The 115,343-nt window shown below is 67.3% G+C and carries 92 protein-coding genes, 3 tRNA genes and 1 pseudogene (2 of these 96 cut by a window edge); 53 read left to right on the forward strand and 43 right to left on the reverse strand.

The window, feature by feature from the left end; translation table 11 throughout:
- Both ACX9MO_RS15720 and ACX9MO_RS15725 read right to left on the reverse strand, forming a co-directional pair.
- Nucleotides 1-2,369, reverse strand: partial view of an AAA family ATPase gene (locus ACX9MO_RS15720; RefSeq protein WP_462212523.1) — the 5' portion only. It extends 223 nt beyond the left edge of the window; 2,369 of the gene's 2,592 nt are visible here — the first part of the coding sequence; it begins with the start codon at nucleotides 2,367-2,369; the stop codon falls past the left edge of the window.
- Nucleotides 2,366-3,499: a metallophosphoesterase family protein gene (locus tag ACX9MO_RS15725; protein WP_222489563.1), complete on the reverse strand. Its 1,134-nt coding sequence runs from the start codon at nucleotides 3,497-3,499 to the stop codon at nucleotides 2,366-2,368. The genes ACX9MO_RS15720 and ACX9MO_RS15725 overlap by 4 nt, the downstream gene beginning before the upstream one ends.
- A 237-nt stretch (nucleotides 3,500-3,736) precedes the next feature.
- Between ACX9MO_RS15725 and ACX9MO_RS15730 the strand changes: the two genes are divergently transcribed.
- From ACX9MO_RS15730 to ACX9MO_RS15750, 5 genes are all read left to right on the forward strand, one after another.
- Nucleotides 3,737-5,281 (forward strand): phospholipase D family protein, encoded by a 1,545-nt coding sequence (locus ACX9MO_RS15730; RefSeq protein WP_462212524.1) that lies wholly within the window; start codon nucleotides 3,737-3,739, stop codon nucleotides 5,279-5,281.
- Nucleotides 5,278-6,357 (forward strand): alpha/beta hydrolase, encoded by a 1,080-nt coding sequence (locus tag ACX9MO_RS15735; RefSeq protein ID WP_462212525.1) that lies wholly within the window; start codon nucleotides 5,278-5,280, stop codon nucleotides 6,355-6,357. Before ACX9MO_RS15730 ends, ACX9MO_RS15735 begins: the two co-directional genes overlap by 4 nt.
- A 253-nt stretch (nucleotides 6,358-6,610) precedes the next feature.
- Nucleotides 6,611-7,366, forward strand: a complete 756-nt coding sequence (locus tag ACX9MO_RS15740) for a YbaY family lipoprotein (protein ID WP_222489565.1) — start codon at nucleotides 6,611-6,613, stop codon at nucleotides 7,364-7,366.
- Between the two features lie 456 nt (nucleotides 7,367-7,822).
- On the forward strand, nucleotides 7,823-8,227 hold the full coding sequence (locus ACX9MO_RS15745; RefSeq protein WP_462212526.1) for a hypothetical protein: 405 nt from the start codon (nucleotides 7,823-7,825) through the stop codon (nucleotides 8,225-8,227).
- A gap of 714 nt (nucleotides 8,228-8,941) precedes the next feature.
- The gene (locus tag ACX9MO_RS15750; RefSeq protein ID WP_462212527.1) at nucleotides 8,942-12,196 is read left to right on the forward strand and encodes a calcium-binding protein; all 3,255 of its coding nucleotides are present in this window, start codon (nucleotides 8,942-8,944) and stop codon (nucleotides 12,194-12,196) included.
- On the opposite strand, the gene ACX9MO_RS15755 is transcribed toward ACX9MO_RS15750, so the two are convergent.
- Together ACX9MO_RS15755 and ACX9MO_RS15760 are read right to left on the reverse strand one after the other, a co-directional pair.
- Complete coding sequence (locus ACX9MO_RS15755) at nucleotides 12,189-12,737, reverse strand: BRO-N domain-containing protein (protein WP_462214463.1); 549 nt, start codon at nucleotides 12,735-12,737, stop codon at nucleotides 12,189-12,191. The genes ACX9MO_RS15750 and ACX9MO_RS15755 overlap by 8 nt on opposite strands.
- Nucleotides 12,738-12,953: 216 nt before the next feature.
- Nucleotides 12,954-13,238, reverse strand: a complete 285-nt coding sequence (locus ACX9MO_RS15760; protein ID WP_462212528.1) for a hypothetical protein — start codon at nucleotides 13,236-13,238, stop codon at nucleotides 12,954-12,956.
- Between the two features lie 922 nt (nucleotides 13,239-14,160).
- Here ACX9MO_RS15760 and ACX9MO_RS15765 point away from each other — a divergent pair.
- Both ACX9MO_RS15765 and ACX9MO_RS15770 read left to right on the forward strand, forming a co-directional pair.
- Nucleotides 14,161-17,682, forward strand: coding sequence for a calcium-binding protein (locus ACX9MO_RS15765; RefSeq protein WP_462212529.1), 3,522 nt, complete (start codon nucleotides 14,161-14,163; stop codon nucleotides 17,680-17,682).
- A 177-nt stretch (nucleotides 17,683-17,859) separates the two neighbouring features.
- Nucleotides 17,860-19,719 carry a calcium-binding protein gene (locus tag ACX9MO_RS15770; protein ID WP_462212530.1) on the forward strand — a complete coding sequence of 620 codons (1,860 nt, stop codon included), beginning with the start codon at nucleotides 17,860-17,862 and terminating at the stop codon, nucleotides 19,717-19,719.
- 470 nt (nucleotides 19,720-20,189) lie between these two features.
- Here ACX9MO_RS15770 and istB read toward each other — a convergent pair whose 3' ends face one another.
- Both istB and istA read right to left on the reverse strand, forming a co-directional pair.
- The gene (gene istB / locus ACX9MO_RS15775) at nucleotides 20,190-20,918 is read right to left on the reverse strand and encodes an IS21-like element helper ATPase IstB (RefSeq protein WP_462212531.1); all 729 of its coding nucleotides are present in this window, start codon (nucleotides 20,916-20,918) and stop codon (nucleotides 20,190-20,192) included.
- A pseudogene (istA, locus tag ACX9MO_RS15780) lies at nucleotides 20,851-22,415 on the reverse strand (IS21 family transposase). The gene istB and the pseudogene istA overlap by 68 nt, the downstream one beginning before the upstream one ends.
- Before the next feature lie 299 nt (nucleotides 22,416-22,714).
- On the opposite strand from istA, the gene ACX9MO_RS15785 reads away from it, so the two are divergent.
- On the forward strand, nucleotides 22,715-23,419 hold the full coding sequence (locus ACX9MO_RS15785; RefSeq protein ID WP_462212532.1) for a hypothetical protein: 705 nt from the start codon (nucleotides 22,715-22,717) through the stop codon (nucleotides 23,417-23,419).
- 99 nt (nucleotides 23,420-23,518) lie between these two features.
- Here the strand turns inward: ACX9MO_RS15785 and ACX9MO_RS15790 are convergent.
- Nucleotides 23,519-23,593, reverse strand: a tRNA-Asn gene (locus tag ACX9MO_RS15790).
- 101 nt (nucleotides 23,594-23,694) lie between these two features.
- Nucleotides 23,695-24,609 (reverse strand): MBL fold metallo-hydrolase, encoded by a 915-nt coding sequence (locus ACX9MO_RS15795; RefSeq protein ID WP_462214464.1) that lies wholly within the window; start codon nucleotides 24,607-24,609, stop codon nucleotides 23,695-23,697.
- Nucleotides 24,610-24,671: 62 nt separating this feature from the next.
- Between ACX9MO_RS15795 and ACX9MO_RS15800 the strand changes: the two genes are divergently transcribed.
- Complete coding sequence (locus tag ACX9MO_RS15800) at nucleotides 24,672-25,988, forward strand: ATP-binding protein (RefSeq protein ID WP_222489568.1); 1,317 nt, start codon at nucleotides 24,672-24,674, stop codon at nucleotides 25,986-25,988.
- A 232-nt stretch (nucleotides 25,989-26,220) separates the two neighbouring features.
- Here ACX9MO_RS15800 and ACX9MO_RS15805 read toward each other — a convergent pair whose 3' ends face one another.
- Nucleotides 26,221-27,759: an arylsulfatase gene (locus ACX9MO_RS15805; protein ID WP_462212533.1), complete on the reverse strand. Its 1,539-nt coding sequence runs from the start codon at nucleotides 27,757-27,759 to the stop codon at nucleotides 26,221-26,223.
- A 145-nt stretch (nucleotides 27,760-27,904) separates the two neighbouring features.
- Between ACX9MO_RS15805 and ACX9MO_RS15810 the strand changes: the two genes are divergently transcribed.
- On the forward strand, nucleotides 27,905-28,558 hold the full coding sequence (locus ACX9MO_RS15810; RefSeq protein ID WP_462212534.1) for a Crp/Fnr family transcriptional regulator: 654 nt from the start codon (nucleotides 27,905-27,907) through the stop codon (nucleotides 28,556-28,558).
- 63 nt (nucleotides 28,559-28,621) lie between these two features.
- Here ACX9MO_RS15810 and ACX9MO_RS15815 read toward each other — a convergent pair whose 3' ends face one another.
- The 4 genes from ACX9MO_RS15815 to ACX9MO_RS15830 all read right to left on the reverse strand — a co-directional run bounded on the left by ACX9MO_RS15815 (nucleotide 28,622) and on the right by ACX9MO_RS15830 (nucleotide 34,046).
- Nucleotides 28,622-30,343 (reverse strand): BspA family leucine-rich repeat surface protein, encoded by a 1,722-nt coding sequence (locus ACX9MO_RS15815; RefSeq protein WP_462212535.1) that lies wholly within the window; start codon nucleotides 30,341-30,343, stop codon nucleotides 28,622-28,624.
- A 536-nt stretch (nucleotides 30,344-30,879) separates the two neighbouring features.
- Nucleotides 30,880-31,608, reverse strand: a complete 729-nt coding sequence (locus ACX9MO_RS15820; protein ID WP_462212536.1) for a hydratase — start codon at nucleotides 31,606-31,608, stop codon at nucleotides 30,880-30,882.
- A gap of 230 nt (nucleotides 31,609-31,838) precedes the next feature.
- Complete coding sequence (locus ACX9MO_RS15825; RefSeq protein ID WP_462212537.1) at nucleotides 31,839-33,707, reverse strand: calcium-binding protein; 1,869 nt, start codon at nucleotides 33,705-33,707, stop codon at nucleotides 31,839-31,841.
- Between the two features lie 263 nt (nucleotides 33,708-33,970).
- A tRNA-Ile gene (locus ACX9MO_RS15830) sits at nucleotides 33,971-34,046 on the reverse strand.
- Nucleotides 34,047-34,166: 120 nt separating this feature from the next.
- On the opposite strand from ACX9MO_RS15830, the gene ACX9MO_RS15835 reads away from it, so the two are divergent.
- From ACX9MO_RS15835 to purN, 3 genes are all read left to right on the forward strand, one after another.
- Nucleotides 34,167-35,012, forward strand: coding sequence for an MBL fold metallo-hydrolase (locus ACX9MO_RS15835; RefSeq protein ID WP_462212538.1), 846 nt, complete (start codon nucleotides 34,167-34,169; stop codon nucleotides 35,010-35,012).
- A gap of 301 nt (nucleotides 35,013-35,313) precedes the next feature.
- A complete protein-coding gene (purM, locus tag ACX9MO_RS15840; protein WP_462212539.1) occupies nucleotides 35,314-36,357 on the forward strand; it encodes a phosphoribosylformylglycinamidine cyclo-ligase in 1,044 nt (347 codons plus the stop codon).
- 53 nt (nucleotides 36,358-36,410) lie between these two features.
- A complete protein-coding gene (gene purN / locus ACX9MO_RS15845) occupies nucleotides 36,411-36,959 on the forward strand; it encodes a phosphoribosylglycinamide formyltransferase (protein WP_462214465.1) in 549 nt (182 codons plus the stop codon).
- An 82-nt stretch (nucleotides 36,960-37,041) separates the two neighbouring features.
- Here the strand turns inward: purN and ACX9MO_RS15850 are convergent, their stop codons facing one another.
- Entirely contained in the window at nucleotides 37,042-37,236 is a 195-nt protein-coding gene (locus ACX9MO_RS15850; RefSeq protein ID WP_462212540.1) for a hypothetical protein, read from the reverse strand.
- 70 nt (nucleotides 37,237-37,306) lie between these two features.
- Here ACX9MO_RS15850 and ACX9MO_RS15855 point away from each other — a divergent pair, with 70 nt between their 5' ends.
- Both ACX9MO_RS15855 and rnd read left to right on the forward strand, forming a co-directional pair.
- Nucleotides 37,307-37,456 (forward strand): hypothetical protein, encoded by a 150-nt coding sequence (locus tag ACX9MO_RS15855; protein ID WP_462212541.1) that lies wholly within the window; start codon nucleotides 37,307-37,309, stop codon nucleotides 37,454-37,456.
- Nucleotides 37,453-38,622 carry a ribonuclease D gene (gene rnd / locus ACX9MO_RS15860; RefSeq protein ID WP_222489577.1) on the forward strand — a complete coding sequence of 390 codons (1,170 nt, stop codon included), beginning with the start codon at nucleotides 37,453-37,455 and terminating at the stop codon, nucleotides 38,620-38,622. Before ACX9MO_RS15855 ends, rnd begins: the two co-directional genes overlap by 4 nt.
- 110 nt (nucleotides 38,623-38,732) lie before the next feature.
- Here the strand turns inward: rnd and ACX9MO_RS15865 are convergent, their stop codons facing one another.
- Complete coding sequence (locus ACX9MO_RS15865; RefSeq protein ID WP_462212542.1) at nucleotides 38,733-39,209, reverse strand: hypothetical protein; 477 nt, start codon at nucleotides 39,207-39,209, stop codon at nucleotides 38,733-38,735.
- 148 nt (nucleotides 39,210-39,357) lie between these two features.
- Here ACX9MO_RS15865 and ACX9MO_RS15870 point away from each other — a divergent pair, with 148 nt between their 5' ends.
- Nucleotides 39,358-39,768, forward strand: a complete 411-nt coding sequence (locus ACX9MO_RS15870; protein WP_462212543.1) for a SufE family protein — start codon at nucleotides 39,358-39,360, stop codon at nucleotides 39,766-39,768.
- 458 nt (nucleotides 39,769-40,226) lie between these two features.
- Here the strand turns inward: ACX9MO_RS15870 and ACX9MO_RS15875 are convergent, their stop codons facing one another.
- From ACX9MO_RS15875 to ACX9MO_RS15885, 3 genes are all read right to left on the reverse strand, one after another.
- On the reverse strand, nucleotides 40,227-40,751 hold the full coding sequence (locus ACX9MO_RS15875) for a hypothetical protein (RefSeq protein WP_462212544.1): 525 nt from the start codon (nucleotides 40,749-40,751) through the stop codon (nucleotides 40,227-40,229).
- Nucleotides 40,748-41,392, reverse strand: a complete 645-nt coding sequence (locus tag ACX9MO_RS15880) for a DUF1638 domain-containing protein (protein ID WP_462212545.1) — start codon at nucleotides 41,390-41,392, stop codon at nucleotides 40,748-40,750. Before ACX9MO_RS15880 ends, ACX9MO_RS15875 begins: the two co-directional genes overlap by 4 nt.
- Nucleotides 41,393-41,513: 121 nt before the next feature.
- Nucleotides 41,514-42,218 (reverse strand): corrinoid protein, encoded by a 705-nt coding sequence (locus tag ACX9MO_RS15885; protein WP_462212546.1) that lies wholly within the window; start codon nucleotides 42,216-42,218, stop codon nucleotides 41,514-41,516.
- A 209-nt stretch (nucleotides 42,219-42,427) separates the two neighbouring features.
- Here ACX9MO_RS15885 and ACX9MO_RS15890 point away from each other — a divergent pair, with 209 nt between their 5' ends.
- Entirely contained in the window at nucleotides 42,428-43,540 is a 1,113-nt protein-coding gene (locus ACX9MO_RS15890) for a PA0069 family radical SAM protein (protein WP_462212547.1), read from the forward strand.
- Between the two features lie 530 nt (nucleotides 43,541-44,070).
- Here the strand turns inward: ACX9MO_RS15890 and bmt are convergent.
- The 3 genes from bmt to ACX9MO_RS15905 form a co-directional block, all read right to left on the reverse strand.
- A complete protein-coding gene (gene bmt / locus ACX9MO_RS15895; RefSeq protein ID WP_462212548.1) occupies nucleotides 44,071-45,081 on the reverse strand; it encodes a betaine--homocysteine S-methyltransferase in 1,011 nt (336 codons plus the stop codon).
- A gap of 37 nt (nucleotides 45,082-45,118) precedes the next feature.
- Nucleotides 45,119-47,020 carry a DUF2156 domain-containing protein gene (locus ACX9MO_RS15900; RefSeq protein ID WP_462212549.1) on the reverse strand — a complete coding sequence of 634 codons (1,902 nt, stop codon included), beginning with the start codon at nucleotides 47,018-47,020 and terminating at the stop codon, nucleotides 45,119-45,121.
- 381 nt (nucleotides 47,021-47,401) lie between these two features.
- Entirely contained in the window at nucleotides 47,402-47,716 is a 315-nt protein-coding gene (locus ACX9MO_RS15905) for a DUF1476 domain-containing protein (protein WP_222489586.1), read from the reverse strand.
- Nucleotides 47,717-47,866: 150 nt separating this feature from the next.
- Between ACX9MO_RS15905 and purC the strand changes: the two genes are divergently transcribed.
- From purC to ACX9MO_RS15950, 9 genes are all read left to right on the forward strand, one after another.
- Nucleotides 47,867-48,628 carry a phosphoribosylaminoimidazolesuccinocarboxamide synthase gene (gene purC / locus ACX9MO_RS15910; protein WP_222489587.1) on the forward strand — a complete coding sequence of 254 codons (762 nt, stop codon included), beginning with the start codon at nucleotides 47,867-47,869 and terminating at the stop codon, nucleotides 48,626-48,628.
- Between the two features lie 17 nt (nucleotides 48,629-48,645).
- Nucleotides 48,646-48,876 carry a phosphoribosylformylglycinamidine synthase subunit PurS gene (purS, locus tag ACX9MO_RS15915; protein ID WP_222489588.1) on the forward strand — a complete coding sequence of 77 codons (231 nt, stop codon included), beginning with the start codon at nucleotides 48,646-48,648 and terminating at the stop codon, nucleotides 48,874-48,876.
- 559 nt (nucleotides 48,877-49,435) lie between these two features.
- On the forward strand, nucleotides 49,436-50,104 hold the full coding sequence (purQ, locus tag ACX9MO_RS15920) for a phosphoribosylformylglycinamidine synthase subunit PurQ (protein WP_462212550.1): 669 nt from the start codon (nucleotides 49,436-49,438) through the stop codon (nucleotides 50,102-50,104).
- 168 nt (nucleotides 50,105-50,272) lie between these two features.
- Entirely contained in the window at nucleotides 50,273-52,030 is a 1,758-nt protein-coding gene (locus ACX9MO_RS15925) for an ATP-binding protein (protein ID WP_222489590.1), read from the forward strand.
- Between the two features lie 9 nt (nucleotides 52,031-52,039).
- A complete protein-coding gene (locus ACX9MO_RS15930; RefSeq protein WP_222489591.1) occupies nucleotides 52,040-53,374 on the forward strand; it encodes a sigma-54-dependent transcriptional regulator in 1,335 nt (444 codons plus the stop codon).
- 952 nt (nucleotides 53,375-54,326) lie between these two features.
- Nucleotides 54,327-57,215: an Rne/Rng family ribonuclease gene (locus tag ACX9MO_RS15935; protein WP_462212551.1), complete on the forward strand. Its 2,889-nt coding sequence runs from the start codon at nucleotides 54,327-54,329 to the stop codon at nucleotides 57,213-57,215.
- A gap of 356 nt (nucleotides 57,216-57,571) precedes the next feature.
- On the forward strand, nucleotides 57,572-58,321 hold the full coding sequence (locus tag ACX9MO_RS15940) for a cytochrome c biogenesis CcdA family protein (protein ID WP_222489593.1): 750 nt from the start codon (nucleotides 57,572-57,574) through the stop codon (nucleotides 58,319-58,321).
- A 68-nt stretch (nucleotides 58,322-58,389) separates the two neighbouring features.
- Entirely contained in the window at nucleotides 58,390-59,646 is a 1,257-nt protein-coding gene (locus ACX9MO_RS15945; protein WP_462212552.1) for a hypothetical protein, read from the forward strand.
- Nucleotides 59,647-59,777: 131 nt separating this feature from the next.
- Nucleotides 59,778-61,097, forward strand: a complete 1,320-nt coding sequence (locus tag ACX9MO_RS15950; protein ID WP_462212553.1) for a cytochrome P450 — start codon at nucleotides 59,778-59,780, stop codon at nucleotides 61,095-61,097.
- 71 nt (nucleotides 61,098-61,168) lie between these two features.
- Here the strand turns inward: ACX9MO_RS15950 and ACX9MO_RS15955 are convergent, their stop codons facing one another.
- From ACX9MO_RS15955 to chrA, 7 genes are all read right to left on the reverse strand, one after another.
- Complete coding sequence (locus ACX9MO_RS15955) at nucleotides 61,169-61,399, reverse strand: N-(5'-phosphoribosyl)anthranilate isomerase (RefSeq protein WP_222489596.1); 231 nt, start codon at nucleotides 61,397-61,399, stop codon at nucleotides 61,169-61,171.
- A 34-nt stretch (nucleotides 61,400-61,433) separates the two neighbouring features.
- On the reverse strand, nucleotides 61,434-61,658 hold the full coding sequence (locus tag ACX9MO_RS15960; protein ID WP_222489597.1) for a ribbon-helix-helix domain-containing protein: 225 nt from the start codon (nucleotides 61,656-61,658) through the stop codon (nucleotides 61,434-61,436).
- A complete protein-coding gene (locus tag ACX9MO_RS15965; RefSeq protein WP_222489598.1) occupies nucleotides 61,655-61,891 on the reverse strand; it encodes a DUF4169 family protein in 237 nt (78 codons plus the stop codon). Before ACX9MO_RS15965 ends, ACX9MO_RS15960 begins: the two co-directional genes overlap by 4 nt.
- Before the next feature lie 2 nt (nucleotides 61,892-61,893).
- Complete coding sequence (gene fumC / locus ACX9MO_RS15970) at nucleotides 61,894-63,288, reverse strand: class II fumarate hydratase (RefSeq protein WP_222489599.1); 1,395 nt, start codon at nucleotides 63,286-63,288, stop codon at nucleotides 61,894-61,896.
- 421 nt (nucleotides 63,289-63,709) lie between these two features.
- Nucleotides 63,710-64,267: a class I SAM-dependent methyltransferase gene (locus tag ACX9MO_RS15975; protein ID WP_462212554.1), complete on the reverse strand. Its 558-nt coding sequence runs from the start codon at nucleotides 64,265-64,267 to the stop codon at nucleotides 63,710-63,712.
- A 414-nt stretch (nucleotides 64,268-64,681) separates the two neighbouring features.
- The gene (locus tag ACX9MO_RS15980) at nucleotides 64,682-65,176 is read right to left on the reverse strand and encodes an SspB family protein (RefSeq protein ID WP_222489601.1); all 495 of its coding nucleotides are present in this window, start codon (nucleotides 65,174-65,176) and stop codon (nucleotides 64,682-64,684) included.
- A gap of 113 nt (nucleotides 65,177-65,289) precedes the next feature.
- Nucleotides 65,290-66,549 (reverse strand): chromate efflux transporter, encoded by a 1,260-nt coding sequence (gene chrA, locus ACX9MO_RS15985; protein WP_462212555.1) that lies wholly within the window; start codon nucleotides 66,547-66,549, stop codon nucleotides 65,290-65,292.
- 206 nt (nucleotides 66,550-66,755) lie between these two features.
- Here chrA and ACX9MO_RS15990 point away from each other — a divergent pair, with 206 nt between their 5' ends.
- The 3 genes from ACX9MO_RS15990 (at nucleotide 66,756) to ACX9MO_RS16000 (ending at nucleotide 70,396) form a co-directional block, all read left to right on the forward strand.
- Entirely contained in the window at nucleotides 66,756-67,487 is a 732-nt protein-coding gene (locus ACX9MO_RS15990) for an RNA methyltransferase (RefSeq protein WP_222489603.1), read from the forward strand.
- A 289-nt stretch (nucleotides 67,488-67,776) separates the two neighbouring features.
- Nucleotides 67,777-68,916 (forward strand): heme A synthase, encoded by a 1,140-nt coding sequence (ctaA, locus tag ACX9MO_RS15995; RefSeq protein WP_222489604.1) that lies wholly within the window; start codon nucleotides 67,777-67,779, stop codon nucleotides 68,914-68,916.
- A 4-nt stretch (nucleotides 68,917-68,920) separates the two neighbouring features.
- On the forward strand, nucleotides 68,921-70,396 hold the full coding sequence (locus ACX9MO_RS16000) for a carboxypeptidase M32 (RefSeq protein WP_462212556.1): 1,476 nt from the start codon (nucleotides 68,921-68,923) through the stop codon (nucleotides 70,394-70,396).
- A 548-nt stretch (nucleotides 70,397-70,944) separates the two neighbouring features.
- On the opposite strand, the gene ACX9MO_RS16005 is transcribed toward ACX9MO_RS16000, so the two are convergent.
- Nucleotides 70,945-71,784 (reverse strand): LysR family transcriptional regulator, encoded by an 840-nt coding sequence (locus ACX9MO_RS16005; protein WP_462212557.1) that lies wholly within the window; start codon nucleotides 71,782-71,784, stop codon nucleotides 70,945-70,947.
- Nucleotides 71,785-71,823: 39 nt separating this feature from the next.
- On the reverse strand, nucleotides 71,824-74,568 hold the full coding sequence (gyrA, locus tag ACX9MO_RS16010) for a DNA gyrase subunit A (protein WP_222489607.1): 2,745 nt from the start codon (nucleotides 74,566-74,568) through the stop codon (nucleotides 71,824-71,826).
- Nucleotides 74,569-74,760: 192 nt separating this feature from the next.
- On the opposite strand from gyrA, the gene ACX9MO_RS16015 reads away from it, so the two are divergent.
- Nucleotides 74,761-75,030 (forward strand): usg protein, encoded by a 270-nt coding sequence (locus ACX9MO_RS16015; RefSeq protein WP_462212558.1) that lies wholly within the window; start codon nucleotides 74,761-74,763, stop codon nucleotides 75,028-75,030.
- Nucleotides 75,031-75,083: 53 nt separating this feature from the next.
- On the opposite strand, the gene ACX9MO_RS16020 is transcribed toward ACX9MO_RS16015, so the two are convergent.
- Nucleotides 75,084-75,644, reverse strand: coding sequence for a lipid-binding SYLF domain-containing protein (locus tag ACX9MO_RS16020; protein WP_222489609.1), 561 nt, complete (start codon nucleotides 75,642-75,644; stop codon nucleotides 75,084-75,086).
- A 238-nt stretch (nucleotides 75,645-75,882) separates the two neighbouring features.
- Nucleotides 75,883-76,896: a porphobilinogen synthase gene (hemB, locus tag ACX9MO_RS16025; RefSeq protein WP_462212559.1), complete on the reverse strand. Its 1,014-nt coding sequence runs from the start codon at nucleotides 76,894-76,896 to the stop codon at nucleotides 75,883-75,885.
- Between the two features lie 124 nt (nucleotides 76,897-77,020).
- On the opposite strand from hemB, the gene ACX9MO_RS16030 reads away from it, so the two are divergent.
- Together ACX9MO_RS16030 and mfd are read left to right on the forward strand one after the other, a co-directional pair.
- A complete protein-coding gene (locus ACX9MO_RS16030; protein ID WP_222489611.1) occupies nucleotides 77,021-77,548 on the forward strand; it encodes a component of SufBCD complex in 528 nt (175 codons plus the stop codon).
- A gap of 4 nt (nucleotides 77,549-77,552) precedes the next feature.
- The gene (gene mfd, locus ACX9MO_RS16035; protein WP_462212560.1) at nucleotides 77,553-81,029 is read left to right on the forward strand and encodes a transcription-repair coupling factor; all 3,477 of its coding nucleotides are present in this window, start codon (nucleotides 77,553-77,555) and stop codon (nucleotides 81,027-81,029) included.
- 18 nt (nucleotides 81,030-81,047) lie between these two features.
- Here the strand turns inward: mfd and ACX9MO_RS16040 are convergent, their stop codons facing one another.
- The 5 genes from ACX9MO_RS16040 to ACX9MO_RS16060 all read right to left on the reverse strand — a co-directional run bounded on the left by ACX9MO_RS16040 (nucleotide 81,048) and on the right by ACX9MO_RS16060 (nucleotide 86,087).
- On the reverse strand, nucleotides 81,048-81,926 hold the full coding sequence (locus ACX9MO_RS16040) for a GNAT family N-acetyltransferase (protein ID WP_462212561.1): 879 nt from the start codon (nucleotides 81,924-81,926) through the stop codon (nucleotides 81,048-81,050).
- Nucleotides 81,927-82,064: 138 nt separating this feature from the next.
- Nucleotides 82,065-83,768, reverse strand: coding sequence for a hypothetical protein (locus tag ACX9MO_RS16045; protein ID WP_462212562.1), 1,704 nt, complete (start codon nucleotides 83,766-83,768; stop codon nucleotides 82,065-82,067).
- Between the two features lie 49 nt (nucleotides 83,769-83,817).
- Nucleotides 83,818-84,969 carry an HD domain-containing protein gene (locus ACX9MO_RS16050; protein WP_462212563.1) on the reverse strand — a complete coding sequence of 384 codons (1,152 nt, stop codon included), beginning with the start codon at nucleotides 84,967-84,969 and terminating at the stop codon, nucleotides 83,818-83,820.
- Nucleotides 84,970-85,111: 142 nt separating this feature from the next.
- Nucleotides 85,112-85,432, reverse strand: coding sequence for a hypothetical protein (locus ACX9MO_RS16055; RefSeq protein ID WP_462212564.1), 321 nt, complete (start codon nucleotides 85,430-85,432; stop codon nucleotides 85,112-85,114).
- Between the two features lies 1 nt (nucleotide 85,433).
- Nucleotides 85,434-86,087, reverse strand: a complete 654-nt coding sequence (locus ACX9MO_RS16060; RefSeq protein WP_222489615.1) for an alpha/beta hydrolase — start codon at nucleotides 86,085-86,087, stop codon at nucleotides 85,434-85,436.
- Nucleotides 86,088-86,250: 163 nt separating this feature from the next.
- On the opposite strand from ACX9MO_RS16060, the gene iscR reads away from it, so the two are divergent.
- From iscR to ACX9MO_RS16130, 14 genes are all read left to right on the forward strand, one after another.
- Complete coding sequence (gene iscR / locus ACX9MO_RS16065) at nucleotides 86,251-86,745, forward strand: Fe-S cluster assembly transcriptional regulator IscR (RefSeq protein WP_222489616.1); 495 nt, start codon at nucleotides 86,251-86,253, stop codon at nucleotides 86,743-86,745.
- An 88-nt stretch (nucleotides 86,746-86,833) separates the two neighbouring features.
- Entirely contained in the window at nucleotides 86,834-87,880 is a 1,047-nt protein-coding gene (locus ACX9MO_RS16070) for a cysteine desulfurase family protein (protein ID WP_462212565.1), read from the forward strand.
- Nucleotides 87,881-87,896: 16 nt separating this feature from the next.
- The gene (sufB, locus tag ACX9MO_RS16075) at nucleotides 87,897-89,435 is read left to right on the forward strand and encodes a Fe-S cluster assembly protein SufB (protein ID WP_222489618.1); all 1,539 of its coding nucleotides are present in this window, start codon (nucleotides 87,897-87,899) and stop codon (nucleotides 89,433-89,435) included.
- 2 nt (nucleotides 89,436-89,437) lie between these two features.
- The gene (locus ACX9MO_RS16080; protein ID WP_462212566.1) at nucleotides 89,438-89,629 is read left to right on the forward strand and encodes a hypothetical protein; all 192 of its coding nucleotides are present in this window, start codon (nucleotides 89,438-89,440) and stop codon (nucleotides 89,627-89,629) included.
- Nucleotides 89,626-89,820, forward strand: a complete 195-nt coding sequence (locus ACX9MO_RS16085; RefSeq protein ID WP_222489620.1) for a hypothetical protein — start codon at nucleotides 89,626-89,628, stop codon at nucleotides 89,818-89,820. Before ACX9MO_RS16080 ends, ACX9MO_RS16085 begins: the two co-directional genes overlap by 4 nt.
- A 31-nt stretch (nucleotides 89,821-89,851) precedes the next feature.
- Complete coding sequence (locus ACX9MO_RS16090; protein ID WP_222489621.1) at nucleotides 89,852-90,166, forward strand: heavy metal-binding domain-containing protein; 315 nt, start codon at nucleotides 89,852-89,854, stop codon at nucleotides 90,164-90,166.
- 13 nt (nucleotides 90,167-90,179) lie between these two features.
- Nucleotides 90,180-90,776 (forward strand): hypothetical protein, encoded by a 597-nt coding sequence (locus tag ACX9MO_RS16095; RefSeq protein ID WP_462212567.1) that lies wholly within the window; start codon nucleotides 90,180-90,182, stop codon nucleotides 90,774-90,776.
- A 25-nt stretch (nucleotides 90,777-90,801) separates the two neighbouring features.
- Nucleotides 90,802-91,557: a Fe-S cluster assembly ATPase SufC gene (gene sufC / locus ACX9MO_RS16100; protein ID WP_462212568.1), complete on the forward strand. Its 756-nt coding sequence runs from the start codon at nucleotides 90,802-90,804 to the stop codon at nucleotides 91,555-91,557.
- A complete protein-coding gene (gene sufD, locus ACX9MO_RS16105) occupies nucleotides 91,557-92,858 on the forward strand; it encodes a Fe-S cluster assembly protein SufD (protein WP_462212569.1) in 1,302 nt (433 codons plus the stop codon). The genes sufC and sufD overlap by 1 nt, the downstream gene beginning before the upstream one ends.
- Nucleotides 92,858-93,370, forward strand: a complete 513-nt coding sequence (locus tag ACX9MO_RS16110; RefSeq protein ID WP_462212570.1) for a YIP1 family protein — start codon at nucleotides 92,858-92,860, stop codon at nucleotides 93,368-93,370. The genes sufD and ACX9MO_RS16110 overlap by 1 nt, the downstream gene beginning before the upstream one ends.
- 2 nt (nucleotides 93,371-93,372) lie before the next feature.
- Nucleotides 93,373-93,954, forward strand: a complete 582-nt coding sequence (locus ACX9MO_RS16115; protein WP_222489626.1) for a YIP1 family protein — start codon at nucleotides 93,373-93,375, stop codon at nucleotides 93,952-93,954.
- Nucleotides 93,955-93,995: 41 nt separating this feature from the next.
- Nucleotides 93,996-95,216: a cysteine desulfurase gene (locus ACX9MO_RS16120; RefSeq protein WP_462212571.1), complete on the forward strand. Its 1,221-nt coding sequence runs from the start codon at nucleotides 93,996-93,998 to the stop codon at nucleotides 95,214-95,216.
- Nucleotides 95,217-95,481: 265 nt separating this feature from the next.
- Entirely contained in the window at nucleotides 95,482-96,495 is a 1,014-nt protein-coding gene (locus ACX9MO_RS16125) for a methyltransferase (protein ID WP_462212572.1), read from the forward strand.
- A 196-nt stretch (nucleotides 96,496-96,691) separates the two neighbouring features.
- A tRNA-Arg gene (locus ACX9MO_RS16130) sits at nucleotides 96,692-96,768 on the forward strand.
- Nucleotides 96,769-96,876: 108 nt separating this feature from the next.
- Here the strand turns inward: ACX9MO_RS16130 and ACX9MO_RS16135 are convergent.
- Nucleotides 96,877-98,001, reverse strand: a complete 1,125-nt coding sequence (locus ACX9MO_RS16135) for an aromatic ring-hydroxylating oxygenase subunit alpha (protein ID WP_462212573.1) — start codon at nucleotides 97,999-98,001, stop codon at nucleotides 96,877-96,879.
- A gap of 497 nt (nucleotides 98,002-98,498) precedes the next feature.
- Here ACX9MO_RS16135 and ACX9MO_RS16140 point away from each other — a divergent pair, with 497 nt between their 5' ends.
- A complete protein-coding gene (locus tag ACX9MO_RS16140; RefSeq protein ID WP_462212574.1) occupies nucleotides 98,499-99,770 on the forward strand; it encodes a glycosyltransferase family 87 protein in 1,272 nt (423 codons plus the stop codon).
- Between the two features lie 195 nt (nucleotides 99,771-99,965).
- Nucleotides 99,966-101,606 (forward strand): OpgD/OpgG family glucan biosynthesis protein, encoded by a 1,641-nt coding sequence (locus tag ACX9MO_RS16145; RefSeq protein WP_462212575.1) that lies wholly within the window; start codon nucleotides 99,966-99,968, stop codon nucleotides 101,604-101,606.
- Nucleotides 101,607-102,087: 481 nt separating this feature from the next.
- Here the strand turns inward: ACX9MO_RS16145 and ACX9MO_RS16150 are convergent, their stop codons facing one another.
- From ACX9MO_RS16150 to ACX9MO_RS16165, 4 genes are all read right to left on the reverse strand, one after another.
- Nucleotides 102,088-102,306 (reverse strand): hypothetical protein, encoded by a 219-nt coding sequence (locus ACX9MO_RS16150; protein ID WP_222489632.1) that lies wholly within the window; start codon nucleotides 102,304-102,306, stop codon nucleotides 102,088-102,090.
- Nucleotides 102,255-103,676, reverse strand: a complete 1,422-nt coding sequence (locus ACX9MO_RS16155; protein WP_462212576.1) for an O-antigen ligase domain-containing protein — start codon at nucleotides 103,674-103,676, stop codon at nucleotides 102,255-102,257. The genes ACX9MO_RS16150 and ACX9MO_RS16155 overlap by 52 nt, the downstream gene beginning before the upstream one ends.
- Before the next feature lie 321 nt (nucleotides 103,677-103,997).
- Entirely contained in the window at nucleotides 103,998-105,560 is a 1,563-nt protein-coding gene (locus tag ACX9MO_RS16160) for a GumC family protein (RefSeq protein WP_462212577.1), read from the reverse strand.
- 516 nt (nucleotides 105,561-106,076) lie between these two features.
- Complete coding sequence (locus tag ACX9MO_RS16165) at nucleotides 106,077-106,688, reverse strand: response regulator transcription factor (RefSeq protein ID WP_222489633.1); 612 nt, start codon at nucleotides 106,686-106,688, stop codon at nucleotides 106,077-106,079.
- A 403-nt stretch (nucleotides 106,689-107,091) separates the two neighbouring features.
- Between ACX9MO_RS16165 and ACX9MO_RS16170 the strand changes: the two genes are divergently transcribed.
- From ACX9MO_RS16170 to ACX9MO_RS16185, 4 genes are all read left to right on the forward strand, one after another.
- Nucleotides 107,092-108,498, forward strand: coding sequence for a WecB/TagA/CpsF family glycosyltransferase (locus ACX9MO_RS16170; RefSeq protein WP_462212578.1), 1,407 nt, complete (start codon nucleotides 107,092-107,094; stop codon nucleotides 108,496-108,498).
- Between the two features lie 475 nt (nucleotides 108,499-108,973).
- Complete coding sequence (locus ACX9MO_RS16175) at nucleotides 108,974-109,486, forward strand: putative pterin-binding protein (protein ID WP_462212579.1); 513 nt, start codon at nucleotides 108,974-108,976, stop codon at nucleotides 109,484-109,486.
- A gap of 51 nt (nucleotides 109,487-109,537) precedes the next feature.
- Entirely contained in the window at nucleotides 109,538-112,105 is a 2,568-nt protein-coding gene (locus tag ACX9MO_RS16180) for a hybrid sensor histidine kinase/response regulator (RefSeq protein WP_462212580.1), read from the forward strand.
- A gap of 235 nt (nucleotides 112,106-112,340) precedes the next feature.
- On the forward strand, nucleotides 112,341-113,576 hold the full coding sequence (locus tag ACX9MO_RS16185) for an Hsp70 family protein (RefSeq protein WP_462212581.1): 1,236 nt from the start codon (nucleotides 112,341-112,343) through the stop codon (nucleotides 113,574-113,576).
- Between the two features lie 238 nt (nucleotides 113,577-113,814).
- Here the strand turns inward: ACX9MO_RS16185 and ACX9MO_RS16190 are convergent, their stop codons facing one another.
- Entirely contained in the window at nucleotides 113,815-115,050 is a 1,236-nt protein-coding gene (locus ACX9MO_RS16190; RefSeq protein WP_462212582.1) for a polysaccharide biosynthesis/export family protein, read from the reverse strand.
- Between the two features lie 234 nt (nucleotides 115,051-115,284).
- Here ACX9MO_RS16190 and ACX9MO_RS16195 point away from each other — a divergent pair, with 234 nt between their 5' ends.
- Nucleotides 115,285-115,343 carry the 5' portion of an oligosaccharide flippase family protein gene (locus ACX9MO_RS16195; RefSeq protein ID WP_222489638.1) on the forward strand. It continues 1,180 nt past the right edge of the window, so 59 of the gene's 1,239 nt are visible here — the first part of the coding sequence; it begins with the start codon at nucleotides 115,285-115,287; its stop codon lies off the right edge, out of view.

The raw sequence follows: 115,343 nt of genomic DNA on the forward strand, positions 1-115,343 counted from the left end.
ACCAGCAGGGCGATCTGCTCCTGCGTGCCGCCGGAGAGGATGTCGAGCGGTTCTTCCTGCCCGTCGCGGATCAGCGCATGGGGCAGAAGCGAGTCCTCCGACCACGACAGCTCGGCCTCGGGCCACAGCAGGGCAAGCAGGGGCTTGAGGGCCCGGGCGACGGGGGCGAAGTAGCGTTCGCGGGCCTCGGCCCGGGCGGCGGTGAGGGACGCCTGCAGGCGGGTCAGCACGCGGACCTCGTGGTCGATCCGGGACAGGTCGGCCTGCGCGGCGGCCAGCGCTTCCTCGGTCTCGGCCAGGCGCTCCTCCACCGCCTCTCCGGCGGCCCGGCTGATGCGTTCCTCGAGCCGGGCAAGATCGGGCCGCAGGCTGTCGATCTGGGCGCGGGCGCTCTCCTCGACGGAGCGGGCCCGGGTCAGCGCGGCCTGCGCGGCGGCCAGATCAGGCGCGGCAGCCTGATGGTCGCGGTGCGCGGCCTCCGCCAGCGTCAGGCTCTGGCGCGCGGTTTCGGCGGCCTCGGCGAGGGTGGCCTCGTCCTCCTCTTGCGCGGCCCGGGCGGCAAGGGCGCGGGCGTGGCGGTCACGGGCCTGTGCAAGCAGCGTCTCGGTCCGGGTCTTTTCCGAGCGCGCGGCCGACAGCCGCTCCGCCGCGGTGGCGAGCGTGGCGCGGGCGGTCTTCTCGGCGCTTCTGGCGGCGTCCTGCGCGGCGCGGGCGATGGCGGGGTCGGGGGCCTCCGCATCCGCGTCCTCGGGCGTTGGCAGGGCGGCCAGCTGGGCGCGCAGGGCATCCGTGCCCTCGGGCGCGAGGCTGGCCAGCACCGCCCGGGCCTCGCCATGGGCGCGCTCTGCGGTCTTGCGGGCGGTGGCGGCGCGCCGGGCCTCTTCCACGTTCTCGACGCCGTGCTCGGCAAGCGCCTCGCGCAGGCTTCGCTGCGCGGCCTCCACCGCCTCGGCGCCGCCGGTCTGCGGCGGGCGGATGTCGAGCGTGCCGATCCCCGGCAGGTCGATCCGGGTGGGCCGGGTCAGGGGCAGGGCGGCGCCCTCGGGCAGCTCCGTTGCCCCGACACTCAACCGCAGGCTGCCGCTGTAGCTGGCAGTGACCTGCGTGGCCTGCGCATCCCGGGCCGCCCGGGCGGCTGCGGCCTCGGCGGCGCGGGTCTCGAGGCGTTGCAGCTCGACGTCGCTCACGCCCCGGATCGCGGCCTTGGCGGTCTCCATCGCGGTGCGGGCACGGTCCGCCTGCGCGATCCGCTCGCCCAGTTCGGCACACCGGGCGGCGCTGTCCCGGGCGGCCTGCGCGTGCTCGGCCCGGCGCAGCCCGGCCTCTGCCGCCTCCAGCGCCGTGGTGGCCGAGGCGAGGGCCGCCGCCGCGCTGTCATGGTCCTGCGCGGCAGCGGCGTGATGGGCGGTGGCGGTCGCGGCCTCCGCCTCCGCGGCGGTCACGAGGGCGGCGGCCTCCGCGGCCTCGGCCCCGGCGCGGCGCAGATCGTCGAGCCGCGCCCGGGCGCTGCTGGCCTGCAGCCGCGCCATCTCGAGCTTGCGGGCCAGCGTCTCCCCGGCGCTCGCGTGGCGCTCTGCCGCGGCATGGGCGGCCTCCGCGGCCTGCAGCCGGGTAAGGCGGGCCTCGGCGGCCTCGGGGGCAGTCAGCTCGGCGAGGGTGCGGCGGGCGGCGTTGCGGGCCTTGAGCGCCGCGTGCAGCTCCGCCGCGAGGCCCTGCAGGCGGTCGCGGTCCTCGCTCAGCTCGGCGGCGCGGTCCTGCGCGGCCTTCCACGGGCCGCCGGTGCGGGGCCGCCCGGTGCTGGTGGCATAGAGCGCCAGCTCCTCCGAGCAGCGGCGCAGGGCGGCATCCATGCGCCGCCCGCCGGTCATCGCCTCGACCTCCTCGCTGACCGAGGACATCAGGTCGCGCCGGGCCTCGAGGGCGGCGGCCTGTTCCTTGTTGCTGCCGTCGGTGAGCGCGGTCATGCCCTGCCGCACCCAGATCAGCCCCGCAGGCCCGCCCACGTCCTGTCCGAGCGCCCGGGCGATCCAGTCCTCGGCGGCATCGGACTGGGCCACGAGGCGGCTGCCCTGATGCACCGTCGCGGCGGGCTTCTGGAACCAGCGCTTGCTGATCCGGAACAGCCCCTCGGCGGTCTCCACCTCGACGGTGATCTCGGGCGCGCCGCCGGCATGGGGGCGCAGGGCCTTCATCTCCTTGTCTCCGCTGCCATGGGCCTTGAAGAAGACCGCGTGCAGCGCGTCGAAGAGCGTGGACTTGCCGAATTCATTGGGCTCGCTCAGGACATTGAGCCCGTCGCCGATGCCGTCGATGCGCACCGGCGTGGTGAAGCGGCGGACATTGTTCAGCTCGATCGCGCGCAGTTTCATTCCGCGCCCTCCCGCACGTAGGCGTAGAGCCGGGCGAGGGCATCCGCCGCCGCCGCGCGGTCCTCGGCGGCCATGGCCTCGTCCCCGGCCTCGGCCACCAGTGCTTCTGCCGCGAGGCGCAGGGCCCCGCCGCTGCGGTCGATCCGGTCGAGGTCGCCCGCGTCGTACTGGGTGCCGAGGTCCCCGGTCCGCAGCTCGAAATGGGCGAAGTCCGGCGCGACCTCGCGTGCGGCGTCCTCCAGCGCGGCCCGTTCCGTCAGGCCGGTCCACCCGGTGGCGGTGACCCGCAGCATCACGTCGCGCCGCCCGGCCCCGGGCAGCAGGGTCCGCAGCGCGGCAGCCCCGTCCTGCCCCGGGTGCAGCGGCAGCGGCTGATCGGCCCAGAGGAAATGCCCGGTCTCGATCTCCTCGACCTGCGGCGTGCTGCCCGGGTCTTCCAGCGTCACGCTCAGACAGACCCCGCGGGTGCCATGCTTGAATCGGTCCTGCTCGGGGCTGCCGGGATACTGCACCCGGGGCGAGACCTGCATCCGCCCGTGCCAGTCCCCGAGCGCGAGGTAGTCCAGCCGGGCCGAGCGGTCCCGATCCGGGGCGATGACATCGCCGCTCTCGGTGAAATCGGTGATCCCGCCATGGGCGAAGCCGATGCGCAGCTGCCCCGCGCCGCTCTCCATCCGCACGAGCGCCTCGGTCGGGTCGGTGCCGCCGGCGCGGTAGGCCACGGGGCAGGGCAGCAGCGTGGCCCCGCCGCCCATGTCGAGGGGGGCGGGCTCGGTCACCGCGCGGACATTGGCGGGCGCAGTGTCGCGGATCATGTCCCAGAGCGGTTCGGCGTCGCGCAGGTTGTCGTGGTTGCCGGGCAGCAGCCACCACGTGACCTCCGGCGCCTCGCCCATGGCGGCAAGCGCCTGCCGCACGAGGGAGGGCGAGGGGGTGGCGGTGTCGAACGTGTCGCCTGCCAGCAGCACATGACGGGCCTGCCGCGCGGCGGCGGCCTCTGCCAGGCGGCGCAGGACGGCATGGCGTGCCTCCATCAGCCGGCCCCGGATGTTGCCATCCTCGGGCTGGGGGATCGAGGCGAACTTGCGGCCGATGTGGAGATCGGAGGAATGAAGGAAGCGGAACGTCATGGCGCCCCCAGACATGCCCCGGGCGGGGGCGCCTTGCCAAGGCCCTATTCGGGGCCGTCTGCCAGAGGCCCTTGGCTGCGTGCAGCGCCGCCACGCCGCCGGGGATGGCCAGTTGAGGGCGCGGGCATGCCGCCGGGGATTCTTTGTCGCACCGCGTGCCCTGCGCGATGCAAAATGTTGACCGCGACGGGACTTGGCTCCTAGGCTGGGCGGGCCGGACCATTGCCGGAGGCCCCCATGCGGTTTCTCAGATTTCTTCTCGTCCTTGCCGTCGTCGTCGTCCTCGCGATCTTCGGGCTGCGGCTGATCTACCCTCTGCCGGACTTGCCGACAGACCCGGCCAGCACCGCGCTGCCGGCCTCGGAGCAGACGCCCCTCGGGGCCGCGCTGATGCCCGCCGCCGCCGCCCATCCGGGCCAGAGCGGCATCTGGCCGCTCTCCGACGGGCGCGAGGCCTATGCCGCCCGGGTCCTGCTGGCGCGCACCGCGCAGGAGAGCATCGACCTGCAATACTACATCTGGCAGACGGACGAGACCGGCTGGATGCTGCTCGACGAGGTCCGCAAGGCGGCGGAGCGGGGCGTGCGGGTGCGGCTGCTCCTCGATGACAACGGCATTCCCGGGCTCGACGCGGAACTGGCGGCGCTGAATGCCACGCCGAACGTGGAGGTGCGGATCTTCAATCCCTTCACCCTGCGCAGCCCCCGGATGCTGTCCTATGCCTTCGACTTCCGGCGCCTGAACCACCGGATGCACAACAAGGCGATGATCGTGGACGGCGCCGCGACGGTTCTGGGCGGGCGCAACATCGGCAACATCTACTTCGACTACGGGCAGGGGGTGCATTACTTCGATGCCGACGTTATGGCCGTCGGGCCGGTGGTGGATGACGTCGCGCAGAACTTCGACCGCTACTGGGCCAGCGGCTCCGCCTACCCGGCCGAGTTGATCCTCGATCCGGCGCCCGGTGGCATGGAGAGCCTGCTGGCCCATGCCGAAGAGGCCCGTGCCACGGCCTTCGCCGCGCAATACGTCGATGCCATCGCCGAAACGCCCCTGATCCAGCGGATGCAGGCCGGCACCCTGCGGTTCGAATGGGGCGAGGTCAGTTTCTTCAGCGATGATCCGGCCAAGGGGCTGGGGCAGGCGGAGGGCGACGGCCTGCTGATCTCGCAGATCATCGCGTTGGCCCAGCCGAAGCAGACCTTCGACCTCGTCTCGGCCTATTTCATCCCGGGCGAGGTGGGGACGGAGATCCTCACCGGCTTTGCCGCCGAGGGCGTGCGGACCCGCGTGCTGACCAATGCGCTTGCCTCCACCGACGTGGTGCCGGTGCATGGCGCCTACATGAAGTACCGCGATGACCTCGTGGCGGGCGGCGTCGAGACGCTGGAACTGCGTCCGCAGGCCGACCGGGTGCGCGAACATGGGCTGTCGAACATGATCGTCGGCTCCGCCTCCAGCCTGCACGCCAAGACCTTTGCCATCGACGGGGAGAAGATCTTCGTGGGCTCCTTCAACTTCGATCCACGCTCGGCCCAGCTGAACACGGAGATGGGCCTGCTGATCCCCAGTCGCGCCATGGCGCAGGGGCTGGCGACCGTGCTGGAGGAGGCCTCGCAGTACTACCGCGTGTCCGAGACCGCCGAGGGCCGGATGATCTGGATCGAGACCCGGCCCGACGGCAGCGAGTTGGTGCTGACGAAGGAGCCGGAATCGACCTTGATGCAGCGCGCCTTTGCCCGGCTGGTGAGCTGGCTGCCCGTGGAGTGGATGCTGTGAGCGGCGCGCGGGGCAGGGCCCGCACGGCGGTTGGCCGGCTCCTCGGCCTGGCGCTCGCGGGCGGGCTGGCCGTCCCCGCGGCGCAGGTGCAGGCGCAGGTCGCGGCCCCGATCGTCGCCCCGGGCATTCCGCTGGTGCGCGGCGTGCCCTTCCTCACCAATCGCAACGAGACCGGCCTGCCCAACCCCGGGGAGACCTACGGAGACGAGCGCAACGGGATCAGCGCTGGGTGGTGCGACATCACCGAACGGCCGCTGCGCCTGCTGGAGAAGGTGCGCGAGGCCGCGCCCTTCTATATCCCCGAGGAACTGTTGCGGGTCGGCGACGTGCGCACGGCCCCGGCGGAGGCGGTGCTGGAGGCCTTCGAGGAGAACGCGGGTGACGCCCCGCCGCTGCTCTACACCCACGGCTTCTACATCAACTTCGAGAAGGGCTGCCGCCGCGCCACGGCGTTTCAGGAGAACGCCGCGCTGGAGGGGCAGATGCTCTGGTTCAGCTGGCCCTCGGACGGGGGCGTGCTGAACTACACCCATGACGAGGCCGACCTCTACTGGAGCGTGCATGACCTTGCCGATGCGATCGAGGTGCTGGCCGCGCAGTTCGGCCCCGGGCGGGTCAACGTGGCGGGCCACAGCCTCGGGGCGCGGGGCATGGCGCTCGCGCTCTACGAACTGGCCGGGCGCCAGTCCGAGGTGCAGGTGGGGCAGGTGGCGCTGCTGGCGCCGGACATGGATTTCGACCTGCTGCGCCGGATGTTGCCGCGCATCCGCCCCATGGTGGCGGGACTGACGGTCTACGTGGCCGAGAGGGACTGGCCGCTCGCGCTCTCGGCGCAGCTGCACGGCTATCCCCGGCTGGGCGAGGCGGGCAACCCGGTGGAACTGCTGGACGGGGTCGAGGTGATCGACCTCAGCGCGCTGCCGGTGCGCAGCTCCTCGGGGCATCTCTACCACATCTACAATCGCGAGGTCGGCACCGACCTGAACCAGCTCTTCAACGATGGGCTGCGGGCTGACGAGCGGCGCAACCTGACCCCGCTGGGGCCGAACAGCTGGACGCTGCAACCCGAGAACTGAGCGCGGGTTCGGGCGTGCCGGGGGCGGACCCGTGTCCGGATGCCATATCAGGCGCCTCTCCGGTTATCGGTCCGGGGTCCATGTCGGGGTGGTGCTGCGCAGCGGCCGGGTGGCGCCCGCCGTGCGACGTGACGTTCCGGCGCAGATGCGCCGCCGGGGGCAGGGCCCTGTCTTGAAGCCGGTCCCGGCCCCGCACATCTGGGCCCGGTACATACGGGCCCTCTCATTTCGAGGCTGACCGAGGAGGACAGACATGATCCAGACCCTGAGCCGCGGCATCGCCCTTGCCGCCCTGATTGCCGCCCCGTTTGCCGGAGGCCCCGCCATGGCCGAAATGCGCGACCTTCCCGTCGTGGTGCACCTGCAGGAGGGCGCGACACTGCCACCCGAGGCGCTGCTGCAGGTGGAACTGCTCGACGTGTCCCGGGCCGATGCGCCCTCTGTCACCGTGGCCGCGCGCGACTACCGGGTGGAGAGCCTGCCCGTCGAGGTGCGGCTGCCCTATGACAGCGCAGAGATCGATCCGCGGATGCGCTACGTCGTGGCCGCGAAGGTCGCCGAGGGCGAGCGGGTCCTGCTGCGCACCACCGCCGCCTATCCGGCCCTGACCCGCGAGGCGCCCGAGCGGCCCGAGATCGTGCTGGAGGCCATGTCTGAGGCGATGCCTGCGGGCATCGCCGGAGTGGAATGGCAGGCCTTCGAGGTCGGCGGGCGGATGCTGGTCGTCGAGGACGCGCCGACCATCGCCTTCATGCCGGACGGCGGCTTTGCCATGTACGGCGGCTGCAACCGTTTCGCGGGCACCGCCGAACTGGGCGCGGGCACGATCGCCTTTCCCGAGGCCATTGCCGGCACCCGGCGCATGTGCCCGGAACCGCGCATGAAACTCGAACAGGACATGGTCGAGGCGATCCGGGCCACCACCGGCTACCTGCGCACTGGCAAGACCCTGAGCCTGACCAATGCGGCGGGCGTGGTCACCCTGCGCCTGACCGAACGGCCCGAGTGAGCCCCACGCGTCAGGCGCGCGATCAGCAGGGCTGAAAGCGCCGGGGCTTGAGACAGCGGGCCTTGAGACATCGGGCCTTAAGAAAACAGGCCTGAGAAAGCGGAGCGCGGTCGGAGTGCGCGCCGCTCCTTTCCCGGCTTCGAGCCGGGCCGGACGGGCGCCGGCGCGTTCCGGTTCCGCTGTAAGGCGGCTTGAGGTGTTGCAAGGCTTCTGGCCGCCCTGTCGCAGGCCTCGGGGCTGCATGGAGCGTGCGGATGCAGCCCCCGCAGGGCGCGACCGGTCAGCGGGTGTCGCCCCGCTCTGCTCTGCCGCAGCGTTCCGGAGCCGCCACAGGCGAAATCGTTAATTTTCCTTGACGCATCGGGTGTTGGGTCCAAAGCTGAAGCCGGACAAGACTCGTTCTGCAATTGTTTTGGGCCGCTGATCGCGGATGCGACCGTATTTTTCCGCGGCCGAATGGGAGTTTTCAAAGTGGTCAAACTTGCCCTATCCGCCGCCGCCTATCTCATTGCCAATGCGGTCGGCCTTCTGCTTGCCGCGGCGCTGTTGAGCGGCTTCCAGATCGACCCGCTGTCGTTCATCATCGTGGTCATCGCGTTTTCCGTCATCCAGGCCGTGCTTGGCCCGCTGGTCACCAAGATCTCGCTCCGGCAACTGCCGCAGCTCATGGGCGGCGTGGCGCTGGTGACGGTGTTCATCGGGCTCTTCGTCACTGACATGCTCCTCGACGGCATGGCGATCGGGGGCATTGCCAACTGGCTCGCGGCCACGCTGCTGGTCTGGCTGGGCAGCCTCGTCGCGACGCTGCTGATCCCGATCTACGTGTTCAAGCAACTGGCCGAGAAGAAAAAGGCCGCCTGAGCCTTGCCCTGTCAGGCCGGGCCCGGCGGGAGACGCCGGGCCCGGTGTCCGGGTGAGGCCGATGGTGTCCCCGCGGGACTGGCAGGTTCCCCCACCGTCGGTCGTTGAGGGGACGCTCGGGCATCCGAAGTGCATTTCACAATCATGAGTTGTTTCGCGTTTGAGGCTATTCGCGTGAAAAATTCCAGCTCCTCCTCGATGGCTCCGGGCGGCCTGATCCACTGGTCACATGGGTAACCTGAAGTATCGGGCGCAAGCTTCTGAAGTTTCTGGGAAACAAACGATACTGGGTGGTGCGGGGCGTGGCGCGAAGACAGCGAAGATTCACCCCTCTCGGGGAAACGCTCTGTTTTCGTTCCCGGGCCATTCCGGCTTGCGTCGAATCCGCGAACGCGGAAAGATTTAAGAATTATTAATTGCTGTCTTCTCTTCCTGTTGTTTTGCACGAGGCCCCCTGTTGGAAACGCTACTTCTCATCCTTCTTTTTGGTGGCATGAGCGCCATCGCCATCAGCGGGGGCTCTGACGAGGGCGACGATTCCGCCGGAGAGGATGGCGGTGACGAAACCCCCGATGAAACCGATGAAACCGACGAAGGGGACGAGGGCGACGAAGGGGAGGACGGCGAGGACGGAGGACCGAGACCGCCGGCCTCACGCTCACCGGCACCGAGGGCGACGACCTGCTGGAGGGTGGCGCCGAGGGCGACACGATCGTGGGCGGCGAAGGCGGGTCGGACACGCTCGTCGGCAATGACGGCAACGACGTACTCATCGCCAATGACGAGACCCTCGGCGCACCGGACACGCTGATCGGCGGCGCGGGGATCGACGCGCTCTGGGGCGATGACGGCGACCAGCTGACCGGCGGGGCCAATGCCGATCTCTTCGTCATACCGGTGGGCGTGGAGGGCGCCGACCCGGTGACGATCACCGATCTCGACTTCACCCGCTTCACCGATCAGGACGTGCCGGACCGCGTGGTCTTCGTCACGCCCGAGATCGAGATCATCCCGCGCTCGGAGTTCTTCGACGGTACCTACCAGGCGGGGATCGGCGACCTGCCCGACGGCAGCGGGGCGCAGGTGATCATCAACAACCAGGTGGTCGCGATCATCGAGGGCTACACCGCCGAGGAGCTTTTCTATGAAACCGTCTGGGTCGGGAACTTCTCGCCCGCGCTGACCGGGTTCTACGATGGCGACGACGCGCTGACCGGCAGTGCCGAGGCGGACGAGATCTTCGGCGGCGACGGCATGGACACGATCCTCGGCCTCGGCGGGGGCGATTACCTCGCGGGCCAGCAGGGCGACGACTTCGTGAGCGGTGTCGATGCCGAGGGCACCGAGGCCGTGGGCGACACGGTTGTGGGCAACGCCGGCGATGATACGTTGCGCGGTGACGAGGCCGACCAGCTTGCGGGCGGCGAAGGCAACGACAGCTTCGAACTCGTGGTGCCCGACGCCGATGCGGAAGACTTCGCGCCGATGCGGATCCACAGCTACGAGGTGGACGGCAACGACGGAGCCCATGAATTGATCACCCTCATCGACGCGGACGGCACGGCGATTTCGGCGGTGGAGGCGGCGACCAACCTGACGATCACCGATGCCGAGGACGGCAGCGGCGCGGCGCTGGTCTACAACGGCCAGGTGCTGGCGATCGTCGAGGGCGTGGATGCCGAGGCGCTCGGATCGCCCTCGGGCTGGCTTGGCAACCTCGGCGACGTGACGCCGGTGGTGACGCAGGTCTCGACCCTGAATGCCACCGAGGTCGAGGTGACCGCCGCCACCGGCAGCGGCTACGTGATCTCGGAATCCTTCTTCGGCGGCAACCTCGTCTACAGCATCAACACCGACGACGGCGTGCCGCTCGACAATTTCGTCAATGCGCTCGAAGAGCTGAACATCACCCACCTGCGCTTCCCGGCCGGGCAGGGCGACAGCGGGGACGAATACGAGGACGGGGACAAGTTCCTCAACGTGCTGGAGATGAACCGCGGCGCCGATGGCGACTGGGAACTGCGCGCCGAGGTCACCGACATGCTCGACTGGGCGCGGGAGAACGGGGCGCAGGTCACCCTCGTGCTACCCACGAAGAACTATACCATCGCGGAATACGAGGCACTCGACGATGAGATCGCGCGCTTTGCCCAGGCGGTGATGGAGGACTACGGTGACGTGGTCGAGGCCTTCGAGATCGGCAACGAATACTGGAGCTCCACCGGCGAGACGGAATATGGCTCCAAGGCCAACGTCGCGGCGATCGCGCTGGAAGACGGCATGGAGGCCGCGGGCGTCGACGTGGACGACCAGCCCTCGATCATCGTGCAGATGGCGACGCCGAACGCGGGCTCGGATTTCCATGCCTCGGTGGACGACCGCTCCTACACCGACCGGGTGCACCTGGCGAACGAGACCATCATCGCGCAGCTGAGCGCGGAGGCCCGGGCGGCCATCGACGGCGTGGTGGAGCATTACTACTACAAGGATCGCTCGCTCGAATTCAGCGGCAAGTCCGGCGAGGTGAGCTTCATCGACCACGACCTCGCGATCTGGGAGGAGGCCTTCGACAAGGACCTCGACTTCCACGTGACCGAATGGAACGTGAAGACCACCGATGACGAAGAGACCGGCCTGCGCTCCGCCTCCGTCATGGTCGAGCAGGTGCAGAACCTGACCGAACTCGGCGCCGACAGTGCCCATGTCTGGCCGGTGCAGCACAACACGCCCACCGACCTTGCCGGCAGCCAGACCGAGGAGGTGGTGACCGATGCGCAGGGCCGCGTGATCAGCTCGATCAACGGGGCGACCTTCGACCTGATGGCCTCGAGCCTCGTGGGGCTGGAATTGATCGAGACCGATCTCTCGGTCGAGGAGGGGCCCTTCGAACTCGATGCCTACCAGTCCGAGGACCGGACGGTGGTCTACGTCTCCTCCCGCAGCCTCGAGAGCCAGACCCTGGAGCTGGACCTGTCCGAGCTGGTCCCCGACTTCAACAGCGCCTCCGCCGTGCGGATTGGCGCGGACTTCTCCGCCTCCTCCAGTGACGGCGCACATTACGTGCCCGGCGAGGGGTTCCAGGAGGCGGAGTGGGTGCTGGTCAACGGCGAGCGCTACTACATCAACGAGAATGACATCCGCGCCTCGCTGACCGATCTGAACGTGGCCGACACGACCGTGGAGGTCACCCTGCGGCCCTTCGAGGTGATCGAGATCACCTTCGACACCGCGGGCCTCGACGTGACGCCGGCGCCCGATCCGGACCCCGGCACCGATCCCGACCCTGATCCTGATCCGGGCACCGACCCGGAAGGGGGCGACGAGGGGAACCCGGGCACCGATCCCGGGGATGGCGGTGAAGACCCCGATCCGGAGGCTGGCGACGTGATCACCGGCACCGCCGGGCCGGATGACCTCGACGGGGGTGCCCTTGACGATACGCTGAGCGGCCTTGCCGGGGATGACCACCTCACCGGCGGGCGCGGCAACGACCGGGTGCTGGGTGATGCGGGCGACGACAGCCTCTATGGCTGGGGTGGCGACGATTACCTGAAGGGCGGCGACGGAGACGACGTCCTCGCGGGCAACGAGGGCGACGACACGCTGATCGGCTCCGGCGGCGAGGACGAACTGCGCGGCGGTGACGGCGCGGACGAACTCAACGGCCAGACCGGTGACGATACGCTCTCCGGCGGCGCCGGGGCCGATACGCTGACCGGCTGGTCCGGCAAGGATCGGTTCGTCATGGCCGAGGGCGATCTGGCGGTTGGCGACGTGATCACCGATTTCGAGCCCGGCAAGGACCGACTGGAGATCGACCTGCCGGGAATCGACAGCCTGGACGACGTGACTTTCGCGACCCGCGCCGACGGCCTCGTGGTCACTTTCGGGGCCCACGGGTCCGTCCTTCTGCAAGGCGGTCTGACGGTCGAAGCGGTGGCGCAGAGCCGGAACTTCGTCTTCAGCTGAGGCGGCTGTGCGGTCTCTCCTGGGGCTGCCGTTCGGGGGCCCCCGGGGAGGCGGGCCCTGCGGGGGACAGAAAGCAAAAAAGCCACCAAGCGGTTAAGCTTGGTGGCTTTTTATGGCTCCGGCGGTAGGAACTGGTAGTCAAGCTGGGTGATTTAAAAGTATATATATCAGGTGGTTGTGCAGGTTTCCGGTTCTCAAGTGAAGTCGAGTGTGTGCCGTGTTTGCCACGCTGTGTGTGTCGTGGCGGGAGTGAAAATTGTCCCTCGTTCTGGATGTAGCCCCCGTCTTTGCGGATGGTAAGCAGCACCGTGCCGAAGACCCAGTTTTGGAACGCCTTGGCCTCGGGCTCGTCGCTTAGGGTGATCAGCTTGTAGAGGCCGCTGTCGGAGACCAGAACTTGGGACCGCACCCCACTCTGTATCTGATACATAGTTCGTTCCTTCTCGGGGTGGGCCTTAGTGGCATGCCTCCTTGCCTGCTTGCTGATGCCAAGCGCGGTGCGTGCATCTGCTGCGGAAAACCACGGAGAGTCGTCGATCATAGCGCAACGTAGGTTGATCAAAAGGAAGTCGAAGGTGGACACAGCGGTATGGCCCGCCGGGGCGGTGTTCTTGATGGTCAAAACGATGTCCTGAGATTGGCGCGGGCGGTCGGACTCGAACCGACACACCTTGCGGTAAGGGTGTTTGAGACCCTCGCGTCTACCGTTCCGCCACGCACGTGCCGGGGCATGGTGTAGGTCACGCGAGGGCTGAGGTTATGCGGCCAGAGAGGTGGCCGTCTCTTTCTTGTCGGGGCGGTACAGGATGCCCGCCAGCATCTGCACCGTCATGTCATCCTGCAGTACCTCTTTCTGCCAGTCCCCCTTCCGCACTTGCTGCCGGGTGAAGCGGTGGTGAGTCACGTCAAGGCCCCCGAAGGTGGTCGGCATGGCGTAGTGCATGTCGGCCATCTGCCGGAACTTCGGCTCGGCGGCGAAGTCCACCTGAGGCAGCCCGGTCAGTTCCGCCACCCGGTTCAGCCCGTCGTTCAGGGGGCTCATCCAGGTTGAGGGTTAGCACCGGCCCCCTGTGGCTTTCCCAGATCGGGTGCCATTGGCGGCAGACGTGGAAGTCGAGGTCCCCGCCAACCTTCAAGTCCAGCCGGGAGAGTGCCTCGCAGAACTCCGCGAAGGACAGCCCATCGGGCTCGACCCGCAGCCCCGTCATGTTGAGGATGACATCGTCGATGATCGGGTTCATGAGGATGTGCTGGAAGCTGGCGATTGCCCGCTTGACCGAGTCGCGGACCACGCGGACCAGCGTCCAGTCCTCCGAACCACCCTTGACGTAGGCGCGACGACGCAGCTGGTAGCTCTGCGACTTCTCCAGTACCTGCGTGCGGAAGTTGTGGGGCCAGTGGTGGTAGTAGTTGGCGGCTTCGAGCAAGCCCTCCTGCTTGAGGAACCACGTCACAACGTGGGTGCGGGCCGACCTAGGGAACCAGTTGATGACGGCGTTCCCGTGGGTGGAGACGAGCGCGTTAGCTCTACGAACCACGGCTCGCCGTCGCCCCCCCAGGAGCAGCCCGTTAAAGTCGCGCTTGGTGACCTCGGGCTTCACTTTTGGCGCGGCCGTCGCGGACACCGGGAGGGTCTTCGCGAAGGTGACCCCGAGGATGGCCCCGACAACTTCGCTGCTCTCGATAACAGCTACGCTGTGAATGATCGCGAGCGGAGACCTAAAAGGCCCCAGTCAAATGGCCCGATGGGCTGACCTTCCTGGCACTTGAAGTGCTCGCCTCCAAGAGACCCAGCTTCAATGCGGCGCCCTCTGCGACCAACGGGGCCAGCTTGGCTGACAGCTTTCACCTCAATTCCACACCGTAGCATCCGATCGAAAAAGGGGGCTGGCACTACTGCAGGCTGAATGCGAATGATGCGCTAAGCGCGGCACCCCACACGCGCCAACACTAAGAGGTAAAGAGTGACCGTCTCAGCAAACGTCTGGCCCGAAACCGAAATTCTGACCGCGAACAGTTTCGCCGGCGAGGAGCGCGACCTCTCAGAACCCAGTGTTACCGCTCTGGACGGCGGTGGCTTCGTGATCACCTGGGTTTCCGAAGATCAGGACGTGACTGGCCCCGGGCTCTTCGGACAGGTCTTCGACGCACAAGGACAGCCAGTCGGCGCGGAATTTCAAGTCGACACATCAATGCTCTCCGATCAGACGAACCCGTCAGTCGCCTCTCTGGCCGGTGGCGGTTTCGTTGTTGCGTGGACCTCTGCAAGTCATGGCGGGTCAGATGGGGACATATTCGCCCAACGCTTTGATGACGCCGGGCAGAGGGTCGGCGCCGAATTTCAGGTCAGCGAAACGACCTCGGGTGTCGTAACATCCGAACCCGAGGTGATCACCTTCGACGATGGCTCATTCTTCATCGGCTGGTCAGCCAACGTAGACGCCTACAATTCAAGCGATGCGGTTGCGGTCATGGGACGGGGCTACACGGCCAACGGTGTTCCGGTTTCAGCGCCCATCCAGCTGAACGAGACTGACGGGTTTGATATTGAATCCCACAGCCTCCTTGCGCTTGATGGTCAGTCATTCGCTGTTTCGTGGACGTCAAATACCGACGGCATGGCACGGACCCTGACCCGAACCTTCGACAGCCTCGGGACTGTGGCGGGTGAGGAGGTCGTGGTGAGCAGCGTTACCCGACTGGATGGAGACCGCTACTCCACGGAGTATCACGATACGGAAACGATCCGGTTTGAAGACGGAAGCTATGTCGTTGCCTGGCAGGTCGAGAGAACCCCGCCTTGGACCTCAAGCAGCCCTGGAAATTCCTCCGGCAACAGCACAAGCTACTTCTACGATTCCGTGGTCAGTCGCGATGGCGCCGTTGAGGATGGACCCTCCATCCAAGGAGGAGAAGAGGGCATATCGGTCCAGTACCTATCTGAGACCGGCGTGCAGGCGTTCGAACAGTCGACATACTACTCCAACGGACTGTACGAATACATTTCCGCAGGCGGCGTATTCGACGTATCGGGGCTGACATCTCTTCGCGGTGACATCGCGGTCTTCAATCAGACCGGCGAGCGGAACAGCCAGCCAACCTCGACCGTTCTGGCCGACGGAACAATCGTGGTCGCCTGGACCAGTGCGACCGTTTCGAGCCCATACGAGTCAACGCCAGATGGCCCGGCCGACATACATTACCAGTTGCTGCGCCTGAACAGCGCGCCCGAAGGAACGGTTTTTGTCACGGGTAACCCTTTCGTCGGCGAAACGCTAACGGCAAGCTGGCAGGACATGACGGACGCGGATGGCCTCGGCGACCTGTCGGTCCGGTGGTTGCGGAATGGCATCGCGATCGAAGGGGCGACCGCCGCGACCTACGAGCTGACCCAAGACGATTTTGGGACGCAGATCACGGCCGAAGTGTGGTTCGTGGACGGGACCGGCGTACTTGAGAGCCTGGGCAGTGACATCATCACGATCGGCGCCGTCATCGAAGGAACCGATGGGCCTGATCTGCTCATCGGCGGCGGAGCGGCCGATATGCTGCGCGGCCTCGGCGGGGACGATACGTTGCAAGGCAACGGCGGGGCGGATGTGCTCTATGGCGGCGATGGCAACGACAGCATCGAGGCATCGGGGGTAGGGTCGCAGCTGATCGGCGGGGAGGGGGCGGACCGCCTCATCGGTTTGACCGGATATGCGATGGCATTCGACGGCGGCGCCGGCAATGACACGATCCAGGGCGCTGGCGTGTTGGACGGTAACAACGGCGATGACGACATCACCCTCAACGGCGGAACCGCTTATGGCGGCGCGGGCGCAGACCGCATCACCGTCAACACCGGCAGTGGCTTTGGCCAGTCCGGGGACGACCTCATCGTCTCTCCCTACGGCCATGGCGCGTTCTGGGGCGGGGACGGAAACGACACGATCCAGATCGGCGGCGATGTGGCCAATCAGGTCTTCGGCGGCAATGGAGATGACTTGATCCTCGCCGGCGGAGGGCACGACACGATCAATCCGGGCGAAGGAAGCGACACGATCTATGGGGGGACCGCGTCGGATATTGTCGAGGGCAATACCTCGGACCTTGCCGGTGACTTCTTCGCCGACATGGATACGCTTGATGCCATCCTGCTGTCCGACACGCAGGTCTTCGGCGCCCCCCAGATCACGCAGGACGCCGACCGGACGCAGCTGGCGCTGGACACCACCGGCGACGGGTCCTTCGATTTCCAGATGTTCCTCAATACGGCCTGGCCAGGCCTCGGCCTGGACGCGGTGCGCGACGGCAATGACACCATGCTTTATGTGCGGCAGCGCAGCGGCACGACAGGTAACGATCTGCTGCCAGGCAACGATTTCGCCAATATCTTCGAAGGCCTCGGCGGGAACGATACCCTGTTGGGCCTTGGCGGAGACGACATTCTCAACGGCAATGACGGCGATGACTCGATCAACGGCGGCCTTGGCAACGACACGCTGTCGGGCGGAGACGGCAACGACTACATCTTGCTCGGAACGGGCTCGGACATGGCCGGAGGCGGCGCGGGCAACGATACGATCCAGGTAGGAGATACCCAGGATGGAGATCTGAACGTCATCTGGGCCGGCAGCGGCGACGATCGCATCATCGGCGGCGGCTATCAGGACCGCATTGACGGCGGGGATGGCAACGACACGGCATATGGCCGCGCTGGCGATGACGAGATCACAATGGGCGCGGGCGCAGATGTCGCCTTTGGCGAGTGGGGCGCCGATACAATCCGGGGAGGCGACGGTGCGGACAGCCTCCATGGCGGGGATGACGACGATGTCCTAAGCGGTGACAATGGCGCCGACCTGCTCGATGGCGGGAACGGAAACGACTACCTCGATGGCGGGGCTGGCGCAGATACACTCAACGGTGGAGCAGGCGACGACACTATTATCGGAGGCCAAACCGAGACCGACCTGCGCGACGTGATTTACGCTGGGGACGGCAATGACAGTGTCGACGGCGGCTATGGCAATGACGAACTGCGCGGTGATGCAGGTCACGACACGCTGAATGGAGGCTTCGGCGCGGACACGGCGATCGGTGGCATAGGCGATGATGTCCTGACAGGTGCGGCTTGGGGTGATGCGCTCTTCGGTGGCGACGGCGATGACTTCCTGAACGGCGGCTTCGGCTTCGACCGGCTGAACGGTGGCACCGGGGCGGACCGGTTCTATCACCTCGGCAATGCAGGACACGGTTCTGACTGGGTTCAGGACTACAATGCCGCCGAGGGAGACCTGCTGGTTTACGGCGCCGAAGCACAGGCCAGTGATTTCCTCGTGCAACGCGCCACCACAGCGAATGCGGGCGTAGGCAGCGTGCAGGAGGTGTTCATCACCCACAGGCCAAGTGGCGTTCTGCTTTGGGCATTGGTTGATGGCGATGCTCAGGCTCAACTGAACGTTCAGGCCGGTGGGCAGGTGTTTGACCTGCTAGGATGACTAGCCCCTCAGCCCTCAGTGTCAGAAATCGACACTGCGGGCGCAATGATCGCTGTCTATGACCAGGGCACACTTGCTTTCGCAGGGGCAAATCTTCGCGCTTGCCTACACCAGTTGCGTTTGCTCTAGATCGCCTGCAGCGAAGGGTTCTGCTGCCCCACAAGAGATTGAGTCAGTATGATCACCACTACCGCAGTTTTCCGAGCAACGTCCGATTTCGAGCAGGTGAACACCTTCGACATCGCAACACAGGATGCGAGTTCGCTCGCTAGACTCAATGATGGCGGCCACGTCGTTGTCTGGCGGTCCTACACCGAGGACGGGAGCTCTCTGGAGGTGTTTGGCCAGCGCTACGATGCCAGCGGTACAAGATCGGGCGAGCAATTCATGATCAGCGCCGTAAGTGCGAATACGCCGGACGCTATTGATGTCGTTGCCCTGTCAAACGGTGGTTACGTCGTGCGTTGGATCGAAGACGGTGAGGGTGTTCATCTTCGCAGCTTTGGCTCCGACGACACTGCGGGTGAACTGGTGCATCTGGAGGACGTTCGCGGTGCCACCGTCACGAACGATCAAGGGTTCACGTTCTATGCCGCCTACGAGCGCATCGAAGACGGCGAGCAGTACCAAAGAGTGGGCAGGCTGTTCGACATTTCCGGGACCTCTGTCGGTGAGCCGATTGTCTTCGAGGATGGCAGTTTCGGGAATGTTTCTGCCTTCGATGTTGGAAACGGTCACTTCCTGACCCTTTGGCTCGTCGAAGAAACCGGCGCCTTCGGGGCGAGAAGCTATGAGCTGAATGGCCTCCTCGTGGACAGCACCGGGGAGCCGGCAGGAGGACCGATTGTCATCGAGCTTGATCACGCAGCGAATGACACCTCTTTCCTCGCCATGGCCACGACACCAGGCCACTTCGAGATCTTCTGGGAGGACGGGAGTTGGCCGAGAACCACCCATTCACAGACGTTCGACCTGGACGGCACTGTGGTCGGTGCAACAAGCGAAATCGGCATCATAGCGACTGTACACAACGCCCCTTATGACCAGTTGATACGTCTGGAAGACGGCCTCCTGGTGGGCAGCTTCGAAGACCTGTCCTTTCGCTACACGAATTTCGTCTTCAACGGTCAGGTCCTCGGCCTTGATGGGGCCGTCATTGCCGAGCGAACCACAACCCAACTCGATGCGCCGCTCGACGATCTCATTTACCTGGGCAATCACAGGTTTCTCGGCTCCTTCGGCGGTAGTTCCTCTACCATTGACGATAACGTTCTCATGCAGAATCTTGAGCTCAACTTTCACTTCGATGGTACAGGCGATGCGGATGTCATCGAGGGCACAATCGGCCCCGACATCCTGAACGGTTTCGACGGGCACGACCGACTGCTCGGTGGGGATGAAAACGACACCCTCAATGGAGGGGACGGTTCGGACACCTTGAACGGAGGAGACGGCGATGACGTGATCATCGGTGGAAACTCCGAGGCAGATCTGCGCGACATTATCTATGCGGGCGCCGGAGATGACACCGTTGACGGCGGCTATGGGAACGACCTCATCTATGGCATGGAAGGGGACGACAGCATCACGGGCGGTTTCGGAGCTGACGAGCTCTACGGGCAAGACGGCAACGATATCATCAGCGGGTCGGCCCTGTCTGATCTCATCTTCGGCGGCGCAGGCGACGATTTCCTGAATGGCGGCTTCGGGTCAGACCGTCTTAGTGGTGGAGCTGGGGCCGACAAGTTCTATCATGCCGGCACAGAGGGCCATGGCTCGGACTGGGTCCAAGATTACAGCGCCGCCGAGGGAGATGTCTTGGTGTTCGGAGATGTGTCCGCTAACCAGTCTCAGTTCCAGGTCAATTTTGCCCACGCAGAGGCTGCCTCGGGCGAACGGTCCGGAGACGACGCGGTGATGGAGGCCTTCGTGATCTACAGACCCACGGGGCAGATCATCTGGGCATTGGTTGATGGTGAGGCTGAGGCCCAGATCAATCTTTTGGCTGGAGGAGAGGTTTTCGACCTTCTGGCATAGCCTTACTCCCATGTCCTACACATAGTGCTCTCCCCCGGGGTTGTTGCTCAACGCCCGTTTCATATTTCCGGGATGGCACTTCGTGGTGGGGTCTTATGCCTAGTCCGGACGTTAGCGGTACTGGGTGATCTAGCCAGGGCAGGATATAGAATGCAGGCTCAGAGTGCCCTATGCGGTAGTCCGACCGTTCATGCCTCGCCTCGCGTCGTGTGTATGACGGTAGCGTCAGTTCCCGTTGCCGCCGAAGTCTTGGTGGTCTAGGACGCGTTCCAGCCCTTCGGCCATCAGGGCAGCTAGAGACTCCGCCCGAGAGATTTCCTTGCCGGTAGCCCTGAGGTGGTGGTCCAGTGTTTGTCAATCGGCAGCGAACTTTGACCCCCTATCGGCGTCCAATAATGACCCCCTCGTTTGGCACAGCTTGCCCGGGGCGGCGTAGCCCCCAAGTCGCGCAGCCGGCTCGGGCAAGCTGATCAGGCGCGTGTCTTAAAGCGCCAGCTCTCGTTGCCGGTTTCGATGATGTCGCAGTGGTGGGTGAGGCGATCCAGAAGCGCGGTCGTCATCTTTGCATCGCTGAAGACGCTGGGCCATTCACCGAAGTCCAGATTGGTGGTGACGATGATCGAAGTGCGTTCGTAGAGGCGACTGATCAGGTGGAACAGCAGTTGCCCGCCTGTCTGGGCGAATGGCAGGTAGCCAAGCTCGTCGAGGATCACGAAGTCCATCCGGCAGAGGAGATCGGCGATGCGTCCTTGCCTGTCGTCGCGTGCCTCGGCATCGAGCTTGTTCACCAGGTCGACAACGTTGAAGAAGCGGCCCCTCTTGCCGCTGCGGATGCAGGCCCGGGCAATCCCGACAGCCAGATGCGACTTGCCGGTCCCGGTGCCACCGATGAGCACGACATTACGCTGCTGCTCGAGGAACTCCGCGCTGACGAGGTCGCGCACCAGCGTTTCATTGACCGGCGTCTCCTCGAAGTCGAACTCGTTGACTTCCTTGGCAAGTGGCAGCTTCGCGATGGTCATCTGGTATTTGATCGAGCGTGCCTGCTTCTCGTTGATCTCGGCATGCAGAAGGTCGCCCACGATCTGCTGAGGTTCGTGTTGGCGCTTCACCGCGGTCGCGATGATCTCGTCATATGCCGCCCTCATTCCGTAGAGCTTGAGCTGGCCCATCGCGTCCAGAACCTTTGATCTTTCCATGATCTCGTCTCCTGAGGCTGTCGTAGCGGGTGCAATCGGCAACCGGCTGGCAGCGTAGGCGCAGCGCGTCCGGCGTGGTGATTGTCAGGGCTGGCGCGGGTTCCCGACGGCGCGCCAGAATGTTGAGAACAACGGCGGAGGAATGCACGCCTTCCTCGAGCGCTTCAGCGCACGCTGCTTCGACAGCATCCAGCCCATCCGTCAGAACCGCGCTGAGAACATCCACCATCTGCCGATCGCCATTGGGTGCTCTCCCCAGCTTGCGTTGGACCCGCCGCATGGCAGGTGGCAGCTCCCACTCCTTGAAGGGGCACCATTCCGCAGGGCACCGGGCTTCCGTGCGAGCACAGGGATGTAGTGCAGCGGGTCGTAGACATCTTTGCCGCGTCCGAAGACGCGCGCATGCTCACCCACGAGCTTTCCATCCTGCCAGAGCTCGACGCGTTCAGCATAGGCGCGGATCTCGACGGGACGGCCGACGGCATGAGCCTCGACCGAGTAGCGGTTGTTGTCGAACCGGACGAGGCAGGTCTTCGAGACCGAGGCCGGCACCGCATGGTATCCGTCGAAGGGGCCAGCATAGGGCACAAGGCTTGGGCGCTCAGCCTCGAAGACGTCCCAGGTCGATCGCTCGCGCAGCTCGGGGTGCGGGTGGGACTTGGCCCAGGCCAAGCAGCGATCTCGCAGCCAAGCATTCAGTTCGGCAAGGCTTTTGAAGCGCGGTCGCGGCACGAAGAAGCGCCGACGCACCACACCGACCTGGTTCTCGACCTGGCCTTTCTCCCATCCCGATGCAGGCGTGCAGGCCACCGGATCGACAAGATAGTGCCCGCACATCTGTTGGAAGCGGCGATTGTAGGCACGCTCCCGGCCAACGAAGATCGTCTCCACCGCTGTCTTCATATTGTCGTAGATGCCCCGCGCACAGGCGCCACCGAAGAATGCAAATGCCTGGTCGTGTGCGTCGAAGACCATCTCTTGCGTCTCGCGTGGATAGGCCCTGACGAAGAGCATTCGACTATGGCACAGCCGGACATGAGCGACCTTCACCGTCATGGTCACACCATCGATCAGGACGATCTCGTGGCTCCAGTCGAACTGGTAGGCTTCTCCAGGCGCGAAGGTCAGCGGCACATATGCGGAGGCTGTTGCCTCGCGTTCCGACTTCGCCCACGCCGCAGCATAGCGCCGCACCGCATCGTATCCGCCTGCGTAGCCGAGGACCTGCAACTCCTCGAACAGACGGATGCGGGTGAGCCGGTCGCGCTTGGGCTTGCGCGCGTTCTCCTCAAGCATCCGATCAAGCTCGGCCTTCCAGGGGCCGATCTTCGGCTGCGGCTGGACACTGCGCTCGTAGGTGAGTTCCGTCACACCAGAACGGACCACTTTCCGGACGGTGTTCCGCGAGACACGCAGGTCACGACAGATCTGCTTGATCGATTTGCCGTCCTGGAAATACGCCCGACGGATCTTCGCGATAGTCTCCACGACCAACATCCCAAAACTGCTCCCGGTTGTTCCCGGGAGCATGATGACCATCAATGTAAGGGGGTCATTTTTGGACGCCGATCACCCCGCTACAGGGTCAGTTTTCCATGCCTGTTCACACAGTGTTGGGGAGCAGAGCAATGGTGCGTGTGGCGGACGATTACCGCAAAGGGGAGTTTGGTCCCGAGACTTTGGCGACGATCCACGACCTTGCACTAAAATTGGATCGTGTAATATTCGAATCCTAGTCGCCAACCCCTTTCACAGTATGGGTGCAAATGCCTGAACCGAATGACGCGCAACGTCAAATGCAGATCGCTTTGGTGAATTGGATGAAGAAGCTCGATGACGTTCGAGGCTGGCGGGAGTGGAAGCGAGCGCAGATAGGATACACTCTTCGTTTTGATGATGAGATGCTGCCACCTGAGCCTTCATTGGGGGATTTCGAGTTTGATCAGGAAATCAATAACCAACATGCGGTTTTGATGGCGTACTTGGAGCTATCGAGCACTCTTGAAGGGCTGCGCGAGGTTGAGTGGTACTTCAGGAGATATCCCTTTTCCTCGGCTCCAGTGACGAAGGAAAGTCATCTACGAAATATTTGTGAGTTATACTTCGGCAAGTTCTATCAATTCAGGGAACGGTTGAAGAAGCTATCCGAGGCACTCCATGTAGCTGTGCCCGACCACAAGTTGGGTTTCGGCGATTTTATAAAGAAATTTGATAAAGAGTTTAAAGATGAGATACGGGAACGCCACGGCGTGCATCATCACGCAGGATTTTCTGACGTTGGTATCTCTAGGATTGCGCTCTTTGGGCTGTTGGGTCTTTCAGAGGACAGGCCCCACGCCAAAGAAGCTCAGCGTGAGCACTATCGCACGGCTTCGAAACAGTGGGCACAGCGTTGTAAACGAAGGGCTGCAGTCATGAGCAAGTTTTTGGATGCGGTTACTGTTGCCTTGTTGGATGTATGTCCTTTTCTCGATGGTGAGAAAGATGGCGGGGAAGCGTAGGAGGACATAGCTTGCCTACTATCTGCCTACTAGAGAAAATGGCCCGCCTCGGTCAAAGCGCAAAAAAGCCACCAAGCTATTGGGCTTGGTGGCTTTTTATGGCTCCGGCGGTAGGGATCGAACCTACGACCAATTGATTAACAGTCAACTGCTCTACCGCTGAGCTACGCCGGAACATGTGGGGCTGTATAGCGATGCGATTCAGGGGCGTCCAGAGGCAATTGTCACGAAAATTTCGATTTTCTGTCCGGAGGCCCCATGACCTTGCGGCAGGGTCACGAGGTCCGCGTGAAAGCGCTGTCCGCGCGCAGGTCTCCTGCCGGTACGACCCGGGATCTTCCCGTAAGGTCAATGAGATGCGCGAGGACATTGCGCGTCGCGGCGGGCAGGAGGCGCGGATCGGTATCGGTGTAGATACGGGCTGCGAGGGCGGCGGCGGTGGCGGGACCGGCGGCGAGCGCGTCCAGAATCGCCCCCTCGCGGGCGCGGCGGTGGGAGAGCAGGAAGGCGAGCCGTTCGGCCGGGGCGTCGACCGGTGCGCCGTGGCCGGGATGGAAGCGCCGGGCGGGGCGGGCGGCAAGGCGTTCGCACGACGCCATGAAATCGGTGAGATCGCCATCGGGGGGCGAGACGAGAGAGCTGGCCCATCCCATCACCAGATCGCCGGAGAAGAGCTCCTCGCCCAGCTGGAAGCTCAGGTGGTTGCCATAGTGGCCCGGCGTCCAGAGCGCCTCCAGCGTCCAGTCGGGGCCGGAGACCTCCTCCCCGTCGGCCAGTTCGATGTCGGGCACGAAGGCGGCGTCCACCCCTTCACCGCCGCCGATCTCCCCGGCTGCGGCGAGGGTCTGCATCGCGGCCGAGCGTCCGGCGAAGGCGTCGCCGTAGGCCAGCACGGGGGCGCCGGTCGCCTCGGACAGCGGTCGGGCGAGGGGGGAATGGTCGAGATGGGCGTGGGTCACGAAAATGTGGCTGATCCTCTGACCGGGGGCGAGGGCCGCCAGAATCGCGGCCATGTGCGCGTCATCGCGGGGGCCCGGGTCGATCACGGCGATCTCGGATTGGCCCACGAGATAGGTGTTCGTGCCGCGATAGGTCATCGGCGAGGGGTTCGGCGCCACGATCCGCCGCACGAGGGGCGAGAGCGCCTCGGCCACGCCGGGCCGGGGATCGAAATCATCCGGCGCCTGCATCTGGGGGGGCATGGGCTTCTGCATGGGCTTTCCTCCGCCAAGTCCGCTGCTAAGGTTTAGCCATGACCTTCGACTGGCTCAAACGCTATGTGCCGCGCAGCCTCTACGGGCGGGCGGCGCTCATCCTCGTGCTTCCGGTTGTGACGCTGCAACTGGTGGTCTCCGTCGTCTTCATCCAGCGCCACTTCGAGGGGGTGACCCGGCAGATGACCGGCTCGCTCTCGCTCGAGCTGGGGATGCTGCTGGAGGCGGACAAGGAAGAGGCGGCGCTGCTGCCCGAGATCACGCTGGACGAGATCTCGAACATGCTCGAGATCGCGGTCACGAAGGTGCCCGAGGCCGATCTGCCGGCCGAGGACCAGCGGCGCTGGTACGATTTCTCCGGCCTCGTGGTGATCTCGACGCTGGACGAGAACGTGCCGCAGGTGCGGGCCGTGTTGCTGCCCGACAACCAGCGTGTCACCGTCTTTGCCGAGGGCAGCCGCGGGCTGCTGCGGTTCGATTTCTCGCGCAAGCGGGTCTCGGCCTCCAACCCGCACCAGTTGCTGGTGAACATGGTGGTCTTCGGCATCCTGATGACGGCGATCTCCTTCATCTACCTGCGCAACCAGCTGCGGCCGGTCACCCGGCTGGCCAAGGCGGCGGAGGCCTTCGGCCGCGGTCGGGTGGAGCCCTACAGGCCCTCGGGTGCGGTGGAGGTGCGGGCGGCGGGCAATGCCTTCCTCGACATGCGCACCCGGATCGAACGCCAGATCGAGCAGCGCACGCTGATGCTCTCCGGGGTCAGCCACGACCTGCGCACGCCGTTGACGCGGCTGAAGCTGGGGCTCTCCATGCTTGAGGACGAGGACCGCGAACCGATGGAGCGCGACGTGGCCGAGATGCAGCGCCTGCTGGACGAGTTCCTCGCCTTCGCGCGCGGCACCACGGGCGAGGAGGTCGAGGAGGTCGACCCCATCGCGTTGGTCCGGCAGATCGTGGAGGACGACCAGCGCGGCAAGGTTCCGGTGACGCTGGTGGCGACCGAGGGCGAGGGCACGGTGCAGCTGCGCCCCGGCGCGATCCGGCGCGCGGTGGAGAACCTGATTTCCAATGCCGTGCGCTATGGGGAGCGGGCCGAGGTCTCGGTCACTCTGTCGGAGAAGAGCCTGCGCATCCGGGTCGAGGATGACGGCCCCGGCATTCCCGCGGAGCGGCGCGAGGAGGCGCTGCGGCCCTTCACCCGGCTCGACGAATCGCGCAACCAGAACCGCGGCCTCGGCGTGGGTCTGGGGCTGTCCATCGCCATCGACATCGCGCGCGCCCACGGCGGTGTGCTCCGGCTGGGGGACAGCACGCGGATGGGCGGGCTGCAGGCGGATATCGTGATCGCCCGGTGAGGGATCGCTGCGCGCCGTGCAGGACCGGTGAAGGGTCTCGCTGCGCGCCGTGCAGGGGGCGCCTTTCAGCTGACCCCGGGGCAGAGACGCGGGCGGCGATAGACCGCAGCACCGTGCCCTGTCGTGATCGTGGCGCACGGGACCGGCGATTGCCTCTGGCGGGCGGGATGAAGAAAAGCCCCCGGCGCGAGGCGCCGGGGGCGTTGAACGGCCAACGGGAAGGCCCGCCGCCTTACTGCGGTGCGGGGGCCGCTTCCATGATCGTCTTCGACATCTCCTCGACCGAGGTCGAGAAGCTGGCGACACGCGGCGGAAACTCCTCGAAGGAGGCCACGAAGGAATTCACCAGGCCAAGTGCCGGCCCGATCGCCCAGGAGCGGTTCTCCTGCCATTCATCGAAACCGCGCGCCCCGTGGAACCGCTCGAACGGGTCGAGGTCGAGGCGGGTGATCTGCGGCGACGTCATCTCGTACTGCTGGCCGTTGAACCAGCGGTCCTGGTGGGTGAAGAGGAATTTCCATTCCCCGTACCGCAGCCCGTGGAAGGTCGTTTCGGAGAAGAAGTAGAATTCCATCCGGTTCGACGGGCCGGACTTGGTCAGGATCGGCGTCTGGTCATAGCCGTCGAGATGCACCTTGAAGGACTTGCCCCCGATCTCGGTGCCCGCCAGAAGGTCTTCCTTCAGGTCCGGCTTGCCCAGCTGGCTCATGATGGTGGGGATCCAGTCCTCCATGGTCATCAGCTCGCCGGTGGTCGTGCCCTCGGGGATGAGTCCCGGCCATTTGACCATCATCGGCACCTTGAAGGCACCCTCGTAGCCGCCGACGCCCTTCTCGCCCCGGAACGGCTGGTTGCCGCCATCAGGCCAGGAGTTCGACGCCGCGCCGTTGTCGGTGGAGAACATGACCATCGTGTTGTCCGCCACGCCCAGATCGTCGAGCAGCGTCAGCAGTTCGCCCACGTCGTCGTCCATCTCGACCATGCCATCGGCATAGACGTTCCCGAGGCCGGTGATGCCCGCGTAGTGGTCATCGAGGTTGGTCTTGTAGTGCATCCGCGTGGTGTTGTGCCAGACGAAGAAGGGCTCGTTCGCCTCCACAGCGTCCGTGATGAAACGCTTGCTTTCCACCAGCACGTCCTGGTCGAGGTGCCGTTGCACATCCGCGCCGAAGGGGCCGAGGTCCTCGATCTCCTGCCCGCCATCGGCGGTGGCGAAGCTGTGGGTGATGCCGCGCTGCGCGAGGTTTGCGTCCTCGAAGGCCTGCGCGGGGTAGTCGACCTGTTCGGGGTATTCCCCGGCGTTCAGGTGGTAGAGGATGCCGAAGAACTCGTCGAAGCCGTGGTTCGTGGGCAGGTGGGTGTCCTGATCGCCGAGGTGGTTCTTGCCGAACTGCCCGGTGCGATAGCCTTCGGCCTTGAGCATTTCCGCCAGCGTCGGGTCCTCGGTCGAGAGGCCCTGCGGCGCGCCGGGCAGACCCACCGTGGCGAGGCCGACGCGGATCGGATACTGCCCGGTGATGAAGGCCGCGCGCCCTGCGGTGCAGGACGCCTGCGCATAGTGATCCATGAAGAGCATGCCTTCATTTGCGATCCGGTCGATATTGGGCGTTTCGCCCGCCATCATTCCGCGGTGATAGGCCGAGATGTTCCACATCCCGACATCATCCCCCCAGATCACGAGGATATTCGGTTTGGCCGGCGCCTCCTGCGCGGCAACCGTGGATGCCGACAGCGCCAGGAGAGCGGACGCGAGGGCAGATCGAAAAGACATTGCGGGGACTCCATTTTTCAATAGATTCTTGGGTAGTGATCAAATCCTAGTACAAAGTGGATTTGAGTTTGTCGTTTGGTGGATAGTTTGCCGGAAAAAGTTGTTTGATATGCGGTCTCTGAAAGTATTGCGCACACAGGGGTGGTTGGCCTCCACCGCCCCGGAATTCCGGGACGCGGTTCTTGGCCGCGCTGATCTGATCAGGTTCGGAAATGGTGAAACGGTTTACAATGCCGGCGACCCGTCGGGGGCGATCTACGGCATCCTGGATGGACATCTCGAAGTGCACTTGCAAGGGGTCGACGCGTCGAATTCACTCGCCTTCATTTCCGGTCCTGGTGCCTGGCACGGCGATCTTGCCTCGACGCTCGGGCGCAGGCGATTGCTCACCCTGACGGCCCGTGGCCCTTGTCAGCTGCTGCGGCTGCGGCGGGAGGAGCTCCAGCGGATCTGCGCCGAACAGCCCTGCGGCTGGCAAGAGATCGCGCGGCTTCTGGCCACCAACATGGCGCTCACCTTCGAGGTCGTCGGCCTGCTGCGCATCCAGAACCTCTCCGAACGCGTGGCACGCGCCCTGCTTCTGCTCGCCCAGCCTGAGACCGGGGCGCCGCGGGTGGTCCGGGCCTCGCAGAGCGACATCGCGACGATCATTCAGGCCTCGCGCAGCGCGGTGGCCGCCCGGCTGGCCGAGTTCGAGGCACTGGGCCACGTGAAGCGCGGCTACGGGACGATCGTCCTGGCCGCGCCCGAGGCGCTTGAGGCGGTCGTCGGTCTTGAACGGGAAGACGATCTGGCCTGAGGGGCTGACCTGAGGGTCTGCTGCCATCGGCACCTGGTGACCGCGCGCGGGCGAGGGGCGGGCTCAGCCCAGCAGGTCGAAGGTGCTGCCGCCGATGCTGAGCATGATCGCATCCTGCGCCGCGCCATCCACAAGGGCCCAGAGGATCTGACCGGTCGGGCGATAGAGGACAAAGGCTTCGTCGACCTCTGCCGCGCCGGCATCGCCGGTCGCACCGAAGGTCACCCGGAAATCCTCGGCCGAGGCCGCGCCGCCGAAGACCAGCATATCGCCCTCGGTATCCGAAAAGTCCTGCACCCAGTCCGAGCCATGGCCTTCGCTGCCGAGGTGGTAGAACCGGTCCGCCCCGGCGCCGCCATTGAGGCGATCGCTGCCGAACCCGCCATTGAGGAAGTCCGCCCCGTCGCCGCCGTAGAGCAGATCCGACAGCGCCTGACCGGTGAGGACGTCATCCCCGGTGCCGCCGATCAGCGTATCCGCGCCAAAGCCACCGTCGAGGGTATCGGACCCGGCGTCGCCGCGCAGGGCGTCGTTGCCATAGCCGCCGTTCAGGTAGTCGTCGCCCGATCCGCCATAGAGGCTGTCGGCGCCATCCTGTGCGGGATCGCTGCCCATGCGGGACCCGTAAAGCACATCATCGCCCCGCCCACCGACAAGCCGGTCGTGCCCCAAGCCGCCTTCGAGCGTGTCGTTCAGGTCGGTCGGCGTGTCGTACTGGCTCTCGTATGTATCGTCGCCATAGATCAGGTCGTCGAAGGCGCCGCCGATGATGTGGTCGTTGCCGTCCTGTCCAGTGACCGTCACGGCCCCGGGTTCGGAGGAGAGGTCGATCAGGTCATCGCCATCGGTCTCCCCGAAGACGCGGGTCGCATTGATGGTCCAGCCGTAGGTCTCGGTCAGGATCGTGTAGGCGGCGACGTTGCTGTAGTCCGGCGCAAGCCCCAGGTCAATGCCCGTGGGGATCCGCGTCTCCCCGGGATCGAGCCGGGCCCAGCCTTCAAGGGTCGCGTCGAAATCCGCGACCGACATGCTGGCGTTGTTGAGCATATAGCGGGCGTTCGTCAGCGAAGAGAGGTCCCACGCGCCGAGGTCGCCCGAGACCTGCGCGCCGTCGAACATATACGACATCTGGGTCACGTTGCTGACGTCCCAGTCCCCGACGTCGAAGACCCCGCGGGTGCCGAGGAACATCCGGGACATGTCGGTGACGCTGCTGGTGTCCCAGCCCCCGATCCCCGCCGGGTTCAACGTCGAGCCGGGCCGGAAGGCCAGGGCAAAGGCGAACATCCCGGACATGTCGGTCACGTTGCTGGTGTCCCAGCCGCTGAGGTCCCGGTTGAAGCTGTAGGCGTTCTCGAACATGCTGCGCATGGTGGTCACGCTGCCGGTGTCCCAACCGCTGATATCGCCGGTGAAGCGTCTGGCCGAGGTGAACATCTGCGCCATGTTGGTCACGCGGCCCGTGTCCCAGCCGCTGATGTCCCCGCTGAAGGCCTGCGCCTGGTAGAACATCGCGTTCATCGAGGTGACATGCGACGTGTCCCAGTCTCCGATGTCCTGGTCGAAGCTCTGCGCCCCGTAGAACGTGCCGGTCATGGTCGTGACGCTGCCGGTGTCCCAGGCCCCGATATCCACGTCAAAGTCACGGTTGTTCTGGAAGGTGCGCTCCAGCGAGATGACGGCGCTCGTATCCCATGATCCGAGGTCATCGGGAATTGGCCGCGATGTCCCGTCGGAATTGACGCTGAAATAGCTGGTGAGATCGTTGGTCGGGGCGGTCGTCAAAAGTCTGCTTCAAACGTAAATTGGATTCTAAGGGGTCGGGAAATGAAAGGGCATCGATCGGATTTATCCGCAATTTCATTGCAATAAGCGCGGGGGTCAAGCGCGTCTGAATGACGTTTTTTGAGGATGGCGATATTTCGCAAATCCGGCTGCCGATGGAATTGCGAGGTGCGCCCCCCTCAAGTCTGACGAGACGGGGCGCTGTCCGGTGGCCGGTCCGCCGTCAGGTGCCGCCTGGCTGTCCGATGTCGGGTCATCCGGCATGGCCGGGCCCCTGTCCCTGTCCGTTTTCGGGCCAAGCCCTGTGTCTTGCGTCGGTCGTGTCGCGCCGGGCCGGGGCGCCGGCGCGCGGCCCGACAGGCGCGGCCCGACAGGCGCGGCCCGACAGGCGCGGCCCGACAGGCGCGGCCCGACAGGCGCGGCCCGACAGGCGCGGCCCGACAGGCGCGGCCCGACAGGCGCGGACCGAGAGGCGCGGACCGAGAGGCGCGGGCAAGGTCAGCGCCGGGCCCGTGGTGACGGACCCGGCAGGCGCCTCAGTCGATGGTGACCGCCGCGGTTCCGAGGCCCTCGATCCGGGTGTTCACCTCGGTGCCCTTGTCGAACCACGGCACGCCACAAAGCGAACCGGTGATGACGACCTGCCCGGGGTCCAGCCGACGCCCCATGGCGTCGAGCGTGCGCAGGCAGCGCCGCAGGCTGGTCCGGGCGGAGCCGCCCGGAATGGTGATCGGCCCCTCGACGACGGTGGTGTCATTGGCGGTCATCTGCGCGGTGACCGTGGTGAAGTCCCGGCCATCCCAGTTCTCGGGCCCGGTGCCGAGGATCAGCCCCTCGTTCAGCTGGAAATCCGCGAGTTTCAGCACGGGGTCGCTGGCGCGTGCCCCGGTCAGGCGGGTGTCCACGAGTTCGAGCGCGACCCGCGGGCGGAAGTAGGCCTGCAGCGCCTCGGGCGGCGGGCCGTCGGGCAGCGGGGCCACGAGTTCGAAGCCAACCTCCAGTTCCACCGCCAGCCGATCACGTGCGGTGACGGTGGCGCCGCTGGGGTGGGTGCGGGCCTGCGGGATGGGCGCGAAGGTGACGACCTCCTCGTCCTGCGCGCCGATCTTGTAGCCCGCGACCGGTCCGAGCGTGGCCATGACATCTGCCTGCAGCGCGCGCGCCTCGGCCCGTGTCGCGGGCAGGGCCATCCCCTCGGGGTCGAAGCGGCTGCGGGTCCGATGCGCTTCGATGAGGGCTTGGGTGAACTGCGTCAAATCCGTCATGATCCTGTCCTGCTCAACGTCTGTGTCGCGCAGAAGGAAACAGGAAAAGGACGCCGGGGCAAGAGGATGGGCGACGCCCGCCTCTCCCGGTCGTGGAACCGCGTCTCGATATCGGCTCAGGACGCCGTTTCACGGGGCAGGGCCTAATGGGGCAGGGCCTCATGGGGCAGGGCCTCATGGGGCAGGGCGCGGCGCCCGGGTCATGTCCGGCCGGGCGCCCCGCACGGGCTTCAGGCCAGCAGGTCGTAGGTCTGGCCCCGGATGACGATGTCGATCGAGGCCTGCGCCGCGCCATCCACCAGCGCCCAGAGGATTTGCCCGGTGGGCTGGAAGATGATGAAAGCCTCCTCCACGCCCGCTGCGCCCGCGTTCTCGGTCTCGGCGAAGTTCACCCTGAAGTCGGACGGCTGCCCGGACCCTCCAAGTTGCAGCCTGTCGCCCTCCGCATCGGAGAAGTCCTGTATCCAGTCCGATCCATGTCCCAGCACACCCACGTGGTAGAAGGTGTCGGCGCCGGCGCCGCCATTGATCCGGTCATGGCCGAACCCGCCGTTGACGAAATCCGCGCCCGCGCCGGCAAAGATCGCGTCACCGAAGGCGCCGCCGCTCAACCGGTCATTGCCCGTGCCGCCCACGATCGTGTCCGCGCCATGGCCGCCTTCGATCACGTCGTCCCCGGCATCGCCGCGCAGTTCGTCGTTGCCGTAGCCGCCGTCGATCGTGTCGTTGCCGCCGCGCCCGTAGATCGCATCCGCCAGATCCGCCGCCGTCTCGCCGCCGTAGAGCGCGTCGTGCCCGTCGCCGCCCTGAATCTGGTCATACCCGTCCCCGCCGAAGCCCCGATTGTTGCCTCCGGGCAGGAAGATCAGGATGTCATTGCCATCCCCGCCCTCGACGTAGTCATCCCCGGAGGTGCCCGTGATGATGTCGTTGCCGCCGCTGGCATCCAGGAAATGCAGGGTCTCGGGCATGCGCAAGACGTCGTTGTCCTCGCCCAGAACGGTGAAATTCTCGAATTCGACCGAGGTGAAGGCGGCGCTCGTGGTGCCGCGCAGGAACAGCACTGACTCGTCGCCCGTATCGGCGAACCCCTCGACCAAGATCGCCTGGCCATCGCTTGCCAGCCGTGCGTTCCGTAGCACCCCAACACCTTCCGGGTTGAGCACGTGCAGCGCCACCTGCGGCGCGTTGGACCTGCTGCCGGTCGCGAGCAGGAAATAGCCGTCATCGGTGACGGAGACATCGAAGGTGGAACTGTGCCCGATCCCGGCTGCCGCAGTGAAAACGGCCACCTCCGGTGCGCCCTCGGCCGTGAACAGGCGGCCCTGGACATTTGACGCCGAGTCCCCCCAGAGGATCGCGAAGCCGCCGGAGGGGCGCTCCACGATGACCGCCTGCTCAAAGCTTTCGCTGACTTCGTTGCTTCCGCCGAACTCGTAGTCGAAGACATTGATCTCGGGGGTGGCCGCGGTGCCATCCGCGTTGAAGATGCGGAACACGCGTCCGTCGTCCATGTGCCGCCAGGCGACCACGATCTGCCCGTTGTCCATCTGCTCGATGACGGGGCCGAGGTCCTCGGCATAGCGGGCATCATTCGTGATCAGGGTGGGCGTGCCGAGGGCGACGCCCTCGGCAGAATAGCCGCGCATCATCAGCCTTGGGTGGCCCGAGGCGGGGAACTCGACGTAGGTCACGGCGAAAAGACCGCCGGCAAGCGCCTCGATGTCGAGGGCCGGTGCCGGAGTTTCGAAGGCGGCCCCGCGGGGCGTTCCGTCCGGATCGAAGACCTGCATCCGCCCCACCGGAGCCGCCCCGACCGTGTCGCTGCTATGCTGCAGCCCAAGGACGAAACCGCCATCGCTCAGCGCTGCGGCCTGAACCGTGTTCGACGTACTCGGACGCTCCCCATCAAGCAGGTCGGAGAGGGAGACCGGGGCGCCGATCCGCTCGCCCGCGGCATTGCCCATCCAGAGGATTTCACCGTTGAAAAGAACGATATCGCCACTTTCCAACCTGAGCAGCTCGAGTCCCCGAAAGCTGACATGGCTGCCATAAAGAAAGGTGGATTGTGCGTCTGTGATCAGGCGGTATTCATTCATGGTCTAATTTCTTTCGGTATTTCAGGTCGGTACGGGATTTTTTGAAATGATGGCGATAATGTTAAAGAAAGTTGGCGCCAATTGATAGGCTGCCGAGTTCTGCAAACGATAGTTTCATCTGGGGGAATATGGACGACGGGCCGCAGACCGTTTCGGGGCGGTCAGATGCGCCATTGAGAGGGGCGGGGCTCTGCCGTCCTGCGCGCCAGACGTTGCCACACCAAGCCAAGCACGATCTGTCTTCGGGGGGGCGGACGGTGTTTTGGTAGGCCCGGCAGGATTTGAACCCGCAACCAAAGCGTTATGAGCGCTCTGCTCTAACCGTTGAGCTACAGGCCCGTCCGACGCCGTTATCGCGATCTGCGCGGGAAGGGTCAAGCATGCGCGCCATTGCACGGGTGCGTGGATTGCATCCGGGCCACGGGGCTGCTTCTTTGGCGCCAGCCAAGGAGGCCCTTCATGACACGTATTCACCGCACTGCTGTCGGCGACGCAGCCCTGACCGTCCTCTACGACGGCGCAATGTACCCGCAGGCCGAGGCCGTGTTGCCGACCTATGATGCCTCCCTCGCGGCGCAGGCCGATGCCCAGACCGGGGCACGGGCCGAGGAGCCGCTGAAGTTCGACATCAATGCCTGCCTGGTCGAGATGGAGGGCCAGCTTGTCCTGATCGACGCGGGCAATCCCCCGGGCCGCAGCCCCGACGCCGGGTTCACGCCCGAGGCACTGGAGGAGGCGGGCGTGACGCCGGAGCAGATCACGATTGTCCTGCTGACCCATCCCCACGGCGATCACGTCGGCGCGCTGCTGGACGACGCGGGCACGGCGCGGTTCCCGAACGCCACCCTCGTGATCAGCCGGACCGACTGGGAGATGGTGCACGACGACGCGCTGCTGGAGGCCCTCAGCGAGGGCTCGCGCAGCTCGCGCCTCTACGTCCGCACCACGCTGGCCCCCTATGCCGGCGGCGTCCGGCTTCTGGAGGAGGGCGAGGAGGTCCTGCCCGGTCTCACCCATGTGCCGCTGCCGGGCCATACGCCGGGCCATTCCGGCTTCCGCCTGCAGGACGGGGAGGACAGCCTGTTGATCCTCGCCGACGTCGTGCATTCGCAGCGCTTCCAGTTCGCCCTGCCGGAGTGGAGCGTGATCTATGACCTCGACGGGGATCAGGCGCGGGCAACCCGGCTGGCCCTGCTGGAGCAGCAGGCGCGCAGCGGCGAGCGCGTCGTGGGGATGCACCTCGATTTCCCCGGCGTGGGCCGGGTGGAGGCGGCGCCCCTTGGCTACCGCTTCGTCCCAGACTGAGGGAGGACCGTTGTGGGGCCGAGGCGGGCGACGGGGCCGGGGACCTCGGGAGAGGTCTGCGTCCTCCGAACCTTGCGCCCCCGAACCTTGCGTCCCCGTACCTTGGGCCCCCGTACCTTGAGCGCCCGTACCCTTGGGCCCCCGCAGCCTGCGCCCCGGAAACCTCTGACGGAGGGATCGCGGGCGGATGGAAACCGGGCGGAGCGAAACTCTGGCTGAAACCTGTGGTTTCGGCCCGCTTGCCCCGTGGACAGCCGCGCCGCATTGCTCTATCGGGGGCGCCATCATCAGGAGAGTGCGCATGAGCGGGAAACCCAACGGGATCACCTATGCCGATGCCGGCGTGGACATCGACGCGGGCAATGAGCTGGTCGAACGGATCAAGCCGGCGGCGAAGCGGACCAGCCGGTCCGGCGTCATGTCGGGCCTGGGCGGCTTCGGCGCGCTCTTCGACCTGAAGGCCGCGGGCTACGAGGACCCGATCCTCGTGGCGGCCACCGACGGCGTGGGCACCAAGCTGCGCATCGCCATCGACACCGGCCTCGTGGACGGCGTGGGCATCGACCTCGTCGCCATGTGCGTGAACGACCTCGTCTGCCAGGGCGCCGAGCCGCTCTTCTTCCTCGACTATTTCGCCACCGGCAAGCTGTCGGTCGACGCCGCCGCCCGCGTGGTCGAAGGCATCGCCGAGGGCTGCTACCGCTCGGGCTGTGCCCTGATCGGCGGCGAAACCGCTGAGATGCCGGGCATGTACCCGGCGGGCGATTTCGACCTCGCGGGCTTTGCCGTGGGGGCTATGGAGCGCGGCACCGCGCTGCCCGACGGCGTGCAGGCGGGCGATGTCCTGCTGGGCCTCGCCTCGGACGGGGTGCATTCCAACGGCTATTCGCTGGTCCGCAAGGTGGTCGAGGTCTCGGGCCTCGGCTGGGACGCGGCCTGTCCCTTCGGCGAGGGCACCCTCGGCGAGGCGCTGCTGACGCCGACCCGTCTCTACGTGAAGCCGGCGCTCGCCGCCGTGCGCGCGGGCGGTGTCCATGCCCTTGCCCATATCACCGGCGGCGGCCTGACCGAGAACCTGCCCCGCGTGATCGAGGGCTTCGGCGCCGAGATCGACCTCTCCGCATGGTCGCTGCCGCCGGTCTTCCAGTGGCTGCGCGAACAGGGCGGCACCGATCAGGCGGATCTGCTCAAGACCTTCAACTGCGGCATCGGCATGGTCGTCGTCGTGGCGGCCGATCAGGCCGAGGCGCTGACCGCGCTGCTGGAAGGCGAGGGCGAAACCGTCTTCCGCCTCGGCACCGTGACGGACGGCGAAGGCGTCGCTTACACGGGCACGCTCTCTTGACCCAAGCCGAGACGAAGCGGGTCGCCATCCTCCTGTCGGGGGGCGGCTCGAACATGGTGAAACTGGTCGAGTCGATGCAGGGTGACCACCCGGCGCGGCCCTGCCTCGTGCTTTCCAACGACCCGCAGGCGGGCGGCCTTGCCAAGGCCCGGGCCATGGGGGTCGAGGTGGCCGCCGTGGATCACCGTCCCTTCAAGGGTGACCGCGCCGCCTTCGAGGCCGCGCTGATGGAGGTGATCGCGCCCTACCAGCCCGACATCCTCTGCCTTGCGGGCTTCATGCGCATCCTGACCGAGGGCTTCGTGTCGCAATGGACGGGCCGGATGCTGAACATCCATCCCTCGCTGCTGCCCAAGTACAAGGGGCTGCACACCCACGCCCGCGCGCTGGAGGCAGGCGACGCCGAGGCGGGCTGCACCGTGCACGAGGTGACGCCCAACCTCGACGACGGTCCGATCCTCGGACAGGCGCGGGTGCCGGTCGAGCCGGGCGATACGTCCGAGGTGCTGGCCGCGCGGGTGCTGACGATGGAGCACAGGCTCTATCCGGCCGTGCTGCGCCGCTTTGCCGCCGGCAACCGCGAGATGCTGAACCTGTCCTGATCAGGGCTGATGGATGCCAGAGATTGAACAAGAAAACGGGGGCCATGGGCCCCCGTTGTCGTTCTGGCCGTGCAGGTCCGGCTTACCGCGCGCTGAGGGCGCCCGCGGAATTGCCGTTCCAGTGTTCCGGCGCGCGGTTGTCGGGCCCGGCCAGAAGGGCGGGCAGCCCCAGCAGGGCCAGCAGCAGCACGGCGGCGAGGGTGGAGGCGATCACCGACCCGTCGTGCCGGGCGCGGGAGATCGCTTCTGCGGGGATATTCAGGTCGAGAGTCGTCATGGGGAGCCTCCTTTCAGGGAATGACCTTCATATAGAGGCTCCTCTTTCATCGCCAAAATGAATGTTTGGATTGATCTTCATCATCATTGGGAATGATTTGCCTCATCCGGTGGCAGGGATGCCGCCGGTGGGCGGAGAATCCGGCACGGCTCCTTTTCATTTCCCCCGGTTTTGCCTATCCCTGTGCAACCGCATGCAGGCAAACATGGCCCAATTATGATAACAATCACCACGACCGACGACCTTTCCGCCTTCTGCCAACGGGCAGCCAACTGCACCTATGTCACGGTCGATACCGAGTTCCTGCGCGAACGGACCTATTACTCCCAGCTCTGCCTCGTGCAGCTGGCCCTGCCGGTGGAACAGGCGGGCGAGGGGCCCGACGCCGTTCTGGTCGATCCGCTGGCCGACGGGCTCTCGCTCGAGCCGCTCTACGAGCTCTTCCGAAACACCTCCGTGGTGAAGGTCTTCCACGCCGCACGTCAGGATCTGGAGATCTTCTTCGTCGACGCCGGTGTCATCCCCGAGCCGCTCTTCGACACGCAGGTCGCGGCGATGGTCTGCGGCTTCGGCGAACAGGTCGGCTACGAGACGCTGGTGCGCAAGATCGCCAAAGAGTCGCTCGACAAGTCGTCGCGCTTCACCGACTGGTCGCGCCGCCCGCTGACCGATGCCCAGAAGACCTATGCCATCGCCGACGTGACCCACCTGCGGGTGATCTACGAGCGTCTGGCCCGCGACATCGCCCGCGCCAAGCGCGAGAAATGGGTGGCCGAGGAGCTGCGCATCCTCTCCGATCCCGAGACCTACCAGGTCCGTCCGGACGAGGCATGGCAACGCGTGCGCACCCGCACCACCTCGGGCAAGTTCCTGGCCGTGCTGCGCGAACTGGCCAAGTTCCGCGAGGCCTACGCGCAGGAGCGCAACGTGCCCCGCAGCCGGGTCTACAAGGATGACGCACTGGTCGAGCTGGCCTCGACCAAGCCCAAGGACATGAAGGACCTCGGCCGGTCGCGGCTGCTGCTGCGCGAGGCCCGCAAGGGCGAGATCGCGGATGGCATCCTTGCCGCCGTGAAGGCCGGTCTCGAATGCCCCGCCGACAAGCTGCCCGAGGTCGATACCTCGCGCGAGAAGATGCAGGTGAACCCGGCGCTGGCCGACCTGCTGCGCGTGCTGCTCAAGGCCAAGTCGGAGCAGGCGGGCGTCGCCTCGCGGCTGATCGCCCCCGCGGCGGACCTCGACGCGATTGCCGCCGGGATGCGCGATCTGCCCGCCCTCAGCGGCTGGCGGCGTGACGTCTTCGGCGAGGATGCGCTGCGGCTCTGCGATGGCAAGATCGCGCTTGCGGCCAAGGGCCCCAACGTCGAGATCATCGAACTCGCCTGACCGGCGGTCCGTGAAAGGACCCGGCGCAGTCTGTGCCGGACATGGGCCTTCAGACAACGCGAAAGGGCCGCCCCTCGGGGCGGCCCTTCGTGCATGGAAAGGGGCGGGGATCAGCGGCTGATCGCGGCCGAGTTGGTGGCGCCGATCACCTCGATCCGGCGGATCGGGACCAGCTCTGCATTGGTGAAGAAGAGCGACTTGCGCATGGTGCGGCTGGCTGCGGTGCCGACCGGTGCGCGCTCCAGCTTCTCGGCCACGAGGGTCAGGCGCAGCACGCCGTCGACCGGGGTGGCATCCTCGGTCTCGGGGATCAGGCGCAGGTCATGATCGCCTTGGGTCGCCGATTGCGCGGTCACGGTCAGGATGCCGCCGGTGGGCGTACGCTCCAGCTTGGCATCAAGGATCGTCTCGACCGGGGTGCCGAAGTAGCGCGCCTGGTAGTCCCGCAGGTTGCCAAGCCCGATCGCCGACCGCTCCGGGATCAGGTCGTTCGTCTCGCCCGAGGGCGCCGGGGCCGGCGCACGGTTGCGCCCGCAGGCAGAGACGGCCAGGGCGGAGATCAGGACGAGAGACAGGAGCTTGCGCATGTCGGGACCTTCTGATGATTTCCTCCCGGTTACCTTATCGGGCCGTGCTTGAAAAGCGCCAAGCCCCGGGGGCGGGACGCGCGGCGCGCGGTCTGGACCTTCGGGCGGCGAGGGCCTAGGTGAGAGGCAAGACACAGCGGAGAGAACCATGGCGCAGGAAGCCTTCGAGGACATTGTCGCGGATTTCGAATTCCTTGAGGATTGGGAGACCCGCTACCGGCACGTGATCGACATGGGCAAAGCGATGGACCCGCTGCCCGAGGCGCTGAAGGTGCCCGCCACCAAGGTCGAGGGCTGCGCCAGCCAGGTCTGGCTGCACCCGGTGATCGAGGACGGTGTCTTCCGCTTCGACGGCGAGAGCGACGCGATGATCGTGCGCGGGCTGATCGCGGTGCTGCGCGCGCTCTACAACGGGCTGCCGGTGTGCGAGGTGGGCAAGGTGGACGCGGCCGGCGAACTGGCGCGGCTGTCGCTGCAGGATCACCTCTCGGCGCAGCGCTCGAACGGGCTGCGGGCGATGATTGAACGGGTGCGGAAGGTCGCGGCCGAGGCGGCGTGAGGCTGGGGCTGCGCGTGGGGATTGCGTGGGTTGCGGTTTTGCGCCCCTGTAGCTCTGTAGCTCTGTAGCTCTGTAGCTCTGTAGCTCTGTAGCTCTGTAGCTCTGTAGCTCTGTAGCTCTGTAGCTCTGTAGCTCTGTAGCTCTGTAGCTCTGTGGCCGGGACGTACGTTGCACAAATCCGCCCCTCCCAGACCTGAGCTCCAAAGCGCCGTACTCTCCATCCACCACCCACCCGGCCGATAGGCCGGGCAGCGCCGACCCGCCCCCCGTCGCCATTGGGGCTCGGACCAATGGCGCACCAATGGCGACCGGCGCTATAGCGCCACCCCGCGGGACAGCGCTGCCCTACGTGGTGGACCGCAGCGTTGCAAAGAACGTTTGCTGAGGCCGGTGTCGGTCCCGGCGGTCGGGCTTCAAGACGGTGGATGTGTCGCCGTTGACTACACGTCCCTACATCCTCACCGGCTCACATACCCCCGCAAGCCGTGGAAGAAGAGGTCGATCTCCAGCGCCAGCCCGACCTCGAAATCGTTCAGCTCCTGCCCGCTCCAGGTGTATTGCTCCAGCCGCGCGAGGTATTCCCGCCGCGTCTGGTCATGCTGTTTCGACAGCGGCAGCGCCTCCGCCGCACGCAGCAGGTCGATGCGCTTGTGTACCTCCCGCATCCCCGAGAAGGCCTCCATCATCGGGCGCGTCAGCATCGGGTCTTTCTGCCACGACCGCCCGCCGAAGATCTCCTGCACCACGCGGTTGCCCGCGCCGAGGCAATCGTAGGCGACGCAGCCGGGGAACCCCTTGTCCGTCAGGCTGTCGTGGATCGAACACAGATGGCCCTTCAGGTTCCGGCAGGGCTCGCCCGGGTTCTTGTCGAAGGCAAAATCCTTGCCCTTGTCGAAGGCAAGCGCGAGGCAGCAGAGCGCCGCACATTTGGAACAATCGGTGGCCAGTCGGTCAGGGGGGCTATCCGGGGTGCGAGCAGTCACGAGGCTATCCGTTCGAGGGCGGTGGCAAGGTCGCCATATCCCGTGAAACGGCGGGTGAATGCAAGGCCGAGCCGGGCGGCGGCCGCCTCTGCCCGGGCGGTCAGCGCGGGATCGTCGGTCTGGGCGAGGTAGACCAGACGCTCGTAATGGCCGAAGTACATCGGCAGCAGTTGCGGATGCCGGTCGAGCCCGAGCGGCTCCCAGACGAAGGCATCGAACTGCCGGGCGAGGAAATCGGTGAGGTAGAACGAGGTGATCTCGTCCCGCGCTGCAAAGGCCTCGACACCCTCGAAGAAGGCGTAGCAATGGGCGCCGGGCAGCATGGAGACCCCGAGGCGGGCACATTCCGCCTGCAGCAGCCCGCCGGTGCCGCAATCGCCGTAGAGCACGAAGACATCCTCGTAGTCCGCCTGGGCGGACTCGACCGCCTCGCGCACGGCGGCGGTGATCTTCTCGGGGGTGTTGTGCAGGATGGCGGGCAGGCACTGCAGGTCGAACTGGGTCCAGCCGTTCAGGCGGATCAGCGCCAGCACCTCGCGGGCAAGCGCCCCGCAGGCCAGCAGCAGGATACGGCCCCGCCCGCTGGCAGGCAGGCCCGTATCGGTCAGGGTGCGCGGGTCGAGCGACCGGGCGTCGGGCAAGGCCCCGGACGGCCTGTTTGACTGGCCGCCAGAGGGGTTGTCGGACTGGCTGCTGGACCGGATATCAGGCGATCCACTGCTCGGCGCGTCGGGCAGGGGCCGCGTCATGCCGCCCCCGGCCTCAGGAGGCCACGCCCTGGTTGTGCTTGCGGGCGATGAAGGTCTTGGCGGTTTCCACCGCGACGGCGGCATCCCGGCAATAGGCATCCGCCCCGATGGCGCGGCCGAATTCCTCGTTCAGCGGCGCGCCGCCCACAAGCACGATGTAATCGTCCCGGATGCCCTGTTCCTTCATCGTGTCGATCACGACCTTCATGTAGGGCATCGTGGTGGTCAGCAGTGCGGACATGCCGAGGATGTCGGCCTCCTCGCGGCGGATCGCCTCGAGGTATTCCTCCACCGGGTTGTTGATCCCCAGGTCGACGATCTCGAAGCCCGCGCCCTCCATCATCATGGCGACGAGGTTCTTGCCGATGTCGTGGATGTCGCCCTTCACGGTGCCGATGACCATCTTGCCCTGTTTCGGGGCGCCGGTTTCCACCAGCAGGGGCTTGAGGATGGCCATGCCGCCCTTCATGGCGCCCGCGGCCAGCAGCACTTCCGGAACGAAGAGGATGCCATCGCGGAAGTCATGGCCGACGATGGTCATGCCGCCCACGAGAGGCTCTGTCAGGACGCGGTAGGGCTCCCAGCCGCGTTCCAGCAGGATGTTCACGCCCTCTTCGATCTCTTCCTTGAGGCCGTCGTAGAGGTCGTCCATCATCTGCTGGACAAGTTCATCGTCGTCGAGTTCCGACAGGATGATGTCGTCTTCGTCTTCCGACATGGGTCACCTCTTGCCTTGGCCCCTCTCGCGGGGCGGGGATTGTCCTTCCAAGCCAATAGCCAAACCGCCGGGTCCGACTGTCCGGATTGCGACATGGCGCGTTCCATCCCCGACCTATAGCAGAAAATCGCGGCGCAGGGGATCGCGCACCGCGCAGCATTGTACGGGTCCCGCTTGTGCATGTTCGCTTTATGTTCCATCCTGCGGCCATGAGACTCGCCCCCGATCCCGCCGCCCCCGAAGGCACCAGCCGCCTCGCGCCCGAACGGCGCCGGGGCCGCGGGGCAGCCAGCAATGCCACCGGGCGTTTCGAGGGCCAGCAGCGCGAAGCGGTGCACGACGGCTGGGAAATCGAGGAAGAGCTGCCGGTCCTGCGCACCGAGGTGACGGTCGAGGCGCCGCGCAGCCTGATCACCTACAACCGCTCGCCCGATCTGCCCTTCGACCGGTCGATCAACCCCTATCGGGGCTGTGAACACGGCTGCATCTACTGTTTCGCCCGGCCCAGCCATGCCTACCTCGGCCTGTCGCCGGGGCTCGACTTCGAGACCCGCCTCGTGGCCCGTCCCGAGGCCTCCGAGGTGCTGGCGCGGGAGTTGTCGGCGAAGAAGTATCGTGTGGCGCCCATTGCGATCGGCACCAACACCGATCCCTATCAGCCGATCGAGAAACGTCACGGCGTGATGCGCGCCTGCCTCGAGGTGCTGCGGGATTTCCGCCACCCGGTCGCGATCGTGACCAAGGGCACGCTGATCCTGCGCGACCTCGACCTGCTGTCTGAGATGGCGGCGCAGGGGCTGGTGCGCGTGGGCATCTCCCTGACCACGCTCGACCCTGCCGTGTCCCGTTCGATGGAGCCCCGGGTGCCCGGCCCGCAGCAGCGCCTCGCGGTGATCCGGGGGCTGGCGCAGGCGGGCGTGCCGGTGCGGGTCATGACCTCGCCGGTGGTGCCCGGCCTGACGGATCACGAGCTGGAGGCGCTGCTGGAAGCGGGCGCCGCCGCGGGGGCGACGGCGGCGAGCTGGATCATGCTGCGCCTGCCGCGGGAGGTCTCGCCGCTGTTCGTCGAATGGCTGGAGGAGCGGTTCCCGGACCGTGCCGCGCGGGTCATGGCCCGGGTCCGCGAGATGCACGGCGGTCAGGATTATGACGCGCAATGGGGCCGGAGGATGCGCGGCAGCGGGCCCTACGCCGAGATGATCGGCAAGCGGTTCAAGCTGGCGGTGAAGCGGCTGGGTCTGGACACCGCGCAGCCGGAGCTGCGGAGTGACCTGTTCCGGGTGCCGCCGCGGGCCGGGGACCAGATGGATTTGTTCGGGTAGGGGGGCGGTCGGTTGGCCCGTTGGCCGTTTGCCGGGTGTTGCGTGGCGGAGCTATGCAGTCTGGGCAAAGGGGACGCTTAGGGCCCGCTTGCGCGGTAGGTGAAGCTTTATCAGGACACGTGACGGATCCGCTGTTCCGGTGTGCGATTCGATACGCGCACGACCTATTTGGTATTCGCCCCAAGTTCCCCACCGGCAATTCCTCGAAGCAGTCCCTCAAGCGTTGCTGATTGGCCGTCTTCCTGTCCATCGGCCACCCGCCCGGCCGAGAGGCCGGGCAGCGCCGACCCGCCCCCCTGGGGCGGTGCTATAGCGCCACCCCGCGGGACGGCGCTGCCCTGCGTGCTGGATAGAGAGGTCGAAAATAGAATTGGGATCGCGCCGCCTCTCAGTGTCAGTATCGCGCACTCCAAATCGCGTTGATCGCGACCTTTTACGTTGCCCCGTCGTGCCGTGGCCCAAGAAACAGAAAGACCCGCCAGCTCTCGCCAGCGGGTCCCCCGTCATTCCAAGGCGTTACGCCCCGATCCTCACCCTCTCCGGCGCGAGCGGCGGCGGGGCGCGCCGGCGTCGTCTCCGGTGCCATCCGAGGCCGAGGATAAGCCGCCCAGTTTCTCGGCGATCTCTTCCAGCGAGGGGCGCGGGCCGCGGGGGCGGGTCTCCAGTGCCTCCTTCATCTTCTCCAGATGCTCCGGCATGGTGCCGCAGCAGCCGCCGATGATCGTGGCACCCGCGTCCCGGGCAAGGCAGGCGTAGTCCGCCATGAGCTCCGGCGTGCCGTCATAGTGGATATGGCCGTCGTGGTACTTGGGGATGCCCGCGTTGCCCTTGGCGATGATTGGCCGCTCGGTGCCCTGCGCGGCAAAGCCCAGCACCGTGCGCAGCAGGTCCGAGGCGCCGACACCGCAGTTCGCGCCGAAGGCCAGCGGCGGGTTCGGCAGCTTCTCGACCATGGTCACCATGTCGGCGGAGGTGACGCCCATCATCGTGCGGCCCGCGGTGTCGAAGGACATGGTTCCGCACCACGGCATGCCCGCCAGGGCAAAGGCTTCGGCGGCGGCCTTGTATTCCTCGGGCGCGGAAATCGTCTCGAGCCAGAGCACATCGGCCCCGCCTTCCTTCAGCCCCTCGGCCTGCTCGTGGAAGATTTCCACCGCGACGGCGTGGGTGAGGCTGCCCATGGGCGCCATGATCTCGCCCGTGGGCCCGACGGAGCCCGCGACGATCACCGTGCGGCCCGCTGCATCGGCGACCTCGCGGCCCAGTTCGGCAGAGACGCGCGACAGTTCGCGGGCGCGGTTCTCGGCGCCATGCAGTTTCAGCCGGCTGGCATTGCCGCCGAAGGAATTGGTCAGGAACAGGTCCGAGCCCGCGTTCACCGCACCGCGGTAGAGGGTGCGGATCTTCTCCGGCTCCTCGACGTTCCACAGCTCCGGCGCGTCGCCCGAGCTGAGGCCCATGTTGAAGAGGTTGGTCCCCGTGGCCCCGTCGGCCAGCAGCCAGTCGCGGGTTTCGAGAAGGCGGGAAAGGGCGTTGGTCATGGTCTCGCTCCCCTGAGCTTGTAGCCTCCCCCTCCTGTCACATCCCGGACGCAGGGGCAAATGTCCCTTCCTCATAGGGCGCTGCGGCCGCACTGTGAATGGTGACCTGCCCCGCGCCCCGGATCGTCAGCGCGATATCCGCAAGGCCGAGGGCCAGTGCCGCCCGGTTGGGCGCCGCGGCATAGAGCGGGGCACGGGTCGGGCCGAAGCTCTCCTTGAAACGGGTCAGCCCGGCGCCGCCCTGCCAGCGGGCGGCCTGCGCCCGGAAGCGGGCCAGCAGCGGCCCCTCGGTGCAAAGCGCGGGCATGGCCGAGAGCGAGAGCCGCGGACAGGCGTCCCGGCGGGCCTCCGCGAGGGCGGCGCAGACGAGGGCATGCATCGTTCCGTCCGGCAGCCCGGGGAGATAGCGCATCAGGTCGAGCGCGCGCTCCTGCTGGCTGCCATGGAAGGTCATGAAGGCCACGGCGCGCCCCGCCTGCCGGGCGAGGTAGACCCATTGCCGGGCAACATGTTGCGCATTGTAGCGCCCGGTGGAGAAGCCCCGCGCGCCGCCATGATCCGCGCACCACGCCGCGTCGAGCGCGGCCAGCTCGGCCAGCGGCAGCACGGTGCCGGGGGGCAGGGCGGAGATCTCGATCCCGGCCTTCTCGGCATGGCGCAGCTTGCGGCGCAGTTGGCGGTGGCGCGGCCCGCAGAGGTCGAAGCCCGCGGGCGCAAGCAGCGCCTCGTCTGCCACGCGCAGGACGTGCCAGCCGGCGGCGCGGGCTTCGAGCGCCGTGGGGGCCGCGCATTTGTAGAGACAGGGCAGGCGGTTCGCGTCCCGCGCCGCGCGGGTCAGCGCGGGCAGCAGCGGGCGCAGGCCCTCGGTCAGGGGATCGAAGAGCAGCGTCAGCGTCTGGCCGGTCTCCACCACCACGGCGGCGGCATCGCCCTCGCGCAGGAGCCGCCCGCCATTCTGCCGGGCGAGCGCCGATTCGGAGTGCGCCGCGATCCGGAGCAGCGCCTCGGGCACCGGCGGCAGCGCCGTCGCGGGGGCCCGGGGGCTGCGCCGGGGACGGGCCAGAAGGGGCAGGGCCAGCAGGGCGGGCAGCGCGTAATAGACGATCCGGTAGCAGACAACGGTGGCCAGCAGCGGCTCCACCGGAACCGCGGGCAGAAGCGCCAGAAGCGCCAGTTCGAACGGGCCGACGCCGCCGGGCGTGGCGGTGAAGAGCCCCGCGCCGAGCGCCAGCAGGTAGACCGGCAAGAGCACCTCAAAGCCGAGCGAGACCTCCGCCGGCAGCAGGACGTGGAGCGCGGCAGCAGCGGCGGTGGTGTCGATCAGCGTGTAGAGCCCGATTGCCCCCATGGCGGGCAGCGAGGGCAGGCGCAGCTGCCAGCGGGCCAGCCGCAACACCGGGCGCCAGAGAGCGAAGGCGGCCATGGCCAGCGCCGCACCGAGCACCGCGAGGGTCAGCGCGGCGGGCAGGGCCGGGCCACCGGGCAGCAACAGGCAGGCGAGCACCGCCAGCACGCCCCAGGCCGCGAGGAAGGAGAGCGAGACCGCTGCCGTGACCCGCGCCGCGCCGAGGGGACCCAGCCCCTCGAGCATGCGCCAGCGGGCCAGTGCGCCGGTCACCATGCCAAGGCCGAGGACCTGGCTGAGGGCGATGGAGGCCATGCCGGAGCGTTCCACCTGCCGGGCGGGCAGGCCGGTGCGCAGGTGGCGGTGCATGACGAGGTCATAACGCCCGAGGGCCCAGAAGCTGAGCGCGGTGGCCCCCGCGGCGGCCAGCCACTGCGCGGCCGAAACCTGTCCCACGCCCTCGCGCACCAGTGCCAGATCGATTCCCTTCAGGCGCCCCGCAAGCAGCACGAGGCACAGCGCCCCGGCCATCAGCGGCACGGCAGAGCGCAGCAGGCCACGGGCCTGCGCCCGCGCCAGGTCAAAGCCTTTCAAGTTCCCAGTCCTCCGAATGTCGGAAGCCCCCACCGCCGCGACACTACGGGCGGAGGTGCTAATGAAACCTTTCGGGCGGTGGCGGGTGGGGGCGGACCGGATGCGGCAGGCTGTCGCGGGTGGGCGGCGCTGTCAGAACCGGGGGGAGGCCCGGCTTCCTCAGCGGGGCGGCTTGGGGTGTGCCCGGGCGATAGGCCGAGGCGGGCAGGGCAGAGGCCCCAGACCTGCGAGGCCCCTTGAGGAATGCCGCCCCGCGCGACCATGCAGCCGGGGGGCACCAAAGAAAAACGCGCCGCAGGGCGCGGCGCGTCGATATCTCCCGGGCGGGCGCCCAGCTCGGGCGGCCCGGTGTCCGGGTGCTCATCGCACCCGGCAAGTGGCTCAGATCTCTTCGAGAAGCTGCGCCTTGGCCTCGGCCATCTTCTCGACCAGCTTGGCGCGGATGGTGGCCTCGTCCGCCTTGCCGTCGAGATCGGCGACCAGCTTGCGGATCACGTCCTCTTCGCCCGGCTCCTCGAAGTCGGCCTTCACGACTTCCTTGGCATAGGCCTCGGCGGCGTCGCCGGTCTTGCCCAGCAGATCCGCGGCCCAGAGCCCGGTCAGCTTGTTCCGGCGGGCTTCCGCGCGGAACTGCATTTCCGCGTCATGCGCGAACTTGTTTTCGAAAGCACTCTCACGATCGTCGAAGGTGGTCATGGGCAGATCCCCCGGCTAAAGTTAACTCAATATTTGTATGGCGCCGCAGGACACATTCCGCAAGTGCCGTGCGCCGCTTGCGACAATGGCTCCCATGCCGTAAGAGGGCGCGAGCGGCGGGACTCAACCCGCTTCCGCAAAGGACAGGCCATGGCACGGCGCAAGAAAATTTACGAAGGCAAGGCGAAGATCCTCTACGAGGGCCCGGAGCCCGGGACCATCGTGCAATATTTCAAGGACGACGCCACGGCTTTCAACGCCCAGAAAAAGGCGACCATCGAAGGCAAGGGCGTTCTGAACAACCGTCTGTCCGAGTTCTTCATGACCGGGCTGAACAACATCGGGGTGCCCACGCACTTCATCAAGCGGCTCAACATGCGCGAGCAGCTGTGCCGCGCCTGCGAGATCATCCCGCTGGAAATCATCGTCCGCAACTACGCCGCCGGCTCGCTGGCGACGCGTCTCGGCCTCGAGGAGGGCATGGCACTGCCCCGCCCGATCGTCGAGTACTGCTACAAGGACGACAAGCTGGGCGATCCCATGGTCACCGAGGAGCACATCGCGGCCTTCGGCTGGGCGAGCCAGCAGGACATGGACGATATCCTCGCCCTGTCGCTGCGGGTGAACGATTTCCTTTCGGGCGTCATGATGGCCGTCGGCATCCGGCTGGTGGACTTCAAGATCGAGATCGGCCGCGTCTACGAGGGTGATTTCCAACGCCTCGTGGTGGCGGACGAGATCAGCCCCGACAGCTGCCGCCTGTGGGACATCGAGACCGGCCAGAAGCTGGACAAAGACGTGTTCCGCCGGGATCTGGGCAACCTGACCGACGCCTATTCCGAAGTGGCGAAACGCCTGGGCGTGCTGCAGCAGAGCCCGGCTTCCGTGACCAAACCCACGCTGATCAACTGAAAGAAGAAGGCCCTGCGATGAAAGCGCGTGTGCATGTGATGCTGAAGAACGGTGTTCTGGACCCCCAGGGCGAGGCCGTGCGCCATGCGCTTGGCGCGCTCGGCTTCGACGGGGTCGAGGGTGTGCGCCAGGGCAAGGTGATCGAACTGGACCTCGCCGCGGGCACCACGGAAGATACCGTGAAGGCCATGTGCGAGAAGCTGCTCGCCAACACCGTGATCGAGAGCTACACGATCGAACTGGCCTGAGCCTGACGGCCCGGACGGATTGAAACGCGCTGCCCCCGGGCGGCGCGTTTTGCTTTGTGGGGGAGGTGTGGGGCGAGGTTTCATGCCTGGGGCGTCTCGCGCAGGCGATACGCGGTGGGGCTACGGGGACTGATCAGCAATTTGGCTGCGGGGCCTGATCTGAGCCGCCGCTGCGGGCGCCCGATCTGCGGTCGCGCGGCCCCGGATCCGGACATGCAGCATTTGACTGGTCCTCCACCTCCAACGCCAGCGGCGCTTTTCGAACACCGTACCTTCTTTCAGGCACCCGCCCGGCCGCAGGCCGGGCAGCGCCGTCCCGCCCCCCTGGGGCGGCGCTACTGCGCCACCCCGCGGGACGGCGCTGCCCTTCGTGGTGGATGGATGCGTTGGAAGGGGAGGCAACCACCTCCCACCCTAAGCAACCAACGCCCCACAGCCTCCTCCCAGCCCCCCATTTCCTCCTTCACTTCCTCCCGTCCCACCCAACTCTTGAACCAAACCGCTTTCGCGCGTATCAGGCGCGTAATCCCGGACATATCTCGGCTACAGGAGATCGCCCATGAAGGCCGCCGTTCTCGTCTTTCCCGGTTCCAACTGCGACCGCGACCTGAAGGTCGCCTTCGAAAACGCCGGGGCCGAGGTCACCATGGTCTGGCACAAGGACGCCACGCTGCCCGAGGGCATCGACATCGTCGGCGTGCCGGGTGGTTTCTCCTACGGTGACTACCTGCGCTGCGGGGCCATCGCGGCCAACTCGCCGATCTGCGCCTCGCTGAAAGCCCACGTGGAACGCGGCGGCTATGCGCTCGGCGTCTGCAACGGCTTCCAGATCCTGACCGAGACCCGCATCCTGCCCGGCGCCCTGCTGCGCAATGCGAACCTCAAGTACATCTGCCGCCCCATCGGCCTGAAGGTGGAAACCACCGACAGCGCCTTCACCGCGGGCTATGGCAAGGGTGACGAGATCCTGATCCCCATCGCCCACCACGACGGCAACTACCAGGCCGACGAGGCGCTGCTGAAACAGCTGCGCGACGAGGACCGGATCGCCTTCACCTACACCGACAACCCGAACGGCTCTGCCGGGGACGTGGCCGGCGTGCTGAGCGAGAACCGCCGCGTGCTCGGCATGATGCCCCACCCGGAACGGGCCGCCGAGCCCTCGCAGGGCGGCATCGACGGCAAGGCGATGTTCACCACGCTGATGGAACAGCTCGTCTCGGCCTGAGCCGCGGACAGCTGACCGTATCGAACGGCCGCCCGCGGGCGGCCGTTTCGCGTTTCACGCCCGCATGGCCTGCCCGAAGACGCGCCATACGCCTCCGATGGGCGGCGCTGCGCCGAGCGGCCGCAGGGCTGCTTGAGCAGGGAGGCGGAGCCAAGTAACTTGGACCGCATGGCGCAAGGGGACTCCCGACGCCCGGTCTCCGGCCGGGCCATCAGCTGGCGGACGCGGCTGGCGTTGCTGGGCCTCGTGGCGCTGGCAGCGGTGGTGGTCTACGTGACCAACTCCATGCTGACCGACCGCTTCACCTCGAACACCCGCAACCGGGCCGAGCTGCGGCTGGCGCTCTACGGCGGCAACCTTGTCAGCGAACTGCGCCGGAATTCCATCGTGCCGCAGCTGCTGGCCCGCGATGCCGCGCTGATCAACGCACTGAATTCCGGGGATTATTCCCAGTCGACCCAACGGCTGATCTCCTTCGTGGACGAAATCGGCGCCGCCTCGCTGATGCTTCTGGACCGCGACGGACGCACCGTTGCCGCCACGGATCGCAACCGGCTGGGCGAGCAGCACCGCGAGGCGGCCTATTTCGTCGACGCCCTGCGCTCCAACGGCACGGTCTTCTCGACGCTGGAGCGGGAATCAGGCGGCTACCGCTTCACCTATTCGCGCCGGATCGAGAGCCAGTCCAACGTCGTGGGCGTAATCGTGGTCGAGGTCGACCTGCAGAAATTCGAACGGGCCTGGGCTGGCATCTCGGATGCGGTCCTCGTGGTGGACAGCACCGGCAAGATCATCCTCGCGACCGAGCCCCGCTGGCGCGGCAAGACCGAGGCCGAGGCGCTGACCCGCGACCCGCCCGACACCGCCATCGAACGCGCCCTTCAGGCCACCGCCGACTGGACCGCGCTGCCCGCCGATGCCTACGTGCAGGGCGAGGCGGTGATGCGGGTCTCCTCGCGCATTCCGTTCCGGGGCTGGCAGATCACCTCCTTCACCACCTACGCCTCGATCCGGGAGCGCGTGAATGGCGTGCTGGCGCTCGAAATCATGGGATTTGCCATCCTGCTGGCGCTCGCCTTCTACGCGCTCAGCCGGAAGACGGCGCTGCGCATGGCGCTCTTCCAGCGGGAGTCGGCGGATCTTCGCGCCCTGAACGAACGGCTGCAGCGGGAAATCGCCGAGCGGGAACGGATGCAGGAAAGCCTCGTCGTGGCCGAACAGACGCTGGAGCAGAGCTCCAAGCTGGCCGCCCTCGGCGAGATGTCCGCCGCCGTCAGCCACGAGCTGAACCAGCCACTCGCCGCGATGAAGACCTACCTCGCCGGGGCCTCGCTCCTGCTGCGCCGGAACCGGCCGGAGGAGGCGCTGTCCTCGTTCCAGCGGATCGACGACCTGATCGAGCGGATGGGCGCGATCACGCGCCAGCTTAAGAGCTACGCCCGCAAGGGCGGGGACGCCTTTGCCCCTGTAAACGTTGGCGATGCGCTGAATTCGGCCCTGGCCATGATGGAGCCGCAGCTGCGTCAGCGGCAGGTCAAGATCACCCGTGCGATCCCCGAGCGCCCGGTCATCGTCATGGCCGACCGGGTGCGGCTGGAGCAGGTGCTGATCAACCTCCTGCGCAATGCGCTCGACGCCACGGAATCCGTCGAGGAGCCGCAGGTCGACATCCTCCTGTCCGCTGGAGAAACCGCCACCGTCACGGTGCGCGACAACGGCCACGGGATCGAGAATCTGGATAACCTGTTCGAGCCTTTCTACACCACGAAACAGCCCGGCGATGGGGTCGGGCTGGGGCTTGCGATCTCTTCCGGGATCGTCAACGAGTTCGGCGGACGCCTCATCGCACGGAACGCGAGCGGGGGCGGGGCTGTTTTCGAACTGCAACTGCCTATCTTGAGTGAAGATATCGAGGCCGCGGAGTAAAAGAAGCATATGCAGAAAAGCATGAAGATCGCCATCGTCGACGACGAGCAGGACATGCGTCAGTCGATCAGCCAGTGGCTGGCCCTGTCGGGTTACGACACCGAAACCTTCTCGAGTGCCGAGGAGGCGCTGAAGAAACTGGGGCCCGATTACCCCGGCATCGTGATCTCCGACATCAAGATGCCCGGCATGGACGGGATGCAGTTCCTGAAGAAGCTGATGGGCTCGGACAGCGCGCTTCCGGTGATCATGATCACCGGCCACGGCGACGTGCCCATGGCGGTCGAAGCGATGCGGATCGGGGCCTTCGACTTCCTCGAGAAGCCGTTCAACCCGGACCGGATGAACGAGCTGGCCAAGAAGGCGACCACCGCCCGCCGCCTGACCATGGACAACCGCGCCCTGCGGCGCGAGCTGTCGGACGGCAGCCAGATCATGAACAAGCTGATCGGCACCTCGCCGGTGATGGAGCGGCTGAAGGAAGACATCCTCGACCTCGGCCAGGCCGACGGTCACGTGCTGATCGACGGCGAGACCGGCACCGGCAAGACGCTGGTGGCCCATGCGCTGCACGCGGTCGGCGCCCGGGCGGGCAAGAAGTTCGTGCTGGTCTCCTGCGCAGCCATCGATGAGGACCAGCTGTCGAAGCGGCTCTTCGGGCCGATGCTGCCTGAGGACACCCAGCTGCCCGCCATCGAGGAAGCCCGCGGCGGCACCCTCGTGCTGGAGGATGTCGAGGCCCTGAGCGAGAGCCTTCAGGCCAAGCTGCTGAGCGCGATCAACGAGCAGGGCACCCCGGCCGAGACCCGCATCGTCGCGATCTGCAACATGCAGGAGCAGGACAAGACCTGCGAGGACGCGCTGCGCCCCGATCTCTACTACCGGCTGGCCGCGCTGCGCATCACCGTGCCGCCGCTGCGCCAGCGGGGCGAGGACATCCTGACCCTCTTCACCAAGCTGTCGGAGCAGTTCAGCGAGGAATACGGCTGCGAGGCACCGCAGGTCACCGCGCAGGAGGCCGCCCAGCTGTTGCAGGCCCCCTGGCCGGGCAACGTGCGCCAGCTGATCAACGTGGCCGAACGTGCGGTGCTGCAATCGCGCCGCGGGTCGGGCTCCATCGCCTCGCTGCTGATGTCGGACAACGATGAGATGCAGCCGGTGATGACCACCGAGGGCAAGCCGCTGAAGGAATACGTCGAGGCGTTCGAGCGGATGCTGATCGACAACACCATGCGCCGCCACAAGGGCTCCATCGCCTCGGTGATGGAAGAGCTCTGCCTGCCGCGCCGGACGCTGAACGAGAAGATGGCGAAGTACGGGCTGCAACGGTCGGATTATCTCTGAGCCCGAGCTCAAGGCGGCCTGACGGCTGACAGGGATCGAGGGCCGGGGTGCTGTGACGCGCCCCGGCCTTTGTCTTGCAATGGTCCGGCCCGCAGCAACGGTGCCGCTCCCACGAAGCCGCGCATCGCCGGCGCGCGCGGAGGCGATCCAGCCCTCTCTGGCGAGCAGTTCATCGCAGCCAAGCTCGTCCCTCCCTCTCAAGCGACCGCCCAGCCTCGACCCAAATCGCCGCCGCGTGGGGGCCTGCCTGCGATGCGCGGCGGCCTCCGGCCTTGTCCCGCGCAGGCGTTGGTCAAAGAGCGGGGGAGTGGGCTGCCGGGCCGGAGTATCTGGCGGCAGTCGAAATGTCAGAGGGGCCCAACAGCCGCCGACAAACGAGCAGAACTTGTGCAGTCTCGACCAAGGGGCAGGGGAGTTGCCTGTTTCGTCAGAGCGTTACGCCACGTCGGCCGGCCGGGACCCAGCCGTCTGGCGCCGCGAAGCCCCTGCGCCGCAAGTCGCCGTGCACAACTTATGCGCGAAACCTGACTGCTGTCTCCGCGCCACAAAGCTTCGCTGCATTTTCACCATTGTATTGTATGCCGCCCACACTCTATGCTCTCAGAACGGATTTGCGCCCTCTGAGTGGCGCTCCGAGATGAGTTTCGCTGGACTGAAACGGCAGGGCCCCAAGGCTCGCCGGTCGGGCCAGACCGATTGGGCCCATAGGGCCATAGTAACGCCCGTCCCGGGAACGGACAGCGGGCACTGCAACGGGTGATCGGCGCGCAAACGATCGGTCACCGGAGAAGAAACGCGATGAGGCGTGCAAGAGAATACCTGAGCGGATGTGAGACCCTTGCGGGGCTCCCCTCGGACATTGCCGCCATCGCCCCTGACAGACATGCCGCAGCCATTCTTCGCCCGCCACCTTCGGGGGAGGCCGGGATGCTGCGCCATGCAAACGGATCACATGGCAAAGAAAATGCTTATCGACGCCACGCACGCGGAGGAAACCCGCGTCGTGGTGGTGGACGGCAACAAGGTTGAGGAATTCGACTTTGAGTCCGAAAACAAACGGCAGCTCGCCGGCAACATCTACCTCGCAAAGGTAACCCGGGTCGAACCGTCGCTTCAGGCGGCCTTCGTCGACTACGGCGGGAACCGGCACGGCTTCCTCGCCTTCTCGGAAATCCATCCGGATTACTACCAGATCCCCGTCGCGGACCGTGAGGCCCTGATGGAGGAAGAGCGCGCCTACGCCGAGGCAATGAAGGCGCGCGACGAGGCCGAGGACGAGAAGAAATCCAGACCCAAGCGCTCGCGCTCGCGCTCGAAGGCGGCCAAGACCGAGGCCTCCGACGCCGTCGAGACCCGCGAGATCGAGGGGATGGAGACCATCGACACCTCCGACGAGGACACCTCGGACGAGATCGACGAGGGCACCTCGCCGATGATGACCGTCGCCGAGACCCCGGTCGAGGAACCCGCCGCCGAGAGCGATGCGGGCGAGGCCGACATGGCCGACGATCAGGACGGTGACGATCAGGACAGCGACGACGACGAGGGCGACGATGACGCCCCCGCCGCGCGGTCGACCGGTCGCAAGTCGGCGGCCTCCGAGAAGGACAGCGACATCGAGAGCGTCGCGGACGACGACGACCACGAGGACATCCGCCCCCCGCGCAAGCCCCGGCCCAAGCGGTACAAGATCCAGGAAGTCATCAAGGTCCGCCAGATCCTGCTGGTGCAGGTCGTCAAGGAAGAGCGCGGCAACAAGGGCGCGGCCCTGACCACCTACCTGTCGCTCGCCGGCCGCTACTGCGTCCTGATGCCGAACACCGCCCGTGGCGGTGGCATCAGCCGCAAGATCACCAACGCCGTCGATCGCAAGAAGCTGAAGGAAATCGCCGCAGAGATCGACGTGCCGACCGGCGCGGGCCTGATCGTGCGCACCGCCGGTGCCAAGCGGACGAAATCCGAGATCAAGCGCGACTATGAATACCTGCAACGCCTGTGGGAGCAGATCCGCGAGCTGACGCTAAAATCCATCGCGCCGGCCAAGATCTACGAAGAAGGCGACCTGATCAAACGCTCGATCCGCGATCTCTACTCGCGCGATATCGACGAGGTCCTGGTGGAAGGCGAACGCGGTTACCGCAACGCCAAGGACTTCATGAAGATGATCATGCCGTCCCACGCCAAGAACGTGAAACACTACCAGGACGGTCTGCCGCTCTTCGCGCGCTACCAGGTGGAAAGCTACCTCGCCGGGATGTTCAACCCCGTCGTGCAGCTGAAATCCGGCGGCTACATCGTGATCGGCGTGACCGAGGCCCTGGTGGCGATCGACGTGAACTCCGGCCGGGCCACCAAGGAAGGCTCGATCGAGGAGACCGCGACCAAGACCAACCTGGAAGCGGCCGAGGAGGTCGCGCGCCAGCTGCGTCTGCGTGACCTTGCCGGCCTGATCGTGATCGACTTCATCGACATGGACGAGCGCAAGAACAACGCCGCCGTCGAGAAGAAGCTGAAGGACAAGCTCAAGACCGACCGCGCCCGCATCCAGGTGGGCCGCATCTCGGGCTTCGGCCTGCTGGAGATGTCGCGTCAGCGTCTGCGTCCGGGCATGATCGAGGCCACGACCCAGCCCTGTTCGCATTGCCACGGTACCGGCCTCATCCGTTCGGATGACAACATGGCCCTCTCCGTGCTGCGCCAGATCGAGGAAGAAGGTACCCGTCGCCGGACCCGCGAAGTGCTGGTGAAAGTGCCCGTCGGCATCGCCAACTACCTGATGAACCAGAAGCGCGAGCATGTCGCCCTGATCGAGGGCCGCTACGGCATGGCCGTGCGCATCGAAGGCGATCCGCTGCTGGTGAGCCCTGACTTCTCGATGGAGAAGTTCAAGACCGCGACCCGCGTCGTGACCGAGATCCCGCAGGTGATTTCGATCGACACCACCTCCATGGAGGAGGATGAGGACGAGGATATCGTTGACGAGGTCGAGGTCGAAGAGGCCGAAGAGGCGACGACGACCGAGGAGACGCCGGAGGCCGCCGCGGAGGATGACCAGAAGCCGAAGAAGCGCCGTCGTCGGCGTCGTCGGCGGAAGTCCTCGGGCAGCAATGGCGAGAATGGCGAGAACGGGTCGGACGACACGGATGACGCATCCTCCGATGACGCGCCGAAGCTCGATGCCGAGGCCGCAGAAGTAACCGCAGGCGAGGCCGAAGTGGGCACCGCCGAGGCCGCTCCCGAGGCGGAAGAGAAGCCGAAGAAGACCCGCAGCCGGAGCCGCGGCCGGGCCAAGAAGGCGATGGAGGCGGCCGAGGCCGCCGACGCCGCCGAGGCCCAGGGCTCGACTGCACCGGAAACCCCGGCAGAGGTCGTGGCTGACGCTCCCGTCGAGGCGACCGATGCGCCTGCGCCGACGCTGGAGGACAGCGCCGCCGTAGACTCGACCGAAACTGCGGCGACCGAAGCCGAGGCACCTGCAGAGATCGCAACGCCCGTGGCAGAGGTGACCGAGCCCGAGGCCCCGGCCGAGCCGGTGGTGGCCGATGTGCCCTCCGCCCCGGAAGGGACCGAGGTCGAAGTCGTCGAGGTGACGGCGGAGCCCGAGGTCGCCGCCGAGGTGGCCGACGCCCCCGCCGAACAGGTGGCGGCTGACACGCCCGCAGAGGAAACCGTGGCCGAAGAAGCCGTCGCGGACGCCCCTGTCGAGGAGACCCCGGCCGAGGCTCCCGTCGAAGAGACTGTCGCGGAAGCCGTGGCCCCGGCACCCGAGCCTGAGCCCGTCGCGGCGGAAGAGGCCCCGGCCAAGCCCAAGCGGCGCGGCTGGTGGAACGCCGGCCGTTGAGGCGCGCCTCCGCACTGACATGATCCGAACCGCCGCACCCCACCGGGTGCGGCGGTTTTCATTTGCGGGCCCGATCCTCCAGGGACATGTCTTCCAGACGCGGGCCCAGACCCAGACCCAGACCCAGACCCAGACGCGGGTGCCGGTCCTAGGCCTCAGACGCAGGCTCCGGACGCAGGCACCAGACGTGGCCCCGAGGTGTAAGCCCCACTCACGCAGGCCCGTGGTGAAAGCGGCCGACGGTCGGCGGACCCGTGAGCCACACGCCCCCAGACCCACGCCATTGAAACAAGACCCAACGCTCTTGTGACATCGCACCACATGACGCGGCCGCCCACATGCGATAATCGGAAGACATGTTCGGGATCGACCTCATAGACGCGGGCCTTCTGCCCGCCATGCTCGTGGCGCTGACGGCAGGGGTGATCTCCTTCCTCAGCCCCTGTGTGCTGCCCATCGTGCCGCCGTACCTCGCCTATATGTCCGGGGTCTCCATGGCCGAGGTGGGGCAGGGCCGTGACCGGGGCCGCCCGCTGCTGGCAGCGCTGTTCTTCGTGCTGGGGCTCTCCACCGTCTTCCTGCTGCTCGGCTTTGCGGCCTCGGCGGCGGGGCTGCTCTTCCTGCAATACCAGCAGTGGTTCAACACGATCGCGGGCGTGCTGGTGATGATCTTCGGCGCGCATTTCCTGCACGTGATCCGCATTCCCTTCCTTGACCGCGAGGCGCGGATGGATGCCGGCGACCGGGGCGGTTCGGCCTTCGGGGCCTATGTGCTGGGGCTGGCCTTCGCCTTTGGCTGGACGCCCTGCATCGGGCCGCAGCTTGGCGCGATCCTCTCCATGGCCGCCTCCGAGGGCAACGTTTCGCGCGGGACCGCGCTGCTGGCCGTCTATGCCATCGGCCTCGGCGTGCCCTTCCTGCTGGTGGCGGCGTTCCTGCCGAAGCTCGGTGGCACGATGTCCTGGCTCAAGCGGAACATGGCGCAGATCGAACGCATCATGGGGCTGCTGCTCTGGACCGTGGGCCTGCTGATGCTGACGGGCGGCTTCTCGGCCTTCTCCTTCTGGCTGCTGGAGACCTTCCCGGCGCTCGCCACCATCGGCTGACCATTCTGCGGCCTTAATCTTGCCGGAAACAGTCTGTAGCCTCATGGGAAAGAATGAGGGCAGGGCCGATGCCGGACTATTTCGCAGCAGAGACGGACGGACAGGTGGCGCGCCGCCGGGTCTTCTACATCCCCGGCTACGATCCGATCCATCCGCGCCGCTACCGCGAACTCTACCGCAAGGAGGCCGCGCTGCAGGCGGAGGTCTCGGGTTACGAGATCACCCTGCGTCCCAAGACCACCAAGGGCCCCTATGGCTGGCATGTCTCGGCCCGGATGGACGGCGCAGAGGTCGAGAGCGATATCGAGGTGCTGGTCTGGTCCGACATCGTGCGGGACAGCATGGCGCAGGGGATTGCCGCGACCTACGTGCAGATGGTGCGGACGGCGGCGGTCTATATCGGGTCCGGCGCGCTCTTCCGTCTGATGCGGCTGCGCAAGGGGCCTGTGATCGCGGCGCTCTATCCCGTCGGGATGCTGCTGCTGCAACTGGCGCTCGCCTGCCTCGCGGGTTGGGGCGCGGGGGCGCTGATGGGCTGGCTGCTGTCGCTGGCGGTGCCGATGCTGGCGCCACTGGTGGGATGGGCCACGGGGCTGGCCGTGGTCTGGCGCGTGCTGGTGTGGTTCAAGGCCAAGGACGGCAAGTTCTTTGCCTATTACCTGATGAACGACTACGGCTTCTCGGCCCAGTCGCTGGGGGCGAACCCGCCCGCGCTGGAGGCCCGCATGGCCGAATTCGGCGATGCCATCGCCGCCGCCCTGCGCGAGGACGTGGACGAGGTGCTGGTCGTGGGCCATTCCTCGGGCGCCCATCTGGCGGTCTCGATCCTCGCCGACCTTGTGCGCTCGGGCCGGGCGCCCTCGGGCCGGGGCGGGGGGCCGCGGCTCTCCTTCCTGTCGCTGGGGCAGGTGGTGCCCATGGTCTCCTTCCTGCCCAAGGCGGGACGGCTGCGCGATGACCTCGGCTATCTCTCGATGCGGCCCGAGGTGCCCTGGATCGACGTGACGGCGCCCGGCGACGGCTGTGCCTTCGCGCTCTGCGATCCGGTGTCTGTCACCGGCGTGGCGCAGGCGGGCAAACGCTGGCCGCTGGTGGTCTCTGCCGCCTTCACCCAGACGCTGGCGCCCGAGACATGGGCCAGGCTGCGGTGGCGCTTCTTCCGGCTGCACTTCCAGTACCTGTGCCACTTCGACCGGCCTGGCGATTACGATTACTTCCGCATTACCGCCGGGCCGCTGACCCTCGGCCGCCGCTACGAGGGCCGCGAGCCCTCGAAGAGCCGGATCGAAACCCCGGTGTCGAAATACACGAGCCGCGTGGCATGAGCTGCCCCGTTCATGGGGAGAGCGGCCATGGGGGGAGGACGCTGCCGCCCAAGCCCTCTGCGCCGCCTCAGGGCGGGCCGGAGGGCCCGGACCCCCGCCTGCCGCCCAAGCCGCCCTCGCGGCCCGACAGGGTGTCGCTCCGGCGCTATGTGAAGCTCTTCCGGCAGGACCTGCTCTCGGCACAGCCCGCGCGGCTCTACCGCGCATGGATGGCCGAGTTCCGTACGCCTTTCTTCCGCTCCTACCTGATGAACCAGCCCGAGCTGGTGAAGATGGTGCTGAAGGACCGGCCCGACGATTTCCCCAAGTCCGACCGCGTGGGCGAAGGGCTGCGTCCGCTGCTCGGCAATTCCGTCTTCCTGACCAATGGCGAGACGTGGAAGCGGCAGCGGCGGATCATCGATCCGGCCTTCGAGGGCGGGCGGCTGAAGGACACCTTTCCCGCCATGTGGGCGGCGGCGGAGGCCTGCGTCGCGCGGCTGGCGCCCCACGCGGGTGGCACGCTGGAGATCGAGGCCGAAACCAGCCATGCCGCGGCGGACGTGATCTTCCGCACGCTCTTCTCGATCCCGATCGAGCATGAGGTCGCCGCGCAGGTCTTCGACGAATTCCGCGTCTACCAACGCAGCCAGCCGGTGCTGAACCTCGCCGCCTTCGTGCCCCTGCCGCGCTGGATGCCGCGCTTCTTCCGGCGCGACACCAAACGCTCGGCCCGGATCATCCGACGGCTGATCACCGGGCTGACCGATGCGCGGCGGCAGGAGATCGCGGCGGGCACCGCACCCGACGATCTGGCCACCAAGATCATGACCACCGCGGACCCTCAGACCGGCGACACCTTCGACACCGCCGAGATGGTCGACCAGGTGGCGATCTTCTTTCTTGCCGGGCATGAAACCTCGGCCTCGGCCCTGGCCTGGACGCTTTACCTCATGGCGCTCTATCCCGAGTGGCAGGAGCGGCTGGCCGAGGAGGCCCGGGCGCTGGACGCAGGCGCGGACTTCGCGGTGATGTCGAAGCTCAAGCTCAGCCGCGATACCTTCCGCGAGGCGCTGCGGCTCTATCCCCCGGTGCCGATGATGGTGCGCGAGGCGGCCTGCCCGGTGCAGGCCCGCGACCGCGAGGTGCCGAAAGGCGCGCAGGTAGTGCTGAGCCCGTGGCACCTTCACCGGCACGAGCGGCTCTGGGACCGGCCCGACGCCTTCGATCCCACCCGCTGGGGCACCGAGAACGGCCGGACCTGCGCCCGCGAGGCCTATATTCCCTTCTCCGCCGGGGCCCGGGTCTGCACCGGCGCGGGGTTTGCCATGGTCGAGGGGCCGCTGCTGCTCTCGATGATCCTGCGGCACTACCGTGTCGCCCGCGTCGAGGGCCGCGATCCGGTGCCTGTGGCGCATCTGACGGTGCGCTCGAAGGAGGGGATCTGGTTGCAGCTGGAGCGCCGAGCTTGAAGGCCTGATCCGGAAAATTCGAATTTTCCGGTCCGTTTTCTTCGAAGAAAACGGGAAGTGCAGCCGTTGTTTCAGCAGATAACCCGGATCGGGTCCTGGTTGCAGAAGATGACGAGTTGTCCCGCGTTCTCGACCGCATGGAACCCGCGGCGGCGCAGTTCTGCCTCGAACCTGCTGCGACCCACGTAACGCTCGATGTCGCGCAGTTTGCGCCGGATCACCGCGCCCTCCAGCGCTGCGCGGGAGCTGAAGAGATGGCGCATCCAGGCGTCGGCGGAGAGAGGAGCGGGGATCTGCGTCATCCGCCAAGCCTGCCCAAGGTGAGTTAATCCGCGCTTAACCGCGATCACCCCGGTAGTGGGCCAGCACGTAGACCCGGATCGCCGAGGCCAGCCCGGCCTCGATCCCGCGGGCCTCGTCGATCTCGGCGGCAAGCGCGTTCAGCGCCAGCCCCTTTTCCTCCGCGATGTCCCGGAAGGCGCGCCAGAAGTCCTCCTCCAGCGAGACGCTGGTGCGATGGCCGCGCAGGGTAAGGGAACGTTTGACCGGGCGGGTGCTCATGCCCCGGACCCGTCGTCCTTCGGGGCGCCTTGCGCAGCAGGGCTATCCGTCCCGGGCGCAGCCTCCGTCCGGTGCCCGTCGAGCAGGCGCCGGGCCTGCTCGGCCCGGGCTTTTTCCGCGTCCTTCTGGGCCTTGCTGCGCCCGAATTTCACGGCATTCTCGTCGGCGCGGGCCTTCCTCTCGGCCCGCGCCTTGTCTTTCCGAAACCGGTTCAGGTTGACCGGTTCCGCCATGGTCAGGCCTTGGGGCCGATCATCTGCTCGGGGCGGACGACCTTCTCGAAGGTTTCCTCGTCCACGAAGCCGAGCGCGATCGCCTCTTCCTTCAGCGTGGTGCCGTTCTTGTGCGCCGTCTTCGCCACCTTGGTGGCGTTGTCGTAGCCGATGGTCGGCGCCAGTGCGGTCACCAGCATCAGGCTCTCGCGCATCAGCTTCTCGATCCGGGCCTCGTTGGCCTGGATGCCGTTCAGCATCCGCTCGGTGAAGGAGGCGGTGACGTCGCCCAGAAGCTGCATCGACTGCAGCAGGTTGTAGGACATCATCGGGTTGTAGACGTTGAGCTCGAAGTGGCCCTGCGAACCGGCGAACTTCATCGCGGCGTCGTTGCCCATGACATGGGCGGCGACTTGCGTCATCGCCTCGGCCTGGGTCGGGTTCACCTTGCCGGGCATGATCGAGGAGCCGGGCTCGTTCTCCGGCAGGATCAGCTCGCCCAGACCCGAGCGCGGGCCGGAGCCCAGGAAGCGGATGTCGTTGGCGATCTTGTAGCAGGCGCCGGCCACGGTCGCGAGGGCGCCGGACATGAAGACCATGGCGTCATGGGCGGCGAGCGCTTCGAACTTGTTGGGCGCGGTGACGAAGGGCAGGCCGGTGATTTCGGCCATGTTCGCCGCGACCTGTTCGCCCCAGCCCTGCTTGGTGTTGAGCCCGGTGCCCACGGCGGTGCCGCCCTGCGCCAGCTCGTAGATGCCTGGCAGGGCCATCTCGACGCGCTTGATGCCGTTGCGGATCTGCATGGCATAGCCCGAGAATTCCTGACCCAGCGTCAGCGGCGTGGCGTCCTGGGTGTGGGTCCGGCCGATCTTGATGATGTCCTTGAACTCTTCCGCCTTGGCTTCCAGCCCTTCGGCCAGCTGCACGAGGCCCGGCAGCAGCACGTCGCGCGCGGTCATGGCGGCGGCGATATGCATCGCGGTGGGGAAGGTGTCGTTGGAGGACTGACCCATGTTGCAATGGTCGTTCGGGTGCACCGGGTCCTTGGAGCCGATGACGCCGCCGAGGATCTCGATCGCGCGGTTCGCGATGACCTCGTTCGAGTTCATGTTCGACTGGGTGCCCGAGCCGGTCTGCCAGACCACCAGCGGGAAGTTGTCGTCGAACTTGCCGTCGATCACTTCACCGGCGGCCTCGATGACCGCGTCGGCGATCTTGGCGTCCATGTCGCCGTTGGCCTTGTTGGCCATGGCGCAGGCCTTCTTGATCACGCCGAGCGCCCGCACGATGGGGACCGGCTGCTTCTCCCAGCCAATGGGGAAGTTCATGATCGAGCGCTGCGTCTGCGCGCCCCAATACTTGTCTGCAGGAACTTCGAGCGGTCCGAAACTATCGCTTTCCGTGCGGGTCTTGGTCATGTCAGCTCTCCTAAAGGAAGTCGCCGCTTTGTACCGCTCCTGTGGGGAAGATCAATGCCGCAGTGGGGGGAATGAGGCAGGGAGGGGAGCTGCGGTCGGAAACGCCCTTTCGCTTCGGTGGTAGCCCACCTGTTTCACGGGCCTGCACCGTCCCCTCCATCGACCACCCGCCCGGCCGAGAGGCCGGGCAGCGCCGACCCGCCCCCCATGGGGCGGCGCTATTGCGCCACCCCGCGGGACCGCGCTGCCCTCAGTGGCGGACGGAGAGCGGAATGGGAAAGGGAGCGCGAGGGCCAGATCGGTAGATTGGACGAGATGACCAGCATCCCAAGGCCTCCAACCGCCCCATAACAAAAGACGGGCGGCGCAATCCCTCACGCCGCCCTGCCGGTCCTGTCCTGCGGCCCCTGAGGGCCGGATTTCACTGCGCCGAGCGGCGGAATTCGAACACCCGCGCCGGGGGCAGGTTCGCCCAGACCGTCCCGCGTTTCGTCGCGCGCACGCCCAGTTCGGCCTGCACTTCCGGCGGGATCGGGGCGTTGGGCGAATAGGTGATCTGCACGAAGACCCCGTCCCGTGCCATCACGTTGAAGGCCCGGCCCACCACCTCGCGCTGGATCTGCGGCCGCGCCAGCACCGGCACGCCCGAGATCACCGACCCGATATTTGCCAGGCCGAGGCTCTCGATCTCCTGTGCCGGGCGGTTCAGCACGGTCACGCCGGGGAATTTCTCGCGCAGGGTTTCGCAGAAGCGCGGGTTCATCTCCATCAGGATCAGACGTTCCGGTGCCACGCCGCGATCGAGGATCGCGCGGGTGAAGCTGCCGGTTCCGGGGCCGATTTCCACGATCGGGCCGCTCACCCGCTCCACGCCCGCCGTCATCATCCGGGCCACCGCCTGGGACGAGGGCGCGATCGCCGAGACCTCTTTCGGGCGGCGCATCATCTCGCCCAGGAATACCGCAAAATCGCTCGCCATGGTTCTTTCCCCACTTGCGTCTGTCGTTGCGACGAGAAACCGGAGAAGGCCCCTTCCGGGCAAGTGGGATTTCTGGATTTTACAAAAAATTCATGTGGTTAGGTCCGTTTCCGGGCGGTCTGGAGGGCAGATTTCGTTGAGCTGTCAAACGCTTGTCAGGCTCTGTAACGGCGGCGTAACTGCGGTGTGACGCCACGATGTCAGCAGCTTCCGCCCCATGACGGTCCCTGTTGATCCGGTGGTGACCCTGCGTTGAGACCCTGTCGATCGGCGGTGGGCAGGTTTGGCCAGATGGCACCGGACAGGCGAGACGGGGCGCCGGGGACGGGCTCTGGCGAAGAGGGGGCCGCGACAGGTACCGCACATGAAAACGGGGCCACGCGGGCCCCGGTCTCGTCTCACGCACAACAGGCGTTACTTGCGGAACTGGTCCAGCCGCACGACATCCGCTTCCTGCCCGTTGGTGTCGGACTTGGAGGAGGGCGTCTTGACCTTCGAGGGATCGCGCAGCGGGCGCGGCGGATCGGGCGGGGTCGGATCCTCGTCCTCTTCGCTCACCTGCGTCTCGAAGCGCAGGCCGAACTCCACCGAGGGGTCCACGAAGGTCTTGATGGCGTTGTAGGGAATGAACATGTGTTCCGGCGCATCGCCGAAGTTGAGGGTGATCCCGAAGCCGGTGTCGCCCACTTCAAGGTTGTCGTACCAGTGCTGCATGACCACGGTCATCTCGCTCGGGTAGCGGTCCTTCAGCCACTCCGCCAGCTCCGTCTCCGGGTGGGTGGTGTCGAAGGTGATGAAGAAGTGGTGTGCCCCGGGGAGGCCGTTGTCGGCAACGTCCGAGAGGACCTCCTGAATGAGGCTGCGCATCGCGCGATGCATCAGGTTGCCGTAGTCGATGGATCCAGACATGCGTTCATCCGTTTCTTTCGGGAAGCATAGGGGATTCGGAGAAAAACGGAAGGCGGGGTGGTAAAAATCTCTGTCGGTGGCGCCGATGCGCCCTGCGCCCTTGGCAGCATGGCTCAGGGCGCTAACAGAGCAAGGCCGATCGCCGCCGCCGCCATGGGCAGAAGCGTTACCAGCGGCCCGCGTCGCAGCCCGAAAACGATCCCGGCGGCGAGAATCGTCAACACGACGGCACCGGGCTGGAGGCTGCTCCAGACCGGGCGCAGGCCGGGCCCGCCGGTCTCCACCTCGGCAAAGAAGACATGGAGCGCGAAGAAGACCGAGAGGTTGAGGATCACGCCCGCCACCGCGGCGGTGATGCCCTGAAGCGCGCCCTGCAGCCTCGGCTGGGCCAGCAGGCGCTCCACGTGGGGGGCGAGGGCGAAGATCCACAGGAAGCAGGGGACGAAGGTCACCCAGAGCGCGACGAGCCCGGCGGCAAGCGCCAGACCGGGGCCGGAGGCGTTCTGCCCGGCGACCATGGCCACGAACTGCGTCACGAGGATCAGCGGGCCCGGTGTCGTCTCGGCCAGTCCGAGGGCGTCGATCATCTGTTCCGCGCCGAGCCAGCCGTGGGTCTCGACCGCTGCCTGCGCCATGTAGGCCAGCACCGCGTAGGCCCCGCCGAAGGTGACCACGGCGAGCTTGCTGAAGAAGAGCGCGATATCGGTCAGGAAGCTCGCGCCGGAGAGGGCGAGCAGTGCCACCGGCCCCAGCCAGAGCGCGCCCCAGAGGAGGGTCTGGCGCAGGCTCTGCCGCAGGGCGCCCTCTGACGGCGGGGGCGGCGTCGTGGCGGCGGGCCGCGTGGCAAGGAAGCCCCAGAGCGCGGCAAGCGCCACGATCAGCGGGAAGGGCAGGGAGAAGGCGAAGGTCGCCACGAAGGCCAGCCCCGCCAGCAGCCAGCGGTCCGGCGCGGTCAGAGTCTTGCGCGCGAGGCGGGCGAGGGCCTGCAGCACGATCACGATGACCAGCGCCTTGATCCCGAGGAAGGCCGCCTGCACCAGCGGCAGCGTGCCCCACTGGCCGTAGGCGAGCGCCAGGGCCGCGATGACGAGGGCGCCGGGCAGGACGAAGAGCCCGCCCGCGATGAGGCCTCCGAGCGTGCCCCTGAGCCGCCAGCCCGCGTAGGTGGCCAGCTGCATCGCCTCGGGCCCCGGCAGGAGCATGCAGAAGCTGAGCGCGCCGAGAAACTTGCCGTCTTCCAGCCACGGGCGTTCCTCGACCAGCTCGCGGTGCATCAGCGCGATCTGCGCCGCCGGTCCGCCGAAGGAGAGCAGGCCGATGCGGCCGAAGACCTTGAAGAGATCGGAAAGGCTGGGGGGCGTGTTGGCGGTCATGGGGGCCTCTGGCTGCGGTCTTCGCGCCGGTTTGCAGAGATATGTGACGGTTTTGCAAAGTGTAACGGTTTATTTGGGAATTCCTCGGGGCAAGCGGGGGAGCCCCGGAGCGCCCCTGGCAGCTTCCGAACACCCGCCAGTCCGTCGCCAACCCTTGTCCCTCTTGGCGCCTTGGCCTATTGCCGGGGCAAACAGGAAAGGCCCCCATGTCCCAACCCACCTTCGTTCTCGTGCGCCCGCAGATGGGCGAGAATATCGGCGGCGCCGCGCGCGCGATGTGGAACTTCGGCCTCGACCGGATGCGTCTCGTGGCGCCCCGCGACGGCTGGCCGAACCAGAAGGCCGTGGCCATGGCCTCGGGCGCGGGGCGGCTGCTGGACAATGCAGGCCTCTTCGAGACCACCGCAGATGCGCTCCATGACAGCCACTTCGTGCTGGCCACCACGGCCCGGCCGCGCGGGTTGACCAAGCCGGTGCTGACCCCGGAACGCGCCATGCAGATCGCGGCGGAGAAGATCGCCGCCGGCGAAAAGGTCTCGGTGCTCTTCGGCCCGGAGCGCGCAGGCATGGAGAACGATGACATCGCGCGGGCCAACGCGATCATCTCGGTCCCGGTGAACCCGGAGTTCGCCTCCCTGAACCTTGCGCAATGCGTTCTGCTGACGGCCTATGAATGGCGCCGCCAGAGTGCCGAGATCACTCATGAGACGGTCGAGATGGCCGGCGCCGACTGGGCCACCAACGTCGAGATCGAAAAGCTCTCGGAGCACTACGAGGAGACGCTGGAGCAGGCCGGGTTCTTCTTCCCCGAGACCAAGGCCGCCAGCATGAAGCTGAGCCTGCGCAACCTCTGGTCGCGGATGCCGCTGACCCGGTCGGACGTGCAGGTGCTCCATGGGGTCCTGCGTCAGATGGTCCGCTGGAAGGAGCGCGGCTGAGCGCTAGACCCTGTCGTGCGACGCAAGTACCCTGCCGCGCAACCCGGACACGACGCCGGACAAGACCCGGAGAGCAAACAACACCCGCGCCCATGCCCTGACCGCGAGACCGGCCCCCGGGGGCCACAGCCCGACCCCGACCGCCGGCCCGACCCTCCGGGCCGATCCCGGGGCACGCGGCAGCGACGAGGGCCGGGACAGCACAACGAGGGGCGCCATGCGCCCACGAGACGGCCCCCGGCACGCCCCGCAAGGGTCCGGGTGGCAGGCCCCTGACGAGGTGACCCTTATGAGCCAGAAACGCAGCATATTCGAAGAGGTCGGGACCGACCGGAAACAGGAGGTCCAGACCGGCGCGATCGACCGGGGCCGCCGCAAGGGCGCGCGCGGCGCGATCCGGGTCTGGCTCGCGGTGCTCTTCGCCCTCGTGGTGGCGATGATCTGTGTCGGCGGCCTGACCCGCCTCACCGACAGCGGCCTGTCGATCACGGAGTGGAAGCCGCTGACCGGTGCGCTGCCCCCGATGAATGAGGCCGACTGGCAGGCGGAATTCGACCTCTACCAGCAGATCCCCCAGTTCCAGATCCAGAACCAGTGGATGGACCTGCAGGACTTCAAGCAGATTTACTGGTGGGAATGGTCGCACCGGCAGCTGGGCCGCGTGATCGGGCTGATCTGGGCCCTGGGCTTCTTCGGTTTCCTCGCCTTCCGCCAGATCCCGGCGGGATGGACCGGGCGGCTCTTCCTGATCGGCGCCCTTGGCGGCGTACAGGGCGCGATCGGCTGGTGGATGGTCTCCTCCGGCCTGACCGGCACCATGCTCTCGGTGGCCTCCTACCGGCTGGCGACCCACCTCGGCATCGCCTTCGTCATCCTCGGCTTCATCGCGTGGTACTTCTTCTGCCTCGGCCGGGACGACCGGGAGCTGATGCAGGCCCGCCGCGCGGGCGAGCGCAAGCTCTTCGGCATGTCGACCGGCTGGATGCACTTCGCCTTCCTGCAGATCCTCCTCGGCGCGCTGGTGGCGGGCATCGACGCGGGCCGGTCCTACACCGACTGGCCGACCATGGGCGGCCAATGGCTGCCGCCGGGCCCCTTCATGCTGGAGCCGCTGTGGCGCAACTTCCTCGAGAACCCGGCGCTGGTGCAGTTCATCCACCGCTGCTCGGGCTACCTGCTGGCGATCTTCTCGCTGGTCTGTTTCCTCAAGGGGCGCCGCTCGGCCCACACCACGACGCGGGTGGCCTTCACCATGGCCTTCGTGGCACTGGTGGTGCAGGTCATCCTCGGCATTCAGGCGGTGCTGACGGGCGCGCAGCTTCACGTGGCGATCACCCACCAACTGGTGGCCGTGGCGCTCTGGGTGCTGATCATCCGGGCGCGGTTCTACGCCCGCTATCCCGTCACCGCCAAGATCCGGGGAGCCTGATACCATGACAGCCCTGCAAGACCTGCTGGCCTTCCAGCGTGAGACCGAAGCCCTGGCCGCCATTGCCGGGCGCCTCGGCTGGGATCAGGAGACGGTGATGCCCCGCGGCGCCGCCGAACAGCGCGGCGAGGAGATCGGTGTGATCGAGGGCATCCTGCACGGCCGCCGTACCGATCTGCGGATCGGGGACTGGCTGGCCGCCTGCGAGGGCGCCGAGATGACCCCGGCGGAAGCAGCACAGCTGCGCCACATCCGCCGCAGTTTCGAGCGCACCAGCCGGGTGCCCGCGAAACTGGCGACCGAGCTGGCGCGGCTGACCTCCGTCGCGCAGGGCCACTGGGCCGAGGCGCGGGAGAGGGACGATTTCGCGGGCTTCGCGCCCGTTCTGGAAAAGATCGTCGCGCTGAAGCGCGAGGAGGGCGCGGCGCTGGCGGCCGGCGGCGATGTCTATGACGCGCTGCTCGACGACTACGAGCCCGGGATGACGGCGGCCGAACTGGAGGCGATCTTTGGCGAGATGCGGCCCCGGCTGGTGGCCCTGCGCGAGGCGGTGCTGGGCAAGCCGGAACCGAAGGGGCTGACCGGCACCTTCGAGGAGGGCGCGCAGATGGCCTTCTCGACCAAGCTCGCGCTGACCTTCGGCTATGACCTGAGCCGCGGGCGGATCGACAAGGCGGTGCATCCCTTCAGCTCCGGCTCCGGCGCGGATGTGCGGATCACCACGCGGACCAACCCGGCCGATCCCTTCAACTGCTTCTATTCCACGATCCACGAGGTCGGCCACGCCTGCTATGAACAGGGGATCGAGGCGGACTATGCGCTGACGCCGCTGGGGCAGGGCGTCTCGATGGGCGTGCACGAAAGCCAGAGCCGCATCTACGAGAACCAGCTGGGCCGCTCCCGCGCTTTCACGGGCTGGATGTACGAGGAGATGACCCGCGCCTTCGGCGACCTCGGCCTCGACGGGGCAGAGGGCTTCTATGCCGCGGTGAACCGGGTCCAGAAGGACTTCATCCGGACCGAGGCGGACGAGGTGCAGTACAACCTCCACATCATGCTGCGCTTCGATCTGGAGCGGGCGATGATCGCGGGCGACCTCGCCGTGGCGGACCTCGAGGAGGCGTGGAATGCGCGGTTCAAGGCGGACTTCGGCTATGACGTGCCGCGTGCCTCCCTGGGCTGCCTGCAGGATGTGCACTGGTCGGTGGGGCTGTTCGGCTACTTCCCGACCTACTCGCTCGGCAATGTCTATGCCGGCTGCCTGCACGAGGCGCTGCGCGCCGATCTGCCGGGGCTCGACGCCGATCTGGCCGCGGGGAATACCACCGCTGCGACGGGCTGGCTGCGGGACAAGGTACAACGACACGGCGGGCTGATGACCCCGCGCGAGGTGATCACGCAGGCCTGTGGCACGACCCCCACGGCGGGCCCGCTGCTGCGCTACGTGGAGGCGAAATTCGGCGGGATTTACGATCTCTGAGGCGCTTGCCACGAAATGCCATTTGCCCCGGTCGTGAAAACGGCCGGGGTTTTTTAGTCCCGTTTCGTGATTACTGTCCGTTTCCGTTTCCGTTTCCGGAGGCAATCGGCACTCATCTGGAAAAAAATTGGGTCGGCTGTTCCGGCCGACCCAGTTGGAAGGGATTGACGGGGTAGAAGCGTCAAACCACCATTTTCAGTCAGCCTCAGCAGGAACAAGAGAGAACCCTGCCGCCGAACAAGCCGATCGAGGCCAACCAAGGACACACGAAAGCGCCCTATCACAATGCACCGAACCCCGAGGGAGGGGCTGCCGATGCGAAGACCTGCGAAATTCAATAAAGAAAACCGGTCTGCAATCTATCCGCGTATGTTGCCGTGAGCGGGCGTTCTGCCCCTGGTACGGAAAGTTCCTTTACACTGAAAGGTCGATCCGAAAACTCTACTGCCTCAGTACACACGTGTGAGTAGAGCACATAACGAAATCAAAAGCAAAGGCGGTATTGCTGACATGAGCAGATATGTGCCGAAAGATTGTTTCTTTTCGGGTCACAATTGGGTGGTGCGATTGAATTCCTGCGCAACCCAATCGGCCACGTCCTGCAGCAGCGGGTCGCGGCGGCGGGTTTCGTGGAAGCAGAGATAGAGCGGCGACACGAGATCGGCCTGCTCCGGCTCGAACCGTTGCAGTTCCGGATCCGACATGGCGACGATATTGGGCAGCAGGCCGGGCAGGCGGCTGGTGCGCATCGCGCCCATGATCTCGTGCAGGGTTTCCACGCGAATGAGGGGATCGTGGCCCGCCATGACCTTGCGCGCGAACTGCATCGTCTCGGCCTGATCGTGGCTGCGGTTGAGCCCGATCCAGCCCATATCGCGCGGACTGTCCGGATAGGCGTAGACGTTGATGTGGAACTTGCCGATGTAACGCACCACCAGGCGGCCCTGTTCGGGACGCTGGGTGACGATGATCATGTCGTTCTCGCCAAGCGCCTCGGTCAGGGTCAGCGCGTTGAAGGTCATCCGCAGGCCGGGATGGCTTTCGAGGAAGGCGCGCAGGGCGGGGTAGAAGACATAGGCGCTGATCGTCGGCGGGCAGCCGACGGTGATGTTGCCACCCGTCGCCGGGGCGGCGGTGCTCTGCGTATGCAGATAGGAAACAATCTCGTTCTCAAACCCGGTGATCGTTTCGATCAGGTCCGAAATCGCCTCGTTCGCCACCCAGCCTTCGGGCGTCTTCACGAAGAGATCGAAGCCGAGCGATTCGGACAGGCGGCTGAGGCGGCGCGACACGGTGGCCGGGTTGGTTTCCAGCAGGCGCGCGGCAGCACTCATGCTGCCGGTCTTGTGGACCGCGACGAGGTATCTCAGATCATCCCAGTTCTTCATCGCAGTACCGCCGCCACATCTGCCGCCTGTCCCGTGGGATCAGGAGTCAGCTTCCGGTCCCTCGAGACCTTCATCCTCATCCGCCTGTTCGGCGATCCGTGCCACCGAGACGACCTCTTCGCCGGCACCGGTGTTGAACACCCGCACCCCGCCCGCGCTGCGCGACCGGAAGGAGATGCCGTCGACCGGGACCCGGATCGACTGGCCGCGCGAGGTGGCCAGCATGATCTGGTCGTCCATCTCCACCGGGAAGGCGGCGATGACGGGACCGGTGCGCATGCTCTTCTCCCAGGCGGTGACGCCCTGGCCGCCGCGCCCGCGCACGGGGTAATCGTGCGAGGAGCTGATGTGGCCCGCGCCGCCCACGGTGATCGTGAGGATCAGCGTCTCGGCGGCGGACATCTCGGCGTAGCGCTCCTGCGCCAGCGGCATGTCGGCGTTGCCTTCTTCTTCCTCCGTCGCCTCGGTATCGCCGGCCATGGCACGGCGCATCTTGAGGTAGGAGGCGCGCTCGTCGCTCTCGGCGGCGAAGTGGGGCAGGACGAACATCGAGGCGACCTCGTCGTTCTCGTTCAGCCTGACGCCGCGCACCCCGGTGGAGTTGCGCGAGTTGAAGACCCGCACATCATCGGCGCGGAAGCGGATCGCCCGGCCCGATTGCGTGAACAGCATCACGTCATCCTCGGGGCCGCAGATCCGCGCGTTGATCAGGCGCATGCCCTCGGCCTCGCCCTCGAACTTCATGGCGATCTTGCCGTTCCGCATCACGTTGGTGAAATCGGACAGCGCGTTGCGCCGCACGGTGCCTGCGGAGGTGGCAAAGACGATCTGAAGGTCGCCCCATTCCTCCTCGGCCCGGTCCACGGGCATGATCGCCGCGATGGAGACACCGGTGGGGATGGGCAGGATGTTGACGATCGCCTTGCCCTTGGAGGTCCGCCCGCCGACCGGCAGACGCCAGCACTTGAGCTTGTAGACCATGCCCTCGGTCGTGAAGAAGAGCAGCTGAGTATGGGTGTTGGCGACGAAAAGCGTGGTGACCGCGTCATCATCCTTCATCGCGCCACCCGAGAGGCCCTTGCCGCCGCGCTTCTGGCTGCGGAAGTCGGCCAGCGGGGTCCGCTTGATGTAGCCGCCGGCGGTGACGGTAACGACCATCTCCTCCTGCTCGATGAGGTCCTCGTCCTCCATGTCACCGGACCAGTCGACGATCTCGGTGCGGCGGGGGACGGCGAAGAGCTCCTTCACCTCGGTCAGCTCGTCGCGGATGATGCCCATGATCCGCTCGCGCGAGGCGAGGATCTCGAGGTATTCCCGGATCTTCTTGGCCAGTTCCTGCAGCTCGTCCGTGACTTCCTGCACGCCGATCTGGGTCAGGCGCTGCAGCCGCAGCTCGAGGATCGCACGCGCCTGCGCCTCGGAGAGGTTGTAGGTGCCGTCCTCGTTGATCGTATGGGTCGGATCGTCGATCAGGCGGATGTATTCCGCGATGCTGGAGGCGGGCCAGCGGCGCGTCATCAGCTTCTCGCGGGCCTCGGCCGCATCGGCGGAGGACCGGATCGTGGCCACGACCTCGTCAACGTTGGTGACCGCGACGGCCAGACCGCACAGGATGTGGGCACGTTCACGCGCCTTGCGCAGCTCGAAGGCGGTGCGGCGGGCCACCACTTCCTCGCGGAAGGTGATGAAGGCCGACAGGAAACCATAAAGCGTCAGCGTCTCGGGCTTGCCGCCATTCAGCGCCAGCATGTTGCAGCCGAAGGAGGTCTGCATCGGGGTGAAGCGGAAAAGCTGGTTCAGCACGACCTCGGGGGTCGCGTCCCGCTTCAGCTCGATCACCACGCGCACGCCCTGACGGTCGGATTCGTCCTGCACATGGGCGATGTTGTCGATCCGCTTGTCGCGGACGCATTCCGCGATCTTCTCGATCATCGCGGCCTTGTTCACCTGGTAGGGGATCTCGTCGATGATGATCGCGTAGCGGTCCTTGCGGAGCTCTTCCACGTGGGTCTTGGAGCGGATGATCACGCTGCCGCGGCCCTCGAGGTAGGCCTTGCGCGCACCGGAACGGCCCAGCATGACGCCGCCGGTGGGGAAGTCGGGGCCGGGCACGTATTGGTTCAGGTCGTTGCTGTCGAGGTCGGGGTTCTCGATCAGGGCCAGCGTCGCATCCACCACTTCGCCCAGGTTGTGGGGCGGGATGTTGGTGGCCATGCCGACGGCGATACCGCCGGCGCCGTTCACCAGCATGTTGGGGAAGCGCGCGGGCAGGACGGCCGGTTCCTTGTCCTTGCCGTCGTAGTTGTCGAGGAAGTCGACCGTGTCCTTGTCGATGTCGGCGAGCAGGAAGTTCGCCGCCTTTTCCATCCGGACCTCGGTGTAACGCATGGCCGCGGCCTTGTCGCCGTCCATGGAGCCGAAGTTGCCCTGACCGTCCAGCAGCGGCAGCGACATGGAGAAGTCCTGCGCCATCCGGACGAGCGCGTCATAGATCGCGCTGTCGCCGTGGGGGTGGTACTTACCCATCGTGTCGCCGACCGGGCGGGCCGACTTGCGATAGGACTTGTCGGCGGTATTCCCGGATTCCTGCATCGCGTAGAGGATGCGGCGGTGCACAGGTTTTAGGCCGTCACGAAGATCCGGAATCGCCCGGCTCACGATCACGCTCATCGCGTAGTCGAGGTAGGAATTGCGCATCTCGTCGGTGATCGACACCGTCGGTCCCGCGTAGGGGGTGCGCTCGTTTTCTTCCGGGTTCTCAGGGGGTTGGGGCGTGTCGCTCAACGGCTCTGCCTGTATTCTTTTAGGGTTCTAGATATAGCTGTCCGGTTTATAGCAGACCCGTCATATAGGGTGCAATGGTTGCTGGCGCCTGCCTTTGGCAGCCGGGCGCGCACAGTGATAACATACTGTTTTCGTTGACTGAAAATGAAGTCGTGGCAGGATTTTTCTTGTGGATATGTCACAGGAGGCGAAATGCAGGAAACCCCGACCGAACTTATGCTGCGCGGATACGGCCTGACGACGGCCGAATTCTTCTATCACATGCCCGACTATGCCCATGTGCTGAACATCTTCGTCTGGCAGGAGTATGACCTCGCCCCGGATCATCCGCGGCTCTTCAGGTTCATCGAGTTCTTGCAGAAGGAAATCGAAGGGCCGCTGCACTCGGTCCGCTTCACCCATCGCAAGGAAATCTCGCCCGGCCGCTGGCGCAACGTGGTGGGGGAATTCACGCTGCACTGAAATGCGAAAGGCCGCCCCGGAGGGCGGCCCGAACGCTGTCGCGGGTCTGCCGGTCAGGGCAGGATGCGCGAGTATTTCACGCCTTCCAGCGTCGCGCCGAAGCGCAGGCCGGCCTGGCCGAAGATCACCGCCACGATCGGCGCGATGGAGGTCGTCGTCTCGGCGCGCATCGCCTCGGCCTTGTCGGAGAAGACGTATTCCACGTCCGCGCCCGCGGCCCAGCCGGAGGACCGGCGGAAGCCCGAGAGCGCCTCCTGCGTCATGAAGAAGAGCACATGCGCATATTGCTGCGCGCCGATCTGCAGGCCGAAGTTCGCGGCGGTGGCGGAATAGTAGTCCACCGTGCTGCCGCCTACGCGCAGGGCGCCGCGGCCGTAGCCGCCGCCAATGCCGAAGCCGGCCTCGGTCATCAGCGGCATGACCAGCATGCCGGCGGATTTCGCGGCGAGGTTGCGGGTCTCGGGGTACTGGCTGAAGAGTTGCGCCAGCGTCGCGTCCACGCGGGCGTCGATCTTGGAGCCGCCCGGGCTGCCGATGCCGTTGTTGCACGCCGCCAGCAGCGGGATCGCCGCCAGTGCCGAGAGGGAAAAGGTGCGTCTGGAAAGATTGCTCATGGGAAACCGCCTGTCTCTTGCCCGTGATGGGGACTTTGCCCCGGAATGTCGCGTCAATGACGCTGCCGGTTTGCCCGGCTTCGAGGGCGAAGTATAGGGGGGCAGGCTGGTCCTGTCACCCTCGGCGGCCACGTCACCCGGCGCTCGGCGGAAATCGCCTCAGGCGGGGCCGGACGTGCGCACGGGAGGGGACGCGCGGCCCGCGATCCGGGCCGGGCGCGGTCGGCAATGCAGGCGGTCAGACGACGGCCGATTTGCCCTGCATCAGCTTGGCGAAGCGCGGCGCGAAATAGGTCAGCACCCCGTCGCAGCCCGCGCGCTTGAAGGCCATCAGGCTTTCCACCATGACCTTGTCGCCATCGAGCCAGCCATTGCGCACCGCGCCTTCGATCATCGCGTATTCGCCCGAGACCTGGTAGGCGAAGGTCGGCACGCCGAAGGTGTCCTTCACCCGGCGGCAGACGTCGAGGTAGGGCATGCCGGGCTTCACCATCACCATGTCCGCGCCCTCCTGCAGGTCGCGCGCCACGAGGCGCAGCGCCTCGTCGGTGTTGGCGGGGTTCATCTGGTAGGTCGCCTTGTCGCCCTTCAGAGCGCCGGTGGCGCCGGTGGCATCGCGGAACGGCCCGTAGAAGCCCGAGGCATACTTGGCCGAGTAGCTCAACAGCATCACGTTGGTGTGGCCGCCGGCCTCCAGCGCGCCGCGGATGCGGGCGATGCGGCTGTCCATCATGTCCGAGGGGCCGATGATGTCGGCGCCCGCCTCGGCCTGGCTGACCGCCTGTTTCACCAGCGCCTCGACCGTTTCGTCGTTCAGGATCTGTCCGTCCACGACAAAGCCGTCATGGCCGTCGATATTGTAGGGGTCGAGGGCGATGTCGGTCATCACCGCCATCTCGGGCACCACGGCCTTGATCGCGCGGGTCGCCCGGTTCGACAGGTTCTCGGGGTTCCATGCCTCGGCGCAATCCTTGGTGCGCTTCTCCATCGGGGTGTATGGGAAGATGCAGACCGCCGGAATGCCAAGGTCGAAGGCCTCGCTCGCCGCCTGCGCCACGCGATCCACCGAAAGCCGGCTGACCCCCGGCATCGAGGCTATCGGCTGTTCCACGTTCTCGCCCTCGCAGACAAAGACCGGCCAGATCAGGTCGCCGACGGCCAGGTGGTTTTCCTGCGCCAGGGCCCGGATCGCGCCGCTCTGGCGGGCACGACGGAACCGGGTTTGGGGGAAGGGGGCCTGAACCGGGAACATCAGCGGATCCTTTCTTGATCATACAGGAGTGAGGTGGCATGGAATGCGACGCGCCTCAAGGGTAGGAATTACCGAAAACGGGCGCTACTAAGGTGCGGCAGTCAAAAGGCCGAGAGGGCCCCCGGTGAACCTTCACGAAACGATATTCGAGCTCATCGACATGCGCTCCTTCTCGAACCTGTGGTTCTGGATCGCGCTGGCGGTGGTCTGGTCGACGGCAAGCCACTGGGTGCTGGGTGTGCCCTACGACATGGTCCTGCGGGCGCGGCGCGTCGGCGGTCAGGCGGAAGTCGACCTAGAGGACATGGTGCGGATCAACATCAACCGGATCCTCTACATCAACGAACTGTCCGGCACGGTGCTGATCTCCTTCGTCTGCTTCGTCCTGACGGTGCTGGCGCTTCTGGGCTTCGTCTACGGGGTGGAATTCGCGCAGGCGGTCTTCCTGCTGGCCTTCCCGATGTCCTTCGTCGGCCTCCTGAGCCTGCGCACCGCCTTCCGCATCCGGATGGAGGAGCCGCGCGGCCCCGATCTTCACAAGCGCCTCACCCGTCACCGGATCGGGGTGCAGGCGATTGGCGTGATGGCGATCTTCGTCACCGCGCTTTGGGGCATGTTCCAGAATTTCTCGATCGGTGTGCTGGGAGGCTGATCCCATGAACCAGCGGACGAACATCACCCTCGGCGGCGCGCCGGAAGGGTTCGACGCGGCGCTCGTGCTGGCCGAGGCCGCCCGCGCCGGTGGTCCCGTGATCCACGTGGCGCGCGACGACAAGCGCATGGCCAACATGGCCGATGCGCTCGCCTTCTTCGCGCCAGAGATGCCGGTGATCCGGTTCCCCGGCTGGGACTGCCTGCCCTATGACCGGGTCTCGCCCCATGCCGATATCTCCGCCGCGCGGATGGCCACGCTGGCGGGCCTTGTGCACGGGATGCCGCAGAGCTTCGTCCTGCTGACCACGCTGAACGCGGCCACCCAACGCATCCCCGCCCGGGATATCCTGCGCGAGGCGGCCTTCACCGCCCGTGTCGGGGGCCGGGTGGATGAAAAGGCGCTGCGCGATTTCCTCGTGCGGATGGGCTTCTCACAGAGCCATTCGGTGATGGAGCCCGGCGACTACGCCGTGCGCGGCGGCATCATCGACATCTATCCGCCGGGCGAGGGCGGGCCGGTGCGGCTCGACCTCTTCGGTGACATTCTGGACGGCGCCCGGCGCTTCGACGTCACAACGCAGCGCACCACCGAGAAGCTGGAGGTGGTCGAGCTGGCCCCCGTCTCCGAGGTGATCCTCGACGAGGCCGCGATCACGCGCTTCCGCCAGAACTACCGCATCGAGTTCGGCGCGGCGGGCACCGACGATCCGCTATACGAGGCGGTCAGCGCAGGCCGCAAACATCAGGGCATCGAACACTGGCTGCCCTTCTTCCACGAGCGGCTTGAGACCCTCTTCGACTACATGCCCGGCGCACCGGTCATGCTGGACGATCAGACCACGCCCGCGCGCCTCGCCCGGTGGGAGAGCGTGGCCGACCAATACGAGACCCGCCGCCATGCGCTGCAACAGCGCGGCAAGATGGACAGCGTCTACAAGCCGACGCCGCCGGGGCTGCTCTACCTCGACGATGCCGCGTGGGAAGAGGCCCTTGGCGCGCGCCGGGTGATCCAGACCTCGCCGCTGCCCCGGGCCTCCGGCCCCGGCGTGGTGGATGCAGGCGGGCGGATCGGGCGCAATTTCTCGCCCGAGCGTCAGCTGGAAAACGTGAGCCTTTTCAAAACGCTCGCGGATCATGTTCGTGCGAAACTGGATCAGGGGCCGGTGGTCATCGCCTCCTATTCGGAAGGCGCGCGGGAACGTCTGGAAGGGCTGATCGAGGACGAGGGCCTCGTCGGCGCCATCTCGATCCGTGACGCCAAGGGCATTGACCGCCACGGCCTTCACCTCGCCGTGCTGGCGCTGGAAAGCGGCTTCGAGGGCCCGTGGAAGATCAAGGGCAAGGACACCCGCCTGACCGTGATCTCGGAGCAGGATGTCCTCGGCGACCGCCTGATCCGCCAGCCCAAGAAGAAGCGCCGGGCCGAGAACTTCCTGACCGAGGCCAACAGCCTTTCACCCGGGGACCTCGTGGTCCACGTCGATCACGGCATCGGCCGCTACCTCGGGCTCGAGGTGATCACCGCGGTGGGCGCGCGGCACGAATGCCTCGCCATCGAATACGCCGAGCAGACCAAGCTCTACCTGCCGGTCGAGAACATCGAATTGCTGTCGAAATACGGCCACGAGGCCGGGATGCTCGACCGGCTGGGCGGTGGCGCATGGCAGGCCAAGAAGGCCAAGCTCAAGCAGCGCATTCGCGAGATGGCCGACAAGCTGATCCGCGTCGCGGCCGAGCGCGTGCTGCGCACCGCGCCCATCCTCGAGCCGCCGCATGGCGCGTGGGATGCCTTCCAGGCCCGCTTCCCCTACCAGGAAACCGACGATCAGCTGGGCGCCATCGGCGACGTGCTGACGGATCTCGGCTCGGGCCACCCGATGGACCGGCTGGTCTGCGGCGACGTGGGCTTCGGCAAGACCGAGGTCGCCCTGCGCGCGGCCTTCATCGCCGCCATGTCGGGCGTTCAGGTGGCGGTGATCGCCCCCACGACGCTGCTGGCGCGCCAGCATTATCAAGGCTTTGCCGAACGGTTCCGGGGCTTCCCGCTGCAGGTCGCGCCGCTCTCGCGCTTCGTCTCCTCCAAGGATGCCGCACTGACCCGTGACGGGATCTCCAAGGGCACCGTGGACATCGTTGTGGGCACCCACGCGCTGCTGTCCAAGCAGATCCGCTTCAAGAACCTCGGCCTGCTGATCGTCGATGAGGAGCAGCACTTCGGCGTCGCCCACAAGGAGCGGCTGAAGCAACTCCGCTCCGACATCCATGTGCTCACCCTGACCGCCACGCCGATCCCGCGCACGCTGCAACTGTCGCTCACCGGGGTGCGTGACCTCTCGATCATCGGCACGCCGCCGGTCGACCGGCTGGCGATCCGCACCTACGTCAGCGAGTTCGACGCCGTCACGATCCGCGAGGCGCTGCTGCGCGAACACTACCGCGGCGGACAGAGTTTCTACGTGGTGCCCCGCATCTCCGACCTGCCCGAGATCGAGGAGTTCCTGCGCGAACAGGTGCCCGAGGTCAGCTTCATCACCGCCCACGGCCAGATGGCGGCAGGCGAGTTGGACAAGCGGATGAACGCCTTCTACGACGGCAAGTATGACGTGCTGCTGGCCACGACGATCGTGGAAAGCGGCCTCGACATCCCGCGCGCCAACACGATGGTGGTGCACCGGGCCGACATGTTCGGCCTCGCCCAGCTCTACCAGATCCGGGGCCGTGTGGGCCGTGCCAAGACCCGCGCCTATGCCTATCTGACCACGAAACCGCGGGTGAAGCTGACAGCGGATGCCGAGAAGCGCCTGCGGGTGCTGGGCTCCCTCGACACGCTGGGGGCGGGCTTCACGCTGGCCTCGCAGGACCTCGACATCCGCGGCGCCGGCAACCTTCTGGGCGAGGAACAGTCGGGCCAGATGCGCGACGTGGGCTACGAACTCTACCAGCAGATGCTGGAGGAGGCGATTGCCAAGATCAAGGCGGGCGAGATGGAGGGGCTCCAGGACCTCGACGATCACTGGGCGCCGCAGATCAACCTGGGGGTTTCTCTCCTGATTCCAGAGGAATACGTGCCGGACCTCGACCTGCGGCTGGGGCTCTACCGCCGCCTGTCGGACCTCACCACCAAGGTCGAGCTGGAAGGTTTCGCCGCCGAACTCATCGACCGGTTCGGCAAGCTGCCGAAGGAGGTCAACACGCTGCTCCTCGTGGTGCGGATCAAGGCCATGTGCAAACGCGCGGGCATTGCCAAGCTCGACGGCGGGGAGAAGGGCGCGACGATCCAGTTCCACAACGACAAGTTCGCCTCTCCAGCGGGGCTGGTGGAGTTCATGCAGGCGCAGAACGGGCTGGCGAAGGTCAAGGACAACAAGATCGTCGTGCGCCGCGACTGGAAGAACGACGCCGACCGGATCAAGGGAGCATTCGCCATCGCGCGCGACCTCGCCGAGAAGGTCAAGGAAGCGAAGAAGGAAAAGGCCTGAGGGTCTCGGGCCTATTCCTTATGTCAGTTTTTTCTCAAAGAAATGCGTGGGGTAGGGGTCGTCGTTGAAGCGCTCGATCCGGGTCCAGCCGGTGTTTTCGTAAAGCGCGATCGCCGCCGGCATCTGTTCGTTGGTGTCCAGCCGCAGCGTGCCGATCCCGAGGCGCCGCGCCTCGCGCTCGGTCTCCTGCATCATCCGTTTCGACAGGCCCAGCCCCCGGGCGGAGGGCGCGATCCAGAGCCGTTTGACCTCCGCATAGCCCTGATCCGTGCCCTTCAGGGCCACGCAGCCGATGGGCAGCCCGTCGGAGAGCGCCAGCAGGAAGGCCCCCACGGGCGGGCGCATGGCGGGCGCCTGCGGATCGCAGGTCTTGGCCCGTTCGAACCCCTGTTTAAAGAGCCTGTTCACCTCGTCGAAATAGCGGTCGAGGCACCAGTTGGCATGGGGGCTTTCCGGGTCCGCCAGTTCGATGGTAATCCGGTCGCGGGTCAGGGCGGAGGCGATGAAGTCCATCGCTTCCAACAGCTTGTCCGGGTCCGGGTGGCGTGAGAGCAGGCTGTTGGCATTGGCGTTCGACAGCGCCTCGTACTCCGCGAATTCGGCGGAGCCCTTGCCGGTCAGCACGGCCACCCGGCGCCGCGCATCCTCTTCCGCCGTCTCGGTCGTGATCAGCCCTTCCTCTTCCAACCCGCGCAGGATGCGGGAGAGTTGCCCGCTGTCGAGCCCGAGGTAAAGCCGCAGGTCCGCCACGTCGCCCCGGCCATGGCCGATGGCATTGAGCACCCGCGCCACCCCCAGCGGGCGGCCGCGCCCGAGGAAGCTCTGATCCAACGCGCCGGTTTCAGTGGTCACGGCCCGGCTGAACCGCCGGACCCGGGAAATATCGGTGAGAGACATCTGTCTGACCTTTGTCAGGTAATTTCCGCTGACTTATGTCAGGTAGATGCCGCCGGTCAAGAGGGTATCTGACATCTGTCAGCTAATTCCGCATGTGGTTTCCCGAGGCGCGCAGGGCTTTCATCTTTCCAGAAATACTCACTCCCCGGCCTGTTGCGCGGCACAACAGCTCGGGCCCTTGATCTGACCGCTGGCCAGCATCGCCGACTGCGCACAGGCGCAGGAGGCCGCCACGCCGGCATCGGCACGGGCCAGGGCGAAGTCCAGCTTCTGCCGGATCAGACGCCGTTCCACGCTCTCCCCTTGCGCTTCAAGACAGTCGTGCAAGCCCTTGAGGGACCACACGTTATCCGGATGGATTGAGCCGCGGGGCAGGTCGCCTGCAAGGCCGAGGTCCGCGCGATAGACGGCCTCCGCCTCCGGCACGTGGCCCTGTTCGTAGAGCAGCGCGCCAAGGGCGTGGCGGGCGGGCTGCATCCAGCCCCAGGGCTCGTCATAGGGCAGCGTGTCGTCCAGCCGGACCGCCTCGCGCAGGTGGGCGAAGGCGGCGGTGTAGTCCCGCTGACGATAGAGGATCTCGCCGCGCAGCATCTCGCGCGCGATCTGCATCAGGTCGCTGACGAGGTTGTTGTGCAGACGACGCAGTGGCATCTGCTCCAGGGCTGCGAGGAATGCTGCTTCGCCCGCAAGCGCAGCCTCGACCTCGCCAAGGGCCGCATGGGCGAGCGCCTTGCCGTAGAGCAGCGTGACATGCAGCGTGGCGCGCAGGGCGGGATCGACGGGGGGCGCCATGGCGATCAGCTCGCGCCATTGGCCGAAGCGGATCAACACATGGGGTTCCATGGCGAGATAGGCCTCGAAATACTCGGCCATCGGCGGGCTTTCCATCAGCAGCAGTTCGGGCAAGAAGGTGGCCTCCATGCCGCGCAGCGCCTCCAGCGCGGGCTGCATCTGGCCGAGGAAGAGCGCGCCGTAGATGGCGAAGTGGTAGTCGTGCATCCGGTAGCCGGTGTAGTAGTTCATCCCGCCTTCACGGTCGAAATACCTCAGGTCGGCGGCGATGGCGCGCTGGTTCCAGAAGAGCGCATCCTGATAGGCGCCGCATTGCACGTCGATATGGGTGGGCATGTGGACGAGGTGGCCCGCATCCGGCACGAGATGGCGCAGCACATCGCCGGCCTTCAGCGCCTTCTCGGGGGTGGGCGACATCTCCATCAGGTGGACGTAGAGGTGCAGCAGGCCGGGGTGCGCCATGCCGCCGGGCTGGGCCATGCCCGTCTCCAGCACGGCCTGGCATTCCAGCGTATCGGCAAGTGGATTGGGCCGGCGTTCGGCCTGCAGCCACATGGCCCAGGGCGTGCGGTTCAGCAGCGCCTCGGCAAAGATCGTGCGCAGGTCCTTGTGATCGGGGTGGGCGGCGCTGACGCGGCGCATCGCATTTGCAAAGTCATCGACCCAAGGTTGCAAATCCTCGATCGGGTCGCGCTGCGGATAGCGGGCGGCGAGGGCGCGGATCAGGTCGGCCTCGGGCTGCGTGACGCCCTCCAGCCGGGAGAGGGCCTCCTGCGTGGCGTCAAAGGACACCGCGAGCGCCTTGGCACGGCTGACGGGATCGAGCTTGACCCAGGGCAGGTTGTAGTTCGGCCCGCTGGCATAGGCGACGCCCCACCACGCCATGGCGCAGGCGGGATCGGCCTCCAGCGCCTTGTGGAAACAGGCGACCGCCTCGACGTGGTTGTAGCCGTAGACCCAGTTCAGCCCCCGGTCGAACCACAGCTGCGCCAGCGGGCTGGCGGTGGTGACGGGCATCCCGTGCGGGCCGAGGTCATAGTAATCGTCCATGGGCGGCTGGCTCCTCTGCGTCTGCGGGGCCAGCCTAGCGCCCGGGGGATCAGCGGGCCAGTGTCGCCATGAAGGCGCGGACCTGCGGGGCGATCCAGTCGAAGAGGTCCGGGGCGCCATGGGCGATCTTCGCGCCGACGCGGGCCTCGAAAGTGGCGTAGTCGACGCTGTATTCGACCCAGCTGCCGCCGCCGCAGGCGAGGTTCTGGTTCGGCGGCTGGAACCGGTCGACCGACTTGGCGAAGCGGGCGTCGGGGGTCTCGTTGGCCTCGAATTCGCCCCAGAGCGCGCGCAGGGCACGGGCCTGTGCCTCGGGCAGCAGGCCGAAGAGACGGTCGGCGGCTGCGGCCTCCTCGGCCTCCTTCGCGGCGGCGTCGAAATCCCCGAAGATCGGCGCATCGCCCGCGTCGATCTCGATGATGTCGTGGATCAGCAGCATCTGCACCACCCGGGCGGGGTCGACCCCGGGACCTGCATGTTCCCCCAGCACGAGGGCATAGAGCGCGAGGTGCCAGGAATGTTCGGCCGAATTCTCGCGCCGGGAGCCGTCGCCAAGGGTGGTGGCGCGGTAGATGTTTTTCAGGCGGTCCATCTCGGCGAGGAAGCGGACCTGCCGGGCGATATCGCCGCTGGCGGTGCCCTCGGCCTCGAGGCAGGCGAAGAGGGCGGGCAGCGTCTGAGCGATCAGCCGGGCGCGGCCGGTGGAGAGGTTCTCGCGGCAGACGGCCTCGTGATCGGCGCGGCGCGGGCTGGCGGCCCAGGTCTGCAGGATCGGCACGGCGAAATCGACGCTCTTGGCGAGGCGGGCGTCGGGGCTGTCGCAGGCTTCGAACTCCTCCCAGAGGGCGCGGAAGGCGCGGCCCTGATCGGCGGGCAGCAGGGCGAAGAGACGCTCGGCGGCGGCGGCCTCGGCGGCGGCGAGGGCCACGGCGTCATGGGGCAGGTCGATGGGCTGGTCACCGGCGTCGATCTCGACGAGGTCGTGCAGCAGCAGCATTGCGATGATGCGCGACAGCCGGTCCGGCGCGAGGTCGCCGAGCCAGATCATCGCGGCAAGAGCGGCCTGCCACGAATGTTCGGCGGAATTCTCCTGCCGCGACTGGTCGGTCAGGGTCGAGGCGCGATCAACCGCCTTCAGGCGGTCGCTTTCCTGCAGGAAGGCCATCTGCGCGTCGAGCCGGGGGCGGAGGTCATCGGTCATCTGTCATGTCCCAGTATCGTGTCCCGGTATCTGCCGCCGCAATAGCCATTGCGCGCGCCGGGCGAAAGCCCGGATGCCGGGAAACGCGGGACAGGGGGCAGGAAATGGCCAGCGGGCAGGGGCATTGCAGCCCCGGCAGGGCTCAGCCCTCGGGCGGCTTCGGGGCCGGGCGGCGGGGAGGCTGGCCGGCAGGGGCCGCGGGCTTGGCGGCAGGTTTGGCTGCGGGCCGGGTGCCGGCGGGCGGCAGGCCCTTCTCGGCGAGCTTCTGGTTAAGCAGCGCGCGGGCGCGCCGCTCGGCGATCCGGATCCGGATCGCGGTCATGAAGGCCTCCTCGGTGGTGGTCGAGGAGGCGGCGAGGACCTTGGCGATCTCGCGGATCAGGTCGTGCTCGTCGCCCAGATGGGGGGCGGAGGCGAGCACGTCCCGCGCGAGCGCATCGGCAAGCTCCTCGGCGACGCTCATATCAACGGGTGGATTCGGTCAGGCGGCGCTTCACGTAGTCGCTCACCGTGCCGATCATCGTGTCCATGTGGGGTTCTTCGAAGAAGTGGCCCGCGCCCTCGATCTGCTCGTGGGTGACGGTGATGCCCTTCTGCTCCTGCAGCTTGCTGACCAGCGAGGTGGTGTCCGCGGGCGGCGCCACGCGGTCGGCGGTGCCGTTGATGATCAGCCCCGAGGAGGGGCAGGGCGCGAGGAACGAGAAATCGTACATGTTCGCGGGCGGTGCGACCGAGATGAAGCCGGTGATCTCGGGGCGGCGCATCAGCAACTGCATGCCGATCCAGGCCCCGAAGGAGAAGCCCGCAACCCAGCAATGCTTGGAGTTGTTGTTCATCGATTGCAGGTAGTCGAGGGCCGAGGCCGCATCCGACAGCTCGCCCACGCCCTGATCGTATTCGCCCTGGCTGCGTCCGACGCCGCGGAAATTGAAGCGCAGAACGGTGAAACCCATGTTATAGAAGGCGTAGTGAAGGTTGTAGACAACCTTGTTGTTCATCGTGCCCCCGAACTGAGGATGCGGGTGCAGCACGATGGCAATCGGGGCGTCCTTGTCCTTCTGGGGGTGGTAGCGGCCTTCGAGGCGGCCTTCGGGTCCGGGGAAGATGACCTCGGGCATGTGTGCCTTGTCTCCTGCGGCGGTCGGGCTTAATTCTTGACAGAATTGGTAGGCGACCTTAGAACGGTTCTAAATCAGTCGGTGGACCGACTGGCTGTCAAGCGAGATAAGGCTTGGGGGCCATGAGGTCAATTCATTCGCGTGTTCTGTCGGAGATCCGGTCATGAAACTCAGCACGAAGGGGCGCTATGCGATGGTTGCCCTTGCGGACATGGCGCTTCAGCCCAAGGAATGCCTCGTGACGCTGGCAGAGATCTCCAAGCGGCAGTCGATCTCGCTGCCCTATCTGGAGCAGCTCTTCGTCAAGCTGCGCCGGGCGGGGCTTGTCGTCTCGGTGCGCGGACCGGGCGGCGGCTATCGCCTGTCGCGTCCCGCGGCAGAGATTCGCGTGGTCGACGTGCTCTCGGCGGTGGATGAAACCGTCAGCGCCATGCACAAGGGGGCGGGCGCCAGCGGCGGTGCCTCGGGCAGCCGCGCCCAGTCGGTGACGAACCGCCTGTGGGAAGGGCTCTCGGCCCATGTCTATGTCTTCCTGCACCAGACCAGCCTCGGTGACGTGGTGAAGAACGGCCTCGCGCCGTGCCCGGCCGTGCCCACGCTCTTTGCCGTGGTGGACGAGGAAGACGGCTCGACGGCGGAAGAGGTCAGCGAGGCGTGAAGGACATGCGCGCATACCGGCCCCGGCCGTCTCTTAAAGATCTACGCAGCGTCCATCTTCGGGACGGCGCGGCAGAGGGGATGCGCTGATGGCCCCGCGTACCTATCTGGATTTCAACGCCACCACGCCCCTGCGCCCCGAGGCCCGCGCCGCGATGATCGCGGCGATGGACGTGGCCGGGAACCCCTCTTCGGTCCATGCCGAGGGGCGGGCGGCCAAGGCGCTGGTGGAGCGCGCCCGCGCGCAGGTCTCGGCCGCGCTCGGGGCGGACGGCGCGGACATCGTCTTCGTCTCCTCGGCGACCGAGGCCGCGGCGCTGGCGCTCGCGGGCCGGGAGCTGGTCGGGGCGGAGATCGAACACGACGCCGTGGGCGCCTGGATCGACCCGGTGCTTCCGGTCAGCCGCGACGGGATCGTCACGGTGGACGACCCTGCCGCGACCTGCCTGCAACTCGCCAACAGCGAGACGGGCGTGCTGCAGGACCTGCCGCAGGGGCTGGCCGTCACGGATATGACGCAGGCCTTCGGCAAGCTGCCCGTGGCCTTCAACTGGCTGGGCTGCGACATGGCCCTCGTCTCGGCGCACAAGCTGGGCGGGCCCAAGGGCATCGGGGCGCTGGTGCTGCGCCGGGGCCTCGACGTGACCGCGCAGCTGAAGGGCGGCGGTCAGGAGATGGGCCGCCGGGCCGGGACCGAGAACATCCTCGGCATCGCGGGCTTCGGGGCCGCCGCGGAGGCCGCCGCGAAGGACCTCGATGCCGGGGTCTGGAAAGACGTGGCCGCACGCCGCGACCGGCTGGAGGCGATGATCGCCGAGGCCGCGCCGCAGGTGATCGTGGCCGGGCAGGGCGCCAAGCGCCTGCCCAACACGTCATGCCTGATCGCGCCCGGCTGGAAGGGCGAGACGCAGGTGATGCAGATGGACCTTGCGGGCTTCGCCATCTCGGCGGGCTCGGCCTGTTCCAGCGGCAAGGTGCGCGCCAGCAAGGTGCTGCGCGCCTATGGATTTGACGAGGCCGAGGCCAGCTGCGCGATCCGCGTCAGCCTGGGCCCCGAAACGACAGACGATGACATCACGCGCTTTGCCGAGACATGGCTGGCGCGGCTTGAGAAACACCGCGCCCGCGCGGCGTGAGACGGAAGGAAGCGACATGACCGCACCCGATCAGAAAGAGCTGGAGGTTCGCGAGGGCGTCGACCGTGAAACGGTCGAGGCCGTCCAGACCATCGGCGAGGCCTACAAGTACGGCTGGGAAACCGAGATCGAGATGGAATACGCGCCGATGGGCCTCAACGAGGACATCGTGCGGCTGATCAGCGACAAGAACGGCGAGCCGGAGTGGATGACCGAGTGGCGGCTGGAGGCGTTCAAGCGCTGGCTGACCAAGGAAGAGCCCGATTGGGCGATGGTCGACTACCCCGAGATCGACTTCCAGAAGCAGTATTACTATGCCCGCCCCAAGAGCATGGAGACCAAGCCCAAGTCGCTGGACGAGGTTGATCCCAAGCTGCTGGAAACCTACGAGAAACTCGGTATCCCGCTGAAGGAGCAGATGATCCTCGCCGGTGTCGAGGGCGCGGGCGAGACCCCCGCCGAGGGCAAGGAAGAGCGCCGCGTGGCCGTGGATGCGGTCTTCGACTCCGTCTCGGTCGGCACGACCTTCCAGGCCGAGCTGAAGAAGGCGGGCGTCATCTTCTGCTCGATCTCCGAGGCGATCCGCGAGCACCCCGAACTGGTGAAGAAGTACCTCGGCTCGGTCGTGCCGGTGAACGACAACTTCTATGCCACGCTGAACTCGGCCGTCTTCTCGGATGGGTCCTTCGTCTACGTGCCGCCGGGCGTCCGCTGCCCGATGGAGCTGTCGACCTATTTCCGCATCAACGCGGAGAACACCGGCCAGTTCGAGCGCACGCTGATCATCGCGGACAAGGGCTCCTACGTGTCCTACCTCGAAGGCTGCACCGCACCGCAGCGCGACACCGCGCAGCTGCACGCCGCCGTGGTCGAGATCATCGTCGAGGAAGATGCGGAAGTTAAGTATTCCACCGTGCAGAACTGGTTCCCCGGGGACGAGAACGGCAAGGGCGGCATCTACAACTTCGTGACCAAGCGCGCCGATTGCCGCGGCGACCGCGCCAAGGTGATGTGGACGCAGGTCGAGACCGGCTCTGCCGTGACGTGGAAGTATCCGTCCTGCATCCTGCGCGGCGACGACAGCCAGGGCGAATTCTACTCGATCGCCATTGCCAACAACATGCAGCAGGCCGACACCGGCACCAAGATGATCCACCTTGGCAAGAACACCAAGAGCCGGATCGTCTCCAAGGGGATCTCGGCCGGCAAGGCACAGAACACCTATCGCGGTCAGGTTTCGATGCACAAGAAAGCCACCGACGCGCGGAACTACACCCAGTGTGACAGCCTGCTGATCGGCGACAAGTGCGGCGCCCACACGGTGCCCTACATCGAAGTGCGCAACAACTCGGCCCGGGTCGAGCACGAGGCGACCACCTCCAAGGTGGACGATGATCAGCTGTTCTACTGCCGTCAGCGCGGCATGGACGAGGAAGAGGCCGTCGCCCTCGTGGTCAACGGCTTCTGCCGTGACGTGCTTCAGGCCCTGCCGATGGAGTTCGCCATGGAAGCGCAGCAGCTGGTGGCGATCTCGCTCGAAGGCTCGGTGGGCTGATCATGTCGGGCCGCGCCACCTTCACCGCCGCCGTTGTGCTGGCCGCCCTCGGGACGGCGGGCCTGACGGTTGCGGGGGCCTCGGCCCTCGGGCTGTTCGAGGGCGAGGGGCTGCACATGGCCGTCGTCATCGGGCTGACCGGGGCTCTGGCCCTTGGGCTTGGCCGCGCCGTGACCGGAAAGGAACGCAGATGATCGTCTCTCTCGCGATGCAATCGCTTGGCGTCGGGATCGGCGTCTTCGTGGGCATCCTGATCGGCCTTGGCATGCGCAAGCGCAAGGGCAACGTCGAGGGGCTGGTGGCCGGCTCGGTCGTGCTGACGGCACTTGCGGCCGGTGTGCTGGCGATGATCGTCATGATGGCGATGAAGTACCTGTTCGGCTGAGGCCGGGCCGACGGAACGGCGGGAGAAAGCGATGATCGTCACCACCACCAACAGCGTCGAGGGACGCCGGATCACGGACTACAAGGGCGTGGTCGTCGGTGAGGCGATCATGGGCGCCAACGTGGTGCGCGATCTCTTCGCCTCGATCACCGACGTGATCGGGGGCCGGTCGGGTGCCTACGAGAGCAAGCTGCAGGACGCGCGCGACGTGGCCTTCGGCGAGCTTGAGGCGCGGGCGGCGACGCTGGGGGCGAATGCCATCGTCGGGGTCGATCTCGACTATGAGGTGGTGGGCCAGTCGATGCTGATGGTCTCGGTCTCCGGGACCGCCGTGGTGCTGGACTGAGGCGGAGCGCGCGTTGCCGGATACCGCCCCCTCGCTTCCGCGTCCCGAGCTGACGCTGCCCGCGGCCGAAGCCGCGGCGCTGCGGTCCGCCTACGGGGCGGCGCAGGGCATCCTCGAATACGGCTCGGGCGGGTCCACCGTCATGGCCGCCGAGATGCCGGGCAAGCAGGTGGTCGCGGTGGAAAGCGACCCCGACTGGGCCGCGATGATGCAGGCGTGGTTCGCCCAGAACCCGCCGGCGAGCGCGGTGGAGGTCCGTCACGCCGATATCGGCGGGACCGAGAACTGGGGCTATCCGCTGGACGACAGCGGCTGGCGCGGCTTCGCGGCCTACCCGCTGGGGGTCTGGGACGAACTGGCGTTCCACCCCGACGTGGTGCTGGTGGACGGGCGCTTCCGTCTCGGCTGCGCCATGGCGACGGCCTTCCGGATCAGCCGCCCCGTGGCGCTGCTGATCGACGACTACGGTGACCGGCCGGAATACCGCCCGGTCGAGGAATTTCTGGGGCAGCCGGTCATGACCGGCCGGCTGGCCCGGTTCGATATCACGCCGCAGCCGGTCCCGGCGGACCAACTGCTGCGGCTCATGGAATGGATGCAGACCCCGTGAGGGCTGCCTGCAAAGGATGAAAGATATGCTGGAAATCAAGAACCTGCACGTGAAGCTGGAAGAAGAGGACAAGCAGATCCTCAAGGGCGTGAACCTGACCGTCGAGGCGGGCAAGGTGCATGCGATCATGGGCCCCAACGGTTCGGGCAAGTCGACCCTGTCCTACGTCCTGTCGGGCCGCGACGGCTATGAAGTGACCGAGGGCTCGGCCACGCTAGAAGGCGAGGACCTGCTGGAGGCGGAACCCGAAGAGCGCGCCGCGGCGGGCCTCTTCCTCGCGTTCCAGTACCCGGTGGAAATCCCCGGTGTCGGCAACATGACCTTCCTGCGCACCGCGCTGAACGCACAGCGCAAGGCCCGCGGCGAGGACGAGATCAGCGCCACCGACTTCCTCAAGCTGGTGCGCGAGAAGGCCAAGACCCTGAAGATCGACGCCGAGATGCTGAAGCGCCCCGTGAACGTCGGTTTCTCGGGCGGTGAGAAGAAGCGCAACGAGATCCTTCAGATGGCCGTGCTCGAGCCGAAGATGTGCATCCTCGACGAGACCGACTCGGGCCTCGACGTGGACGCGATGAAACTGGTCTCCGACGGCGTGAACGCGCTGCGCGACGAAGGCCGCGGCTTCCTCGTGATCACCCACTACCAGCGTCTTCTGGACCACATCAAACCGGACGTCGTGCACATCATGGCGAACGGCCGCATCATCAAGACCGGCGGCCCCGAGCTGGCGCTGGAAGTCGAGAAGAACGGCTATGCCGACATCCTGGCGGAGGACGCCTGATGCAATCGCCCAAAGTTGCCCTGCGCGCGCGCAAGGACGAGGCGACCGAAGCCCGTCTTGCGACGCTGACCCTGCCCGAAACCGGCGGCTGGCTGGACGGCCTGCGCGCTGACGCGCTGAGCCGCGTCCGCGCCATGGCGCTGCCCGGCCCCCGGGACGAATACTGGAAGTGGACCCGCCCCGAGACGCTGATCTCGCCCGAGGTGACGCCCGCCGCGCTCTTCAAGGATGACGAGCCGCCGATGTTCGACGAGGTGGACCGCCTCAAGATCGTCTTCACCTCCGGCAAGTTCGACGCCGAGGCCTCGGACGACCTGAGCCTCGAAGGCCTGACCATCGAGCGTCTGGCCGAGGCCGGCGCGACCGATCTGCACTGGGCCCGCGACCTCTACGGCACGTTGGAAACCAACGGTCAGACCCCGGTGGAACGTCCGCTGGCGGCGCTGAACACGGCCTTTGCCACCGATGGCGTGCTGATCCGCGTCACCGGGAAGGTCTCCAAGCCCGTGAGCCTGATCTACCGCCGCGAGAGCGAAGCCTCCGAGGCGATCCTGCACCACGTCGTGAAAGTGGAGCAGGGCGGCGAGATGACCCTGCTGGAGAATGGCCCGGCGGCCGCGCGCTTCAACAAGGTGCTGGAGGTCGAGGTGGCCGACGAGGCCGCCTTCCACCACGTCCGGACCCAGGCCCGCGACCACGAGCGTCGCGCCGCGACCCATATCTTCGCGCGCCTCGGCCGCGAGAGCGTGTTCAAGAGCTTCACGGTCACCATGAACGGCGTGCTGACGCGCAACGACTGCGTGATCGAGCTGACCGGCGATGACGCGGTGGCCCACGTGGCCGGTGCGGCGCTTGGCGACGGCGATTTCCACCACGACGACACGGTCTTCGTGACCCATGACGCGGTGAACTGTGAAAGCCGCCAGGTCTTCAAGAAGGTGCTGCGCAACGGCGCCGTCGGGGTCTTCCAGGGCAAGATCCTCGTGAAGGAAGGCGCACAGAAGACCGATGGCTACCAGATCAGCCAGTCGCTTCTGCTGGACGACGACAGCCAGTTCCTCGCCAAGCCGGAGCTGGAGATCTACGCCGATGACGTGGCCTGTTCGCACGGCTCGACCTCCGGTGCGATCGACGAGACGGCGCTCTTCTACCTGCGCTCGCGCGGGGTGCCGACGGATCAGGCGACCAACCTGCTGACGCTGGCCTTCCTCGCCGAAGCCCTGCAGGAGATCGACAGCGAAGAGCTGTCGGGCCTGATCCTTGCCCGCCTCGAAGACTGGCTGGAGCGGCGTCGCGGCTGATGTCGATCCTGCGCGACATCGCGGCCACCTACCGGAGGCCGGGGGCGGTTCTGCGCCGCCACCTCCGGGCAGGGGAGCGCGAGGACAGGGCGCTCGCCACGCTGATGGCGGGCTGCCTGCTGATCTTCGTGGCGCAATGGCCGCGGCTGTCGCGGGAGGCCTTTCTCACCGGCGAGGAGCTGAGCCCGCTGCTCGGCTCCACGCTGATGGCCTGGGTCTTCCTTGCGCCGCTGCTGCTTTACGGCATCGCGGCACTGGCGCATGTTGTGGCGCGGATTGCGAGCGGACGCGGGACATTCTACACCGCGCGCATGGCGCTCTTCTGGTCGATCCTTGCGGCCGCGCCGGTGTTGCTGCTCCATGGCATGGTGGCAGGCTTCATCGGGCCCGGTCCGGCGCTCGACCTCGTGGGGCTGGCATGGCTGGCCATCTTCCTGTGGTTCTGGATCGCAGGCATGCGGGTGGCCGAATGGCCCCTCGCACCCGATGGGGCCGCGACCGGACAGGAGTGACGATGAGTTTCGACGAGATCAAGGCACTGGTGCTGATGTCTGTGGTGGAGCCGGGCAAGGCCGGTCGCCAGCTGCTGAGCCTGCGCCCGCCGAACAATGCCGTCTGGACGGCCATGGGCCTGCTGGCGGTGCTGAACGGCATCCTTTACGGGCTGCTCTTCGCGCCGGTCGACGTGCTGCCGCCGATGCTGCGCTCGCCCTTCGCCCTCGCGGCGCTGATCGGCTTTGCCATGGTCGGCATGACCGTGATCATGACGCAGGCCGGCCGCATGCTGGGCGGGACCGCGCGGCTGGCGGACATGGCGCTGGTCGTCGTCTGGCTGCAGGCGCTGCGGCTTGCGGCGCAATTGGCCGTCAGTGCGATCTCGCTGCTGATCCCGATGCTGGGCGGCCTGCTCGGCATGGCGGCGGGCTTCTGGGGGCTCTTCGTCCTCGGCGGGTTCCTCGCCGCCGCCCATGGCTTTACCGGCTGGGGCAAACCGGCCGCGCTGATGCTGATGACCGGCCTGCTGCTGGCCTTCCTGCTCTCCTTCGTGCTGGCGGCCTTCGGGGTCGCCCCCGCGACCGTTGAAGGGGCGCTTTGATGCCCTCGACCGCTGCCCCCGACTGCTGAAGGACCTCTCTGATGTATGACGTCAACGCCATCCGCGCCGACTTCCCGATCCTGTCGCGGGAGGTGAACGGCGTGCCGCTGACCTATCTGGACAACGGCGCCTCGGCCCAGAAACCGCAGGTGGTGATCGACGCGATCACGCAGGCCTATTCCATGGAATACGCCAACGTGCACCGCGGCCTGCACTACCTTTCCAACCTCGCGACCGAGAAGTACGAGGCCGTGCGCGGCAAGATCGCGCGCTTCCTCAACGCCGCCTCCGAGGACGAGATCGTCATGAACTCGGGCACCACCGAGGGGATCAACATGATCTCCTACGGCTGGGCCGCGCCGCGCCTGAAGGAGGGGGACGAGATCATCCTCTCCGTGATGGAGCACCACGCCAATATCGTGCCGTGGCATTTCCTGCGGGAACGCCAGGGCGTCGTGCTGAAGTGGATCGAACCCGAGGCCGACGGCTCCCTCGACCCGCAGAAGGTGCTGGAGGCCATCGGGCCCCGGACCAGGCTGATCGCCGTGACCCAGTGCTCCAACGTGCTCGGCACCATCGTCGACGTGAAGGCGATCTGCGCCGGGGCCCGCGCCGCCGGTGTGCCCGTCCTCGTGGACGGCTCGCAGGGCGCGGTGCACATGCCCGTCGACGTTCAGGACATCGGCTGCGATTTCTACGCCATCACCGGGCACAAGCTCTATGGCCCCTCCGGCTCCGGCGCGATCTACATCAAGGCCGAGCGGATGGAAGAGATGCGTCCCTTCCTCGGTGGCGGCGACATGATCAAGGAAGTCACCCGCGAGGGCATCTGCTATGCCGAGCCGCCGCTGAAGTTCGAGGCCGGCACGCCGGGCATCGTCCAGATGATCGGCCTCGGTGTGGCGCTGGACTACATGACAGGTGTCGGCATGGAGGCGATCGCGGCCCACGAGGCCGACCTCGCGGCCTATGCGACCGAGAAGTTCAACGGGCTGAACTGGATCAACATCCAGGGGCAGGCCCCGGGCAAGGCGGCGATCTTCTCGCTCACCCTCGACGGGGCCGCGCATCCCCATGATATCTCGACGATCCTCGACAAGAAGGGCGTCGCGGTCCGGGCCGGGCACCATTGCGCCGGGCCGCTGATGGAGCATCTGGGGGTCACCGCGACCTGCCGCGCCTCCTTCGGGTTGTACAACACCCGCGCCGAGGTCGACACGCTGATCGATGCGCTGGAACTGGCCCACGATCTCTTCGCCTGAGGCGCCGGCCGGGTCATTCCGGGGCCGCTGACCAAAAAACTTGCTGGCGGTCCCTGCCGCGCCGGGCCTGGTCTTCGCGTGAAGACCGGGCCCGAAGTCGTTTCAGTGTCTTGATTTTCACCGCATGGGGCAGGGGGCGCGGACGTCAAGAAACGGGCAGGGCGGCAGAAAACGTCACCGAATGATCCATTTGCGACCTTGAGCTGTTTTCATCTGGCCTAGGTCCTGTAGCATGCCCACAGGTTAACGACAGAAGGAGACAGGGATGCCCCTTGCGCAGAACGCCGACGAGATTTCCGATATTGCCTTTGGGTTCATGGGATCGAAGGCACTCTTCTCGGCCTTGCAATTCGGGGTGTTTACCCATCTCTCGGGCGGGGCAAAGACCGCCGCGGACCTCGCGAAGGCCGCCGGGATCGGCGAAGACGCCATGATGACGCTGCTGACCAGCCTCGCGGGCCTCGGCCTCGTGGCGGTGGAGGATGGCAAGTTCTCCAATGCGCCCGCCTCCGAGGCCTTCCTCGTGAAGGGCGCGAAATACGACTTCGGCCCCTATCTCGAACTGCAGGTCGGCAAGCAGATGTACCCGCTGCTCGACCAGATCGAGGACGCGCTGCAGGGCAAGCTGAAGGACGAGGACACCGGCTCCTACGCCGAGTGGTTCTCGGACCCGGAAGAGGCCAAGCTCTATTCCGAGAGCCAGCACGCGGGCTCGCTCGGGCCGGCACGGCAGTTGGCCAAGGCGCTGGACCTCTCGATGGCGGATTCGCTGCTGGATGTCGGCGGTGGCACCGGCGCCTTCGCGATCACGCTCTGCCAGAAGAACCCGCAGCTCAAGGCCACCGTGCTGGAGTTCCCCAACGTCGCCGCCCTCGGACGCCGCTACGTGGCTGAGGCAGGGCTTTCCGACCGGGTGATCTATGACGACGGCAACGCGCTCGAGACGGGCTTCCCGGGTGGGCAGGACGTGGTGCTCATGTCCTACCTCTTCTCCGGCGTGCCCGGCGAGGCCCACGAGGACCTGATCAAGCGCGCCTATGACGCGCTGAAACCGGGCGGGCGGCTGCTGATCCACGATTTCGTGGTGGATGCCGACCGGTCCGGGCCCAAGCTGGCGGCGCTCTGGCAGTTGCAGCACACCGCCTTCACCCCCGAGGCGCGGTCTCTCGACGCGGGCTGGCTGGAAGAGGCGCTGACCAAGGCGGGCTTCGAGGCTGCCTCCGTCGACACGATGATCCCCGAGATGACCATGTTGGCACAGGGCGTGAAACCTGCCTGATGCAGGTCCTGGCCCGGGCTGCACATCGCGGGATCGGGCCGGGGATGGAGCAGGAGGGAGACCGCGTCGCGCGGCCCTCCGACGGCGCCCGGCGTCACCGTCGCGAGGGGGCCCTCGCGGGGGCGAAAACTGTCCCGAAGGAAATCGACTTACCCCATTGCGCGGGTCCCGGTGATGGGGTAAGTCACCGCGACACGCACCCGTAGCTCAGCTGGATAGAGCGCTGCCCTCCGAAGGCAGAGGCCAGAGGTTCGAATCCTCTCGGGTGCGCCACTTCCCCGCATACTTCCTTGATATCGCTGCACGGCTTTCGTTTTGCGCCGCGCGTGGCCCCACGCCTGCAATCAGCGTGACCGACGGCAGGCTGGGGCGGCGGGGCGGTCAGGGCATCCGTGCCGCGATCCAGCGGGCGAACTCGTAATTCGGCCGTTCGAGGTGGCTGAGGGAGCCCGGCACGGCGAGGCGGCCCTGCATGCCTTTCCAGACCCGCTCGGTACAGCCGCGATCCTCGTCGTTGACGTGGTCCAGCAGCCCCTTGAGCGTCGCGAAATGGGCCTCGGCTTCCGGATCGGCGGCGAAGTCGGGGTGCAGCCCGCCACCGTAGACGATCTTCACCTTGCCGGGCTCCGCCCCGGGGGCGAGGCAGAGATACCAGAAATATCCCGGCGTCAGGGTGATCAGCAGCGAGGGATAGATCGCCATCAGCCAGGTGCGATAGCGGTCCTCGCCCTGAAGGGTCGTGTTGTCCTTGTGGGCGATGGAGAGGGCGATCGAATCGTCCTTGAGGATGTGGTGGTAGTTGAAGGCGGCCTTGCCCTCGGGGCAGGTCATCTTACGCAGGTCCACCGCGCCGCCGATGGTGCCGCCGTGGCACATGGGCAGGTGATAGCTCTCCATGAAATTCTCGGCGAGGATCTTCCAGTTGGTGTCCCAGAGGTGGTCCTCGCGGAAGGTCTCCACGTAGCGGCTCATGTCGAGGTAACCGACGAGGTCATCGACCTCTGCCAGTTGCTCGGCCGGGTCGGGCAGGTCGGGGTTCAGGGTGACCATGATCCAGCCCTGCCAGTTGACGCAGCGGATCGCGGGCAGCCCGTGGTCCGCCTTGCAGAAGCCCTTGTTCATGTCCATGGCCGGCGCGCCGCGGAGTGAGCCGTCGAGAGAATAGGTCCAGGCGTGGTAGGGGCAGGTGATGACGCGCACGTTGCCGCGCCCTTCCAGCAGCGTGGACATCCGGTGACGGCAGGTGTTGGACATGGCGCGCAGCGCGCCGTCCCGGTCGCGCAGGATCAGCACCGGGTCGCCCGCGATCTCCATCGTCAGGTAGTCGCCCGGGTCCTTCAGCGCATCCGCACGCCCGGCGCAGAGCCATGACCTGGCAAAGACATGCTCCTGCTCCAGCGCCATGAAGTCGGGCGAGGTATAGACCGAGACCGGCATGGCGCGGGCCTGATCGAAGGGCAGGGCGACATTGGCGCGCAGCTCGGCTGCGGGATCATGGATGTTCACGGGCGGCCTCCTTGCGGCAGATGCAGGTCCCTCGGGGGATGGAGGAGTGTCCGCCCGGCCTGAGGGATCTGGCAAGGGGGATGTTTCCCCTGCGGAAGGCCCGGGGCCGTTTTTCGCTGGCGAGTTTGTTGGTGTGCTAACAAACTGCGCAGGCCAAGGCCGCCGGGCCGGCTCCTTGGCGCGCGATGACCTGCTCCACTGGGCGGCACACCGCCCGGACCACTGCCCAGGCCAGTGATTGTCATGGGTCGTCTCAGCGGCCGCCTGGCGACCTGTCTCGGTGCTCGTCTTGTCGCCTGTAACGGCACTCTCAGCCCTGTTTCGGCCAGATCCGGGCGCCTTGGCGCGGAGGGGAGCGGTCTGCGCAGCCATTCGGCAACACAGGGCCCGCCTCGGCAGGGGTCGGGACCGGCGCCGTCGACATGGTTAATCACGCTGCGTAACCTGTGGCGGAGATGAAAGAGACGAACCGGAGCAGAGCCGCCGAAGGGGGCCCCTTGCCGAGACCCACGCATCTTTCAGAGGCCCTGGCCCGCAGCCGGCCCCTCGCGCTGGCGCTTGGGGCGCTCTTCGTGTTGCTGATCGCCGCGACCGCATGGCAACTGGGGCCGGCCCCGGCGGCGCGTCCCTCGGGCACGTTGCTGGATTTCGACGTCTTCCGCCTCGCCGGTCAGCTGGCATGGCGCGAAGAGATGCCGCAGGCCTACGACGGCGCCGCCTTCCGTCCGCTGCAGCAGGAGGCCTTCGGCAGGGATATCTTCCTGCCTTGGACCTATCCGCCACATTACAACCTGCTGGTGGCGCCGCTGGCGCTGCTGCCGGCCTGGGCGGGTTACGGGCTCTTCAGCACCGGTTCGCTGGTGCTTTTCCTCGTCCAGATCCGCAGGTTGGCGGGGGCACGGTTTCTCCTCGTCACGCTGATGCTGACGCCCGCGATCCTCGTCTGCCTCAAGACCGGGCAGAACGGGCTCTTCTTCGGCGGTCTCCTGGCGCTGTTCGTCAATCTGCGCGGGGCGCCCTCCGCGCGCCGTCGGCTCTGGGCCGGTCCGGTGCTGGCGCTGCTGGCGGCCAAGCCGCATTTCTTCCTCGGCCTCTTGGTCTACCTGCTCTGGCGGCGGGAGTGGCGGCTGCTGGGCCTTGCTGCGGTCACACTCGCGCTGATGCTGGGGCTGGCGACGCTGGCCTTCGGCCCGGCGATCTGGCCGGCCTTCCGCGAAGGGGCCGCGCAGTCCGGCAGCTTCATGGCGCTTGGCGTCTACCCGTTCTTCCGCATGGTCTCGGTCTTCGCGGGGCTGGCCTCGATGGCGGGGCCGGGGGACTGGGGCGCAGCAGGCGGGGGCACGGCGGATTGGGCACTGGCTCTGCATCTCGCGGTGGCACTTCTGCTGGTCGCAGGGCTCTTCTACAGCCGGGCGCGGGGGGCGGACCCGCGGGTGGGTCTGGCCCTCGCCCTTGGGGCAGGCTTCCTGATCTCGCCCTATGCCTATGACTACGACGTGCCGATCTTCGGCGTCACGCTGGCGCTGCTGCTGCCGCTCTGTGCCGGGCGGATCGGGGACGGGACGGCGCGGATGCTGATCCTGCTGGGCTGGCTGACCGCGCTGCCGAGCCTCGTGATGGCGCTGGTGCTGGCCGGGCAGGGCGGCAGCCTTGCGGGGGCCGGGGCGCTCTGGTCGCTCGGCTGGCTCGGGGTGACGGGAAGCCTGACGCTGGCGGTGCTTCGCACCGCGCCGTTGGAGGCCCTGCGATTGCAGCCGACGCAGGGCTGATCCCGCGTGCCGCGCATGGCAGACCGCGGCCCCGCAAGCGGGGCGTCTGCGCTTTGCCTTCGAAAGCGCCGGAATACCCCCCCGATCCGGTGAAAAGCGGCAAAGCTCTGCCCATTCGGATGGGGGCCGCTTGCCAAGTCGCGGGCGCGGCCCAACCTACCGGGCACGCATATCAATCCGCCCCAGGAGACCCCGATGCCACAGCCCTCGCAGGAGCCCTCGCAAGAGATCGAGAACCCCCAACGCCGTGCCCTCATGGCCTCTGCTCTCGGGGCGGGGGCGTTCTTCCTGCTTCCGGACGTGGCGCGGGCCACCGGCAACGTGGTCTCGCAGGGCATCCCCCTGGGCGAGGCACAGCCCTTCTCCTTCGACGCCCTGCGGGAGCTGGCGCGCAATCTTGCGCAGGGGGGCTATTTCCCGATGGCCAAGCCCGAGGCGACGATCCTCGACCGGATTGACTATGACGCCCACGGGCAGATCCGCTTCCGCAAGGACCGGGCGCTCTGGGCCGAACGGGCCGGCGACAACCCGGTGCATTTCTTCTACCCCGGGCGCTACTTCCAGGACCCGGTGCATATCTATGCCGTCGACGCGGGCATGGCGCGCGAGGTGCCCTTCTCGAACGATCTCTTCTCGATCCCCGACGACAGCCCGGCGCGCGAGCTCAGCCAGACCGAGGGCTTCGCGGGGTTCTCTGTGCAGGACCCCAAGGGCCGGTCGGACTGGATGGCCTTCCTGGGCGCCTCCTATTGGCGCACGGCGGGCTATTCCGGGCAGTTCGGCCTCTCGGTGCGGGGGCTGGCGCTCGACACCGCGATCCCCGACGGGCCCGAGGAATTCCCCCGCTTCACCCGGTTCTGGATCGAACAGCACGAGGACGGCGCCATCACCACCTCGGCCCTGCTGGAGAGCCCGCGCGCGACCGGCGCCTACCGCATCCGCTCGTGGCAGGACGCCGGGGTGGAGCAGGAGATCTCGGCCGATATCTTCCTGCGCGGAGACGTGGAGCGGCTGGGGCTGGCACCGCTGACCTCGATGTACTGGTTCGGCAAGCATGACCGCCACGTCGCCGCCGACTGGCGCCCCGAGGTGCACGACAGCGACGGGCTGGAGATCCACGCCGCCAACGGCGAGCGGATCTGGCGGCCCCTGAACAACCCGCCCCGGGTCATGGCCAACAGCTTCTCCACACCGCGTCCGCGCGGGTTCGGCCTGATGCAGCGCGAGCGGGATTTCGACGAGTACCAGGACGATGGCGTGTTCTACGACCGCCGCGCCTCGGCCTGGGTCGAGCCGATGGAAGATTGGGGCGAGGGCGCGGTCACGCTGATCGAACTGCCCACCGATGACGAGACCTTCGACAATATCGTGGCCTTCTGGCAGCCCTCGGGCCCGGCCGCCGCGGGCGGGGAATATCGCCTGAACTACCGGCTGAGCTGGAAGGAAGACTGTCCCGTGCCGCCGGTGAACGCGCGCTATCGCGCGGTGCGCCTCGGCAAGGGGGGCATTCCGGGCCAGCCACGGCCCAAGGACACGGTGAAGGTGGTCTGCGACTTCGACAACCACGGGATGGAGGGGCTGGGCCGCGGCCCCGAGACCACGGTCAACGTCACCGCCTCGCGCGGGCAGATCGGCGGAGAGGCGGCCTATCCGGTGGTGGGCGAGGACGCTTGGCGCGCGATCTTCGACGTGGACTTCTCGATGCTGGCGGCGGAGGACGACACGCCGATCGACCTGCGCGTCTACGTGGACCATGCGGGCGAGGCGATGACCGAGACGCTGATCCTGCAACTCTTCCCCAGCCAGCTGCGCGACCTGCTGGCGTCGAGCACCTGAGGGGCTCCGGGGCTTCCGGCCTCCGGGACGGACCCCGGCTCGCGTCTGCCGGGGTAGACCTGAGGGTGGCGTCTTACGCGCCTCCCTGTAAGTCCGTTTCCCGATCCTGCACCCCGTCACCGACCACCACCCGCGCGGAACAAGGCCGTGGGCCGCCGCGCATCGCAGGCAGGCCCCCACGCGGCGGCGATTTGGGTTGAGGCTGGGTGCTCGCTTTCGAGGGAGGGACGAGCTTGGCTGCCATAAAGTGGGAGCCAGAGAGGTTCGGATCGCCCCCGCGCACGCCGTCGATGCGCGGCTTCGTGGCAGACGGAGTAGGGGATGGCGGAGAGCGGGATGGCGGAGAAAGGGATGGCCGAAGCGGTACTTTTCTGGTCCGCATTGTGTTGCAAGTTGTGGGCCAAGCCATAGGCCGGCTCACGGCTCACGGCTCACGGCTCACGGCTCACGGCTCACGGCTCAGCCCACCGCGCAACTGCCCTTACGCGGCCTTGCCGTCTCCCAGCTCCTTGCGGGCGTCCTCCAGCAGTTGGATCGTCACGTCATAGCTCTTCAGCGACTTCGGGAAATGATCCCGCTGGTAGCGATAGAAGGCGATCCACTGGTCGATCTGGTCCAGCGGATAGGTGTTGCTCCAGCTGCCCAGGGTCAGGGTGAAGGTGCCGCCGGCGCGGTCGAGGGTGCAGAATCTGTCCGACATGGGGACGTGATGGCCCGGGGACGAGGCGATGGCAAGGGCCCGGCAGCACCAGAGCGCGCGGCCCGCTTCCGGCGCTTGTCCCGCGCCTCCTCCTGCAGCTCCGCGCCGTGGATTCCCAGGATCATCAGCCCGGGCCAGAGCAGGTAGGCCTCGATCTCGATGTTCTCCCCGAAAGAGAGCAGCAGCAGCGTCATGACGATCGCCAGCGGCAGCCGCCCCCGTGGCCCGCGGGCCGCATCCCAGAGCGCCAGCCCGGTCTGCCACAGGATCGGCACGGCCCAGGCCAGAAGCCCGACGAGCCCCTTCACGAAGAGCAGCGCCCACCAGGTGTGATGGGTGCCGATGGGCATGTATTCCACGATGTGCGGCCCGGGCTGGACGGTGCCATGGCCGAACCAGACCGCCTCGTTCTCCCAGCGTTCGCGGGCGATCCGCTGCAGGGTTTCGCGCACGCGGGTGCTGTCGGCGCGGGCACCCTTGAAGGCGCTCACCGCATCCTTGAGCGCCTGCAGCAGCGCGGTCCCCACCACCGCGAGCGAGGCCGTCGCCGCCGCCACCATCTGCCAGGCCCAGCCCTTGCAGACCAGCGGCAGCATCCGCGGCCCGAGGGTGCAGGCCACGAGGCCGATCAGCCCCATGCGGCTCTTTGACAGCAGGATCATCGCCACGCCCGCCGCGATGCCGATGCTGCGCCACCGGTGGTCCTTCTCCTCCAGCGCGAAACAGACCTGCACCACGCCGAGGAGCGCCGCGAAGGGCGACCATGGCGCGTAGAACTGCCACCGGGGGGTCCAGCTGGCCGGGTCCCAGGTGAAGAGGAAGACGCTGAAATACTCCGGCCCGGGGCCGCCGATGGCCTTCAGTGGCGAGGTGAAGATCCGCTCCGGCAGGCCGATCTGCGGCGCGATGAAGAGCAGCGGCAGCAAGGCCAGCGTCCAGAGCCCGACGATGCACTGCCCGCGCACCAGCACCTCGCGCCGGATCGGCAGCACGGCCCCGGCGAAGGGGAAGAGCGCCAGCAGGGCCCAGCCCTTGGCCCAGCCGATCGAGGACTTGATCGTCTGTTTCGCCCCGAGGCCCCAGTCGAGGTTTCCGACCCAGAGCGCCACCAGCATCACGGCCATGCCGCCGATCCACCCCCAGACCACCGGGGGCACGGGCCCCCGGGCGCGCAGCTCGGGCCGGATCGCGGGGCCGAGGTAGAGCACCAGCGCCGCAAGCCCTGCCAGCAGCCAGGCCAGCACCGGCCCCACCACATAGAGCGCGCCGAGGAAGTAGAACGGCCATGTCCAGCGCAGGGTCTTGTAGACCATCCGCTCGGCAAGGTTTGCGGGGGTGAGCGGGACGCGGAGCTTGGGACGACGTGGCATGGCGGGGTCCGGGATCAGGAGCGGGAGGAGACGGGGGAACGAGGCGGGCGCGGTGTTCTCAGCGGCGGGTGCGGAGCGAGGACGCGGTCGGGGCGAGGTGAGAGGCGAGCGACGAGGGGTGCGGAGCAAGGAAGCGCGCTTGGCGAGTTCCTCGGTGGGTGTTGAGCGAGGAGACGGGGAGGGCGCGACGAGAGGCGGGCGTGGATGAGGGCGAGGGCAGGGCCGCGATCCTGCGCGCGCCTGACCCCAATGCGCGCCGCCGCGCGCCCCGGGTCGCGGGTGCAGTTTGCAAAGCGGCACCGCGTGGTTTGCAAACTGCCCTCATTCCGCGGGCACCCCGGCGGGACCGGCCTCTTCCGCGGTGCCGCGTGGGCGGTCCTCGTCCCGGGGCGTCAGCAGCTTGTCGATCAGGGGGCGGCGCATCCAGCCAAGGAGGAAGCCAAGCGCCATGAAGAGGGTCGCCGCCACCCCCGCCGCCAGCGCCAGCTTGCGCCTTGGGCTGCTGGGGGTCTCGGGCAGGGAGGGGTTCTCGAGCACCTGCACCAGCGGATAGGAGGCGAAGAGATCGGCCTTGTTGGTCTGGGTGCGGGCCATGGCGGAGGCAAAGACCGCCTCGGCCACGGCGAAATCGCGCTGCAGGTCCTCCAGCCGGGCGGCGGGCTCGATCAGGGCCATCTGCCGGGCCCGAGCGGCTTCGAGCCGGGCAGAGGTCTTGCCCAGCTCCGCCTCGAGCCCAGCGCGCTCGGCCTCCAGCGTGACCAGATCGCTCAACAGCGGCGCCCGGTTGCCCACATGGGACATGTCGAGCGTCTTCAGCGCCGCGCGGGGCAGGCCGGTGATCTGCTCCGCCCGGGCCAGCGCGTCGGCCTCGGCCCTTGCATGGGCCGCGCGGGCGGCCTGCACCTCGGGGTGGTTGGTCCCGAAGGTGGCGTTCTTGCGCGACAGCAGCGCGGCCTGGTCCGACATCTCGCGGGCCAGCGCGCCATAGGCGGTGTCGGCGTGCAGCTTCAGCGCGGCAGCCGCGAGGCGCGGGCTGGTGTCGAGGGCCTGCGTCAGGGCGGCCACGGCCTCGCTGCGATCCGCCAGCGTGGTGGCCATGTCGCCCGCCCGCCGCGCGAGGTCATCGGTCTCGGCCACCAGGGCCTCGAACTGCGTGGCAGAGATCAGCCCGGTCTCCCGCTGAAGACGCGAGATCTCGTCGCGGGTGGCGAGGACGGACTGGCGGTAATCCCCGATGGCCTCCCCGGCGCCGCTCTCGCGCATCTGCAGCTCATCGGTGCGCAGGGCCTCGATCTCCTGGAAGAAGGCCGCCAGCAGCGCCTCGCCCCGGGCCTTGGCATCCTCGGGGGAGTTTCCGGTGATCGAGACATGGATCAGCCCGGTCTGGTCCACCAGCTCGATCCGGGGGCTGCCAAAGGCGCGCGGCTCCATCGCCAATGTGCGGGCGGCCGCGCTGACGATCCGTTCGGCGGCCAGCAGGCGCTTGTAGGTCTCCGTCGGGCTGACCGAGGAATGCGCATAGGGCGAGGAGGCAAAGGAGGAGGCCTGCCCGATCCGGTCGAGGTTCACCGAGGCCGAGGCGCCGGACCCCGGCAGGATCAGCGAGAGCCCGGAGGTGTACCGCAGCGGCGCCGTGGAGAGATAGGTCGAGATCGGCGTCCAGATGCAGACCGCCCCCACGGCGAAGAGCCCGAGGTAGCGCGGCAGCCGCCCCGCATCGGCCGGACGCCCGCCCCGCAGCAGCCGGGCGAAGGTGATCGTCCGCAGCGGGCTGCGGAACAGCACCGGCAGTGGCAGGCGCACAAGGCGGCGCAGCGCCCCGCGCAGGATGCGGAGGAGAAGAGACAGGCAGCGGGTCAGCAGTCGGGTCAACATTCGGGGCATGGGAGGTCTCCTTGGACCTCACCCATAGCGCGTCGCGGAACGGCCATGGGACACGCGGGCGGATCGCCTGCGGGGCCAGCGGGGGAGGGGGCCTACCCGGAGGGATAGGCGGGCCGGGCGCATCCCTCCGATTTGCGCCTTGCGTCGCGGAGGATGCGGGGCAGGCTCTCTCGGGAAGCGGGAAGCGGGAAGCGGGAAGCGGGAAGCGGGAAGCGGGAAGCGGGAAGCGGGAAGCGGGAAGCGGGAAGCGGGAAGCGGGAAGCGGGAAGCGGGAAGCGGGAAGCGGGAAGCGGGAAGCGGGAAGCGGGAAGCGGGAAGCGGGAAGCGGGCCGCCGCTGTCTGCTGAGGGGCATGGTCTCCCGGCGTGACTGGAGAGACGCGCACGGCACCGGTCCCGCGGCGCGAGGCGCTCAAGGCGACCGGCGTTGAGCCGAGACAGGGCTGGGCCGAGACAGGGCAGAGCGGAGACGGCAGAGAGCCGCGCCGCCCGGGATCGGTCCCCCGGTCAGTGTCGCTTCAGAACAGCCCCTGTTCCTTCGCGATCAGCGCGGCTTGCGTCCGGTTCGCGGCGCCGATCTTGCGGTAGAGCGTCTTCATGTGCAGCTTCACCGTCGGCTCACGGATGTCGAGGTCGCGGGCGATCTCCTTGTTGGACTTGCCCTGGGTCAGCCCTTCCAGCACCTGCATCTCCCGGTGGGACAGCATCTCGGCCAGCGGGTGGCTCTCGGCCTCCTCGGTAGCGCGCATGAAGTCGAGGGGGGCATATTGTTCTCCCATCGCCATGAAGCGGATCGCGTTGACCAGCGACTTGGCCGAGAGCGTCTTGGGCAGGAAGCCCGCGGCCCCGGCGGCGAGGGCCTGCTCGGCCACCTCGCGGCTGGCGGTGCCCGAAATGATCGCAACCCGGTGATCGCCCGGCAGCGCCATGACGCGTTCGAGCCCGTCGAGGCCGTTCATCCCCGGCATGGTGAAATCGAGCAGCACGAGATCGAAGGCATCCTCGGCGAGCAAGGCCACGGCCCCGGCAAGATCACCTGCGGTTGCGGTCTCGAGCCCGGCCTCGTTGCCGATGTAGAGCACCAGCGTATCGCGCAGCAGCTCGTGGTCGTCGGCGATCAGAATGCGCATCCCGTCTCCTCTTGCGGGGCCACTTGTGGGCGTCGCCGCACGGCCCGCCCCTGCCTCCCGGGCCCCTGCCTCTTGAGACTGTCCTACCATTGCTCGATTTTGAAATGTCATCTTTTTTCCTCTTCGGCGGCGCACCGCATCCGGGGCTCAAACAGGCCCATTAAGACATCATTAAGGTGTCAGAAAAAGGGCGCGGAGGGACGGGCTGTATACACCTTCGGATAGGAGGCACGGTCCCGACGGGCGGGCGGGCCCTGCGCTGGGCGAGCGGCTATCGCCTCCGGTGGGGCGGGCGATCCGGTCGGGCGCCGGGCCTCGCCGCCGGGGATGTTGAGCGGGGCGGGCGGGATCGGGCACCGAGGAGGCAGAGACACTGCACCCCCTTCACCCAACGGAGACCGCCATGACCTACGCCGCCCACCGACCCGCCGACTTCCACGCCGCCCGTCCCGCCGCCGCACTGCCCGCGCCGGGCGCGGGTCTCGACCGGGTCCGCCTTTTCGGGCTCGATGTCGTCTCGGCCACGACCCCCGCCGTGATCGAGCGGTTGCTGGTGCCGGGACGGCGCAGCCGGGTTGCCTTCCTCAACGCCCATTGCGCCAATATCCTGTCGCGGGATGACGATTATGCCGATGCGATGGCCGGGGCCGACATGGTTCTGCCGGACGGGATCGGCGTGGAACTGGCCGCGAAGATGACCGGCCAGCAGATCGCCGAGAACCTGAACGGCACCGATTTCACCCCCGCGCTGCTGCGCACGGCCGCGGCCCGGGGGATGAGCGTCTACCTGCTGGGCGCGCGTCCGGGCGTGGCGCAGGCGGCGGCGGACCGGCTCTGCCTCGCGATCCCCGGCCTGCGGGTCGTGGGGGTGCGCGACGGCTATGACGGGATGGCCGACGAGGCCGCCACCGTCGCCGCCGTGAATGCCGCGCGTCCCGATATCCTGCTGGTCGCCGCCGGGGTGCCGTTGCAGGACCTCTGGCTTGCCCGCAATGCCGCCCGGCTGGAGCCCCGCCTGACCCTGGGGGTGGGGGCGCTCTTCGACTTCCTCGCGGGGCGGGTGACGCGGGCCCCCGCGGCGGTGCGCAGGGCGCGGATGGAATGGGTCTGGCGGCTGGCGATGGAGCCGAAGCGGATGGCCCGGCGCTATCTCCTGGGCAATGGGGTCTTCCTCGCCCGCGCCGCGGTGCAGGCGCTTCGCCAGACCCCGGCGCAGGCGGTGGTAACCCGGGCGATGGACCTCTGCCTTGCGGGCGGGGCGCTTGTGCTGCTGGCGCCTGCCGGGCTTCTGGTGGCCGCGGCGATCCGGGCCGAAAGCCGCGGGCCGGTCTTCTTCCGCCAGACCCGGGTGGGCCGGGACGGGCGGACCTTCACCATGTTCAAGTTCCGCTCGATGCATGTCGACGCCGAGGCGCGCCGCGCGGCGCTGCTGGCGCAGTCGGACCGGGACGGGATCTGCTTCAAGGCGCGCAACGATCCGCGGGTGACGCGGGTGGGGCGCCTGCTGCGGCGATTCTCGATCGGCGAGATGCCGCAGATCCTCAACGTCCTGCGCGGCGAGATGTCGGTGGTGGGCCCGCGCCCCGCGCTGCCTTCCGAGGTTGCCGCCTATCCTGCGCGGGCGCTTGGCCGGCTGGCGGCGAAGCCGGGGCTGACCGGGGTCTGGCAGGTCTCGGGCCGGGCGGAGATCGGCTTTGACAAGATGATCGACATGGACCTGGCCTATGTCCGCGCCCGTGGGCCGCTTCTGAACCTGATCCTGATCGCGATGACCTTCCGCGCGATCCTCGGCGGGCGGGGGGCCTATTGAGCGCCGCAGACGCAGTGAAGAGCGGGCCGCCGCCCTGCGTGTTTCGGACCCTGAGCCGCTGTCCGGAGAGCACGAGCCCGGCCGTGGGGCCGGGCCGCGCCGTCCCGTGCCCCGGGGCGGCGTTGCTGCGTTGCCCCATGAGGCTGCTGCCTCCACCGCGGGCTGACGGGGCGGTTGTCCCGTCCCCCGGCCATCTCCACGCGTCTCGACCTCGACCAGCGCCACGGTGGAGGCCGCTGCCCCGTCGCGGGCTGAGGGCACGCGCCGCCGCTTCCTGCGGCCCCCTTCACGCACCTCGACCCGCCCCACGGTGGCGTAAGCAGAGCTGCCGCCAACGCACAACGCCCTTGATCCCGTCCCGCCTATCCGTTCGGATATATCCACTGCCCGGATGCTCTGGCGACCTGCGGCCCCAAGGATGGGATAACGGCTGCACACCACCGCTCACGCAAGGCATCCCCACGGAGGACATGACATGATCGCCCGGACCCTCACGCACATGGCCACGCTCGCCATCCTCGCCCTGCCGCAGACCCTTGCGGCCGAGACGCTGCCCGCCCCCACGGGCGAGGTGCTGCTGACCATCACCGGCGAGATCACGCAGACCAACGATGGGGATGCCGCCCTGTTCGACCGCGCCATGCTGGAGACGCTCGACCCGGTCACCTTCACCACCTCGACGATCTGGACCGAGGGCCCGCAGGAATTCACCGGCGTGCCGCTCAAGACGCTGATGGAGACCGTGGGCGCCGAGGCCGACAGCCTCGCCGCAACCGCCGTCAACGACTACGCCGTGAAGATCCCTGACAGCGACTGGATCGAGGGCGGCCCGATCGTGGCCTACCTGCAGAACGGTGCGCCCATGTCCCTGCGCGAGAAGGGGCCGCTCTGGGTGGTCTATCCCTTCGACGGCAACCCGGGGTTCCAGAACGAGGTGACCTATTCCCGCGCGATCTGGCAGCTCGACCGGATCGAGGTGGCTGACTGATCCCGCACTGCGCGATCCCGCGCAGGCTGAACCCTGAATGGCTGCCCCTGAATGGTTGATCCCGTGATCCCGCCGACGCCCGAAGAGGCCCTTGCCGCGCGCCGCCGCCGGTCGCGGGCGCGCGCCGGGCTGGCCTTGGGCACGCTGGTGATCTGCGTTGCCCTCGTCATGGGAATGGCGCTCTTCGTCCTGCGCGAGATCGAGGCGCTCAGCAGTGCGAACTCCGACAACCTCCAGTGGAGCCTGTCCCAGACCGACGTCGAATTCCTGCGCTTCCGCCTCGCGGTGGAACACGCCCAGATGGAGCCCGAGGCGCTGGATCAGGTCCGGCGCCGCTTCGATATCTTCTACAGCCGCGTCACCTCGCTGGAGCGCGGTGATGTCTACCGCGCCCTGCGCGCGGACCCGGCCTATGTCGCGCCCCGGCAGCGCATCGCGGGCTTCCTCGACGACACGGTGCCGCTGATTGACGGGCCCGATGCCGCGCTGCAGGCGGCCCTGCCGGGCCTCGCAGAACGCGCCACCACGATCTCCGGCGAGGTGCGGGCCCTGTCACTGGCCGGGCTCTCGGCCTATGCAGAGCTGTCGGACGCCCGGCGCGAAGGGGTCATGCGCACGCTGATCGCGCTTGCCGCCGTGCTGGGGTGTCTCTTTGCGGGCCTCGTGCTGATCGCATGGGTGCTCTGGCGTCTGTCCCGGATTGCCGAGTACCGCGCGCTGGAGTTGAGCCGCGCGGGCGAACGCACCCGCACCATCGTCGAAACCTCGCCCGAGGCCATCGTCGTCAGTGATGCCGCCGGCAATATCCGCGAATTCAACCCGCGCGCGCAGGCGATGTTCGGCTATTCCCGCGAGGCGGCCCGGCACCGCAATGCGATCAACCTGATCTTCCCCGGTGACGATGCCGCCCGGATGCGCACCGGGCTGCTGGCCTTCCTCGAAAGCGGCGGCGCGCCGGGCGAGGGGGCGAGCCACTTCGAAGCCACCGCTACCGATGCGGCGGGGCGCCGGTTCCCGGCGGAGCTCTCCATCGCGCGGGCCGAGGCCGGGCCGCTCTACATCATCTACGTCCGCGACATCTCGCGCCGGAAACAGGCGGAGGAGGGGCTGACCGACGCCCGTGACCGCGCCCTCGCCGGGGAGCGCGCCAAGGCCGAGTTCCTCGCCGTCATGAGCCACGAGATGCGCACGCCGCTCAACGGGATGCTGGGCACGATGCAACTGCTGCGCGATCACAGCCTGACCGAACGGCAGAGCGATCTGCTCGACCGGATGGACAGTTCGGGCCACCTGCTGCTGGGGCTGGTGAACGACGTGCTGGAGCTTTCCAAGTTCGAAGCCGGCAAGATGACCGCCGAGCGCAAGCCCTTCGACGTGGCCCGCCTGCTCGACGGGGTGATCGAGACGGCGGCGCCTCTGGCCTCCGCCGCGGGCAACAGCCTCGGCTGGTCCTGGGCGGGACCGGCGCGCGCGGTGGCCACGGGCGATGCCCGGCGCCTGCGGCAGGTGCTCCTCAACCTCGTGGGCAACGCGGTGAAGTTCACCCGCGGGGGCTCTGTCGACGTGGAGGTCGAGGTGCTGAAGGGGGGCGAGATGCTGGAAGTCCGCGTCATCGACAGCGGCATCGGCATCGCGCCTGAGAACATCGAGCGGATCTTCCACGACTTCGAGACGCTGGACAGCTCCTACGCCCGTCAGGCCGGCGGCACGGGCCTCGGCCTTGGCATCGCGCGGCGTTTGACCAAGCTCATGGGCGGCGAGATCGGGGTGGAAAGCGAACCGGGCGAAGGCTCGCTCTTCTGGTTGCGCATTCCCGTGGGGGCAGAGGCCACCCTGCCGGAGGCCGAGGCGGCAGAGCCCGCAGCCCCCGCCTTGCGGCCGCTGGACCTGCTGCTGGTGGAGGACAACGAGATCAACCGCTTCGTCGCGCGCCAGATGCTGGAGGCCGAGGGCCACGCCGTGACCGAGGCGGTGAACGGGCGTGCCGGCGTGGAATGGGCCGAGAGCCGCGCCTTTGACGCGATCCTCATGGATATCTCCATGCCGGTGATGGACGGGCCCGAGGCCGCGCGGCGCATCCGGGCCGGCAGCGGCGCCTCGGCCGAGCGCCCGATCATCGCGGTGACGGCCCATGCGCTGCCGGAGGAGATCGCCTCGTTCCGGGCCGCGGGCATCGACTATTGCATCGCCAAGCCCATCGACCGGGCGGAGCTGCTGCGCACGCTGGCCGCGGCGGTGGACGAGGGGGCGGTGCGCCCCACCGCGCCTGCCGCGCCCCGGGCGCAGGGCCTGCTGGACCGGGCGCAGATCGGCACGCTCTGGGACGGGCTGCCCGAGGCGCGGCGCGACGAGATGCTGGCCCGCGTGGTGGCCGAGATCGACACCACCATCGACGCCCTCGTCGTCACCGCGCCAGACGATCCGGCCCTGGCGGCCACGGTGCACCAATGCGCGGGCAATTGCGCGGCCTTCGGTCTGGGGGCACTGCGCGCGGCCCTCGCCGCGATCGAGACCCACGCGAAACAGGGCCAGCCGGTGCAGCAGGAGGCGCTGACGGCGCTTGGCCCCCTCTGGGCCGAGACCCGCGCCGAGCTGGAGCACTGGCGCGCGGCCGCCTGACGGACCTGTCGTCGAGGCGACCCCGGCCCGGACGAGGCATGAGCGGGGCATCGGGCCCCCGGTCGCCCGCGTGAGGCGGTGAGCTCTGATGCAGGTCCCGGGGCCGTCGGATCGGTCCCGTCAGGGCCCTGCACGGGTCCCCTCCGGGCCGTCCTGTCAGCCGTCCATCGCTTCCCGCTTGCACCTCGCCCGGCTTCCCCGTAAGCCGGGACCTTTCCGCAGAAGGGGGCATGGCATGGACCGTCTGGCAATCGATTTTGGCACCTCCAACTCGGCCGTGGCGCTGCCCTACAATGGCGGCATCTACCGCATCCCGATCGAGCGCGGCGGCGACACGCTGCCGACCGCGGTCTTCTTCCCCGCAAGCGGCGGGATGCGCATCGGCACCGCCGCCGCAGAGGCGCTGATCGCGGGCGAGGAGGGGCGCTACATGCGTGCGCTGAAAAGCGTGCTCGGCCTGCCGCTGCTGCATGAAAAGCGCCTGATCGGCGGGCAGCGGCGCACGCTGGCCGAGGTGATCACCGCCTTCCTCGCCGAACTGCGCACCCGCTCCGAGGCCGCCACCGGGCTGACCTTCCGCCGCGCGCTCTCGGGCCGTCCGGTGCATTTCCATTCCAACGATCCCGAGAAGGACGCGCAGGCGGAGGCCGACCTGAGGGCCTGCTACCTCGCCGCCGGGTTCGAGCAGGTCGACTTCCTGCCCGAACCCGAGGCCGCCGTGCTGGCCAGCCACGCCCTTGCGGGCGGCGCGCGGCTCGGCCTGATCGTCGACATCGGCGGCGGGACCTCGGACTTCACCGTCTTCCGCACCTCCGCCGACCAGCCCGAGATCATCGCCAGCCACGGTATCCGCCTCGGCGGCACGGATTTCGACCAGTCGGTCTCGCTCACCCATGCCATGCCGCTGCTCGGCCTCGGCTCGGAACTGCGGCGCGAGATGGGCAGCGGCCTGCTGCCTGTGCCCCGCGCGCCCTACGTCGACCTTGCCACATGGGCCAAGATCCCCTTCGTCTACACGCCCGAGACCCGGCGCCTGGCCAAGGACATGCTGCGCCTCGCGGTGGAGCCCGAGAAGATCGAGCGCTTCCGAGTTGTGGTGGAGGAGGAACTGGGCCACGGCCTCGCCTTCGCGGTGGAGAAGGGCAAGATCGCGGCCAACGGGCCCGGGGGCACGGGCGAGATCCGCATGGGCGAGATCGAGAAGGGCCTTGTCGCGCCGGTGACGGTGGCGGGGCTCGACGCCGCCATGGCGCCCCATGGCGCCGCCCTGAGCGAGGCGATGGTCGAGACGCTGGCCCGGGCGGGTGTACGCGCGGAGGAGGTGCAGGACATCATCCTTGTCGGTGGCTCCAGCCTCATGGGGTTCGTTGCGCGCGAGGCCCGCGCTCTGATGCCGGGCGCGGAGCTGCGCAGCGCCGAGGCCTTCACGGCGGTGGTGGACGGTCTGGCCCTCGCGGTCGGGCGGGGCTGAGGGGCGGGGGAGCCGCCCACGGCGGTCATGGGCTGTCCGATAGGGCGGCCTCCAACGGAATGAACCGCCCCGAGCGGCGCGGTCCGGTGTGGCCCGTTCCGATGCGGCCAGCCATGGGGTGCCCGTCCTGAACGCGCCCGTCCCGAGGCCCGCTTCTCAGGCGTCCCGCGCTGCACCCCCTGACACAAACGAAACTGGCGACGGGAACCCCGCCGCCAGCCTCTTTTATCTCACCCGCTCAGGGCAGCATCGCCACCGCGCCGATCACCCCCAGAACGCGGCCGATCTCGGTCACGTTGGTGATGCCGCTGTCATAGCAGGCGATGCTGTCGCCCGGCAGCAGGTAGGGGTCGTAGTCGTCCCGGTCGGCGCGGGCGCGCATCTGTTCGATGGGCCGCTCGATGACCACCGAGACATCCGTCACCGGGTTGCGCGAGAAGAGCGCGGCAGAGCGGGCGGCACTGGAGACCCGCGCCCCGCCGACGCAGTTCGCATCCACCACCGCCTGCATGTAGCGGGTGCCGTAGGGCACCTCGCGCACGGTCTGGCCGATGGCCGAGATCGCGTTGCCGGTGGCGGGCTGGGTCAGGTTCGACAGGAAGAGCGAGACGCCGGGCGGGCTGATCGGGCCGGGCACCACGAGGTCATCCTGGAAGCAGCCACGGGAGGGCACGTGGATCTCGTCCCCTGTGATCAGCATGATGTCCTCGAACATCTCGCCCCGGATCGCACCGCGCAGGTCGAGCGTGTAGTTCCGCCCCGCGCGGGTCAGCTTCACCGCCGAGAGATCCGCATCGGGCCGGATGCCGCCCGCGTTGCGCAGCGCGACCGAGAGGTTGCGCTGTTCCGTCGAGGCCCCGAAGGCGGCCTGCCGCCGGCTGTCCACCTGGTCGCCCGAGACGCCGCCGATATCGATCGGATGGGGCTCGAATACCGCGCCGGAGACCGCGACGCGGGCCGGTGCGAAGTCGAGGATCAGGAGCGAGGTCACTGGCTCGCTCCCGTAGTGCCCGCCCGCGACGAGGGCGCGGCGGATGTCGTTGGCGACGGCCTCGGGGCGGCGACCGGCAGCGGCGATGGGGGACAGGAAGGGCAGCTTCAGCGTGCCATCGCGCGAGACGACGTAATCGCCCGAGAAGGTCTCGTCCTGCGGCAGGCGGAAGTCGACGAGATCCCCGCGCGAGAGCAACTCGCCGCGCAGCGCATAGGCGTCGCCGTCCAGTTTGCCGCCGCCGGTGTACGCGGCCCCGCCGATGGGCGGGCGGCACTTGGCGGCGTTCATGTCCGGCGCGCGCAGGAAGCTCACGGCATTCCGGCTGACTTCGAACTCCCGGTACTGGGCCTGGTAGCCGTCGCCCTGTGCGACGGGTTCCATGTTGCGCGCCTGGGGCGGTGCGGCGCAGGCGGCCAGCGCGCCGAGCGCGATCAGGGCGAGACCCTTCACGGGGGCCTTTCCGATGGTCTTGCGGGGCATGGCTGCCTCCTCTGATGGGCGTGAATATCTGTGCCCTGGATACCGCGCGGCGCCCTCCGCCGTCCAACGCGCGGGCGGATCGCACCGCCTATCCAAGGGGATAGGGCGCTGACCTTTGGGGCGTGCCGGCTCGCCGCCCGCGCGGAAGCGGGACGGGCGGGGCGCTGTTAGACCTGTCTCAGCGCCCATCCCCACACCCCCCACACGGTGGGCGCCGCAAAGGAGCCGACTGCCATGATCACCGACCGCTGCACGGGACATTTCGCCCGTCACCTTCTCGCCTACTGCCTGTC

The sequence above is a fragment of the Pseudooceanicola profundus genome, assembly GCF_054919315.1.

Coding starts and splice junctions, on each gene's coding strand:
- ACX9MO_RS15725 (WP_222489563.1), bottom strand. CDS start 3,499: ATGACGTTCCGCTTCCTTCATTCCTCCGATCTCCACATCGGCCGCAAG.
- ACX9MO_RS15730 (WP_462212524.1), top strand. CDS start 3,737: ATGCGGTTTCTCAGATTTCTTCTCGTCCTTGCCGTCGTCGTCGTCCTC.
- ACX9MO_RS15740 (WP_222489565.1), top strand. CDS start 6,611: ATGATCCAGACCCTGAGCCGCGGCATCGCCCTTGCCGCCCTGATTGCC.
- ACX9MO_RS15745 (WP_462212526.1), top strand. CDS start 7,823: ATGGGAGTTTTCAAAGTGGTCAAACTTGCCCTATCCGCCGCCGCCTAT.
- ACX9MO_RS15755 (WP_462214463.1), bottom strand. CDS start 12,737: ATGATCGACGACTCTCCGTGGTTTTCCGCAGCAGATGCACGCACCGCG.
- ACX9MO_RS15760 (WP_462212528.1), bottom strand. CDS start 13,238: ATGAGCCCCCTGAACGACGGGCTGAACCGGGTGGCGGAACTGACCGGG.
- ACX9MO_RS15770 (WP_462212530.1), top strand. CDS start 17,860: ATGATCACCACTACCGCAGTTTTCCGAGCAACGTCCGATTTCGAGCAG.
- istB (WP_462212531.1), bottom strand. CDS start 20,918: ATGGAAAGATCAAAGGTTCTGGACGCGATGGGCCAGCTCAAGCTCTAC.
- ACX9MO_RS15785 (WP_462212532.1), top strand. CDS start 22,715: ATGCAGATCGCTTTGGTGAATTGGATGAAGAAGCTCGATGACGTTCGA.
- ACX9MO_RS15795 (WP_462214464.1), bottom strand. CDS start 24,609: ATGCAGGCGCCGGATGATTTCGATCCCCGGCCCGGCGTGGCCGAGGCG.
- ACX9MO_RS15800 (WP_222489568.1), top strand. CDS start 24,672: ATGACCTTCGACTGGCTCAAACGCTATGTGCCGCGCAGCCTCTACGGG.
- ACX9MO_RS15805 (WP_462212533.1), bottom strand. CDS start 27,759: ATGTCTTTTCGATCTGCCCTCGCGTCCGCTCTCCTGGCGCTGTCGGCA.
- ACX9MO_RS15820 (WP_462212536.1), bottom strand. CDS start 31,608: ATGACGGATTTGACGCAGTTCACCCAAGCCCTCATCGAAGCGCATCGG.
- ACX9MO_RS15825 (WP_462212537.1), bottom strand. CDS start 33,707: ATGAATGAATACCGCCTGATCACAGACGCACAATCCACCTTTCTTTAT.
- ACX9MO_RS15835 (WP_462212538.1), top strand. CDS start 34,167: ATGACACGTATTCACCGCACTGCTGTCGGCGACGCAGCCCTGACCGTC.
- purM (WP_462212539.1), top strand. CDS start 35,314: ATGAGCGGGAAACCCAACGGGATCACCTATGCCGATGCCGGCGTGGAC.
- purN (WP_462214465.1), top strand. CDS start 36,411: ATGGTGAAACTGGTCGAGTCGATGCAGGGTGACCACCCGGCGCGGCCC.
- ACX9MO_RS15850 (WP_462212540.1), bottom strand. CDS start 37,236: ATGACGACTCTCGACCTGAATATCCCCGCAGAAGCGATCTCCCGCGCC.
- rnd (WP_222489577.1), top strand. CDS start 37,453: ATGATAACAATCACCACGACCGACGACCTTTCCGCCTTCTGCCAACGG.
- ACX9MO_RS15865 (WP_462212542.1), bottom strand. CDS start 39,209: ATGCGCAAGCTCCTGTCTCTCGTCCTGATCTCCGCCCTGGCCGTCTCT.
- ACX9MO_RS15870 (WP_462212543.1), top strand. CDS start 39,358: ATGGCGCAGGAAGCCTTCGAGGACATTGTCGCGGATTTCGAATTCCTT.
- ACX9MO_RS15885 (WP_462212546.1), bottom strand. CDS start 42,218: ATGTCGGAAGACGAAGACGACATCATCCTGTCGGAACTCGACGACGAT.
- ACX9MO_RS15890 (WP_462212547.1), top strand. CDS start 42,428: ATGAGACTCGCCCCCGATCCCGCCGCCCCCGAAGGCACCAGCCGCCTC.
- bmt (WP_462212548.1), bottom strand. CDS start 45,081: ATGACCAACGCCCTTTCCCGCCTTCTCGAAACCCGCGACTGGCTGCTG.
- ACX9MO_RS15905 (WP_222489586.1), bottom strand. CDS start 47,716: ATGACCACCTTCGACGATCGTGAGAGTGCTTTCGAAAACAAGTTCGCG.
- purC (WP_222489587.1), top strand. CDS start 47,867: ATGGCACGGCGCAAGAAAATTTACGAAGGCAAGGCGAAGATCCTCTAC.
- purS (WP_222489588.1), top strand. CDS start 48,646: ATGAAAGCGCGTGTGCATGTGATGCTGAAGAACGGTGTTCTGGACCCC.
- purQ (WP_462212550.1), top strand. CDS start 49,436: ATGAAGGCCGCCGTTCTCGTCTTTCCCGGTTCCAACTGCGACCGCGAC.
- ACX9MO_RS15925 (WP_222489590.1), top strand. CDS start 50,273: ATGGCGCAAGGGGACTCCCGACGCCCGGTCTCCGGCCGGGCCATCAGC.
- ACX9MO_RS15930 (WP_222489591.1), top strand. CDS start 52,040: ATGCAGAAAAGCATGAAGATCGCCATCGTCGACGACGAGCAGGACATG.
- ACX9MO_RS15935 (WP_462212551.1), top strand. CDS start 54,327: ATGGCAAAGAAAATGCTTATCGACGCCACGCACGCGGAGGAAACCCGC.
- ACX9MO_RS15940 (WP_222489593.1), top strand. CDS start 57,572: ATGTTCGGGATCGACCTCATAGACGCGGGCCTTCTGCCCGCCATGCTC.
- ACX9MO_RS15945 (WP_462212552.1), top strand. CDS start 58,390: ATGCCGGACTATTTCGCAGCAGAGACGGACGGACAGGTGGCGCGCCGC.
- ACX9MO_RS15955 (WP_222489596.1), bottom strand. CDS start 61,399: ATGACGCAGATCCCCGCTCCTCTCTCCGCCGACGCCTGGATGCGCCAT.
- ACX9MO_RS15960 (WP_222489597.1), bottom strand. CDS start 61,658: ATGAGCACCCGCCCGGTCAAACGTTCCCTTACCCTGCGCGGCCATCGC.
- ACX9MO_RS15965 (WP_222489598.1), bottom strand. CDS start 61,891: ATGGCGGAACCGGTCAACCTGAACCGGTTTCGGAAAGACAAGGCGCGG.
- fumC (WP_222489599.1), bottom strand. CDS start 63,288: ATGACCAAGACCCGCACGGAAAGCGATAGTTTCGGACCGCTCGAAGTT.
- ACX9MO_RS15975 (WP_462212554.1), bottom strand. CDS start 64,267: ATGGCGAGCGATTTTGCGGTATTCCTGGGCGAGATGATGCGCCGCCCG.
- ACX9MO_RS15980 (WP_222489601.1), bottom strand. CDS start 65,176: ATGTCTGGATCCATCGACTACGGCAACCTGATGCATCGCGCGATGCGC.
- chrA (WP_462212555.1), bottom strand. CDS start 66,549: ATGACCGCCAACACGCCCCCCAGCCTTTCCGATCTCTTCAAGGTCTTC.
- ACX9MO_RS15990 (WP_222489603.1), top strand. CDS start 66,756: ATGTCCCAACCCACCTTCGTTCTCGTGCGCCCGCAGATGGGCGAGAAT.
- ctaA (WP_222489604.1), top strand. CDS start 67,777: ATGAGCCAGAAACGCAGCATATTCGAAGAGGTCGGGACCGACCGGAAA.
- ACX9MO_RS16000 (WP_462212556.1), top strand. CDS start 68,921: ATGACAGCCCTGCAAGACCTGCTGGCCTTCCAGCGTGAGACCGAAGCC.
- ACX9MO_RS16005 (WP_462212557.1), bottom strand. CDS start 71,784: ATGAAGAACTGGGATGATCTGAGATACCTCGTCGCGGTCCACAAGACC.
- ACX9MO_RS16015 (WP_462212558.1), top strand. CDS start 74,761: ATGCAGGAAACCCCGACCGAACTTATGCTGCGCGGATACGGCCTGACG.
- ACX9MO_RS16020 (WP_222489609.1), bottom strand. CDS start 75,644: ATGAGCAATCTTTCCAGACGCACCTTTTCCCTCTCGGCACTGGCGGCG.
- hemB (WP_462212559.1), bottom strand. CDS start 76,896: ATGTTCCCGGTTCAGGCCCCCTTCCCCCAAACCCGGTTCCGTCGTGCC.
- mfd (WP_462212560.1), top strand. CDS start 77,553: ATGAACCAGCGGACGAACATCACCCTCGGCGGCGCGCCGGAAGGGTTC.
- ACX9MO_RS16040 (WP_462212561.1), bottom strand. CDS start 81,926: ATGTCTCTCACCGATATTTCCCGGGTCCGGCGGTTCAGCCGGGCCGTG.
- ACX9MO_RS16045 (WP_462212562.1), bottom strand. CDS start 83,768: ATGGACGATTACTATGACCTCGGCCCGCACGGGATGCCCGTCACCACC.
- ACX9MO_RS16050 (WP_462212563.1), bottom strand. CDS start 84,969: ATGACCGATGACCTCCGCCCCCGGCTCGACGCGCAGATGGCCTTCCTG.
- ACX9MO_RS16055 (WP_462212564.1), bottom strand. CDS start 85,432: ATGAGCGTCGCCGAGGAGCTTGCCGATGCGCTCGCGCGGGACGTGCTC.
- ACX9MO_RS16060 (WP_222489615.1), bottom strand. CDS start 86,087: ATGCCCGAGGTCATCTTCCCCGGACCCGAAGGCCGCCTCGAAGGCCGC.
- iscR (WP_222489616.1), top strand. CDS start 86,251: ATGAAACTCAGCACGAAGGGGCGCTATGCGATGGTTGCCCTTGCGGAC.
- ACX9MO_RS16070 (WP_462212565.1), top strand. CDS start 86,834: ATGGCCCCGCGTACCTATCTGGATTTCAACGCCACCACGCCCCTGCGC.
- sufB (WP_222489618.1), top strand. CDS start 87,897: ATGACCGCACCCGATCAGAAAGAGCTGGAGGTTCGCGAGGGCGTCGAC.
- ACX9MO_RS16080 (WP_462212566.1), top strand. CDS start 89,438: ATGTCGGGCCGCGCCACCTTCACCGCCGCCGTTGTGCTGGCCGCCCTC.
- ACX9MO_RS16085 (WP_222489620.1), top strand. CDS start 89,626: ATGATCGTCTCTCTCGCGATGCAATCGCTTGGCGTCGGGATCGGCGTC.
- ACX9MO_RS16090 (WP_222489621.1), top strand. CDS start 89,852: ATGATCGTCACCACCACCAACAGCGTCGAGGGACGCCGGATCACGGAC.
- sufC (WP_462212568.1), top strand. CDS start 90,802: ATGCTGGAAATCAAGAACCTGCACGTGAAGCTGGAAGAAGAGGACAAG.
- sufD (WP_462212569.1), top strand. CDS start 91,557: ATGCAATCGCCCAAAGTTGCCCTGCGCGCGCGCAAGGACGAGGCGACC.
- ACX9MO_RS16110 (WP_462212570.1), top strand. CDS start 92,858: ATGTCGATCCTGCGCGACATCGCGGCCACCTACCGGAGGCCGGGGGCG.
- ACX9MO_RS16115 (WP_222489626.1), top strand. CDS start 93,373: ATGAGTTTCGACGAGATCAAGGCACTGGTGCTGATGTCTGTGGTGGAG.
- ACX9MO_RS16120 (WP_462212571.1), top strand. CDS start 93,996: ATGTATGACGTCAACGCCATCCGCGCCGACTTCCCGATCCTGTCGCGG.
- ACX9MO_RS16125 (WP_462212572.1), top strand. CDS start 95,482: ATGCCCCTTGCGCAGAACGCCGACGAGATTTCCGATATTGCCTTTGGG.
- ACX9MO_RS16145 (WP_462212575.1), top strand. CDS start 99,966: ATGCCACAGCCCTCGCAGGAGCCCTCGCAAGAGATCGAGAACCCCCAA.
- ACX9MO_RS16150 (WP_222489632.1), bottom strand. CDS start 102,306: ATGTCGGACAGATTCTGCACCCTCGACCGCGCCGGCGGCACCTTCACC.
- ACX9MO_RS16155 (WP_462212576.1), bottom strand. CDS start 103,676: ATGCCACGTCGTCCCAAGCTCCGCGTCCCGCTCACCCCCGCAAACCTT.
- ACX9MO_RS16160 (WP_462212577.1), bottom strand. CDS start 105,560: ATGCCCCGAATGTTGACCCGACTGCTGACCCGCTGCCTGTCTCTTCTC.
- ACX9MO_RS16165 (WP_222489633.1), bottom strand. CDS start 106,688: ATGCGCATTCTGATCGCCGACGACCACGAGCTGCTGCGCGATACGCTG.
- ACX9MO_RS16170 (WP_462212578.1), top strand. CDS start 107,092: ATGACCTACGCCGCCCACCGACCCGCCGACTTCCACGCCGCCCGTCCC.
- ACX9MO_RS16175 (WP_462212579.1), top strand. CDS start 108,974: ATGATCGCCCGGACCCTCACGCACATGGCCACGCTCGCCATCCTCGCC.
- ACX9MO_RS16180 (WP_462212580.1), top strand. CDS start 109,538: ATGGTTGATCCCGTGATCCCGCCGACGCCCGAAGAGGCCCTTGCCGCG.
- ACX9MO_RS16185 (WP_462212581.1), top strand. CDS start 112,341: ATGGACCGTCTGGCAATCGATTTTGGCACCTCCAACTCGGCCGTGGCG.
- ACX9MO_RS16190 (WP_462212582.1), bottom strand. CDS start 115,050: ATGCCCCGCAAGACCATCGGAAAGGCCCCCGTGAAGGGTCTCGCCCTG.